73 protein-coding genes, 2 pseudogenes and 2 riboswitches (1 of these 77 cut by a window edge) are annotated in these 86,915 nt (G+C 73.6%); of the genes and pseudogenes, 40 read left to right on the plus strand and 35 right to left on the minus strand.

Annotated features, from left to right (window positions below; genetic code table 11):
* Both AB0P06_RS09960 and AB0P06_RS09965 read right to left on the minus strand, forming a co-directional pair.
* A protein-coding gene (locus AB0P06_RS09960; RefSeq protein WP_363606484.1) for a MaoC family dehydratase crosses the window boundary here: on the minus strand, window positions 1-16 show its 5' end (the start). It extends 437 nt beyond the left edge of the window; 16 of the gene's 453 nt are visible here — the first part of the coding sequence; the start codon lies at window positions 14-16; the stop codon falls past the left edge of the window.
* 180 nt (window positions 17-196) lie between these two features.
* Window positions 197-628, minus strand: coding sequence for a pyridoxamine 5'-phosphate oxidase family protein (locus AB0P06_RS09965; RefSeq protein WP_363606485.1), 432 nt, complete (start codon window positions 626-628; stop codon window positions 197-199).
* 195 nt (window positions 629-823) lie between these two features.
* Between AB0P06_RS09965 and AB0P06_RS09970 the strand changes: the two genes are divergently transcribed.
* The 15 genes from AB0P06_RS09970 to AB0P06_RS10040 all read left to right on the plus strand — a co-directional run bounded on the left by AB0P06_RS09970 (window position 824) and on the right by AB0P06_RS10040 (window position 17,968).
* Entirely contained in the window at window positions 824-1,678 is an 855-nt protein-coding gene (locus AB0P06_RS09970) for a hypothetical protein (RefSeq protein WP_363606487.1), read from the plus strand.
* 201 nt (window positions 1,679-1,879) lie between these two features.
* On the plus strand, window positions 1,880-2,440 hold the full coding sequence (locus AB0P06_RS09975) for a hypothetical protein (protein WP_363606488.1): 561 nt from the start codon (window positions 1,880-1,882) through the stop codon (window positions 2,438-2,440).
* A complete protein-coding gene (locus AB0P06_RS09980; protein ID WP_363606490.1) occupies window positions 2,434-3,375 on the plus strand; it encodes a hypothetical protein in 942 nt (313 codons plus the stop codon). The genes AB0P06_RS09975 and AB0P06_RS09980 overlap by 7 nt, the downstream gene beginning before the upstream one ends.
* A gap of 192 nt (window positions 3,376-3,567) precedes the next feature.
* Complete coding sequence (locus AB0P06_RS09985; RefSeq protein WP_363606491.1) at window positions 3,568-4,305, plus strand: SAF domain-containing protein; 738 nt, start codon at window positions 3,568-3,570, stop codon at window positions 4,303-4,305.
* 1 nt (window position 4,306) lies between these two features.
* The gene (locus tag AB0P06_RS09990; protein ID WP_363606493.1) at window positions 4,307-5,617 is read left to right on the plus strand and encodes a hypothetical protein; all 1,311 of its coding nucleotides are present in this window, start codon (window positions 4,307-4,309) and stop codon (window positions 5,615-5,617) included.
* On the plus strand, window positions 5,607-7,256 hold the full coding sequence (locus AB0P06_RS09995; protein WP_363606494.1) for an ATPase, T2SS/T4P/T4SS family: 1,650 nt from the start codon (window positions 5,607-5,609) through the stop codon (window positions 7,254-7,256). Before AB0P06_RS09990 ends, AB0P06_RS09995 begins: the two co-directional genes overlap by 11 nt.
* A complete protein-coding gene (locus AB0P06_RS10000) occupies window positions 7,253-8,236 on the plus strand; it encodes a type II secretion system F family protein (protein WP_363606495.1) in 984 nt (327 codons plus the stop codon). The genes AB0P06_RS09995 and AB0P06_RS10000 overlap by 4 nt, the downstream gene beginning before the upstream one ends.
* A complete protein-coding gene (locus AB0P06_RS10005) occupies window positions 8,233-9,111 on the plus strand; it encodes a hypothetical protein (protein ID WP_363606496.1) in 879 nt (292 codons plus the stop codon). The genes AB0P06_RS10000 and AB0P06_RS10005 overlap by 4 nt, the downstream gene beginning before the upstream one ends.
* Window positions 9,112-9,168: 57 nt before the next feature.
* Complete coding sequence (locus AB0P06_RS10010; RefSeq protein WP_363606498.1) at window positions 9,169-9,456, plus strand: hypothetical protein; 288 nt, start codon at window positions 9,169-9,171, stop codon at window positions 9,454-9,456.
* Window positions 9,457-9,491: 35 nt separating this feature from the next.
* Window positions 9,492-9,866 (plus strand): TadE/TadG family type IV pilus assembly protein, encoded by a 375-nt coding sequence (locus AB0P06_RS10015; protein WP_363606500.1) that lies wholly within the window; start codon window positions 9,492-9,494, stop codon window positions 9,864-9,866.
* Entirely contained in the window at window positions 9,863-10,333 is a 471-nt protein-coding gene (locus tag AB0P06_RS10020; protein ID WP_363606502.1) for a TadE family protein, read from the plus strand. The genes AB0P06_RS10015 and AB0P06_RS10020 overlap by 4 nt, the downstream gene beginning before the upstream one ends.
* A 181-nt stretch (window positions 10,334-10,514) precedes the next feature.
* Window positions 10,515-11,063, plus strand: coding sequence for a hypothetical protein (locus AB0P06_RS10025; RefSeq protein WP_363606503.1), 549 nt, complete (start codon window positions 10,515-10,517; stop codon window positions 11,061-11,063).
* Window positions 11,063-14,869 (plus strand): LysM peptidoglycan-binding domain-containing protein, encoded by a 3,807-nt coding sequence (locus AB0P06_RS10030; RefSeq protein WP_363606504.1) that lies wholly within the window; start codon window positions 11,063-11,065, stop codon window positions 14,867-14,869. Before AB0P06_RS10025 ends, AB0P06_RS10030 begins: the two co-directional genes overlap by 1 nt.
* A 257-nt stretch (window positions 14,870-15,126) precedes the next feature.
* Complete coding sequence (locus AB0P06_RS10035) at window positions 15,127-15,744, plus strand: helix-turn-helix domain-containing protein (protein WP_363606505.1); 618 nt, start codon at window positions 15,127-15,129, stop codon at window positions 15,742-15,744.
* A gap of 136 nt (window positions 15,745-15,880) precedes the next feature.
* Window positions 15,881-17,968, plus strand: a complete 2,088-nt coding sequence (locus AB0P06_RS10040) for a hypothetical protein (protein WP_363606506.1) — start codon at window positions 15,881-15,883, stop codon at window positions 17,966-17,968.
* A 101-nt stretch (window positions 17,969-18,069) separates the two neighbouring features.
* Here AB0P06_RS10040 and AB0P06_RS10045 read toward each other — a convergent pair whose 3' ends face one another.
* The 4 genes from AB0P06_RS10045 to AB0P06_RS10060 all read right to left on the minus strand — a co-directional run bounded on the left by AB0P06_RS10045 (window position 18,070) and on the right by AB0P06_RS10060 (window position 22,884).
* Window positions 18,070-19,449 (minus strand): S53 family peptidase, encoded by a 1,380-nt coding sequence (locus AB0P06_RS10045; protein WP_363606507.1) that lies wholly within the window; start codon window positions 19,447-19,449, stop codon window positions 18,070-18,072.
* 196 nt (window positions 19,450-19,645) lie between these two features.
* A complete protein-coding gene (fabG, locus tag AB0P06_RS10050) occupies window positions 19,646-20,404 on the minus strand; it encodes a 3-oxoacyl-ACP reductase FabG (RefSeq protein ID WP_363606508.1) in 759 nt (252 codons plus the stop codon).
* 10 nt (window positions 20,405-20,414) lie between these two features.
* Window positions 20,415-21,605, minus strand: coding sequence for a thiolase family protein (locus AB0P06_RS10055; protein ID WP_363606509.1), 1,191 nt, complete (start codon window positions 21,603-21,605; stop codon window positions 20,415-20,417).
* A gap of 130 nt (window positions 21,606-21,735) precedes the next feature.
* Window positions 21,736-22,884, minus strand: coding sequence for an acyl-CoA dehydrogenase family protein (locus tag AB0P06_RS10060; protein WP_363606511.1), 1,149 nt, complete (start codon window positions 22,882-22,884; stop codon window positions 21,736-21,738).
* Window positions 22,885-23,005: 121 nt separating this feature from the next.
* On the opposite strand from AB0P06_RS10060, the gene AB0P06_RS10065 reads away from it, so the two are divergent.
* On the plus strand, window positions 23,006-23,764 hold the full coding sequence (locus tag AB0P06_RS10065) for a TetR/AcrR family transcriptional regulator C-terminal domain-containing protein (RefSeq protein WP_363606512.1): 759 nt from the start codon (window positions 23,006-23,008) through the stop codon (window positions 23,762-23,764).
* On the opposite strand, the gene AB0P06_RS10070 is transcribed toward AB0P06_RS10065, so the two are convergent.
* The 7 genes from AB0P06_RS10070 to AB0P06_RS10100 form a co-directional block, all read right to left on the minus strand.
* A complete protein-coding gene (locus tag AB0P06_RS10070; protein ID WP_363606513.1) occupies window positions 23,707-24,921 on the minus strand; it encodes a nitric oxide synthase oxygenase in 1,215 nt (404 codons plus the stop codon). The genes AB0P06_RS10065 and AB0P06_RS10070 overlap by 58 nt on opposite strands.
* A 114-nt stretch (window positions 24,922-25,035) precedes the next feature.
* Complete coding sequence (locus tag AB0P06_RS10075) at window positions 25,036-26,499, minus strand: sugar porter family MFS transporter (RefSeq protein WP_363606514.1); 1,464 nt, start codon at window positions 26,497-26,499, stop codon at window positions 25,036-25,038.
* Window positions 26,500-26,672: 173 nt separating this feature from the next.
* Window positions 26,673-27,644, minus strand: a complete 972-nt coding sequence (gene egtD, locus AB0P06_RS10080; RefSeq protein WP_363606515.1) for an L-histidine N(alpha)-methyltransferase — start codon at window positions 27,642-27,644, stop codon at window positions 26,673-26,675.
* A 65-nt stretch (window positions 27,645-27,709) separates the two neighbouring features.
* On the minus strand, window positions 27,710-28,456 hold the full coding sequence (gene egtC / locus AB0P06_RS10085) for an ergothioneine biosynthesis protein EgtC (protein ID WP_363606517.1): 747 nt from the start codon (window positions 28,454-28,456) through the stop codon (window positions 27,710-27,712).
* Window positions 28,456-29,811 carry an ergothioneine biosynthesis protein EgtB gene (egtB, locus tag AB0P06_RS10090; protein ID WP_363606519.1) on the minus strand — a complete coding sequence of 452 codons (1,356 nt, stop codon included), beginning with the start codon at window positions 29,809-29,811 and terminating at the stop codon, window positions 28,456-28,458. Before egtB ends, egtC begins: the two co-directional genes overlap by 1 nt.
* On the minus strand, window positions 29,808-31,097 hold the full coding sequence (egtA, locus tag AB0P06_RS10095; protein WP_363606521.1) for an ergothioneine biosynthesis glutamate--cysteine ligase EgtA: 1,290 nt from the start codon (window positions 31,095-31,097) through the stop codon (window positions 29,808-29,810). Before egtA ends, egtB begins: the two co-directional genes overlap by 4 nt.
* A gap of 210 nt (window positions 31,098-31,307) precedes the next feature.
* Window positions 31,308-32,492: an aminotransferase class I/II-fold pyridoxal phosphate-dependent enzyme gene (locus AB0P06_RS10100; RefSeq protein WP_363606522.1), complete on the minus strand. Its 1,185-nt coding sequence runs from the start codon at window positions 32,490-32,492 to the stop codon at window positions 31,308-31,310.
* A 249-nt stretch (window positions 32,493-32,741) separates the two neighbouring features.
* On the opposite strand from AB0P06_RS10100, the gene AB0P06_RS10105 reads away from it, so the two are divergent.
* Both AB0P06_RS10105 and AB0P06_RS10110 read left to right on the plus strand, forming a co-directional pair.
* A complete protein-coding gene (locus tag AB0P06_RS10105; protein WP_363606523.1) occupies window positions 32,742-33,548 on the plus strand; it encodes an SAM-dependent methyltransferase in 807 nt (268 codons plus the stop codon).
* Window positions 33,545-35,659 carry an EAL domain-containing protein gene (locus AB0P06_RS10110; RefSeq protein WP_363606525.1) on the plus strand — a complete coding sequence of 705 codons (2,115 nt, stop codon included), beginning with the start codon at window positions 33,545-33,547 and terminating at the stop codon, window positions 35,657-35,659. Before AB0P06_RS10105 ends, AB0P06_RS10110 begins: the two co-directional genes overlap by 4 nt.
* A gap of 43 nt (window positions 35,660-35,702) precedes the next feature.
* Here the strand turns inward: AB0P06_RS10110 and ribA are convergent, their stop codons facing one another.
* Together ribA and AB0P06_RS10120 are read right to left on the minus strand one after the other, a co-directional pair.
* The gene (ribA, locus tag AB0P06_RS10115; protein WP_363606527.1) at window positions 35,703-36,347 is read right to left on the minus strand and encodes a GTP cyclohydrolase II; all 645 of its coding nucleotides are present in this window, start codon (window positions 36,345-36,347) and stop codon (window positions 35,703-35,705) included.
* 215 nt (window positions 36,348-36,562) lie between these two features.
* Window positions 36,563-37,306, minus strand: a complete 744-nt coding sequence (locus tag AB0P06_RS10120; protein ID WP_363606529.1) for a hypothetical protein — start codon at window positions 37,304-37,306, stop codon at window positions 36,563-36,565.
* A gap of 449 nt (window positions 37,307-37,755) precedes the next feature.
* Here AB0P06_RS10120 and gdhA point away from each other — a divergent pair, with 449 nt between their 5' ends.
* The 3 genes from gdhA to AB0P06_RS10135 all read left to right on the plus strand — a co-directional run bounded on the left by gdhA (window position 37,756) and on the right by AB0P06_RS10135 (window position 40,872).
* On the plus strand, window positions 37,756-39,135 hold the full coding sequence (gene gdhA, locus AB0P06_RS10125; RefSeq protein ID WP_363606530.1) for an NADP-specific glutamate dehydrogenase: 1,380 nt from the start codon (window positions 37,756-37,758) through the stop codon (window positions 39,133-39,135).
* 271 nt (window positions 39,136-39,406) lie between these two features.
* Window positions 39,407-40,279, plus strand: a complete 873-nt coding sequence (locus AB0P06_RS10130; protein ID WP_363606532.1) for an AraC family transcriptional regulator — start codon at window positions 39,407-39,409, stop codon at window positions 40,277-40,279.
* A gap of 89 nt (window positions 40,280-40,368) precedes the next feature.
* Window positions 40,369-40,872: a DinB family protein gene (locus AB0P06_RS10135; protein ID WP_363606534.1), complete on the plus strand. Its 504-nt coding sequence runs from the start codon at window positions 40,369-40,371 to the stop codon at window positions 40,870-40,872.
* Between the two features lie 105 nt (window positions 40,873-40,977).
* Here the strand turns inward: AB0P06_RS10135 and AB0P06_RS10140 are convergent, their stop codons facing one another.
* Window positions 40,978-41,634, minus strand: coding sequence for a GntR family transcriptional regulator (locus AB0P06_RS10140; protein ID WP_363606536.1), 657 nt, complete (start codon window positions 41,632-41,634; stop codon window positions 40,978-40,980).
* A 277-nt stretch (window positions 41,635-41,911) separates the two neighbouring features.
* On the opposite strand from AB0P06_RS10140, the gene AB0P06_RS10145 reads away from it, so the two are divergent.
* Both AB0P06_RS10145 and AB0P06_RS10150 read left to right on the plus strand, forming a co-directional pair.
* Window positions 41,912-43,126 carry an amidohydrolase family protein gene (locus AB0P06_RS10145; protein WP_363606538.1) on the plus strand — a complete coding sequence of 405 codons (1,215 nt, stop codon included), beginning with the start codon at window positions 41,912-41,914 and terminating at the stop codon, window positions 43,124-43,126.
* 122 nt (window positions 43,127-43,248) lie between these two features.
* Window positions 43,249-44,751, plus strand: coding sequence for an APC family permease (locus tag AB0P06_RS10150; RefSeq protein WP_363606540.1), 1,503 nt, complete (start codon window positions 43,249-43,251; stop codon window positions 44,749-44,751).
* A 45-nt stretch (window positions 44,752-44,796) separates the two neighbouring features.
* Here the strand turns inward: AB0P06_RS10150 and AB0P06_RS10155 are convergent, their stop codons facing one another.
* Window positions 44,797-46,005, minus strand: a complete 1,209-nt coding sequence (locus tag AB0P06_RS10155) for an amidohydrolase (RefSeq protein WP_363606542.1) — start codon at window positions 46,003-46,005, stop codon at window positions 44,797-44,799.
* Between the two features lie 340 nt (window positions 46,006-46,345).
* On the opposite strand from AB0P06_RS10155, the gene AB0P06_RS10160 reads away from it, so the two are divergent.
* Window positions 46,346-47,254 carry an NADP-dependent oxidoreductase gene (locus tag AB0P06_RS10160; RefSeq protein ID WP_363606544.1) on the plus strand — a complete coding sequence of 303 codons (909 nt, stop codon included), beginning with the start codon at window positions 46,346-46,348 and terminating at the stop codon, window positions 47,252-47,254.
* 34 nt (window positions 47,255-47,288) lie between these two features.
* Complete coding sequence (locus AB0P06_RS10165) at window positions 47,289-48,053, plus strand: VOC family protein (RefSeq protein WP_363606546.1); 765 nt, start codon at window positions 47,289-47,291, stop codon at window positions 48,051-48,053.
* Here AB0P06_RS10165 and lnt read toward each other — a convergent pair.
* Window positions 48,029-49,594, minus strand: a complete 1,566-nt coding sequence (lnt, locus tag AB0P06_RS10170) for an apolipoprotein N-acyltransferase (RefSeq protein WP_363606548.1) — start codon at window positions 49,592-49,594, stop codon at window positions 48,029-48,031. The genes AB0P06_RS10165 and lnt overlap by 25 nt on opposite strands.
* Window positions 49,595-50,059: 465 nt before the next feature.
* Here lnt and AB0P06_RS10175 point away from each other — a divergent pair, with 465 nt between their 5' ends.
* The 3 genes and pseudogenes from AB0P06_RS10175 to AB0P06_RS10185 form a co-directional block, all read left to right on the plus strand.
* Complete coding sequence (locus AB0P06_RS10175) at window positions 50,060-51,007, plus strand: phosphatidylserine decarboxylase (protein WP_363606549.1); 948 nt, start codon at window positions 50,060-50,062, stop codon at window positions 51,005-51,007.
* Between the two features lie 37 nt (window positions 51,008-51,044).
* A pseudogene (locus AB0P06_RS10180) lies at window positions 51,045-51,287 on the plus strand (hypothetical protein); the annotation flags it as partial.
* Window positions 51,288-51,318: 31 nt separating this feature from the next.
* A pseudogene (locus tag AB0P06_RS10185) lies at window positions 51,319-51,534 on the plus strand (hypothetical protein); the annotation flags it as partial.
* A gap of 243 nt (window positions 51,535-51,777) precedes the next feature.
* Here the strand turns inward: AB0P06_RS10185 and cobN are convergent.
* Window positions 51,778-55,437: a cobaltochelatase subunit CobN gene (gene cobN / locus AB0P06_RS10190; RefSeq protein WP_363606550.1), complete on the minus strand. Its 3,660-nt coding sequence runs from the start codon at window positions 55,435-55,437 to the stop codon at window positions 51,778-51,780.
* 119 nt (window positions 55,438-55,556) lie between these two features.
* Window positions 55,557-55,630, minus strand: a riboswitch (cobalamin riboswitch).
* 308 nt (window positions 55,631-55,938) lie between these two features.
* On the opposite strand from cobN, the gene cobG reads away from it, so the two are divergent.
* Genes cobG through AB0P06_RS10205 form a run of 3 tightly spaced genes read left to right on the plus strand, consistent with a single transcriptional unit; the run spans window position 55,939 to window position 59,497 of the window.
* Window positions 55,939-57,312, plus strand: a complete 1,374-nt coding sequence (cobG, locus tag AB0P06_RS10195) for a precorrin-3B synthase (protein ID WP_363606551.1) — start codon at window positions 55,939-55,941, stop codon at window positions 57,310-57,312.
* Window positions 57,309-57,935 carry a precorrin-8X methylmutase gene (locus AB0P06_RS10200; protein WP_363606552.1) on the plus strand — a complete coding sequence of 209 codons (627 nt, stop codon included), beginning with the start codon at window positions 57,309-57,311 and terminating at the stop codon, window positions 57,933-57,935. The genes cobG and AB0P06_RS10200 overlap by 4 nt, the downstream gene beginning before the upstream one ends.
* Window positions 57,932-59,497, plus strand: a complete 1,566-nt coding sequence (locus tag AB0P06_RS10205; protein WP_363606553.1) for a precorrin-2 C(20)-methyltransferase — start codon at window positions 57,932-57,934, stop codon at window positions 59,495-59,497. The genes AB0P06_RS10200 and AB0P06_RS10205 overlap by 4 nt, the downstream gene beginning before the upstream one ends.
* 108 nt (window positions 59,498-59,605) lie before the next feature.
* On the opposite strand, the gene AB0P06_RS10210 is transcribed toward AB0P06_RS10205, so the two are convergent.
* On the minus strand, window positions 59,606-61,345 hold the full coding sequence (locus AB0P06_RS10210) for a TIGR03767 family metallophosphoesterase (RefSeq protein WP_363606554.1): 1,740 nt from the start codon (window positions 61,343-61,345) through the stop codon (window positions 59,606-59,608).
* Between the two features lie 289 nt (window positions 61,346-61,634).
* Here AB0P06_RS10210 and AB0P06_RS10215 point away from each other — a divergent pair, with 289 nt between their 5' ends.
* Complete coding sequence (locus AB0P06_RS10215; RefSeq protein ID WP_363606555.1) at window positions 61,635-62,837, plus strand: cobalt-precorrin-5B (C(1))-methyltransferase; 1,203 nt, start codon at window positions 61,635-61,637, stop codon at window positions 62,835-62,837.
* A gap of 302 nt (window positions 62,838-63,139) precedes the next feature.
* A complete protein-coding gene (locus tag AB0P06_RS10220) occupies window positions 63,140-64,669 on the plus strand; it encodes a UDP-N-acetylglucosamine 1-carboxyvinyltransferase (RefSeq protein WP_363606556.1) in 1,530 nt (509 codons plus the stop codon).
* Window positions 64,670-64,766: 97 nt separating this feature from the next.
* Here the strand turns inward: AB0P06_RS10220 and AB0P06_RS10225 are convergent, their stop codons facing one another.
* The 4 genes from AB0P06_RS10225 to cbiE are packed head-to-tail and all read right to left on the minus strand — an operon-like array spanning window position 64,767 to window position 68,154.
* The gene (locus AB0P06_RS10225; protein WP_363606558.1) at window positions 64,767-65,270 is read right to left on the minus strand and encodes a DinB family protein; all 504 of its coding nucleotides are present in this window, start codon (window positions 65,268-65,270) and stop codon (window positions 64,767-64,769) included.
* A gap of 58 nt (window positions 65,271-65,328) precedes the next feature.
* The gene (locus tag AB0P06_RS10230) at window positions 65,329-66,096 is read right to left on the minus strand and encodes a cobalt-precorrin-6A reductase (RefSeq protein ID WP_363606560.1); all 768 of its coding nucleotides are present in this window, start codon (window positions 66,094-66,096) and stop codon (window positions 65,329-65,331) included.
* A complete protein-coding gene (cobM, locus tag AB0P06_RS10235; protein WP_363606561.1) occupies window positions 66,096-66,857 on the minus strand; it encodes a precorrin-4 C(11)-methyltransferase in 762 nt (253 codons plus the stop codon). Before cobM ends, AB0P06_RS10230 begins: the two co-directional genes overlap by 1 nt.
* A gap of 10 nt (window positions 66,858-66,867) precedes the next feature.
* Window positions 66,868-68,154 carry a precorrin-6y C5,15-methyltransferase (decarboxylating) subunit CbiE gene (cbiE, locus tag AB0P06_RS10240; RefSeq protein ID WP_363606563.1) on the minus strand — a complete coding sequence of 429 codons (1,287 nt, stop codon included), beginning with the start codon at window positions 68,152-68,154 and terminating at the stop codon, window positions 66,868-66,870.
* 210 nt (window positions 68,155-68,364) lie between these two features.
* Here cbiE and AB0P06_RS10245 point away from each other — a divergent pair, with 210 nt between their 5' ends.
* Window positions 68,365-69,825 carry a catalase gene (locus AB0P06_RS10245; RefSeq protein ID WP_363606564.1) on the plus strand — a complete coding sequence of 487 codons (1,461 nt, stop codon included), beginning with the start codon at window positions 68,365-68,367 and terminating at the stop codon, window positions 69,823-69,825.
* A 73-nt stretch (window positions 69,826-69,898) separates the two neighbouring features.
* Here AB0P06_RS10245 and AB0P06_RS10250 read toward each other — a convergent pair whose 3' ends face one another.
* Entirely contained in the window at window positions 69,899-70,351 is a 453-nt protein-coding gene (locus AB0P06_RS10250) for a gamma-glutamylcyclotransferase family protein (protein WP_363606566.1), read from the minus strand.
* 134 nt (window positions 70,352-70,485) lie between these two features.
* Between AB0P06_RS10250 and AB0P06_RS10255 the strand changes: the two genes are divergently transcribed.
* Window positions 70,486-71,508 carry an EamA family transporter gene (locus tag AB0P06_RS10255; protein WP_363606567.1) on the plus strand — a complete coding sequence of 341 codons (1,023 nt, stop codon included), beginning with the start codon at window positions 70,486-70,488 and terminating at the stop codon, window positions 71,506-71,508.
* Here AB0P06_RS10255 and AB0P06_RS10260 read toward each other — a convergent pair.
* Entirely contained in the window at window positions 71,477-71,626 is a 150-nt protein-coding gene (locus AB0P06_RS10260) for a hypothetical protein (protein WP_363606569.1), read from the minus strand. The genes AB0P06_RS10255 and AB0P06_RS10260 overlap by 32 nt on opposite strands.
* 42 nt (window positions 71,627-71,668) lie before the next feature.
* Entirely contained in the window at window positions 71,669-72,301 is a 633-nt protein-coding gene (locus tag AB0P06_RS10265) for an AAA family ATPase (protein WP_363606570.1), read from the minus strand.
* A 355-nt stretch (window positions 72,302-72,656) separates the two neighbouring features.
* On the opposite strand from AB0P06_RS10265, the gene AB0P06_RS10270 reads away from it, so the two are divergent.
* Together AB0P06_RS10270 and AB0P06_RS10275 are read left to right on the plus strand one after the other, a co-directional pair.
* Window positions 72,657-73,451: a phytanoyl-CoA dioxygenase family protein gene (locus AB0P06_RS10270; RefSeq protein WP_363606571.1), complete on the plus strand. Its 795-nt coding sequence runs from the start codon at window positions 72,657-72,659 to the stop codon at window positions 73,449-73,451.
* A gap of 93 nt (window positions 73,452-73,544) precedes the next feature.
* On the plus strand, window positions 73,545-74,147 hold the full coding sequence (locus AB0P06_RS10275) for a DUF6309 family protein (RefSeq protein WP_363606572.1): 603 nt from the start codon (window positions 73,545-73,547) through the stop codon (window positions 74,145-74,147).
* 8 nt (window positions 74,148-74,155) lie between these two features.
* Here the strand turns inward: AB0P06_RS10275 and AB0P06_RS10280 are convergent, their stop codons facing one another.
* Window positions 74,156-74,905, minus strand: a complete 750-nt coding sequence (locus AB0P06_RS10280) for an SDR family oxidoreductase (RefSeq protein WP_363606573.1) — start codon at window positions 74,903-74,905, stop codon at window positions 74,156-74,158.
* A 175-nt stretch (window positions 74,906-75,080) separates the two neighbouring features.
* Between AB0P06_RS10280 and AB0P06_RS10285 the strand changes: the two genes are divergently transcribed.
* Window positions 75,081-76,445: an aspartate aminotransferase family protein gene (locus AB0P06_RS10285; RefSeq protein WP_363606574.1), complete on the plus strand. Its 1,365-nt coding sequence runs from the start codon at window positions 75,081-75,083 to the stop codon at window positions 76,443-76,445.
* Window positions 76,446-76,497: 52 nt separating this feature from the next.
* Here AB0P06_RS10285 and AB0P06_RS10290 read toward each other — a convergent pair whose 3' ends face one another.
* The gene (locus tag AB0P06_RS10290; protein ID WP_363606576.1) at window positions 76,498-77,061 is read right to left on the minus strand and encodes an EF-hand domain-containing protein; all 564 of its coding nucleotides are present in this window, start codon (window positions 77,059-77,061) and stop codon (window positions 76,498-76,500) included.
* Between the two features lie 154 nt (window positions 77,062-77,215).
* Between AB0P06_RS10290 and AB0P06_RS10295 the strand changes: the two genes are divergently transcribed.
* Entirely contained in the window at window positions 77,216-77,878 is a 663-nt protein-coding gene (locus AB0P06_RS10295; RefSeq protein ID WP_363606577.1) for an NUDIX domain-containing protein, read from the plus strand.
* 100 nt (window positions 77,879-77,978) lie between these two features.
* On the opposite strand, the gene AB0P06_RS10300 is transcribed toward AB0P06_RS10295, so the two are convergent.
* The 6 genes from AB0P06_RS10300 to AB0P06_RS10325 form a co-directional block, all read right to left on the minus strand.
* Window positions 77,979-78,371, minus strand: a complete 393-nt coding sequence (locus AB0P06_RS10300) for a cytidine deaminase (RefSeq protein WP_363606579.1) — start codon at window positions 78,369-78,371, stop codon at window positions 77,979-77,981.
* 200 nt (window positions 78,372-78,571) lie between these two features.
* Complete coding sequence (locus tag AB0P06_RS10305) at window positions 78,572-79,090, minus strand: hypothetical protein (RefSeq protein WP_363606580.1); 519 nt, start codon at window positions 79,088-79,090, stop codon at window positions 78,572-78,574.
* Window positions 79,091-79,193: 103 nt separating this feature from the next.
* Window positions 79,194-80,891: an ABC transporter ATP-binding protein gene (locus AB0P06_RS10310; RefSeq protein ID WP_363606581.1), complete on the minus strand. Its 1,698-nt coding sequence runs from the start codon at window positions 80,889-80,891 to the stop codon at window positions 79,194-79,196.
* Window positions 80,892-80,920: 29 nt separating this feature from the next.
* On the minus strand, window positions 80,921-81,913 hold the full coding sequence (locus AB0P06_RS10315; RefSeq protein WP_363606582.1) for an ABC transporter permease: 993 nt from the start codon (window positions 81,911-81,913) through the stop codon (window positions 80,921-80,923).
* Between the two features lie 121 nt (window positions 81,914-82,034).
* Window positions 82,035-83,792 (minus strand): ABC transporter substrate-binding protein, encoded by a 1,758-nt coding sequence (locus AB0P06_RS10320; protein ID WP_363606583.1) that lies wholly within the window; start codon window positions 83,790-83,792, stop codon window positions 82,035-82,037.
* 92 nt (window positions 83,793-83,884) lie between these two features.
* Window positions 83,885-84,898, minus strand: coding sequence for an ABC transporter permease (locus AB0P06_RS10325; RefSeq protein WP_363606584.1), 1,014 nt, complete (start codon window positions 84,896-84,898; stop codon window positions 83,885-83,887).
* A 305-nt stretch (window positions 84,899-85,203) separates the two neighbouring features.
* Window positions 85,204-85,299: riboswitch (ZMP/ZTP riboswitch) on the plus strand.
* Between the two features lie 29 nt (window positions 85,300-85,328).
* Here AB0P06_RS10325 and AB0P06_RS10330 point away from each other — a divergent pair.
* Entirely contained in the window at window positions 85,329-86,801 is a 1,473-nt protein-coding gene (locus AB0P06_RS10330; protein WP_363606585.1) for a glycine hydroxymethyltransferase, read from the plus strand.
* The last annotated feature ends 114 nt before the right edge of the window (window positions 86,802-86,915 follow it).

The following is an 86,915-nucleotide window of genomic DNA, read 5'->3' on the forward strand; positions in this document are numbered from 1 at the left end:
AGGCGAAGGACGTCACGGGTGCTCCTGGGTGAGGGTGAGGACTCCGGCAGAGTATGCCCAGTCGCCGGTCACCTGTCAGGAGCCGGTCCCGATCGGGGTCGCACCGCCGGACGGCCGCCGAACGCCTGTCGGAGGGCGGGGGGTTCGGGAAGGCGCGGGCCCGGGAGCGCGGCGCCGGGAGCAGGAGCGCGGGAGTTCAGGACCGCTGGACGCTGCGGCCGACCGGCAGCAGCCGCCGGCCGCTGACCAGCTCCGGTACCAGCGAGACGAACATCGGGTCCGGGTCGCCGACCCAGGGCCGCAGACCGGAGCGCAGCGCACGCCGGTACTGCTCCGGATCGCGCACCACGTCCGCCCGGCCGTGCACCAGCACGCTCCAGCCGGTCCGGGTGACCGGGTCCAGCTGGTCCGCCTGGAAGGCCACGACCGTGCCGTCCAGCCCCCGCGCGGTCGTACTGCCCCGGCGCACCGCCAGCAGCAGCCGTCCGTCCGGCGCGACCTCGAAGGAGACCGGCAGGACCGCCGGCAGCGCGTGCTCGGTGTACACCACGCGCCCGACGGGCACGGTGCTGAGCAGCCGCAGGCACTCGGCCTCGCTCAGGGACTCCACACGGTCGTCACGGTCCATGTGTCCGATCGTCCTCCTGTCGGTGCGGTGGCCGATAGGGCCCATGGTCCCTGAGCGGGCAGGACGGGAGCCCCGTTCGCGGGCGCCCGGGCGGTAGCTTGTCCGGCGGCGGTACGGGAGAGCGCGGTCGTACGGGAGTGCGGGCGCGACAGGCGGTTCCGGGTGTCCCGGGGCCGGCGAGGAGGGGGCGTGCGGATGGTCGGCGGAGTCGATCTGGTGGTGATCGGGGCGGACGGCGGGCCCGACCGCGGCTTCGGGGGCTCGGCGCGCGCGGCGGACGGCGCCCGGCTGCTCGCCGAGGTCCTGCCCGGGATGTGCTTCGACGCCGGCTCGGCCGGCTGCCGGGTCGCCGTGGTGGACCCGGGCGCGGACGCCAACACCATGCTCACCGCCGTCCGGGAGGCGGCCCAGCGCCCCGGCCGGTGGCTGGTGGTCTGTCTGGTCGGCCAGTTGGCCGCCGATCCGCGCGGGCGGCGGCTCGCCCTGGTCACCGGTGGCAGCACCGCCGACAACGCCTACCGGCGCGGGCTGGCCTGGGACTGGGTGGTGAGCGCGATGGTCCACGGCGACCAGGAGGAGGCGCTGCTGCTGGTGGACGCCGTCGCGGACCGGGACACCTGGGCGGCACTCGAACGCGGGGGCGGCGAGGACGGGGCCGGTGAACTGCTCAGCTATCCGCGCGTCCCGCTCTGGGGCCGGGTCGGCCGCTTCACCCCCGGCCGGCGTGGCCGGGACGCGGTCCTGCCCGGCGGTGAAGGATCGTTCAGCCAGGTGCTCACCGACGTCCTCCGGCAAGGGGTCCCGGGCGCGCCGGCCGCCGTCGCCCCGCTGGACCTCCAGCCGGCCGTCGCCGCGCTGCTCGACGGGGGCGGGCCCGCCGCCGGAAGCGGCGCGCCGGGCGCACGCCTGCTCGTACCGCCGCAGGGCGGGCGCCTGTTGATGCGCAATCGGGCCGCGGTTCGGGGCGCATTGGCCGGATTGTCGCTTTCCGAGGAACTGTTGGCCGTTCTGTGGCGAGAAAGTGCTCCGACGGATCCGCCTTCCGCGTAAGGTCAGGGGGCCCGAGGTGTTGCCGTGAAGGGCCGGGTTGGCGAAGAATCGACGCACTCGCAGCAACACCGGCGGGACGGCGGAATTCTTCTGGCGGCCACGGAGCACGAACGGGGTCGGTCGCGATGAGGTGGGGCGATGCGGCAGCGCGGAATTGTGGTGCGCCCTGGGGTTGTTGGGGCCAGTGGGGTGGTTTTGGCGATGCTGCTGAGCGCGTGTGCGGCCAGTGGTGACGCCGGTTCCGTCGACCGCCTGGGGACGACTGCGCCCAGTGTCGCGGCGGTGACCCCGGTAGCTCCTTCGGGTGGTCCCGCAAACGACCGGATCGCGCCGACCGAAGGCCCCGAAGGGGCGGCGGGCCGTGCGGTGCTGAGGACCTATCAGGACTGGTGGACGGCGCAGACGGAGGCTTTCGGCCGTTCCGATTCGGACGGTTCCACGCTGGAGGCCTACTCCTCGGGGAGCGCGCTGGGCGGAACCCTCGTCAATCTCCGTCAGCTCCACGACGCCAAAATGGTGATGATCGGCAGCCCGCGGAATTCCCCCGTGGTGAAGACCCTTGATCTGACGGCCGCTCCACAGACCGCCGTGATCGAGGACTGCCTCGATGTGACGGGCTGGCATCAGGCCGATGCCACCACCCGTGCGACAAAGGATCCGCGGGAACGGCTGACGCGGTACATCGCGACGGTTTCCCTACGGAAGTTCGATGCCCGGTGGCTGATCTACGAGTTCAAGCGGGAGGTGGACCGAACATGCTGAAACCCGTACGGCGATTCGCGATCCGCGCGATGGTGTTCGCCGCTTTGCTGTTATCCCCCGTGGTCCCCGCGGCAGCGGACCCGACGCCCGGTGGGGAGGTCAACCACTGCACGGTGAACGTGATCTGTGCGGGCACCAACGAACCGGGCACCAAGCCCACCCCCGGTACCGGCGGCGGGGGCGGCGGGGGCGGCGGCGGTCCCGAGCTCTGCAGCTACCACGGCGTGGAGTGGCCCTGCCACGACCCGGAGCTGGGCTGGTTCAGCAACTCGACCGGCTGCTACTACCAGCTCACCAACCCGCAGCCCCCGGCGGACTCGCCCGACTGGGAGGGCCACAAGCCCTCGGACGGGGCGGTCTACGACAAGACCTGCCGCTCGTCCGACGGCGGGCAGAGCGCGCCCGAACCCACGTTCTTCGCCCAGGCGCCGGCCGGCCCACCGCCGGACAACCCGGTCGCGCTCGCCAGGCAGGCGGCCGACCGCATCACCTTCCCCGCCCCGGTGCCGGGCATCGCGCCCCAGGGCACGGCGGTCGTGGGCGTGCCGGTCTGGCTCTGGCTGGACCAGTCGAAGGGTTCCGCGGTGCCGGCCCCGGTGACGGTGCACGGCAACACCCTCTCGGTGACGGTCACCCCCAAGCTGGACCGGGTGGTCTGGGACCTCGGTGACGGCAGGGTCGAGACGTGCGAGGGGCAGACCGCCCCCGGGACGCCGTACGACCCCGCGTACGGTGCCGCCGCGTCGCCCACCTGCGGGCACGTGTTCGCCAAGGGCTCGGCCACCTTGCCGACCGGCACGTTCTTCGGGAGCGTCACGGCGCACTGGACGGCCTATGTCACCGTCACCGGCAGCAACCAGAAGATCGACCCGCTCCAGATGACCCGGATGACCGACCTCGAACTGCGGGTGGCCGAGGTGCAGGTCCTCAACTGACCGCCGGGCGAAGGGAGTAGCCGTCCGGTGCGGGGCGGGCGCGGCACTGTCCGAACACAGCACTGTCCTCAACGCTGCACAGTCCTCAACACTGCACAGTCCTCAACAACGTGGGAAGGCCGGAACCCGGTGGAGAACCGTACATTTGCGACGCCGGGATCCGGCGCGTCCGGGGCGGCGGGGGTGTCCGTGGTGGAGCCGGAGCAGGGGCGCGCCACACCGCACTCACCGGGGCGGACGCTGCGGGCGAGGCGGCGGCGGCCGGCCGTGCTGGCGATGGCGGTGGCGCTGATAGCCGCCGGTGGGCTGGGCGGCGCGGTGCTCTACAACAGCACCGGGCAGCGGGTCGCCGTGCTGGCGCTCGCCCGGGACGTGCCGTACGGGCAGGTGGTGACCGACGCCGACCTGGTGGTGGCGCGGATCGCGAGCGATCCGGCGCTCAAGCCGCTGGGGGCCGTCGACCGGAAGGACGCGGTCGGGATGCGGGCCGCCACGGACCTGAGGCGCGGCGCGCTGCTGCTGAAGGCGGACCTCGCACAGGCGCTGACGGTGCAGCCGGGGCAGCTGGTGGTCGGGGTCTCGGCCAAGCGCACCCAGCTGCCGGCCACCAGGCTCCAGCCGGGCGCGCAGATCGTCGTGGTCTTCACCCCGGACACCGGCCGTCCGGACTCGCTGGCCGCGGTGGTCACCACGATCGGGCGGGTGGACACCGACGGCAGCCAGGTGGTGGACGTGGCGGTGCCGGCGGCCGACGCCGCCCGGCTGGCCGCCTGGGTGGCGAGCGGGCGGATCCAGGTGGTGCTGGCGCCGCGCGGCGCGCCGTCGGGCGGCGCTCCCGGCACCCCCACGCCGTCGGGCACGGCCCCGTCGGGCACCGCCCCGGGGACGGCCGCCCCGTCCGCGTCGCAGTCCGGGGCGGGTGGGGCCTGAGATGGCCGTGATCGCGGTGGTCGGCGGCCCGGGGGCCCCGGGCGCGACCACGACGGCACTGGCGCTGCTGCTGGCCTGGCCGCTTCAGCCGGGGCGCCGGGTCCTGCTGGTGGAGTGCGACCCGGACGGCGGCGCGGTGCTCGCCGGCGCGCTGGAGGGCCGGGTCGAGGCCGTGTACGGGCTGCGCAACCTCGCCGTCGCGGACCGGCGCGGGCTGCTCGCCCAGGCGCTCTGGGAACAGCTGATCGACCTCTCGCCCGAGGGCGGCGCCGACCGGCTGCTGCTGCCCGGGCTGACCGACCCCACCCAGGCGCCCGGGCTCGCCTACACCTGGGAGCCGCTGACGGAGGTGCTGCACGGCCTCGAACAGCAGGGCTACGACGTGATCCTGGACCTCGGGCGCTCCGGTGCCACCGGGACCAGCGCCGTGCTGGCCCGGCGGGCCGACGTGGTGGTGGCCACCGTACGGACCACGCTGCGCGGGCTGAGCGCGGTCCGGCCCCGGCTGGCCGCGCTGGCCGAGGACCTGGCGACGGCCGGCACCGGGGCGGACGCCCTGGGGCTGCTGCTGGTCACCGAGGGGCCGTACTCGGGGGCGGAGGTGGCGCGCGAGTTCGGGCTGCCGGTGCTCGGGCAGCTGCCGCACGCGGTGCGCACCGCGCGGGTGCTGTCGGACGGCGGGGACATCACCGACCGGCGGTTCATCCGCTCGGAGCTGATGCGCACCGCCCGGTCGGCGGCCGACGAGGTGCAGCTGCTGGTGCGCCGCCGCCGGCAGCGGCTGGCGCCCTCGGCCGCGCCCGCGCAGGTCGCGGCGGCGCCGACGGCCGAGGGGGAGCCGTCCGGGTACCCGCCGCAGGCGGCCCAGCCACCGCAGCAGCCGTCCCCGTCGTCCCCGTCGTTCGGCCAGCCGCCGCAGCACGGCGCGCCGCCGGTGATCACCACCGGGCCGGTGGCGCCGCTCGCGGGGCTGGCGCCCCAGCCGGCCGCGCCGGCGCCGTTCCCGGCACACGTCCAGCCGCAACATGTCCAGCCACCGCAGCAGGCCCGGCCGCCGAAGCATGCCGCGCCCTCGCCGCACGTCCGACCGGAGCAGCACGTCCAGCCACAGCAGTACGTCCAGCCGCAGCAGTCGCCGGGCCCACCGCAGCAGTACGGGCAGCCGCAGTCCGTCCAGCCGCAGCCGTACGCGCAGCCCGCCCACCCCCAGCCCGCCCACCCGCAGCCGTACGCGCAGCCGCCCCAGCCCCACGGCCAGGCGCCGCAGCAGCAGCCGCACGTCACCTACGGGGAGGTGCTCCGTGCGCGGTAGCCCCCTGCATCAGCACCCGGCGGCCGACCCGGCCGCGCTGCCCTGGGCGGCGCCCCAGCCGGTGCCCCAGGCCGGTCCGGTCGCCCCCGGCCCGGTCGCACCCGGTCCGGTCCGGCCCGGGCCGATCGCGCCCGGAGCGCCCCAGCCGCCGCACGGGGGCGGGTACCCGGGCGCCCACCAGGGCGGCGCCGCGACGCCCACCGCCGTCCCCTCCCAGCTGCCCGCGCTCGACCGGCGCGGCGCCGGCACCCGGCCGGCCGTCGACCCGCAGGTGGCGCGCGAGCTCAAGCGCCAGGTGGCGGCCGAACTGCACCAGCAGATCACCCGGCTGACCACCACCTCCGGTGCCGAGCCGGACCGCGCCACCCGCCGCCAGCGCGGCCGGGCGCTGATCGAGGAGGCCGTCGCCCGCTGGTCCGACGCCTACGCGCAGACCCACGGCATCCCGCCGACCCGGGAGCAGGACCGCGCCCTCGCCGAGGCCGTCTTCGACCTGCTCTTCCGGGCCGGCCGGCTCCAGCCCTACCTGGACGACCCGGACATCGAGAACATCCTGATCAACGGCTGCGACGACGTCTGGGTCTCCCGGGTGCACCAACCCCTGCGCCAGGTACCGCCGGTGGCCGACAGCGACGCCGAACTCGTCGAACTGCTCCAGGACCTCGCCCGGCAGCACGGCGGCGGCGAGCGCAGCCTCTCGACCGCCAGCCCGACGCTCGCGCTGCGGCTGGAGGGCGGCATGCGCCTCCAGGCGCTCACCGAGGTGACGCCGCGCCCGTACGTGGCGATCCGCCGTCACCGGGTGGCCTCGGCGACGCTCACCGAGATGGTCCAGCTCGGCACCCTGGACTCCACCCTGGCCGCCTTCCTGGGCTCGGCGATCCGGGCCAGGAAGAACGTGATGATCACCGGCACCCAGGGCGTCGGCAAGACCAGCCTGCTGCGTGCGATGGCCGCCGAGATCCCGCCGGACGAACGGATCGGCACCCTGGAGTCGGAGTTCGAGCTCTGGCTGCACACCCTCGGCCATCTGCGCCAGGTCGTCCCGATGGAGGCCCGCGAGGGCAACGGCGAGCGCGTCGAGGGCCGGATGGCGGGCGAGCTGACGATCGGCGACCTCATCCCGGCCGCGCTGCGGATGACCCTCTCCCGGATCATCGTCGGCGAGGTCCGCTCCGGCGAGGTCGTCCCGATGCTGCGCGTGATGACCAACGGCGAGGGCGGCTCGATGTGCACCCTGCACGCGCGCGGCCCGCACATGGTGGTCGACCGGATCGCCGAACTCTGCCTGGAGTACGGCTCGCACATGACCGACATGCTCGCCTACCGCCTCACCGCCAACGCCGTGGACCTCATCGTGCACGTCGCGATGGTCGACGAGACGGCCGTCGGCGGCCGCCGCCACCGCTTCGTCTCGCACGTCATGGAGGTCACCGGCCTCGGCGAGAGCGGCCGGCCCGCGCTGAACACGGTGTTCGGCCCGCGCCCCGACCTGGGCGAGCCGCGCGCCGTCCCGCACACCCCGCCGAACTGCCTGGACGACCTGCGCCGGGCCGGCTTCGACGCCTCGCTGCTCGGCTCCCGGTACGGGAGCTGGACCGCGCCGCTCCAGCTGCGGATCGGCGGTGGCGCGCGATGATGCTGCTCTTCGCCCTGTGCGGACTGCTGGTCGCCACCGGCCTGGTCGCCCTGGTGGCCTGGGCCCGCGGCAGCGCGGGGACCGGCGAGGAGGGGGACGGCGACCGCACGCCGGCCAACCCGCTGGCCGGCCGCGCCCACGTCTTCTGGTACGGCGCCCCCGGCACCGCCCCCGCCCGGGTGGCGCGGCTGCGCCGGGTCCAGCTGCCGCTGGCACTGATCGGCGCGGCCCTGGCCTGGCTGTTCACCGGCATCCCGCTGACCGCGCTGCTGGTGCCGCTGGCCGTCTTCGGGCTGCCCTGGCTGTTCGACACCACCCGACCCGACACCCACCGGATCGAACGGCTGGAGGCGCTCTCCGAGTGGACCCAGCGCATCGCGGACGTGCTGCTGCTCGGCGTCGGCCTCAACCAGGCCATCGTCACCAGCCGCCGGACCGCCCCGGCCGCGCTGGAGGAGGAGGTGGGTGAGCTGGCCGCCCGGTTGCAGGCCCGCTGGCGGCCCGAGGAGGCGCTGCGCGCCTTCGCCGACAGCATCGCCGACGCCACCGCGGACAAGGTGCTCGCCGCCCTGCTGCTGCGGGCCGGGGACAGCGGTCCCGGCCTCGCCCGGGCCCTCTCCGACATGGCCGACTCGGTCCGCGAGGAGGTCCGCCAGCGCCGCGTCATCGAGGCCGACCGGGCCAAGCACCGCACCACCATCCGCTGGCTGGTCGGCATCATCGTGCTGGTCGTCACCCTCGGCTCGTTCAACACCGACTACACCAGGCCGTACAGCTCCCTGCTGGGGCAGGTGGTGCTCGGCGTGGTGGCCGCGCTGTTCGTGGCGGTGATCGCCTGGATGCGCGCGCTCGCCTCGCACCCGCCGGTGCCCCGGCTGCTGGAGGCCGACCGGCGCAGCCGGGCCGGCCGGCGGTCCGGACCGGGCGCGGAACAGACCGACGCCACCGACGGCGAACGACACCTCGGGGAGGTGCGGTGATCTCCCCCTGGTCCGTGCTGGCCGGCGCGATCGCGGCCGGCGGCGTCGCCCTGCTGGTGTCCGAACTCCGCCCCGCCCCGCCCGACCTGGGCCAGGCGCTGGACCGGCTGCACCGCACCCCCGCCGACCGGGTGCCCGACCCGGACGAGCGGCCGCGCTGGTTCGACCGGATCGGCGAGCGCTCGATCGGCCTGCGCGGCGTGCGGATCCCGCAGCGCGAGCTGTCGCTGATCGGCCGCGCCCCCGCCCGGTTCATGGCGCACAAGCTGCTCTTCGCCCTGATCGGCCTGGTCCTCCCGGCCTATCTGGCGGCGATGGCGGTGCTGCTGGACATGGGCCTGCCGTTCGCCCTGCCGCTGCTGCTCGGGCCGCTGCTGGCCGGGCTGCTCTGGTTCGTCCCGGACGCCATCGTGCGCGGCGAGGCCAAGGAGGCGCGGACCGAGTACCTGCACGGCATCGCCGCCTACCTGGAGCTCGTCGCGCTCGAACGGGCCGCCGACTGCGGGCCCGCCGAGGCGCTGCGCCGGGCCGCCTCGGTCGGGCGCGGCCCGGTCTTCCGCCGGATCCGGGAGGCCCTGGACCGGGCCGCCACCGACCGGCTGCCGCCCTGGGCCGGCCTGGACGCGCTCGCCGTCGAGCTCGGGCTGACCCCGCTGCAGGACGTCGCGGACATCATGCGGATCTCCGGCACCGACGGCGCCGCCGTCTACGACACGCTGCGGGCCCGGGCCAAGGGCCTGCGCGGCGAACTGCTCGCCGAGGACCTGGCCCGCGCCAACGCCGACAGTGAGCGGATGGTCGCTCCCGGGGCCGCGCTGACCCTGCTGATGACCGTCCTGATCGTCTTCCCCGCGCTGCACCAGATGCTCAACTGAGATCAGTACACAGGCAGTTGTGATCAGCAGTCACCACACCACACCCCGGGAGTCCCGATGAACGTCCAACTGAAGAACCTGGCAGGCCGGTTGATCCGGCCGGCCCTGCTACCCGTCCAGTTCGCCCTGCTGCTCTTCCACTTCCGGGTGGGCCGGCTGCGCGCCGCCCGGGCCCGTGGCGACCGCGGTGCCATCAGCATCGAACTCGCCCTGGCGATCATCGCGTTGGTCTTCGTCGCCGGGGCCGTCGCGGTGGCCCTGTACGCGCTGAAGGACAAGGTCGTGAACAAGGTCAAGGAGGACCCGAACCTGCCGGGCGCGGGCGCGGGAGGTGCGACCGGGTGATTCGCCGACCCCGTCGCCGCACCGACCGCGGGGCGATGAGCCTGAGCCTGGCCATCGTCTTCCCCGTGGTGCTCCTGCTCGTCCTGATCGTCGTCCAGGGCTCGATGTGGTGGTACAACCGCCAACTCGCGCTCACCGCCGCCCGCGAGGGTGTGGACGCCGGCCGGGTGCAGGGGAACGCGAGCGACGCGGTGAAGGACGCCGCGGCGAGGCGGCAGGCCGAGGACTTCCTCGGCCGGCAGGGCGAGCGCGACTACCGCGTGAGCACGGACGGGAGTACGCCGGTGCTGATCAGGGTCACCGTCGAAGTGACGCCGCCGATCCTGATACCCGGCGTCACTCCGCCGACCATCACCCAGCACGCCGAGGCGCCACGCGAGCGGTTCGTCCCCCCGAAGGCGGCGCCGTGAGGCGATCGGCCCGGTGGTGGCGGACCACCCGCGCGCGGCGGTCGGCCCGCGGGCGGGACGGCGGCGGGGTGGCGATCGAGGCGGCGATCGTCGCCCCGGGCGTCGTCGGCCTGATCCTGGTGGCCATCGCCGCCGGCCGGGTGCAGACCACGGCCGGCACGGTGGAGGCGGCGGCCCGCTCGGCGGCCCGGACGGTCTCGATGGCGCGCGGCGTGGAGAGCACGAGGGACCTGGCCCGGACGACGGCCGTGGACACCCTGCGCCAGCAGGGCGTCGACTGCCGCGGCCTGGACGTCCAGGCCACGGACGGCCAGATCGAGGTCCGGGGCAGGGCGATCAGGACCGTCAAGGTGACGGTGCGCTGCGACGTCGGCCTGGACGACCTGCTGTTCGGGCCGAGGATGCCGCTGACGAAGCACCTCGTCGGGGAGTTCACCTCCGTCCTCGACCGGTACCGCGGCGAGTGACCGGGAGTGGGCCCGGGCGGGGCCCGACGGGATACCCCCGCCGGGGATTGGTGACAGCCCGGGGATTGGGAACGGCCCGCGCGGGGGAGACGCAAGCGGAGAGCGCCCGGGGGATGACGGTACGAAGCGGAACGGTTCCCGAGGGAGCCGGTGGGGAGACGAACGTGCGGGAGGGGGCGTGATGGTGCGCACACCCGTGGGAGACGGCCCGGCTGGCCGGGGTGCCCCGGGCGGGCGGGACGGCCTGCGTGGCCCGGGTGACTCGGGTGTCCCGCGTGGCCGGGGCTTCCTGCGTGCCCTGGGTGCCCGGCGCGGCCGGTCGGACCAGGGTGCGATCGCGATCTTCGTGGCGATCTGCGCCGCGTTCCTGGTCCTGGTGATCGCCCTGGTCATCGACGCAGGTGGCCGGCTGCGGGTCGCCGAACGGACCGACGGCTACGCCCAGGAGGCCGCCCGGGTGGGCGGCCAGCAGCTCGACGAGGCCGCCGTGCTCCAGGGCGAGGGGTACCGGGTCAAGCAGGAGTACGTCAAAGAGGCCGCCAACAGCTACCTCGGCCTGTACGGCCTCGCCGTCCACAACGTCGAGTTCTCCGGCGACGGTTCGGTCGTCACCATCACGGTGCAGGCGGACTACCGGCCGGCCCTGCTGGGCGAACTCGGCAAACAGAAGGTGACGGGCAAGGGCAGTGCGACCCTCGTCCACGGAGTCGAGAAAGCGGAGACCGACTGATGGCCGCGCCACGTGCCAAGGACCAAGCCCGAGCCGGACGTTCGGCCCGTGGCGGGCCAGCCTCCCCGGCGCCCGGCCGCCGGCCGGCGCCGCTGCCGCCCCGCCGCGGCCGCGGTGGATCCGTACTCACCGCGCTCGCCGCGCTGGTCGCCCTGCTCGGCCTGCTGGTCGGCGTCCCCGCCTTGCTGCTCTACGGCACCCAGGCGGTGGCCGCGATGGGCGAGGTCGCGCCGGACGGCCTCGGCCAGGCGCTGACCAGCCCGGACGACGGGCGGCTCTTCCTCTGGCTGCTGGTCGCGATCGGCTGGCTGGGGTGGCTCTGCTTCGCGCTCTCCGTCCTGCTGGAGATCCCGGCCCAGCTGCGCGGCCGGATCGCCCGGCGGATCCCGGCGTTCGGCTGGAGCCAGCGGGTCGCGGCCGGGCTGGTCGGTTCGGTGATCGCCCTGCTGCCGGTCGCCGGTTCGGCCTTCGCCGCCGCCCCCGACCGGGCCCCGGCCGCCTCGGCCCCGGCCCAGTTGACCGCCGGCGTGCAGCGGGCCGCGCTGACCGCCGCGCAGGCGGCGCCCGCGCTGACGCCCGCCGCCGAGCAGAACCCCACCTACACCGTGCGCGACAGCCGCCCGGCCGACAGCCTCTGGTCCATCGCCGAGCGTCAACTCGGCTCGGGGGAGCGCTGGGTGGAGATCGCCAAGCTCAACGACGGCCGGGTGATGGACGGTTCGGGAATCCGCTTCGACGCGGACCGGCCGATCCAGCCCGGCTGGGAGCTGCTGATGCCGGGCGACGCCAAGGCCCCGGCACCGGCGCCCGCCCCGGCCCCCGCGCCGCCGGCTCCGACCGCACCGCAGTCCGGGACCACCGGCGCCGGGCACGCCACGGTGACGGTCGCCGCCGGGGACAGTCTGTCGGGCATCGCGCAGCGGGAGCTGGGCGACGCCGAGGCCTGGCCGCAGCTGTTCGAGGCGAACAAGGGCGCCCAGGCGCCGGACGGCGAGCGGCTGACGGACCCGGACGTGGTGGTGCCGGGGATGGTGCTGACCGTCCCGGGGGCGGCCACGCCTGCTCCCGCGCCCGCACCCGCTCCGGCCCCGGCTCCCGCCGACCAGGCTCCGGCCCCCGCGCCGTCCGCCCCCGCCACCCAGGCGCCCGCCCCGGCCCCCGCGCCCGCGACGCAGGCCCCCGGCCAGGCACCGGGCCAGGCCCCCGCCGCCCACGCCGAGGACGCCACGAGCGACGACTACACCGTCGCCCTCGCCGCCTCCACCGTCGGCGTCCTGCTCGCCGCCGTCATGGTCGGTGCCGTCGCCCGCAAGCGCGGCGCCCAGCTGCGCGCCCGCCGTCCCCGGCACCGCATCGCCATGCCCGCCGCCCCGGCCGCCGCCTTCGAGGCCGAGCTCAAGGCCCGCCAGGACGACAGCGGCCTCGACCTGCTCGACCGCGCCCTGCGCACCATGGCCCGCAACACCGTGCGCGGCGGCAAGCGGCTGCCCGCCATCGTCGCCGCCCGGATCACCGCGGGCCGCACGGTCGAGCTGCACCTCGCCGGCCCGGCCGCCCCGATCGCCCCGTTCCGCGCCGCCCACACGCCCAACATCTGGTGGTGCGCCGCCGACTCCGGCGAACTGCTCTCGCCCGCCCAGGCCCGCAAGACCGCCGCGCCCTACCCGGCCCTGGTCACCCTCGGCTCCTCGCCGGACGGTTCGGTGGTCCTCGCCGACCTGGAGACCGTCCGGCTGCTCCACCTGTCCGGCCACCCGGACGACGCCCGGGACGTGCTGCGCACCCTCGCCATCGAGCTGGCCCACAGCCCGCTCGCCGACCGCCTCCACCTGCACCTGGTGGACCTCGTCGAGGAACTGCCGATCAGCGGCCCGGCCGCCGAGCGCGTCCACCGCCACCCCACCCTGGAGGCCGCCCTCACCGCGCTCGGCCCGCGCACCGCCAAGGCCCGCGCCACGCTGGTCGCCGCCGAGGCCGCCAGCCCCCGGGACGCGCGCAGCCGCGGCCAGGCCGACGAGTCCTGGGTCCCGGAGATCGTGCTCTGCGCCCAGCAGCCCGGTGGCGAGATCCCGGCCGAACTCGGCCGCCTGCTCGACGCCCGCCCCCGGACGTGCGTCGCCGTGGTCACCCGCGCGCCCGAGCGCGGCACCGGCCCGGTCGCCCGCTGGACCCTGCCCTCCACCGGCCAGGCCACCATCCCCGGGCTGCACCTCACCCTGGAGCTCCAGCGCCTGACCACCCGGCAGTACGAGCAGGTCTCCGAACTGCTCAGGGCCGCCGACGACACCACCCAGCACCCCGCCCCCGCCTGGACCCTGGACGGCCCCGGCACCGACCTCGAACCGGCCGAACTCCCCTCCGGGGTACCGGTGCTGGCCGCCGTCGGCGCGCGCACGGAGACCTCCGGCGAGGTGGACGGCGGCACCGAGGCGGCCGGTCCGCGGCTGATCGCCCGGGTCATCGGCACCGGCGCCAGCCCCTTCGCGGGCACCGACCCGGCCGCGCCCGCCGCGCCGGGGGCCCGCTACATCGTCAACGGCCTCGGCCGGCGGGCCGGCACCCCCGCCGTGCCGCCCGCCCGGACGGGCGACGCCGGGCCGGACGCGGGACCGGCCGCCGGGTTCGACGTCGGGCCGGATGCCGAGCCGGACATCGACGAGACCACGCAGAACCTCCGACTGCCCGCCGCCGTCGAGGCGGTCGTCCCGGTGGCCTCGGTGCCGTCGGTGGCCCCGGTGTCGCCGGTCGAGCCCGTGGACCCCGCCCGGCCGGTGCCGCCGCAGCCGCCCGCCGAACCCCTGCCGACCCACGATCCCGCGCCCGCGCCCACCGGCACCGACCCGCGCGTCCCGGCCCGCCCGGAACCGTCCCCCGAACCGTCCCCCGCAGCCGCAGCCGAGCCCGAGCCTGCCACCGAGTCGGCTGCCGGTCCGGCCGCCGAGCCCGGTCCGGCCGCCGTCGCCCCGGTGGCCCGCACCTCCTCCGGCCGCTCCGACAGCGACGACCTGCTCGCCATCCTCCGCTCCCCGGAGGCGCACGCCGTCCGCACCGCCCCCCGGATCCGCCTCCTCGGCCCCGTCGACGTGGCGTGCACGAGCGGCACGGCCGACCCGACCGCCCTGCTGCGGCTCACCGAGCTCGCCGCCTACCTGGCGCTGCGCCCCGGCGCCGACCACGCCGCGCTCGACCACGACCTGCACCCCGGCGCGGCCCACCTCGACCCGCACCCCACCGTCGCCGACGCCAAGAGCCCGCTGCCCGGCAAACTCGCCGACCTGGCCGCCTGGTTCGGCAACTCGACCGAGGGGCGCGCCTTCCTGCCCATCGACACCACCGAGGGCTACGCCTTCGCCCCGACCGTCACCTGCGACTGGGACGAGTTCCGCAGCCTCTACCGCCGGGGTATGCGCAGCACCAGCGCCACGGCGGACGCGGCCCTCGCCCACGCCCTCGCCCTGGTCCGGGGAGCCCCGTTCGCCGAGGCCCCGCCCGCCGCGTACGGCTGGGCCGAGGCCGAGCGGCAGGACATGATCGCCGCGATCGTCGACACCGCCCACGAACTCGCCGCCCGCCGCCTCCAGTACGGCGACCACCGCAGCGCCGAGGCCGCCGTCTTCCGCGGCCTCGCCGTCGCCCCGGACGTCGAACTCCTGCACCGCGACCTGTTCTACGCCTACGCCTCCGCCGGCGCCCGCGACCAGCTCGTCCGCGCGGTCAACCGGCTCGACGCCCTCAGCCGCCGCACCGGCCGCGACCTCGACGCCGACACCGTCGCCCTCCTGCGCGACCTCCTCTCGGGCTCGTGACCACCGCCGTGCTCACGGAAACCCACGATTCCGTGAGCACGACGGGCGGGCCGAGCCGGGCGCCCGGTGCGCACGGCCCCGGATCTCCCGGGCCGATGGACAAGGCCCGGGTGCTCGGTCGGTTCAGGGGCCGACGTACTCGTCCACACCGCCGCCGGGGTGGCGCAGGACCGCGCGGTGGCCGTTGGGCGTGGGCTGGGCGGGCATCACCACGACGGCACCGGCCGCCACCCCCCCGCTCGACCGCGGCCGCCAGGGTGGCCGCCACGGCGGCGACCCGCTGGACCGCCTCCTCCGGTCCGCTGAACAGCAGGCTGATGTTCGCCGACGAGGGGGTGCTGGTCTCCCTGGAGCGGATCGCCCGGCACGCCGGGGTCGGCTCGGCGACGCTGCACCGCCACTTCCGGGGGCGCCGGGCACTGGCCGCGGCCGTCCTGGACGAGCAGGTCCGCGGCCTGTGTGCCCGGGCGGACCGGCTGTCGGCCGAACTCCCGCCGGGCCCGGCCCTGGAAGCCTGGCTGCTGGCCGTCGTCCGGCACAGCGGCACCTTCCGCGGGCTGGCCGTGCTCCTGTCGGAGGAGCTCGCCGAGCCCGGCGACCGGATCGAAGCACGACACGACCGGGTGCGCGCGACCGGTGCCGAACTCCTGCGCCGGGCCCAGCGGGCGGGTGCGGCAAGGGCGGACGTCACGGTCTCCGAACTGCTCGGCCTGGCCAACGCGATCGCGATCGCCACCGCCCACGGTCAGGACCGGGAGCGACAGGCCCGGCACCTGCTCGACCTCGTGGTCACCGGAGTGCGCCCCCGCGCGGCGACGCCTCCGCGCGCCTCCGACGGACGGACAGTCGGACCGGGTGTACCCGAAGGACCCTGACGGTCCGCCGACCGCCCACCCGGCCTGGCTCGGGTGAGCCGGGATCTCGTAGGGTGGCGGAAAACGGCGTGGTGGCAGGCACCACGGGGCAAGGGCATCAGACGCCGCTGAGCGGCGGGGTGGGCGGTGACCAGAGATGGCGGAAACGACAGCTGTCCCGGGAGGTCCCGATCCGCTGGCGGACGCGGGGCCCTGGGACGCCGTACCGCCCGGTGCGCCGCGCAACCCGTACGAGGAGCATCCACCCGGCCCCGCCGCCCTCTACGAACCCCCGGCGCCGGTCCCCGCCCCGCCGCCCGCGCCGCCCACCGGATGGACCGTCACCGGGATGCCCGCCGTGGTCCCACCGCCCTCGGCGACGCCGCCGCCGGTCGGCCTGCCCGGCGCCACCCCCGCCCACGGCGTGGTCGGCCTGGCCGGCGCCAACGGCTTCGGCACCGCGCCGCGCGGGCGGATCCTGGTGGTCGAAGGCGGCTACGGCACCTCCGGCCGCCGCACCTGGGGCCGCGGCGGGCCCGCGCAGGCGCCCGTGCTGTCCGCGATGCTCGCCGCCGTGCAACCGCAGGTGCTGCTCGCGGCGGACGCCGTGGACGCCGTCCACCTCCCCGGCGCCAGCGACCCGCACACCGTGCTGGCCCACCTGCGCGCCGCCGCCCGCCACCCCGGACCGCTGCTCGTCCATCTCGGCGGCCACCTGCTCGCCGACAAGCGCGGCGGTCAGCTCCACCTCACCCTGCGCGACTCCAAGCCCGGCAGCGTCCGGCAGGACGGCCTCGCCTGGCAGTCCATCGCCGCCGAGCTGCGCCACCGCCCGGCGGAGTGGCAGACCCTCGTCATCGCCGACCTGAGCGCGGACCAGCAGGCCTGGCCGTTCCTCCAGGGCACCGTCTCGCCGCTCGCCGACGGCCTCCCGCTCTGGGCGGTGGTCAGCCCGGACCCGGAGCAGATCGGTACCTTCACCCGCGCCCTGATCGAGGCGCTGCACGGCGGCCGCCCCGGCGCCGATGCCGTCCTGGCGCCCGAACAGCTGCGCCAGCAGGTGTACTCGGTGCTCCGCCCGGACGTCGTCATCCTGGCCACCCACGCGCCCGACCGCCCGATCTTCCGCAACACCGCCCGCCGCGCCGACGGCCCCCTGCCGGACGCCGTCCCGTACGACGGCCCGGGCCCGGCCGCCGTCCTGCCCCGCCCGGCCGCCCCGCACGACACCCCCGAGCCGCGGCCGCCCGTCACCCTGGACAAGCCCGCCGCGGCCGCGTTCGCGCCGGGCGCCGCCGCGGGTACGCCGGTGGCCGTGTCCGTGGTGGCCCCGATGGCCCCGGTGGCTGTCGTGCCGGCCGCAGCCGGGGCCGGGACGCCGCCCGAGGGGCCGGTGAACCTGCTGAAGGCCCACATCGCCCCCACCCCTCCGCGGCCGGCCCGGCCCGTCAGCCTGCTGAAGCCGTACGCCTGGCAGCCGTCGGCCCCGGTCGGGGTGACGCTGGACAAGGCGCTCCCGGCGGATGCGGTGCCTTCGGACGACGTGCCTTCGGACCCGCTGCCGTCGGCGGCCGAACCGTCGGACGCCGTGCCCGCCGACGCCGTGCCCGCCGAGGCCGCGCCGCCGACCGCCCCGGAACCGGCCGGCGCCGTGCCGGCCGTCGAGCCCGCTGCCGAGGTGCCGGCCGACGGCCGGCCCGGTGACGCCGGACCGGCCGGGGTCACGCCGGTGGACGCCGAGCCCGAGGACACCGTGCCCGCGCCCGATCACGAGCCTCAGCCCGAGCCCCGGCTCGCCCCCGCACCCCGCGCCGACTACCGCGAGGTGATCGGCCGGATCGTCCGCAGCGCCGACGCGGGGGAGCACGCCGCCGCCACCGATCTCGCCCTCGCCCTCGAACTGGAGGCGACCGCCGAGCACGGCGCCGTCTCCGCGCCCGTGCTCCAGGTGCGGCAGGTCCGGGCGCATGTGTGCCGGCTCGCCGGGAAGACGGCCGAGGCGGCGGACATCTACCGCGAGGTGGCCCTGACGCTGCTCCGCTCCCAGGGCCCGGACCACCCGGAGACCCAGCAGGCGGCCACCAACGCCGAGGCCTGCTGGCGGGCGATCCAGGACCGGGCGGAGGCCATCCGGATCGCCCCCGGGATCATCGAGCTCCGCGCCTGCCTGCCGGGCCCGGACGGCCGCAAGCTCCGCGCGGCCGAACGCCACCTGGCCCAGCTCGCCGCGGCCGACCGCGTCTGAGGGGCCGGCGCCCCCGAACCGGCCCGCCCCGGACATGACGACGGAGTGGGAAGTCGGCCGGCCGACTTCCCACTCCGTCCTGTCAAGAGCCGGTCGAGCGGTTACCGCCCGGCGATCGCGTGGACGAACTTCGCCCCGTCGATGGTGCCGAGGCCGCTGGCGAGGTCGTAGCCCTTCGCGGCCTGGTAGCCCGTCACGGTGTCCCAGGAGTTGTCGCCCGTGGTCACGTCGACCAGGCCGCTCCACTGCTGCGGGAGCAGGTCGAGGCCGTAGAGGCGCCAGTTGAGCTGGCCGAGGCGGTGCCCGGCGAGCTGGTCGGCGAGGGCGACGACGCCGGAGAAGATCGGGGTCGCCTCGCTGGTGCCGCCGGTGAGGTGCCAGCCGACCGAGGTCGGGTCGTACGACTCGTACGTCCAGGCGCCGCCGTCCACGGCCGCGCTCATGCTGATGTCGGGGGTGCCGCGGTGGTTGCCGGTGACGTTGGCGACGCCGGCCTGGTACAAGGGGCGCTCGAAGATGCCGGAGACCCCGCCACCGCCCGCGCCGTACTTGTCGTGCCAGACCTTGTCGGGCGCGGTCCGCTTGCCGGCGTCGTCCAGGCTGAGCTGGGTGCCGCCGATCGAGGTGACCAGCGGGTCGGAGGACGGCCAGGAGTTGACCCGGTACGGGTAGAGGTCGGTGCCGTTCTCCTGGGCGTCGGTCGCGCCGTTGTCGCCGGAGGCGGCGAGCACGGTGACGTCGCGGGCGGCGGCCTCCTTGAAGGCGTAGCGCAGGTCGGTCAGGGGCTTGAAGTCGCCCTTGTCGTAGCCGGGGAAGGTGTTCTCGGTGGCGCCGAAGCTCTGCGAGATCACGTCGGCCCGGCCGGACTTGATGAGGGCCCGCTCGGCGTCCATCATCTCGGGCAGACCGGTCGTTCCCTCGGTCTCGGCGACGCCGGTCTCCACCAGGACGATGTGCGCGTCGGGGGCGATGGCGTGGGCGTACTCGACGTCCAGGGTGGTCTCGCCGGCCCAGCCGGTGTGGTCGGGGTTGGTGGGGTCGAAGACCGGGACGTTGCCCCACTTGACCACCTCGACCTGGGTGTCCGGGATGCCCCACTGCTTGTCGAAGACCTCCAGGTCGTGCTGGATGGTCGGCGAGCCGAAGGAGTCGACGATGACGATGGTGCGGCCCTTGCCGGTGACACCCTCCTGGTACAGCGGGTCCAGGTTGTAGGCGGTCCGGTACTGGAGCGGGGAGTAGCAGTGGATGCCGATCTGGCTGACGCACTGCGAGGTGGACAGCGGGGCCGGCCGCCCGACGGCGCTGGTGTGGCCGCTGGAGGCGGGGCGGACGTGGACGCCGGACGCCGGGTGCGCGGAGGCGGGGGACGCGGCGGAGGCGGCGCCGAGCGCCGGCACGGAGACACTGGCGGCCGTGAGGGCGGTGGCCCCGGCGGCGAACAGGGCCAGGGCGCGGCGGAGGGTGGCGGGGCTGCCCATGGGACTCCTTGGGACGCAGGGCCCGACCTGGTCCGGTCGGGTCGGTCCGGCCATCCCATCGAGAGCCGCATGATCATGCCATAGTCATTTGGAACCGTCGGCATGGTCATGCCTGACCACGGGAAAAGGTAAAGGCCGTCCCAGGTGAAGGTAACCCGGCACCGGGGACGGCATGCTGATGAAACGTCAGATCATCTCACCGGGCTCCACCATTGACGTACAGAGTCTGCCCGCTGACGTACGAGGCGTCCTCGCTCGCCAGGAAGGCCACCACCGAGGCGACCTCCTCGGGGCGCCCGACCCGCCGCAGCGGCGTCCGGGCGGAGGCGTCCGCCTGGTGCTCCTCCGCGGTGGCGCCGACCCGTTCGGCCGTGGCGGCCGTCATGGGGGTGGCGATGTAGCCGGGGGCGACGGCGTTGACGTTGATGTTGAACGGGCCCAGCTCGATCGCCAGGGTGGCGGTCAGCCCCTGGATCCCGGCCTTGGCGGCGGCGTAGTTGGCCTGGCCCCGGTTGCCGAGGGCCGAGCGCGAGCTGAGCGAGACGATCTTGCCGTACTTCTGCGCCACCATGTAGGTCTGGGCGACGTGGCAGCAGTTGTAGGCGCTGGTCAGGTTGACCGTCAGCACCGCGTCCCAGTCGGCCTTGGGCATCCTGAAGAACAGGTTGTCCCGGGTGATCCCGGCGTTGTTCACCAGGATGTGCACCCCGCCGAGGTCCCGGGCGATCTCGGCGAAGACGGCCTCCACCGCCTCGTAGTCGGCTACGTCGCAGCCGTACGCCCGCGCGGTGCCGCCCTTGGCGGTGATCTCCCCGGCCGTCCCGGCGGCCCGCTCGGCGCTCAGGTCGACCACGGCCACGGCCGCGCCCTCCTCCGCCAGCAGCCGCGCGGTGGCCGCGCCGATGCCCTGCGCCGCACCGGTGACGACGGCGACCCTGCCTGCGAAACGAGTCACAGCAACTCCCTCAAGAGACGTTCTCGACGAGGACGGCGGTGCCCTGACCGACGCCCACACACATGGTGGCCAACCCGCGCCCGGCGCCGGTGCGGCGCATCCGGTGCAGCAGGGTGGTGAGGATGCGGGCGCCGGAGCCGCCCAGCGGGTGGCCGAGCGCGATCGCCCCGCCGGTCGGGTTGACCAGTTCCGGGTCGAGGCCCAGCTGGTCGGTGCCGGCCAGCACCTGGGCGGCGAACGCCTCGTTGAGCTCGGCCTCCTCCAGCGAGTCGATCGACCAGCCGGCCCGCCCGAGCGCCTTCCGGGTGGCCGGCACCGGGCCGATGCCCATCACGTCCGGGTGCACCCCGGCCGAGGCGCCCGCGACGTACCGGCCGAGCGGCCGGAGGCCCAGCCCGGCCAGGGCCTCCTCGCTGACCAGCACCAGCCCGGCCGCGCCGTCGTTCATCGGCGAGGCGTTGCCCGCCGTCACCGTGCCGCCCGGGCGGAAGGCCGGCTTCAGCCGGGCCAGCTTCTCCAGACTGGTGTCCTCGCGGATGCCCTCGTCCTGGTGGACCGTCACCCCGTCCGGGCGTTCGACCGGGATCAGCTCGGCGTCGAAGTGTCCGTCCTTGCGGGCGGCGGCGGCCCGCTGGTGGCTGCGCAGCGCGAAGGCGTCCTGGCGCTCCCGGCCGATGCCGTGGCGGACGGCGACCTCCTCGGCCGTCTCGCCCATGCTGAGCACGCCGTGCAGGTCGGCCATCCGGGGGTTGGTGAGCCGCCAGCCGAGCCGGGTGTCGTAGGTCTCGATCCGGTGCGGCAGCGCCTCGTCGGGGCGGGGGAGGACGAAGGGCGCTCGGGTCATCGACTCGCAGCCGCCGGCCAGCACCACGTCGGCCTCGCCGGAGCCGATCGCCCGGGCGGCCATGGTGACGGCCTCCAGGCCGGAGGCGCAGAGCCGGTTGACGGTGGCGCCGGGCACGGTGTCGGGGAGGCCGGCCAGCAGGACGGCCATCCGCGCGGCGTTGCGGTTGTCCTCGCCGGCCTGGTTGGCGGCGCCCCAGTAGACGTCGTCGATCCGGGCCGGGTCGAGGGTGGGTACGTCGGCGAGCAGGGCGCGCAGCACGGTGGCCGAGAGGTCGTCGGGGCGGACCGTGGCGAGCGCTCCGCGCAGCCGGCCGATGGGTGTGCGGCGGGCTGCGGCGAAGTAGACAGGACGCACGTCGTCGGGCTCCTTATCGTTTTGTCGATATCGCTTTGTCGATCATGGTGTCGATCTCGATCTCGATCGCGGTGTCGGTCGCGGTGTCGGTGCGGCGGGGGTTCTCCCCGGGCGGGGGGTTCTCCCCGGCTCAGAAGGCGTTGACGCCGGTGAGCGCCCGCCCGATGAGCAGCTTGTGGATCTGGCTGGTGCCCTCGTAGAGGGTCATCACCCGCGCGTCGCGCAGGTACCGGCCGACGGGGTACTCGTCGGTGAAGCCGTAGCCGCCGAACACCTGGAGCGCGTTGTTGGCGGCCCGGACGGCGGCCTCGCTCGCGTAGAGCTTGGCGACGGAGGACTCGGTGGCGAACGGCAGGCCGCGGTCGATGTGGTCGGCGGCCTTCCAGGTGAGCAGCCGGGCGGCCTCGACGTCCACCGCGATGTCGGAGAGCAGCTCCTGCACCAGCTGGTGCGCGGCGATCGGCCGGCCGAACTGCTCGCGCTCGCCCGCGTACCGGACGGCGGCCTCCAGGCAGGCCCGGGCGATGCCGACGCAGCCGGCCGCGACGGACATCCGGCCCTTGGCGAGGGCGGCCATCGCCACGGTGAAGCCCTTGCCCTCGGGGCCGAGCCGGGCGCTGTCGGGCACGCGGACGGCATCGAGGGCGAGTTCCGCGGTGGCCTGGCCGCGCAGGCCGAGCTTGCCGTGGATCTCGGTGCGGGCGAAGCCGGGCAGGCCGGTCGGGACGAGGAAGGCGGTGATGCCGCGGTGGCCGGCCTCCCCGGTGCGGGCGAAGAGCAGGGCGACGTCCGCCCACGTCCCGTTGGTGATGAACGTCTTGGCGCCGGTGATCAGCCAGTCCCCGCCGTCCCGGACGGCCCGGGTGGTGAGGGCGGCGGCGTCGGAGCCGGTGCCGGGCTCGGTGAGCGCGAAGCAGCCGAGCGCCTCGCCGGAGGTGAGCCGGGGCAGCCAGTGCCGTTTCTGCTCCGTGCTGCCGTAGGCCTCGACCGACTTGGCGACCAGGCCGAGCGAGACCGAGACGATCCCGCGCACGGCGGAGTCGCCCCGGCCCAGCTCCTCCAGGACCAGGCAGTAGGCGAGGTGGTCGCCGCCGCTGCCGCCGTGCTCCTCGGGGAGGGTGAGGCCGAGGAAGCCGAGCCTCCCCAGCTTGCCGACGATCGCGCGGTCCACGGACTCGGCGCGGTCCCACGCGGCGGCGTACGGCGCGATCTCGCGGTCGGTGAAGGCCGCCGCCAGGTCGCGGACGGCGGCCTGCTCCTCGGACAGCTCCAGATTCATCGCGGCCTCGTTAAACTAGCGCTGCAAGTTTTACCGGGACTGTAACGCCGACCGGGCCGCGCTGGGAAGAGGCGCCTGCCAGAATCGGTCCCCACCCCACTCGACCGGAGGAACCGCGACGATGGCCCGCCCGCGCACCCCCCTGCTCAGCCGCGAGCGCATCGTCACCGCCGCTCTGCTGCTCATCGACACCGAGGGCCTGGACGCGCTCTCCACCCGCCGCCTCGCCACCGAGCTGTCGGTCAGCGGGCCGTCCCTCTACAACCACGTCGCCACCAAGGACGACCTGCTGGACGCGGTGGTGGACAGCGTGATGGGCGAGGTCGACCTGTCGATGTTCACCGCCGGGGTGCCCTGGCCCGCCGCCCTGCGCGACTGGGCCCGCTCCTACCGGGCCGCCCTCGCCGCGCACCCCAACATCGTCCCGGTGCTCGCCCAGGGCCCCGGGCGCCGGCCGAACGCGCTGCGGCTGGCCGACGCCGTCTTCGGCTGCCTGGTCGAGGCGGGCTGGCCGCGTGGGCAGGCCACCCGGATCGGCGCGCTGATGCGGTACTTCGTCACCGGCTCGGCGCTGGCCTCCTTCGCGGCCGGTTTTCCCGAGGACGCCGGGCTGTACGACGCGGCCGACTACCCGCACCTGGGCGAGGCCCACCGGCTCGCGGAGCACCGGGGGGCGGTCGACGAGGGCGCCTTCGAGACCGGGCTGGAGGCGCTCCTCGACGGCCTCGCCCTACGCTACGAACGGACCGTCCGGCAGGGGCGCCCGGACCACCCGGACCACCCGGGCCACCCGGACCAGCCGGACCAGCCGGAGCACCCGGATCACCAGGGCTCGCGGGCCACGAAGGCCGGCCGCAGCGAGGGGTCCACCGGGTCGTAGTACCGGTGGTAGACGGGGGTGAGCCCACCGGAGACCGGGGGCACGATCCAGCTCCAGTCGGCGGGGGTGGGCCGCCCCAGCCGCTGCTCCTGGGCGATGTGCCGCAGGAACCGCTCCGACTCGGTGTGGTGGTCGGCGATGGTCACCCCGGCCTCCTGGAACGAGTGCAGCACCGCGATGTTGAGCTCCACCAGCGCCCGGTCGCGCCAGAGGGTGCGCGCGCTGGAGGTGTCCAGGCCGAGCCGGCCGGCGACCGTCGCCAGCATGTCGTACCGGTCGGCGTCGGCCAGGTCGCGGGCGCCGATCTCGGTGCCCATGTACCAGCCGTTGAACGGCGCGGTGGGGTAGCGGACGCCCCCGATCTCCAGCGTCATGTCGCTGATCGCGGGCACCGCGTACCAGCGCAGGCCGAGCTCCGCGAACCAGGCGTGGTCGGGGTGGGTGAGCCGGACCTCCAGCGTGGTGTCGTCCGGCAGTCCGTACCAGCGGGGCCGGGCGCCGGGCCGCTCCTGGACCAGCAGCGGCAGCACCTCGAACCGCTCCCCGCCGCACTTCCAGCCGAGGTCCCGGGCGCGGGCGGTCAGCTGGGCGCCGGCCGGGTCCCCGATCCAGCCGCCGTCCCCGGCCGGGTGGCCGGCGTAGCGGACCAGCTGCTGGTTGAGGACGCGGGCGGCCGGCCGGCCGGGCCGGTCGGGGGCGAACACCGAGATCACCGGGCGGATCCGGCCGCCGTTGCCGGCCAGCCGCAGGTGCTCGAAGCACTCGGTGGCGATGTCGTCGGCGGAGGACAGCTGCCGCAGGTCGCGCACCACCAGGCTGCGCCAGTACAGCCGGCCGATGCAGCGGGCCGCGTTGCGCCAGGCGAGCCGGGCGCCGTAGGTGAGTTCGGCGGACGTCTGCCGGTAGGTCCCGGTGCGGTCGATCTCGTCGAGGACGGCCCGGACCCGCGCGGCCGGGTCACCGGTGCCGGGCTGCTCGCGGTGGAACTGCCGGACGAAGGCGGCGGCCTGGCCGGGGTCGGTGAAGTGCCCCGCCCGGGGCGGGGGTTCGGGAACGAGCGGCGGCCCGGGCACGGGGTGCGCATGGGCGAACGGGCAGCCGTCGGCCGGGGCCGTCACGGGTCTGCGGGTACGGAGCCGGTTGAAGATCAAGGACACATCCCTCCTGCCGGACAGGAGTACCGGAGGTGTGCGGCCCACCGCAGGGAGTGAACGATTCGGCCCCGCACCCGGGCGATTGGCGATAGGGTTTGGGCCGGTCCGACTGTCGGATCAGCCCATGTCCTCCAGTCGGATGCCCTTGGTCTCCTTCACGAACCGCGCCACGAAGAGGACGGACAACGCGGCGAAGGCCGCGTACACCAGGTAGGTCGCCGAGAGGTTCCAGCGCGAGAGCGACGGGAACGACACGGTGATCGCCCAGTTGGCGATCCACTGCGCGGAGGCGGCGACGGAGAGCGCGGCGGCCCGGATCCGGTTCGGGAACATCTCGCCGAGCATCACCCAGACGACCACACCCCAGGACATCGCGAAGAACAGCACGAAGGCGTTGGCGGCGATCAGCGCGACGGTGCCCTGGAGGTCGGGGAGGGTGACGTTGTCGCCGCTGCCGGTGGCGGCGGAGAACGCCCAGCCGCAGGCGCCGAGCGCGAGGGCCATCCCGGCGGAGCCGATCAGGGCGAGCGGCTTGCGGCCGATCCGGTCCACCAGCAGGATCGCGACCACGGTGCCCAGGATGTTGATGACCGAGCCGATGAAGCTGATCAGCAGCGAGTTGCTCTGGTCGATGCCGACCGACTGCCAGAGGATCGACGAGTAGTAGAAGATCACGTTGATGCCGACCAGCTGCTGGAAGACCGAGAGGCCGATGCCGACCCAGACGATCGGCAGCAGGCCGAACCGGCCGCCCAGCAGGTCGCGGAAGCGCGGCCGGTGGTCGGAGTCGATCAGTGCCCTGATCTCGGCGATCCGGGCCCCGGTGTCGGAGCCCTCGCCCTCGACCTCGGCGAGTACGGCGCGGGCCTCGTCCAGCCGGCCGGCCGAGATCAGATAGCGGGGGGACTCGGGGATGGTCGAGGCGAGCACGAAGTAGACGGCGGCCGGCACGACGCAGATGCCGAGCATCCACTGCCAGGCCTCCAGGCCGAGCAGGTGGCCGCGGGTCTCACCGCCGGCGGCGTTCGCCAGCATCCAGTTGACCAGCTGGGATATCGCGATGCCGAGCACGATCGCGGCCTGCTGGAAGGAGGCCAGCCGGCCCCGGTACCTGGTCGGCGCGACCTCGGCGATGTAGGTCGGGGCGATCACCGAGGCGATGCCGATGGCCGCCCCGCCGAGGACCCGCCAGCAGGCGAGGTCCCAGGCCGAGAACGGCAGCATCGAGCCGACGGCGCTCACCGCGAAGAGCAGCGCGCCCGCCTTCATCACCGTGATCCGGCCGTACCGGTCGGCGAACCGCCCGGCCAGCGCGGCGCCCACGGCGGAGCCGAGCAGTGCCGAGGAGACGATCAGACCGGTCACGCCGTCGCCGACGCCGAACTTCTCCTGGATGCCGGAGACGGCGCCGTTGATCACGGAGCTGTCGTAGCCGAACAGGAACCCGCCGAGGGCCGCGACGGCGGTGATGAAGACGACGAAGCCGAGGCGGCCGGAGGACGCGGTCTCCGTCCCCGAGGGCCCGGCGGGCCTCGGAGACGGAGACCCGGCGGACTCCAAGGGCTGCTTGGTGACGCTCACGATCTTGACTCCTGGTACTCAACGCTGAGTTCGGTAGCCGAGATCGTAACCCCTCAATGTTCAAGTGTTGTACATCGGGAAGCTCAGATTTTGCTCTGAGTATTAGTAAAGTGAACGATCAAACTCGGCCGGGTAAGGGCAGGCGGGGTGCGGGCGGCCGGGGTGCGGGCAGATCAGGCCGGGGTGGCCAGCGACAGCCCGAACCGGCCCTCGTCGTCCGTCCACCAGTGGTCCAGCCGCAGCCCGGCCGCGGCCAGTTCCTCGGTGACCCGCTCCCGGCGGAACTTGGCCGAGACCTCGGTCCGCAGCTCCTCGCCCCGGTCGAAGTGGACCGGCAGGTTCAGGGCCGGGATCTTCACGGTCTGCGCGCGCAGTGAGCGCAGCCGCATCTCGATCCACTCCTGCCCGGCGTCCCAGACCGCCACGTGCTCGAAGGCGTCCGGGTCGAAGTCCGCCTCCAGCTCCCGGTTCAGCACGTTGAGCACATTGCGGTTGAACTCGGCGGTCACCCCGGCCGCGTCGTCGTAGGCGGCGACCAGCACCCGCGGGTCCTTGACCAGGTCGGTGCCGAGCAGCAGGAAGTCGCCGGGGTCGAGCGCGGCGCGCAGCCCGCGCAGGAAGGTCGCCCGTTCGGCGGGCAGCAGGTTGCCCAGGGTGCCGCCGAGGAAGGCGACCAGGCGGGGTCCGCCGTCCGGGGGCAGCCCGAGCCGGGCGGTGAAGTCGGCCAGTACGCCGTGCACGGCCAGCCCCGGGTACTCGGCCGCGAGCGCTTCGCCGGCCGAGGCCAGCGCGCTCTCGCTGACGTCCACCGGCACGTAGGTGTGCAGGGTGCCGAGGTCGCGCAGCGCGCTCAGCAGCAGCCTGGTCTTCTCGGAGGAGCCCGAGCCCAGTTCCACCAGGGTGCGGGCCCGGGTGGCCGCGGCGATCTCGCCGGCCCGGGCGGTCAGGATGGCCCGCTCGGCCCGGGTGGGGTAGTACTCCGGCAGCCGGGTGATCTCCTCGAACAGTTCGCTGCCCCGGGCGTCGTAGAACCACTTCGGCGGCAGCCATTTGGGCTCGGCGGTCAGGCCCCGCCGCACGTCGTGCCGCAGGGCGGTGCTGAAGTGGTCGGCGGGCAGCAGGCGGGTGAGATCAAATGTGCTCATGACAGGTCGATCCTCTATTCAAAAGGTGAAGGAGAGGGGGAGTGTGACGTTCGCGCGGCCGGGCCTCAGCCGGCCGGGAGCGGGCGTATGGTGACGCCCTCGGGGCCGGCCAGCAGCAGCGAGCGGTCCGGGACGGCGGTCCAGGCCGGGTCGTCGTCGTACGGCTCGGAGGCGACCAGCACGCCGCGCCCCGGCAGGGTCCGGTGGTGCAGGGTGTCGCCCCAGGCGGTCGCGGCGAGCGTCCGGCCGTCGGTGAGCAGCAGGTTGAGCCGGCCGGTGGTGTGCGCGGCCACGTCCGCGACGGTGCCGGCCAGCGCCGCGCCGAGCTCGGCGCCCGCCCGTAGCCGGTGCAGCGCCAGGCCCCAGAGCAGCGCCGAGTCCGTCCGGGCCTCCAGGTCCAGCAGTTCGGCGGGCGGCAGCAGTCCGGCCAGCGCGTCCAGCTTCTCCGGCCAGCCCGTCACCGCGCCGTTGTGGCTGAACAGCCAGCGCCCGGCGGCGAACGGCGCGGCCGCCGCCTCGCCCGGCGCGCAGCCCTCGGTGGCCGAGCGGACGGCCGCCAGCAGCGCCCGGGTGCGGATCACCCGGGCGAGGTCCGCGAACGAGGCGTCCGCCCAGATCGGCCCGGCCCGCCGGTAGCGGGCGGGCACCTCGTCGCCGTCCGCGTACCAGCCGAGCCCGAAGCCGTCCGCGTTGACCGTGCCGTACTGCTGCACCCGGGGCGCCCAGGACTGCCGGTAGAGCCCGAACGGCGGCTCCACCAGCAGCTCCCGGGGCGCCACCGGCTCGCCCAGATAGGCGAGATGGCGGCACATCAGCCGGCCGCCGGGTCGGCGGCGGTGCGGAAGCCGGCGAAGATCTGCCGCCGGACCGGATAGTCCCAGTTGCGGAAGGTGCCCCGGCAGGCGACCGGCGCGACGCCGAAGCAGCCGCCGCGCAGCACCTTGTACTCGGGCCCGAAGAAGACCTCCGAGTACTCCCGGTACGGCCAGGCCCGGAAGCCCGGGTACGGCCGGAAGTCGCTGGCCGTCCACTCCCAGACGTCGCCCATCAACTGACGTACCCCGTAAGGGGATTCACCGCCCGGGTAGCTGCCGGCCGGGGCCGGGCGCAAATGCCGCTGGCCGAGGTTGGCGCGCCCGGGGGAGGGTGCGCCGTCGCCCCACGGGTAGCGGCGGGAGCGGCCCGTGGCCGGGTCGTGCCGGGCGGCCTTCTCCCACTCCGCCTCGGTCGGCAGCCGCCGGCCGGCCCACCGCGCGTACGCGTCCGCCTCGTACCAGCTGACGTGCAGCACCGGCTCGTCCCCGGGTACCGGCTCCAGCAGGCCGAACCGCCTGCGCAGCCACTGGCCGTCCTCGCGGTGCCAGAACAGCGGGGCGGTCAGCCCTGCCCGCTGCCGGTGCTCCCAGCCCTCGGCGGTCCACCAGCGCGGCTCGTCGTAGCCGCCGTCGGCGATGAACCGCTGATAGGCGCCGTTGGTGACGGGCGTGGTGTCCAGCAGGAAGGCGGGCAGTTCGACCCGGTGCGCCGGGCGCTCGTTGTCCAGCGCCCACGGCTCGGTGTCGGTGCCCATGGTGAACGGCCCGGCGGGGACGAGGACTTCGGCCGGCAGTGTGGCCGCGTCGGCGGGTGCGGGCGGCGGCGGGGGAGCGGCCAGGACGGGCTCGCCCGACCGCAGCTGATGGGTGATCAGCATGGTCTCGTCGTGCTGCTGTTCGTGCTGGGCGATCATGCCGAAGGCGAATCCGGCGTCCAGCAGCGGTGCGCCCTCCAGCGGGCTGGCGGCCAGCAGGTCGAGCACCCGGCCGCGGACCTCGTGGGCGTACGCGCGGGCCTCGCCGGGCGGCAGCAGCGGCAGGCTGGGGCGCTCGGCGCGCGGGTGCTCGAAGGCGTCGTAGAGCGGGTCGATCTCGGGGTGCATCGGGTCGCGGCCGCCGACGTTGCGCAGCAGCCAGAGCTCCTCCTGGTTGCCGATGTGGGCGAGGTCCCAGACCAGCGGGGACATCAGCGGGGAGTGCTGGGCGGTGAGGTCGCGCTCCCCGACGCAGTCGGTCAGCGCGGCGGTCCGGGCCCTGGCGGCCAGCAGCTCGTTCGCGATCGTCTCGCGCAGCGCCTCCGGGGTGGCGGGGGCGTCGGCGGGGGCGTCGGTCGGGCGGGCGTCGTCGATCATGGTGCGGCCTCCTCCGGGGGAGTGGGGCGGGTGCCGGCGCGCAGGGCGTCCAACTGGTCGTCGGCGGGGCAGCGGCCGCGCGCGGGGTAGCGCTCGGCGTACTCGGCGACGACGGCGCGCAGCCGCTCGGCGCCGGGCAGACGGCCCAGCGCGGCGTCGGCGGCGGCGAAGCAGGCGAGGGCGGCGCGGCGCAGCCCCGGGTCGGCGACGGCCAGGGTGGCGGCCCGGCGCCAGACGTCGCTGCGCGGTGGCAGCGGGCCGTCGGCGCACCCCAGCGGCTCCAGCGCGGCCAGCGCGGCGTCGGCGGCCGGCGGGTCCTCCAGCAGCGCGGTGACCAGGGCGGTCGGGACGATCCAGCCGTCACCGGGCTGGGCGTCGATCATCCGCAGCTCCAGGTGGCCCTGCGGCCGTACCGGAGGGAAGAGCGTGGTGCGGTGGTAGTCCAGGTCGGCCAGGGTGGGCGGGCGTTCGCCGGCGCCGGCCAGCCAGTCGCGGAAGGTCAGTCCGGCCGGGGCGGTCCAGGGCAGCCCGCCCGGTCGGCGGATGCAGAGCACCTCGGCGTCCAGCACGTAGCGGGACCAGGCCTCGCGCGGGTCGCCGTGGTCCGGGCCGGGGGCGAGGGTGCGGGAGGGGTCCATCCTGGACCAGACGGTCTGCCGGGTGGACCGGTGGCCGGTGGGCTTCCCGTCGAGTAAAGGGGAGTTGGCGAAGGCCGCGACCAGGACGGGGCCCAGCCGGTGGGCCAGCCGCCAGCGCCGGTCCAGCGCCTGCGGGCCCTCCTCGGCCCCGGCGTCCAGGCAGACCTGGACGGAGGCGGTGCCGGTCATCATGATCCGGCCCCAGGGCCCGGCCGAGTCGAAGAATCGTTCCATCGCCAGATAGCGAGGGTGGTCCAGGACCATCAGACGGGGGCGGGCCAGCGGATCGGTACCGGTACCCGTGAGACGCAGGCCCTGCGCCGCGAAGGCGGCCCGCAGGGCGGCGAGATCGTGCCGGGTTTCGTCGACGCAGGCCGTGAGGCCGGGGGCGGGCGGGGAGCTGAGCTCGACCTGACCGCCGGGTTCGAGGGTGAGACGGGCGCCGGAGGGAAGTGAGGTCCCGTCCGGGCCGCCGAGTGGCAGTGAGTCCAACGCGGCGTGCAGCCGCTCCGGTAGGACGGGGCCGGTCGGACATCGGTTGTCGTGGACGAACCACTCGACTTCGATGCCGACCAGCCGGGGAGGTCCGATCTTGAAGCAGACACCTGACATGTGGCTGCGCGCCGCCGACTCGGTCAGTGGCGTCACCCCGCCCGGGGGCGGTTCCGCGCTCTGCCGGTCGGGTGGGCTGGCGGGTGGGCTGGTCGGGCGAACGGGTATCACCGGACTCACCATCCTCGGGATCACGATTGCGGCCCGGTCTACTCTGCCCAGTCTGCTACGGACCATGCGGGCCTGCTCCGCAAACATCTCGTGAAGAGATGTATCCGCAGGTCAGAGGTGGTGCAATCGGGTGAATCAGGGCTTTCGCAGCCGGGCCAGCCGGGCCAGTGCCCGCGCCAGCTCCGGGCCGGGCAGGGCGTAGTTGAGCCGGAGTCCGCCGCGCCCGCCGGGCCCGAAGTCGGCGCCGTCCGAGACCTCCAGGGCGCAGCGCTCCAGCAGCGCCGCCCGGGCGTCCGCGGCCGGCAGGCCGAGCGCGGCGGTGTCCAGCCAGAGCAGGTACGAGGCCTGTGGCGCGGAGCGGACGGCGTCACCGAGCACAGCGGTCAACTCGTCCCGGGCGGTGGCGAGATGACGCAGCAGGGCGTCCAGCCACGGCCCGCCGTGCCGCAGCGCCGCCCGCTGCACCACCTGCTCCAGCAGCCCGCCCTCCCAGAGGCCGTACCCGGCCATCACCTCGCCGAGCCGCCCGCGCAGCGCAGGGTCCGGGACGAGTGCGAAGCAGCTGGGGATGCCGGAGGTGTTGAAGGTCTTGCCGACCGAGTTGAGGGTGACCGTCCGGTCGCGCAGCGGGCCCGCCACGGCCACCGCGACGGGGTGGCGGTGGCCGGGGTGGGTGAGGTCGCCGTGCACCTCGTCGGAGAGCAGCACCCCGCCCGCCCGCGCCGCGGCCTCGGCGAGCCCGTGGATCTCCGCCGCCGTCCAGACCCGGCCGGACGGGTTGTGCGGGCTGCTCAACAGCACCGCCCCGGGCCGGTGCCGGGCGAAGGCGTCCAGCGGCAGCCGGTAGCCGGTGCCGGTGCGGTCGCCGGTGCCGTCGTTACCGTCGTGGACCAGCGGGATCTCCCGGTACGGCAGCCGGGCGGCCCGGCAGAGCTGGGCGAAGCCGCCCCACTCGGGCGTCGGGAACAGCACCGGCCCGGCCGGGCGGACCGCCTCCAGCAGCAGCCGGACGGCGGTCCGGGGCCCGAACGGCAGCAGCAGCACCCATGCCGGGTCCACCGCGACGCCGTGCCGCGCCCGGTACCAGTCGGCCACCAGGGCCCGCCCGGCCGGATCGCAGGCCGTGTACCCGTACGCCCGGTGCCGCGCCCGTCGCGCCAGCGCCTCGGCGACGGCCGGCGGACCGGGCAGGTCCATGTCGGCCAGACCCAGTGCGATCACCCCGTCCGGCCCGCCGGCCGTCCGCGCCCACTTGCTGCTGCCCGTCCCGGCCCGGTCGAAGGGCAGTCCGAAGCCGAAGTCGTCCGGCGCGGTCGTCATGGGAGCCTCCGTAGGGTGTGAGACGGCCCGGTCCGCCGTCAGGCTAGGGCGTCCGCTCTCGTTCCGTCCTCGTTCCGTCCGGCGGTCAGGTCCGTTTCCGGCCCCCGCTGCCACCCGGGCAGGACGGCAGAACTCCGCTTGCACGCGTTCAGCGTGCAGAGGAGGATCTTTTGTGCTTGTAGTCTCATCTGTCGCAGCCATCTCTTCAGATCGCTGCGTCCTCAGAACCGGAGTGAAGGAGTCCCGAAGATGCGGCGACCGAACTGGGTACCGGAGGGCACGGACCTGGACAAACCGAACGCCGCACGGGTCTACGACTACTACCTCGGGGGATCGCACAACTTCGAGGTGGACCGGGAGATGGCCCGCAAGGCGATCGCCCTCTGGCCGGAGCTGCCCCAGATCATGCGTTCCAACCGGGCCTTCCTCCGCCGGGCCGTGCAGTTCCTCGCCGAGCGGGGCATCACCCGCTTCCTGGACATCGGCTCCGGCATCCCGACCTTCGGCGCCGTGCACGAGCACGCCCGCGCGATCCGCCCCGAGACCGAGGTCGTCTACATCGACCGCGACCCGGTCGCCGTCGCGCACAGCCGGCTGCTGCTGGAGAACGACCCGCAGAGCGCCGTCGTCCAGGCCGACCTCCGGGACATCGACGACCTGCTGAGCCGCCCCGAGGTGAAGGCCCTGCTGGCGGCCGGCGAACCGGTGGGCGTCCTGCTGGTCGCCGTCATGCACTTCGTCAGCGACGCCGAGGAGCCGCGGAAGCTGCTCTCGGTGCTGCATGACGCCCTCCCGCCGGGCAGCGCGCTGGTCCTCTCGCACGCCTCCCTGGAGGGCCGCCCCGACCAGGCGGAGGACCACCAGAAGCTCTACCAGCGGACCCCCACCCCGCTGACCATGCGCACCCACGAGCAGATCACCGCCATGTTCACCGGCTTCGAGCTGGTCGAGCCGGGCGTGGTCTACCTGCCGCAGTGGCGGCCCGACCAGCCGGAGGCGGTCGGGCAGCACCCCGAGCGGATGACCGGGGTGGCGGGCGTGGGGTTCCGTCCGTGAGCGGAGCGCCGGTGCCGAGCAGCCCCGAACGGTTCCACGAGGACTGGGCGCGGCTGCTCTCCGGCGACCACGGCACGGCGGTCCACCCCGGCCTGCTCGGCCGGCTGATCTCCCGGACCGCCGCGCTGCTCCACCGGGCCCAGCTGGACGAGCCGTTCGAACCGCACCTGGCCGCCCGGGCCGGCGCCGAGCTCGTCGACGCGCACTTCACCGACCCGGTGGTGCTGGCCCGGGCGGTCGAACTGCTGCAGGAACAGCCGGTCGCCGACGGCCGCGGGCCCGCCCTCTGCGGTGCGTTCGCGGCCGGCTGGGCCGACGCCCTGCGCGAGCGCACCCTGCGCGAGCAGGAGGCGATCATGACCGCCGCCGACGTGGCCCGCAAGGAGGCCGAACGGGCCCTGCGCGCCTCCGAGGCCCGCTTTCGCGCGCTCTTCGAGAGCGCGGCCATCGGCATCGGCATCGGCGACACCGACGGCAACATCCTGGCCGTCAACCGCGCCCTCCAGGAGCTGTTCGGCGCCGGCCCGGAGGACATGCAGGGCCGTCGGGTCGGCGACCTCGTCCACCCCGAGGACACCCCCGGCGTCTGGGAGGCGTACGAGGAACTGATCAGCGGCAAACGGGACTACTTCCAGTTCGACAAGCCGTACTACCGGCAGGACGGCGAGGTGGTCTGGACCCACCTCACGGTCTCGCTGATCCGCGACGACGACGGCCGCCCGGTGTACCAGGTCGCCATGCTGGAGGACGTCACCGACCGCTACCGGCTCCAGGAGCGACTGCGCCACCAGGCCACCCACGACCCGCTGACCGGCCTGCCCAACCGGGCGGCCTTCTTCGAACGGCTGGAGAAGCTCTTCGAGGAGCCGGACCCGGGCGCCCGGTTCGGCCTCTGCTACGTGGACCTCGACGGGTTCAAGGTGGTCAACGACAGCCTCGGCCACGACACCGGCGACCAACTGCTCTCCGCCGTCGCCGACCGGCTCAAGGCCGCCCTCACCCCGCTCGGCCATCTGGTCGCCCGGCTCGGCGGCGACGAGTTCGTGGTGCTGCTGGAGAACTGCCGGGGCGAACAGGAGGCGGTCGCCGCCGCCAAGACCGTCCTCAAGGCGCTGGCCGGGCCAGTGCTGATCGGGGACCACAAGCTCGCCGTCGGCGCCAGCGTGGGCGTGCTGGAGCGCCGGGTCTCCACCACCACCCCCGGCGCCGCCGTCCGCGCCGCCGACCTGACGCTGTACCGGGCCAAGGAGGCCGGCCGCGGCCGCTGGACGCTGTTCGACCCCAAGGAGAACGCCCGCGCCGTCAGCCGCTACGCCGTCTCGGTGCGGATGCCGGCCGCCCTCGACCGGGGCGAGTTCTTCATCGACTACCAGCCGCTCTACGCGCTGGCCGACGGCCGGCTCGCCGCCGTGGAGGCGCTGGTGCGCTGGCGTCACCCGCAGCTCGGCGTGCTCGGACCGGACGAGTTCGTGACCACCGCCGAGGAGACCGGCCTGATCATGCCGCTCGGCCGGTGGGTGCTGGAGCAGGCCTGCGGCCAGGCCGCCGACTGGATCAAGCGGTTCGGCGACGACGCGCCCCAGCTCAACGTCAACCTGGCGGTCCGCCAGGCCCGCAGCGCCGCTCTGGTCACCGACCTCGGCCGGATCCTCGACTCCACCGGCCTGGACCCGGCCCGGCTCCAGCTGGAGATCACCGAGTCCACCGTGGTCGGCCCCGAGGACGAGGCGCTGCGCACCCTGCACGGGCTGGTCGACCTCGGCGTCTCGCTCGCCGTGGACGACTTCGGCACCGGCTGGTCCAACCTCGCCTACCTGCGCGACCTGCCGGTCTCCGGCCTGAAGATCGCCGGCTCCTTCGTCGGCGACCTGCACGACCCGGGCAAGGACGAGTCCACCGGCTGGCGGATCGTCAGCGGCCTGGTGTCGATGGCGCACGCGCTGGGCCTGACCGTCACGGCCGAGGGCGTGGAGACCCGGCGGGACGCCGAGCGGCTGCGCACCATCGGCTGCGACTGGGCCCAGGGCTGGCACTTCGGCCGCCCGGTGCGGCCGGGCGAGATCGCCCGCCGGATCACCGAGGAGCCGAAGGGACGACCGGTCGAGGGCTGAGCCGGCCGGCCCTCCCGCGCCGGACCGTCCGCGCGTCCGCCGCTCAGCCGACCAGGCGGGACAGCTCGATCGAGTGGCCGGTGCGCTCCACCTTCGCCCGCAGGTAGCGGACGTTGCTCGCCGACAGGTGCACGCCCGTCGGCACCCGGCGCTCGACGGCGATGCCGAGGCCGGCCAGCTGCGCCGCCTTGTCCGGGTTGTTGCTCAGCAGGTCGATGCCGGTGGCGCCGAGCGCGGCGAGCATCTGGGCGGCGGCGGTGTAGTCGCGCCCGTCCTCGGGCAGGCCGAGCGCGGTGTTGGCGTCGTAGGTGTCCAGGCCGGAGTCCTGCAGGGCGTAGGCGTCCAGCTTGTTGTAGAGGCCGATGCCCCGGCCCTCCTGCCGCAGGTAGAGCAGGTAGCCGCCCGCCTCGCTGATCCGCTCCACCGACTCGCGCAGCTGCGGTCCGCAGTCGCACCGGTCCGAGCCGAACACGTCGCCGGTCAGGCACTCCGAGTGCAGCCGGACCAGCGGCGTCCCGCCCTGCGACACCTCGCCGAAGGCCAGCGCCAGGTGCTCGGCGCCGTCGGCCAGGCCGTGGAAGGTGAAGACCTCGGCCTCGGCGCGATAGCCGTCCGGGAAGGTCAGCGGGATGCGCACACGCGAACGCACGGTGGCGGGGCCGGGCTGCGGCGTGGCGGGCTGCGGCATGGGTGGGGCCTCCGTTACTGGGGTGGTGTTCCGGTAGTCGACCGTACTAGGTAGTTCCAATTTGAACAACAAGCTTCCGCGAGTCCTTCCCCCGCCGTGGCAATGGCAGCGGCAGCGGCGGGGAGCGGGAAGCGGGACGGGGCGGGAAGGAAACGGCGCCGGCGCCGACCGCTGGGGCCGGCGCCGGTGCCGGCGCCAGGGCGCGGCGGTGGACGCTACTTCACCCGGCTGGTCATCGCGGCGCGGATGGTGCGGGTGCGCTCGGCGAGGCCGGGGAGGTCGAGGTCGGCGGCGTTCTGGGTGAGGTCGGTGACGCTGCCGACGGTGGTGAAGTCGGCCCAGGCGCAGACGGCGAGGACGTCACCGTGCCCGTTCGGGGTGGCGGAGCACTTGAGGGCGCCGCCGAGCGGGCCGGCCGGGAAGGCGGTGTACGGGGCGGTGGGGGCCTGCGGGGCGTGGCCGCCGACGGTGACCGGGGCGAGCGACGGGTCCGGCCCGCCGAGCAGGTCGTCCAGTTCGCGGACCGGGCTGGAGAAGTTGCCGGTGGCGCCGATCACGATGAAATCGGTCCCGGTGGAACCGGGTCGGCGGTAGCCGGTGACGAAGTGCTCGCGGAAGCGGAGGTAGGCGAGGGTGTCGGGGAAGATCTCCGCGTTCCGGGCGGCGTACGAGCCCGAGGTGTCCGGCTCCCTGGTCAGGTCGCCGATGCTCTGCACCGGGTCCAGCCGGTTCCGCATCGGGTCGTCCGGACCGAGCACGGTGGCCAGCAGTCCGGCCGCCACCAGTGCCGCCAGTACGCCGCCCGACACCTTCCAGGTCCGCCGTGACACCCGCCGGTACCACGGCGGCACCGGCCCCTCCGGCTCCGCCCAGCGGGACTTCAACCGGTCGGCGGAGGTCTCGGGTGCGGGCGCGGGTTCGGCTGTGCTGTCGGTGGCGTCGGCGTCGTTGTTCGGCATGGCGCGGTGGCGATTCCTCCCGGACGGCCGCCCGGATGCCCGGACGGATGTTCGGGTCGGAACAATGCGGCCCCGGACGCCGCTCCGTCAAACGCACCGGGGGCGCTCCCCCGGGAACCGGCACCCGGGGCGCCCGCCGGCTGTGAGCTTGCTCACGGTCGGGCGGGGTGTGGCGGGGCGAGCGGTCGGTCGAGGGGGCGTGGCGCCGGGGAATGTCCGCTATTCGGAGAGTTGGGCGCGGGCCGCATCGTGGCAGAGCGGTTCCACCATGTGGATGGGGTCGTACATGGGGTGTTAACACTGGGACACTACCCGGATAACAGCGGTCCTGTATGCCGCTTCGGCGCGCAAGGACAGCGCGATGCCCTCAATGGCGAGGGGGACCGCCGGCGTTCCCCGATACGGGACGTCTCGCGCGCGACTGACGACCACGGAAGGTCCTGAATCTGATGCCGGTCACCTCTCGTTCCTCCGCGTCCCACGACGCCGAGAACCGTGTCATCGAGTCCCTCTACGCCGAGGTTCTGCGCCGCAACCAGGGCGAGCTGGAGTTCCACCAGGCTGTCCGGGAGGTCCTGGAGACCCTAGGCCCGGTGCTGGCCAGGCGGCCCGAGTTCGTCGACGCCCGGATCATCGAGCGGATCTGCGAGCCCGAGCGCCAGCTGATCTTCCGGGTGCCGTGGTCGGACGACAAGGGTGGCATCCACGTCAACCGCGGCTTCCGGGTCGAGTTCAGCAGCGTGCTCGGCCCCTACAAGGGCGGCCTGCGCTTCCACCCGTCCGTCAACCTGGGCATCGTCAAGTTCCTCGGCTTCGAGCAGATCTTCAAGAACGCGCTCACCGGGATGCCGATCGGCGGCGGCAAGGGCGGTGCCGACTTCGACCCGAAGGGCCGCTCGGACGCCGAGATCATGCGGTTCTGCCAGTCCTTCATGACCGAGCTCCACCGCCACCTGGGCGAGTACACCGACGTCCCGGCCGGTGACATCGGCGTCGGCGGCCGCGAGATCGGCTACCTCTTCGGCCAGTACAAGCGGATCACCAACCGCTACGAGTCCGGCGTCCTCACCGGCAAGGGCCTCGGCTGGGGCGGCGCGCAGGCCCGCACCGAGGCCACCGGCTACGGCTGCGTGCTCTTCACCGCCGAGATGCTGCGCAGCCGGGGCGAGAGCCTGGAGGGCCAGCGGGTGGTCGTCTCCGGCTCGGGCAACGTCGCCATCTACGCGATCGAGAAGGCGCAGCAGCTCGGCGCGACCGTGGTCACCTGCTCCGACTCCTCCGGCTACGTCGTGGACGAGAAGGGCATCGACCTCGCCCTGCTCAAGGAGGTCAAGGAGGTCCGCCGCGGCCGGATCTCCGAGTACGCCGAACTGCGCGGCGGCCACGTCAAGTTCGTCGCCGGTCCGGGCGTCTGGAGTGTGCCGTGCGACGTCGCGCTGCCCTGTGCCACCCAGAACGAGCTGGACGAGACGGACGCGCTCGCGCTCGTCCGGGGCGGCGTCAAGGCGGTCGCCGAGGGCGCCAACATGCCCACCACCCCGGAGGCCGTCCGGGTCCTCCAGGAGGCGGGCGTGGCCTTCGCGCCGGGCAAGGCGGCCAACGCGGGTGGCGTCGCCACCAGCGCGCTGGAGATGCAGCAGAACGCCTCGCGCGACTCCTGGACCTTCGCCCACACCGAGGAGCGGCTCGCCGAGATCATGCGGCACATCCACGACTCCTGCTTCACCACGGCCGAGCGCTACGGCAGCCCGGGCAACTACGTGGTGGGCGCGAACATCGCGGGCTTCGAGCTGGTCGCGGACGCGATGCTGGCGCAGGGCCTGATCTGATCCTGCGCACCCTTCCGCGGGTCCTCCCGCGGCTCTGCTGACCCGGGCCCCCGGTCGGTCCTTCGTGACCGGCCGGGGGCCCGGGCCGTTCGCCGTTGGCCGCTCGATGCTTGCCGTTCGTCGTTCGTCGTTCGTCGTTCGTCGGGGGCTGGGCCGGAACGGTGGTGCCGTGCCGTCTGCCGGACCCGACCGGAGCGGGCACAGGATGTCGGGTGCGGCAGGGTGGGTCCTTTCTACGGTGGTGAGCAGTAAGGGAAGGACGGGGGCTGGCATGCTGGAGCAGCTGAACCGGGCCATGGAGCACATCGAGGACCGGCTCGACCAGCCGGTCGAGGTGGCCGAACTGGCGCGGATCGCGATGACGTCGGAGTACCACTTCCGGCGGTTGTTCTCCGCGCTGGCCGGGATGCCGCTGTCGGAGTACGTCCGGCGTCGGCGGCTGACCGTTGCCGGGGCCGAAGTGCTGTCCGGCGAACGGACGTTGCTGGAGGTGGCGGTCCGCTGCGGCTACACCTCGGGGGAGGCGTTCGCCCGGGCGTTCCGGGCGATGCACGGCGTCGGGCCCGGGGAGGCCCGGCGCGGTGGTGCGGCGCTGCGGTCCCAGCCCCGGATGTCCTTCCGACTCGTCGTGGAAGGGAGTAGCAGTATGGAGTACCGCATCGTGGAGAAGCCCGAGTTCCGGGTGGTGGGCAGGCGGACCCGGGTGCCGCTGGTCTGCGAGGGGGTGAACCCGGCCATCGCCGCGTTCATCCAGGGTCTCGACCAGGAGACCGTCGCCCGGATCTCGGCGCTCTCCGGCCCGGAGCCGGAGGGCATCGTCTCGGTCACCGAGCACCTCTCGGAGAGCCGCGAGGAAGGGTCCGAACTCGACTACTACCACGCGGTGGTGGCGTCCTCGGAGGCCGTCGTCCCGGACGACCTGGACGTCCGGGTGGTGCCGGCCGGCAGCTGGGCCGTGTTCACCAGCACCGGCCCGTTCCCGCAGGCCCTGCAGGAGATGTGGCGGGACGTCTACACCCAGTGGTTCCCGTCCAACCCGTACGAGTCCTGCTCGGGACCGGAGATCCTGCGCACCCGCTTCCTGCCGGACGGCGGCGGGGCGCAGGCCCAGCTCTGGGTCCCGGTCGAGCGGGCGGCTCGCTGAACAGCCCTGGGCCGGTGGGAGGTTGGATCTCCCACCGGCCCAGGGTCGGTGGGGGTCCGCCCGGCCCGGGGGCCTGTTAGGGTCCGCGCATGACGAAGCGTGTGCCCTTCCGGGGCGGGGAGAAGGAGAGCCTGTTCACGGCTCTCGACCGGCATCGCGACGCGGTGCTGTGGAAGCTGGAGGGGCTGGACGACGAGCAGCTGCGGCGGCCGGTGACGGCGTCGGGGACGAATCTGCTGGGCCTGGTGAAGCACCTGGGTGGGGTCGAACTCGGCTGGTTCTGCGAGACGTTCGGCCGTGCGACCGGGCCGCTGCCGTTCGACCTGACCGAGGACGAGGAGTCCGATCTCCGGGTGCGGCCGGACGAGTCCACCGCGGACGTGCTGACCTTCTACGCCCGTGCCCGGGCGGCGGCCGATCTCGTCATCGGGGAGCTGGAGTTGGACGACGTCGGCCGGGCCTGGTTCGGGGACGAGGTGTCGCTGCGCTGGGTGCTGATCCACATGACGACGGAGACCGCCCGGCACACGGGCCACATGGACATCCTGCGGGAGCTGATCGACGGGCGGACCGGAGACCACAGCCGGGGGTGACCGGGCCGGGGGTGGCCGCCTTCCCCGCCGGGCTGTCCGCCCCCTCGGCCACGTGTCTGTTCCGGCCGCGCGCCTGTTTCGGCCACGGCCGGCTTCCGAGCGCGGTCAGCTTCCGAGCGCGCTGAGCGCGAAGGCCCGGGTGCCCGCGACGTGGCGGCGGGCGAGGTCGGCGGCGGCCTGCGGGTCGCGGGAGCGGATGGCGGCGAGCAACTGCTCGTGCTCGGTGCACATCGGGGAGGTGCTCTCGGGGCCGGAGGTGAGCCGGAAGAGGCGGCGCAGCCGGCCGTCGAGCGGGGCCATCATGTCCTGGAGCAGCGGGTTGCCGGAGAGCTCGACGATCGCCCGGTGGAAGTCGGCGTTGAGGCTCACGGTCTCGCGCAGCCGCCCCGCCTCGGCGGCCTTCCTGGTCCGGGTCAGGATGCGTTCGAGGGACTTGAGGCCCGCCGGGGTGGCGTGCTGGGCGGCCAGTTGGGCGGCGAGGGCCTCCAGGGACTCCCGTACGGCGAAGAAGTGCTCGGCCTCGGCGGGGCCGAACTCGGCGACCACCGCGCCCCGGCGGGCCTGGACGGTGAGGAAGCCCTCCTGCTCCAGCCGCTGCATGGCCTCGCGGACGGGGACACGGGAGACGTTCATCGTCTCCGCCAGCTCGCGCTCCACGAGCCGTCGGCCGGCCGGGTACTCGCCCTCGATGATCCGTTCGCGGAGCTGGACGTAGACGAGGTCCCGGAGCGACTGGTGGGCGTCGCCGGGGGTGTCGGGCATCGGGGCTCCAGTCGGGTGGGGGACCGCGCGGGCGGTGGGGGCAGTGCAGATCATTTCAGATCCGTTCGCCGGGCCCGGTGCCGGATCTGGTCCGCGGTGTCGGTGCGGTACCGGTGCGGATCCCGTGCCGGGGCCTGCTCGGGATCCGACCCGGGATGTCGGTCGGCAGCCGGCTCCGGCTGGCTCCATCTCGCTTCGGTCTCGCTTCCGGTCTCGTTTCGGATCCGTTGTCGGACACCTCTTGTTTGGTATTCGGTATACCAGCTAGCGTGCCCGTGTGACCCCCACCTCGCCCCTTCGCCCCGCCCTCCTCCTGGACGCCACCCTGCCCGACGGCACCGCGGCCGACGTCCACCTCGCCGACGGCCGGATCGCCGCCCTGACCGCGCCCGCCCGGCGTGCGCCCGAGGCCGCCGGCCGGGGCCTGCGGCTGGACGGCGCGCTGCTGCTGCCCGCCCTGGTGGACGGGCACGCGCACCTGGACAAGACCTTCCTCGGTGCGCCCTGGCAGCCCCATCGTGCCACCGCCGGTCTCCGGACCCAGATCGCCTCCGAGCGGGAGCTGCGCCGCGAGGTCGCGGCGGCCGTGCCCGTCGCCGACCGGGCCGAGGCGCTGGCCCGGCGGATGGCGGCGCTCGGCACCGGGTACGTCCGCTCGCACGTCGACGTGGATCCGGACACCGGGCTCGACCACCTGCACGCCCTGCTGGAGGTGCGCGAGCGCGTCCGGGACGTGATCGGTATCCAGCTCGTCGCCTTCCCGCAGAGCGGGGTGGTGACCGCCCCCGGCGTCGCCGACCTGCTGGACGCGGCACTGCGCGAGGGCGCCGAGCTGATCGGCGGCCTCGACCCGGCCGGTTTCGACGGCGACGTGGACGGCCAGCTCGACATCGTCTTCGGCCTCGCCGAGCGGCACGGCGCCGGCGTGGACATCCATCTGCACGACGGTGGCCCGGTCGGTGCCTCCCAGCTGCGTGACATCGCCGACCGGACGGCCGCCCTCGGGCTCGGCGGACGGGTCGCGGTCAGCCACGCGTACGCGCTCGGGAGCGGTCTCGACTCCTCTGAACTCATGCTCACCGTACAGAAGCTGGCGGACGCCGGGGTGGCCGTGATGACCAACGGCCCGAGCCGCTCGATGCCGCCCGTGAAGCTGCTGCACGAGGCCGGCGTCCGGGTCTTCGCCGGCTCCGACAACATCCGTGACGCGTGGTGGCCGTACGGCACCGGGGACATGCTCGAACGCGCCACCGTCATCGGCCTCCAGGGTGAACTGATGACCGATCAGGAGCTTTTCCTCGCAGCGGACTTGGTGACGGAGAACGCCGCGGTGGCGCTCGGGCTGGCCGACTACGGGCTCGCCGTCGGCGCCCGTGCCGACCTGGTGGCGATCGCGGCCGGATCCGTCCCCGAGGCCGTCGCGGCGCACCCCGAGCGGCTGCTCGTCCTGCACGGCGGCCGGGTCGTCCTCGACCGCACGCCGCGGACCTGACCTTTCCTTTCTCGCCTTCCCCTCTTCCCCTCTTCCCCCTTCCCCCTTCCATCCGTTGGCCGGGCCCCACCCCGGTCGGCGGACCCCGCACCCCCCGCCCCTGCCGGAAGGACGCCCCCACCGTGAATGTCTCCGCAGAAAGATCCCAGGCCATCGCCCCGCCGGCCGGCCCGCAGTCGGCCCGGCAGTCGGCCCCGCAGTCGCCGCAACGGCTCGCGGGCGGCCTGATCGGCACCACCGACCTGGTCTTCTTCGTGGTCGCCGCCGCCGCGCCGCTCACCGTCCTCGCGGGCATCGCGCCCTTCGCGATCGGCGTCGGCGGTGCCTCTGCCCCCGCCGCCTACCTGATCTCGGGCGTGCTGCTGGTCCTGTTCGCGGCGGGCTTCACCGCGATGAGCCGCTACGTGCGCAACGCGGGCGCCTTCTACGCGTACGTCGCGCGCGGCCTGGGCCGGACGTTCGGCGTCGTCACCGCCTATGTGGCGGTGGTCTGTTACAACCTGATCACCCCGGGCGTGGCCGCCGCCTTCGGCTACTTCGCCGCCGGGCACATCGAACAGCGCACCGGCACGCACGTGCCGTGGTGGCTGTTCTCGGGCGGCTGCGTCGTGGTGGTCGGCGTGCTGGGCTGGCTGAAGGTGACGCTCAGCGCCAAGGTGCTCGGCGTCGCGCTGGTCCTGGAGGTGCTGGCGCTGCTGGTGATGGAGGGCGGGGTGCTCGCCGACCGGGGCACGGCCGCGCTCGACCCGGTCTCCTTCGACCCCTCGCTGCTCACCCAGGGCGGGGTCGCCGGGATGTTCGTGCTGGTCATCGGCGCCTTCACCGGTTTCGAGGCGACGGCGATCTACGCCGAGGAGGTGCGTGACCCGCGCCGGACGGTGCCCCGGGCGACGTTCATCGCGATCGGCTTCCTCGCCGTCTTCTACGCCCTCGGCACCTGGATCGTGATGGGCGCCTACGGGACGGACCAGGCCGTGGCGGCGGCCCGCGCCGCCGAGGGGCCGGACCTCACCTTCACCGCGGCCGAGCGCTTCGTCGGTGTCTGGCTCTCGGACTCGATGCACGTCCTGATCGTGGTCTCCGCCTTCGCCTCCGCGCTCGCCTTCCACAACGCGGCCGCCCGCTACCTGTACGCGCTCGGACGGGAGGGGCTGCTGCCGCGCCGGCTCGGGCGGGTGTCGGGCAGGTTCGGCTCGCCCGGTGCGGCGGTCGTGGTGCAGAGCTCGTTCAACGCGCTGGTGGTGCTGCTGGGCGCGGTGCTGGCGGCGGATCCGTATCTGGTGGTGCTGATGTGGTCCAACAGCATCGGTGTGCTCGGCATCATGGCGATGCAGGCACTGGCGGCGGTCGCCGTGTGGGCGTTCTTCCGGCGCGACCGGCGCGGGATGTCGGCGCTGCGGGTGGTCTGGGCGCCGCTGCTGGCGGCGGCCGGGCTGGCCGTGCTCACCGTCCTCGCCGTCTTCAACTTCGGTCTGCTGACCGGGGCTTCGGACTTGGTGAACGCGCTGCTGCTGGTGCCGCTGCCGTTGGTCGCGCTGGCCGGGTTCGCGGTGGCGCGGCACATCCGGCGGACCGATCCGGAGCGGTTCGCGCGGTTGACCGAGGTCGATGTCGAGCGTGGCTGACCCGGTGCGGTCCCCCTCCGCGCGGAGGGGGACCGCCGTCCGGTCTCAGCCCTCGAAGCGGCCGTCCCGGGCGACCACCCGTCCGGCGCGGACGACGAGTTCGCGCCTCGGCAGGTCCACCACCACCTGTGGCAGGCACCCGCCGTCGACCAGCATGAAGTCGGCCGGGGAGCCCGGCGTCAGGTCGGCGGCCGGCAGTCCGAGCAACTCGGCGCCCCCGGCGGCGGCGAGGGCGAAGCAGTCGGCCAGCTCCGCGTCCGTGCGGGCGTCGGTGGTCCAGCCGAGCAGATGCGCGCGGTGCAGCATGTCGGCGTTGCCGAACGGGCTCCAGGAGTCCCGCACGCCGTCCGAGCCTAGGCCCACCTTGACCCCGTGGGACGCCAACTCCCGGAACGGCAGCACCTGGTGGGCGGAGGGCGCGACGGTGGTCAGGCCGATGCCGGCATCGGCCAGCAGCTCGGCCAGCTCACTGAGCGCGCCGCCGGACAACTCCGGCACGCAGAACGCGTGGCTCACCACGACCCGGCCGCCCAGCCCGGTCGCCTTCGTCCGGGCGGCGATGTCACGCAGCGGGGCGAGGCCCCGGTCGCCGGTGTCGTGCAGGTGGACGTCCAGCTGGAGTCCGTGCTTCTCGGCGAGGCCGAAGACCTGGTCGAGCTGGGCCGGGCCTTCGCCGTCCTCGCCGACCCCGTCGAACCCGGCCGGGTCGATCCCGCCCACCGCGTCGATCAGCCCGCTCGCCGCCGCCTCGGCGAGCAGCGCCCCCGCCCCCGGCGTCCGCCGCACCCCGTGCTGCGGGAACGCCACCACCTGCACGTCCAGCGCCGGGCCCAGCCGCTCCCGTGCGGCGGCCAGCCCCGTCACGCCCGCCAGTCCGTACGCGGGCGCCACATCCACGTGCGCCCGCACCGCGCGCGTCCCCTGGGCCACCGCGTGCGCGAGCAGCCGGCCCGCGCGCTCGGTGAGCGGCGTCCGCTGGTGCTCGTACAGCTCCACATCGCCCCGTACGTACTCCGGCAGCCCGCCGGCCGGGCGCCGGCTGTACCAGGGCTCGCCCCACGCGGTCTTGTCCGGGTGGATGTGGGCGTCCACCAGCGTCGGCAGCGCGATCCGTCCGCGCCCCTCCACCACCTCCACCCGGGAGCCCTCCGGCACCGCGGCGACCAGCAGGCCGTCGACGGCGACCAGGTCGGCGACGGCGGCCGCGCCGAAGGGGCGGACGTCGCGGAAGACGGTAACGGTGGGTGGGGTCATGATTTCTCCTGGTTTGGGGTGTTTTGCGGTCGGCACCAATCAACCCGACGGCGAGGTGGTTCGTCAACTCCCTTTTGCAATAGGGGAGATGGTGGTCGGCCCGGTCGCGCCCGGCCGGTGGGTGGCCGGGGGAGCCGGTCGGCGGTCGGGCGACAAGTGACAACTAACAGATGACAGATGACAGATAACGGATAACAGAATCTGAAATCTGTCATCCGTTATCTGTTCCCCGTTCCCTGCAGGCGCCCCCGTTCGGCGCAGCAGCGGCGGGCCGAGAGCTGCGGGCGGCCGCATGCTGGGGCGGGGAAGGGGGCCGGCAAGCTGAGGAACGGGATCAACGATGGTCAAGGCGTTGGGGTTCGTCGACTACGGCGGGCCGGAGAATCAGGAGTTCCTGGACCGACCGGTGCTGGAGCCCGGACCGGGCCAGTTGGGAATCACCGTGCGGGCGGCCGGGGTGAACCCGGTGGACTGGAAGATCCGCACCGGACGGCTGGGGAAGAACCGTACGCTCCCGGCCGTGCTGGGGCAGGAGGCGGCGGGGGTGGTGGAGCGGGTCGGTCCAGGGGTGGAGGGCTTCACCCCGGGAGACGAGGTGTTCGGTCTCGCGGCCGCCGGCGGCTACGCGGAGCAGACCCTGCTGCTCGCCGCGATGAGCGCGCTGCGGCCGCTCGGGGCCGGGTTCGATCAGGTGGCGGCACTGCCGGTGGCGGCCGCGACCGGGGACGACGGAGTGCGGGACGTCGGGCTCGGTTCCGGCCGGACGCTGCTGATCCTCGGCATCGCGGGCGGCGTCGGCAGCGCCGCCGCGCAGATCGCCCGCAGCCGGGGCCTGCGGGTGATCGGCACGGCGAGCGACACCAACCGGGAGTACGTGGAGTCACTGGGCGCGGTGCAGGTGCGGTACGGCGACGGGGTGGCCGAGCGGATCAGGGCCGCGGCGCCGGACGGCGTGGACGGCATCCTCGACCTGGTCGGCGGAGACGATCTGCGGGCCGCCGCCGAGACGCTGGCCGACCGCGCCAAGCTGGTCAGCACCGTGGACCCGGACACCGTCGCCGAGCTGGGCGGGCGGTACATCACCCGCTCCACCACCTCGGAGACTCTCGCCGCGCTGGCCGCCCTGGTGGCCGCCGGAGAACTGGACCCGCACATCACCGGTCGGTACCCGCTGAACCGCGCCGCCGAGGCACTGGCGCTGGTGGAGTCCGGGCACGCGCGCGGCAAGCTCGTCCTGGACATCGGATGAGGCCCCGGACCCCGGCCGAGGAGGAGAGCGGACGATGAAGATCAACGAGGTGACCGTCGGCGGTCCCTGCTGGGTGGAGCACGCCAGCGCCGACCCGGGCGCCGCCAAGCGGTTCTACGGCGAGCTGTTCGCCTGGCGGGCCGAGGCCGGGGAAAGCCCCGGGACGGACGGCTACACCTTTATGACGCTGGACGGCGCGACCGTCGCCGCCGTGACCCCGCTGGAGGGGGAGGGGCAGCCGACGGCCTGGACGGTCTCCTTCGCCGTCACCGACGCGGACGCCTCCGCCGCCAAGGTGGCCGCGGCCGGCGGGAGCGTCCTCGCCGGACCGGCGGACGTGTCGGACCTCGGGCGGTTCGTCCTGGCCGCCGATCCCTCCGGCGCGGTCTTCGCGCTCTGGCAGGCGCGCGGCCTGCCGGGCGTCGGCCTGCTCAACGCCCCCGGCGCGCTGGGCTGGGTCGAACTGCTCACCAGGGACACCGCGGGCGCGACCGCTTTCTACCCGGCCGTGTTCGGCTGGACGGTCAACCCGTCCGACACCTACACCCAGTGGGGCCTGGCCGGCCTGGACTTCGGCGGGATGATGGCGATGGACGAGAACTTCCCGCCGCAACTGCCGCCGTACTGGCTGCCCTACTTCGCGGTCGCGGACGTCGACGGGACGGCCTTCCGGGCCGGCAGCCTCGGCGCCGATGTGCTGATGCCGCCGACCTCGGTGCCGGACGGCCCGCGGATCGCGGTCCTGCGGGACCCGGTGGGTGCGGTGTTCGGCGTCTACCCGGCAGGCACCGAGGGCTGACCACCCGCGCCGCCCGTACCGTCCGTATCACCCACGCCGCCCGCACGGCCTGCCCGGTCTGCTCGGTCCGGGCGGTTCGCCCGGCGCGCCCGGTCGCGCCAGAGGGCGACCACCGAACCCGCCGTCACCAGCAGCGCCGCGGCCGGCACCACGTCGCCGACCCGGTCGTACCAGGTCAGCGTGGTGGGCGCGGTCAGCGGCAGCCGCACCGTCAGCGCGCCGGTGCGGTCGGTGCCGAGCCGGGCCAGCTCGCGCCCCTGGGCGTCGAAGGCCGCCGAGACACCGGTGAGCGCGGCCTGGACGGCCGGGCGCCCGGTCTCGGCGGCCCGGATCGCGGCCAGCGAGACATGCTGTTCGGGCGCCCAGGTGTGCTGGAAGGTCGAGGTCGACGACTGGTAGACCAGCACCCGTGCGCCGTCCCGGGCGGCCGTCCGGGACATGTCGGGGAAGGCCGACTCGAAACAGATCAGCGCGCCGACCGGCAGTGGGCCGCCGCCTCGGTCGGTGGCCGGCAGCAGACGGAAGGCGGTGCCGGGCGCCCGGTTCTCCCCCGCCGCCCGGCTGACACCGGCGATCCAGCCGAGCACCGGCCGCAGCGGGATGTACTCGCCGAACGGGACCAGCCGGATCTTGCGGTAGCGGTCCACGATGCCGGTCGGCGAGACCAGGACGGCGTCCTTGGAGATCCGTCCGTCGGCCTTGCGGGCGTCCTCGCCGGCCAGGATCCCGGCGCCGGTGTCGGCGGCGAGTCGGCGGAGCCGGGCCAGTGCGGCGGGGTCCCGGTCCAGGTCGGCGGTGGTGCTGCTCTCGCCCCAGACGATCAGGTCGACGGGTCGCCCGCCCAGGGCGGCGGTGGCCTCGGCACTGGCCTCGAACCGGGCCTGCGGATCGTCGACGATGCCGGGCTGGACGAGTGCGACCGTCACCGCCCCGGTACGGGCGGGCGCCGTGCGCAGCGCGAACAGCAGCGGCCCGGCCGCCAGTACCACGACGGTGGCCAGGGCGGCGAGGGCGCGCGGTCGCCACCCGGTGGCCGTCAGGACGATCAGCACCCCGGTGTTGACGGCCACGACGGCGGCGCTGACCAGCCAGATCCCGCCGGCCGAGGCCAGCGCGAGGACGGTCGGGTGCTGCCACTGGGTGGCACCGAGCAGTGCCCACGGGCCGCCGAGCGCGTGCCAGGACCGCGCGTACTCGGTGGTCAGCCAGACCGCCGGGACGACCACCAGTGCGAGCATCGCCCGACGGGCGGTCAGCGGCGGGTGCAGCAGCCGGTGGACGGCCAGGCCCACCCCGGCCTGCAGGGTGCCGAACAGCACCGCGAGCACCGGCAGCGCCGGTCCGACGGACGGGATCAGCCAGTACATCGTGGTGAGGATGAACCCGGCCCCGAACCACCACCCGCGCACCGCCGCCTCCCGCGCCCCGGGCGCCCGCTGCATCAGCAGCAGCCCGGGCACCAGCGCGACCCAGGCCAGCGAGGCCAGTCCGGGGGCCGGAAACGCCAGCACCGGCACCGCCCCGGCCGCGAGCGCCGCCACCCGGGCCCGGTACCGCCGCCCCCGGCCCGAACGGTCCGAACGGCCCGCCGTGTCAGGCCTGCTGGGGACGGGCCTGCTGGGGACGGGCCCGGCAAGGGCGGGACGACTGGCGGCGGGGCGGCGCGACATGTCCCGCATTGTCCACTTCGGAGCCGATCGCTGCCAGATGTCGGTCCACGGCGACACGCGTAGGCCCAGCCCGCTACCACGAGGAATGAAAGGGCGAAAGGGGCGAATCGGCAAGATCGTCAGCTGCTCAGGAAGGCAGATGAATTGAGGTCAGTCGAGGTGTCCCGCCATGCGGGTGATTGGTCCGGGCGAACGGGGTGACCGCAGTCAAATTCGTGTACGAATTGGGAAGTGGAAGCACGAGGTGCAGCCGCACGGGGGCTGAAGCAGTATTTCCAGGACGGGCTGAACTAGATCGAGAAGTTCAGCTGGATCAATTACAATAATTGCGCCGGAATGTATTTCGTGACCGAAGGGTCGGGGCGCGAGATGCTGGCCGACTTTACGCATCTGCAAGGCATGCAGATGGATGACCCGTCATCGAAGAGCCTCGTTGGCAAGTGGAAGGAAGACCTCGGTCCGAAGGTCATGGCCAACTACAAGGAAGGAGACTGGTCGACCTTCAATAAGTTCTTCATCAGGGAACTGCCTGGTGTGCGGCCGATCGACGGCGAGGACGACCCCAGTGTGGTGGTTGCCCCGACCGACTGTGTCATCAACATGATTGTTGATGAGCTGACGGAGTCGACGCGGATCCCGTGCAAGGGGGTGACCATGAACGTCCGGCAGCTGCTCGACGGCTCCGAGTGCGCGACATACTTCACCCGCGGCAGGCCGGCGAACCCGGGCGGCGGCACGGCCGTGTCGTGCATCCTGATGCCCGACACCTACCACTGGTATCACGCCCCGGTGAGCGGCCAGGTGGTGGAGGCCCGCGATGACATCGGCGGCGACTACTACGGGATGCGGGACTTCCCGGAACTGCTCAACAAGGGAAACGTCGGATATGGGTACGACTACAGCATGTTCGATTACTTCCGCCGTGGGTACGTCATCATCAAAACGCCGCATTTTGATCACAAGGGGAATCCGGACGGTGATGGCCATGTCGCCCTGGTGCCCGTAGGCCTCAACTCGGTCGGCTCCGTGAAGTTCCTCGACAAGTTCAGGGACATCACAAAGGACTCGACTCCGGTCGAGGTGCAAAAGGGCAATCAGATCGGCTACTTCCAGTACGGCGGGTCGTTGAACATCCTGCTGTTCGAGAAGGGGCGGTTCCCCGCACTGCAACTGCTCATGGGGCAGCGCATCGGGGTCCTGGAGGAATCGAGGCGGACCGAGCGTCTCTTCGAAAACTTCCGCCGTACTCGGCCACGGCGTGTTCCGCCGACTTCCTGGCCCTGATTCCGAACGGAAGGTGAACCATGTCTCGCAGCCCCGTGTGCAAGATCCCCGCCAACGTCTCCAGCGCGCAGGCGATCCACTTCTACCCGACCCCGAAAATCCCGATGATGCCGACGTCCAGAAGAAGGTCCGCTCCTACGCCGGATATACGGACGTCGACGGCCCGGGCGCAGCGAAGAGTCATTTTTTCTACTGGTTCTTCGAAAGCCAGACCTGCGACCCCAACCTCGACCCCAAGGACCAGCAGGACCTGATCGAAAAAACGCCGCTGCTGATCTGGCTCAACGGCGGGCGTCTGGAAGCAGGCACAGGGGAACCCGAAGGGGTTCGTCCGCACCCTCAAAAACGTGACGCAGGTCTCTCTGCCCGACTCCGGACACGAAGTGCCAGCCTACCAGCCGCAGATCTGCCGGGAAATGCTCTACACCTGGCTCTCCGACCTTCCCTTCCACGGCCAGAACCCCGAGAGCGTGGCCCAGGACATCCTTGACCGGGCCCAGAAGGACGCCGACAACGAAACGGGATGAGCAACACCTGGGCGCAGCCGGGGGCCACGAGAACCGGCGCCGGTCCACCAGGGAATGAAGGCGTGCGGTCCGTGTTCGTGAGCTGGATCACCGGCGGATCCTGACTCGATATCAGCACCGTCCGCGGAGATGGCCGGCCCCTCGCAGTCGAATCACGAGGGGCCGGCCATCAACGTACGGGCCGGGCCCAGAGCCCGGGAGCCACGCGGTCAGGCTTCACCGAGGCGGGTCACCGGACGCCCGTCAGCCCTCGTCGCCGCCCTCCAGGTCACCCTCGGTCTCCAGGAACGCGGCCTGGAGCTGTTCGATCAGCGCCGGGTCGGGCTGCTCCCAGAGGCCGCGGCTGGCCGCCTCCAGCAGACGCTCGCTGATGCCGTGCAGGGCCCAGGGGTTGGCGCCGGCCAGGAACTCGCGGTTGACCGGGTCCAGGACGTACTCCTGGGTCAGCTTCTCGTACATCCAGTCGGCTACCACGCCGGTGGTGGCGTCGTAGCCGAACAGGTAGTCCACCGTCGCGGCCATCTCGAAGGCGCCCTTGTAGCCGTGGCGGCGCATCGCCTCCATCCAGCGCGGGTTGACCACCCGGGCGCGGAAGACCCGGGCGGCCTCCTCGGTCAGGGTGCGGGTGCGGACCGTCTCCGGGCGGGTCGAGTCGCCGATGTAGGCGGTCGGGGCCTTGCCGGTGAGCGCGCGGACGGTGGCGACCATGCCGCCGTGGTACTGGAAGTAGTCGTCCGAGTCGGCGATGTCGTGCTCGCGGGTGTCGGTGTTCTTCGCGGCGACGGTGATCCGCTTGTACGCGGTCTCCATCTCCTCGCGCGCCGGGCGCCCGTCCAGCCCGCGCCCGTACGCGTAGCCGCCCCAGACCGTGTACACCTCGGCGAGGTCGGCGTCGGTGCGCCAGTCGCGGCTGTCGATCAGCTGGAGCAGGCCCGCGCCGTACGTGCCCGGGCGGGAGCCGAAGACGCGGACGGTGGCCTTGCGCTCGTCTCCGTGCACGGCGAGGTCGGCCTGGACGTGGGCACGGACGTAGTTGTCCACGTCCGGCTCCTCCTGGGCGGCGGCGAGACGCACCGCGTCGTCCAGCAGGGCGACCACGTGCGGGAAGGCGTCCCGGAAGAAGCCGGAGATGCGCAGGGTGACGTCGATGCGCGGGCGGCCCAGCTCCTCCAGGGAGATCGCCTCCAGGCCGGTGACCCGGCGCGAGGCGTCGTCCCAGACCGGGCGGACGCCGAGCAGCGCGAAGGCCTCGGCGATGTCGTCGCCGGCGGTGCGCATCGCGCTGGTGCCCCAGAGCGAGAGCCCGACCGAGGGCGGGCAGGCGCCGTCGTTGTCGGCCCGGTACCGCTCGACCAGCGAGGCGGCGAGCGCCTGCCCGGTCTCCCAGGCGAGCTTGCTCGGCACGGCCTTGGGGTCGACGGAGTAGAAGTTGCGGCCGGTCGGCAGCACGTTGACCAGACCGCGCAGCGGCGAGCCGGACGGTCCGGCCGGGACGAAACCGCCGCCGAGCGCGTGCAGGACGGCGTCCAGCTCGTCGGTGGTGGCGGCCAGGCGCGGCACGACCTGGGTGGCGGCGAAGGCGAGCACCTCGTGCACGGCCTCCGGCAGCCCGGCGGCGACCTTCTCGACCGCCTCGGGCGACCAGTCCTCGGCCTCCATCGCCTCGACCAGGGCGCGGGCCTGCGCCTCGGCCGCGTCGGTGGCGCCGAGGGTGAGCGCGGCCTCGTCCAGGCCGAGCGCCTCACGCAGGCCGGGCAGCGCGCTGACCCCGCCCCAGATCTGCCGGGCACGCAGGATGGCGAGCACGATGTTGACCCGGTCGGTGCCGGCCGGGGCCTGGCCGAGGACGTGCAGGCCGTCGCGGATCTGGGCGTCCTTGATCTCGCAGAGCCAGCCGTCGACGTGCAGCAGGAAGTCGTCGAAGCCGTCGTCCTCGGGGCGCTCGTCCAGCCCGAGGTCGTGGTCGAGCTTGGCGGCCTGGATCAGGGTCCAGATCTGCGCGCGGATGGCGGGCAGCTTGGCCGGGTCCATCGCGGCGATGCTGGAGTGCTCGTCCAGCAACTGCTCCAGCCGCGCGATGTCGCCGTAGGAGTCGGCGCGGGCCATCGGCGGGACGAGGTGGTCGACCAGGGTGGCGTGGGCGCGGCGCTTGGCCTGGGTGCCCTCGCCCGGGTCGTTGACCAGGAACGGGTAGACGAGGGGCAGGTCGCCGAGGACGGCGTCCGGGCCGCACTCGGCCGACAGCGCGGCGGTCTTGCCGGGCAGCCACTCCAGGTTGCCGTGCTTGCCGAGGTGGATCACCGCGTCGGCGCCGAAGCCGCCGTCCGCCTGGGCGGCCGCGATCCAGCGGTAGGCGGCCAGGTAGTGGTGCGACGGCGGGAGGTCCGGGTCGTGGTAGATCGCGACCGGGTTCTCGCCGAAACCGCGCGGCGGCTGGATCAGGACCAGCAGGTTGCCGGAGCGGATGGCGGCGAGCACGATGTCGCCGTCCGGGTTCTGCGAGCGGTCGACGTACAGCTCGCCGGGGGCCGGGCCCCAGTGCTCCTCGACGGTGTCGCGCAGGCCCTGGGGGAGCGTGGCGTACCAGCGGCGGTAGTCGGCGGCGGGGATCCGGACCGGGTTGCGGGCCAGCTGCTCCTCGGTGAGCCAGTCCTGGTCGTAGCCGCCGGCCGCGATCAGGGCGTGGATCAGGGCGTCACCCTCGTGGAGCGCTGCCTGTCCGGTCGTCTCCGAGCCGGCTCGGGCCGGGACGTCATCGGCGTCGGTGTCCAGGCCCGGCAGGTCGTGGCCGAGGTCCATGCCCTCCGCGCGGAGCCGGTGCAGCAGCCGGATCGCACTGGCCGGGGTGTCCAGGCCGACCGCGTTGCCGACCCGGGCGTGCTTGGTCGGGTAGGCGGAGAGGACCAGCGCGAGCCGGCGCTCGGCGGCCGGGATGTGCCGCAGCCGGGCGTGCTTGACCGCCGTCCCGGCGACCCTGGCGGCGCGCTCGGGGTCGGCGGCATAGACGGTGAGGCCGTCCTCGTCCAGCTCCTTGAAGGAGAACGGGACGGTGATCAGCCGGCCGTCGAACTCGGGCACGGCGATCTGGGTGGCGGTGTCCAGCGGGGAGAGGCCGTCGTCGCTGGCCTCCCACTGTGCCCGCGACCAGGTCAGGCAGAGCGCCTGCAGGATCGGCCGGTCCAGCGCCGCCAGCGCGCCCGCGTCCCAGGCCTCCTCGTCGCCGCCGGCCTGCGCGTCGGCCGGGCGGGTGCCGCCGGCGGCCAGCACGGTGGTGACGAGGACGTCGGCCGTGCCGAGCGCGGCCAGCAGCTCGGGCTCGGCGCCGCGCAGCGAGGCGCAGTAGTAGGCCTTCGCCTGCGCACCCTGGTCCTCGATGGCCCGGCAGAGGGTCTCGACGAACGCGGTGTTGCCGCTCATGTGGTGGGCGCGGTAGTAGAGCACGGCGACGGTCGGGCCCTCGCTCGTCCGGGCCTCGCGCTCCAGCGGGCCCCAGGCCGGGGCGGAGGCGGGCGGCGCGAAGCCGTGGCCGGTGAGCAGCACGGTGTCGGAGAGGAACGCGCCCAGCTCGGCCAGGTTGGCCGCGCCACCGTGGGCGAGGTAGGCGTGCGCCTCGGCGGCGATGCCGGCCGGGACGGTGGACAGCTCCATCAGCTGGGCGTCGGGCGCCTGCTCGCCGGTCAGCACGACGACCGGGCGGGGGCCGGCGAGCAGTGCGTCCAGGCCCTCCTGCCAGGCGCGCCGGCCGCCGAGCAGGCGGACCACGACCAGGTCGGCTCCCTCCAGCAGGGCGGGCAGCTCCTCGGCGGAGAGCCGGGCCGGGTTGCCGAGGCGGTAGCGGACCGGGCCCTCGGAGGCGCGGGCACTGAGCAGGTCGGTGTCGGACGTCGACAGCAGCAGGATCATGCGAAGGCCCTCCCGGCCTCGATGGCGGGCACGGGGACGCGCAGGGGCGCGGGCATGCGGCAGCGCAAAGCTTCAAGCCTTCCTCGGGGTCCGCGCCCCGGGCCGGTGGAGGACGGCAGGAGTTCCTGGCTTCCACGGCGGTTGAACCGTGGTCACAGTGGCGGGACCGCACCGGGCTTGCACCGGTTTCCTCCCCTGCGCCGTCGCTGGCGTGCGGGCGGTCCGCGGGGACCGCCCGCCAGCATCGTACGGGGTGCGGCCGACCCGGGGGAGAGTGATCCGGACCGCAGCCGGGGTCACGGCCGGGCGGGAGGCGTGGATCCGGCCTGTGGGGGAGCGGCGGGTGCGGTCGGGCGGCAGCCCGTGGACGCGGCCGGGGGAAACCGGCGGAGTGACCGGACGGAGGCCGTGGGTGTGACCCGGCGATGTGACCCGGCGGAGGCCGTGGGCGTGACCCGACGGACGGAGGCAACCGATCGGATCATCTGTATGCTCGCGGCCATGCCACCGACACCCGACGCCACCGTGCCGGGCGCCGCGGTGCCCGACCGGGGGCGCGCGGACGCCTGTCCAGGAGCCCTTCGTCTGCACACCGCCGATGACGGAGCCCTGGCCCGGGTGCGCATACCCGGCGGTCTGCTGACGGTGCGTCAGGCGCTCGCGCTGGCCGACGCCGCCGACGCGCTCGGCGACGGCGACCTGGAGACCACCTCGCGCGGCAACGTCCAGTTGCGCGGCCTCGCTTCGGACTGCGGACGCGAGCTCGCCGACCGGCTGCGCGCCGTCGGCCTGCTGCCCTCCGAGACCCATGAACGGGTCCGGAACATCGTCGCCTCCCCGCTCGCCGGGCTGGACCGGGCGGGCTTCGCCGATATGCGGGCCTGGGTACGGGAACTGGACGGCCGGCTCTGCGCGAGCGCCTGGGCGGCCGGTCTCTCCGGCAAGTTCCTCTTCGCGCTGGACGACGGGCGGGGCGATGTCGCCGCGCTCGACGCCGATGTGACATTGATCGCAGGCCCGGGCGGTACGGCGCTGCTGCGCCTCGGCCGGGCCCCCGTCGCGCGGCCCGTGCCGGCCGGGCGGGCGGTGGACGCGGTGCTGGCCGCGGCCCGCGGCTTCCTGGACGCGCTGCGGGCGCACGGCCGCAAGGCCTGGCACCTGCGCGAGGTGCCCGATCTCCTGCCGGACCTGCTGGCCGGGCTGCCCGGCCTGCCCGGCCTGCCCGGCCTGCCCGATGCGCCGGACCTGCCGGACGCCCCCGCGGGTGTCGTGCCGCTCCCCCCGGTGGGCGGGGCACATCCCGAGGTGGGCGTGGTGCCCGGCGGCCTGTCGGTCGGGATGCGCTTCGGCCGGGTCGGCTCCGACCAGTGGCGGACCCTGGCCGACGCCGCCGAGGGCGAGCTCAGACTGACTCCCTGGCGCGGCGCCGTCCTGCCGGGCGCCCCGCCCGGGCGACTGCCCGCGCTGGCCGCGGCCGGCTTCCGTACCGAGCCGGGATCGCCGTGGGCGCGGGCCACCGCCTGCACCGGACTGCCGGGCTGCGCCCGGTCGGTGGCCGATGTCCGGGCTGACGCGGCGCGGGCGCTGGACGTGATGAGCGGCGCCGGCCTGCCCGTGCACTGGTCCGGCTGCGAACGGCGCTGCGGGCACCCCGCCGGCCGATGGGTGGACGTGCTGGCGACCGGGCAGGGCTACCGGGTGACGGTGACCGACGGAACGTCGGGCGTGAAGAGCGGCGAAACGAGTGACGTGACGAGCCATCTGACGACACACCCGACGAGTCACCTGACGAGCGGCGTGACGAACGTGACGAACGACGTGACGAACGAGGAGATGGCCGAGGCGGTCGCCGAGGCCAGGAGGACCACGAAGTGATCGAGTACGAGAAGGACGGCGCGTCCATCTACCGCCAGTCCTTTGCCACCATCCGCGCCGAGGCCGACCTGGCCGCCCTGCCCGCGGACGTCTCCCAGGTCGCGGTGCGGATGATCCACGCCTGCGGCATGGTCGACCTGGTCGAGGACCTGGTGTACTCGCCGGGCGTGGTCGCCTCCGCCCGCCGGGCACTGCGCGCCGGGGCGCCCATTCTCTGCGACGTGAACATGGTGGCCAGCGGTGTCACCCGCAAGCGGCTGCCCGCCGACAACGAGGTGATCTGCACCCTGACCGACCCGTCGGTGCCCGAGCTGGCCCGGAAGGCGGGCAACACCCGCAGCGCCGCCGCGATGGAACTGTGGCTGCCCCGGCTTGAGGGCGCGGTGGTGGCCGTCGGCAACGCGCCCACCTCGCTGTTCCGGCTGCTGGAGCTGATCGAGGCGGGTGCCCCGCGCCCGGCCGCGGTGATCGGCGTCCCGGTCGGCTTCATCGGTGCCGCCGAATCGAAGGACGCACTGGCCGGGCATCCGTCCGGGCTGGAGCACCTGGTGGTGCGCGGCCGTCGCGGCGGCAGCGCGATCGCCGCCGCCGCCATCAACGCGATTGCGAGCGAAGAAGAGTGACGGAGCAGCAGAACGCCACCGGCCGGCTCTACGGGGTGGGTCTCGGCCCCGGCGACCCGTCCCTGGTGACGGTTCGCGCCGCCGAACTCATCGGCAAGGCCGACGTGGTGGCGTACCACAGTGCCCGGCACGGCCGCTCGATCGCCCGCTCCATCGCCGAGCGATACCTGACGGGTGGTCAGATCGAGGAGAAGCTGGTCTACCCGATCACGGTCGAGACCACCGACCACCCCGGCGGCTACCGGGGGGCGTTGGACGACTTCTACGAGGAGGCGGCCGTCCGCCTCGCCGCCCACCTGGACGCCGGGCGCGACGTCGTCGTGCTCGCGGAGGGCGACCCGCTGTTCTACGGCTCGTACCAGCACATGCACAAGCGCCTCGCGCACCGCTACCCGACCGAGGTGGTCCCCGGCGTGACGTCGGTCAGCGCGGCCGCCGCCCGGCTCGGGCAGGCGCTCACCGAGGCCGAGGAGACGCTCACCATCATCCCGGGCACCCTGCCCGAGGAGGAGCTGACCGCGCGGATCGCCTCCGCCGACTCCGCCGTGATCATGAAGCTGGGTCGCACCTTCCCGGCCGTCCGTCGCGCCCTGGAGCGGGCCGGGCGGCTCGACGACGCGCAGTACGTGGAGCGCGCCTTCATGGACGGCGAGCGCACCGCGCCGCTGGCGGACGTCGACGCCGAGACCGTGCCGTACTTCTCGGTGGCCGTGCTGCCGAGCAAGGTCGCGCCGTTGGAGGCCGTGGTCTCCGTTCCCGCGGCCTCCGTGCCCGAGGCTTCGGAGTCCGAGGCTTCGGAGCCCGAGGGTGTGGGTGCCGGCAGTGTCACCGTCATCGGTACCGGCCCGGCCGGCCCGCTCTGGCTCACCCCCGAGGCACGCGGTGCGCTCGCGGCCGCCACCGACCTGGTCGGCTACACCACCTACCTGGACCGGGTGCCCGTCCGGCCCGGTCAGCAGCGGCACGGCTCGGACAACAAGGTCGAGTCCGAGCGCGCCGAGTTCGCGCTCGACCTGGCCCGGCGAGGACACCGCGTCGCCGTGGTGTCCTCCGGTGACCCGGGTGTCTTCGCGATGGCCACCGCCGTGCTGGAGGTCGCCTGCGAGGAGACGTACCGGGACGTCCCGGTACGGATCGTCCCCGGCATGACCGCCGCGCACGCGGCCGCCTCCCGGGCCGGCGCCCCGCTCGGCCACGACTACGCCGTGGTCTCGCTGTCCGACCGGCTCAAGCCCTGGGACGTCGTGGCCAAGCGCCTGCGTGCCGCGGCCGAGGCCGACCTGGTGCTCGCCCTCTACAACCCCGGTTCGCAGTCCCGCACCACTCAGGTCGGCCGCGCGCGCGACCTGCTGCTGGAGTACCGGGCGCCCGGGACGCCGGTGGTGATGGCCCGCGATGTCGGCGGTCCGACCGAGCGCGTCCGGACGGTGCGGCTGGGGGAGCTGGACCCCACGCAGGTCGACATGCGGACCATCCTGCTCATCGGCTCCTCGCAGACCCAGGCCGTCGAGCGTGGCAACGGCGCCGAGGTCGTCTGGACCCCGCGCCGGTACCCGGAGTAGCGGGCGGACAGCGAACGGCAAACGACAAACGGCGAACAACTAACAGATAACAGATTTCGAAATCTGTTATCTGTTAGTTGTCGGCTGTTACCCGCACTCCGTCAGCCGTCAGCCCGCCGGCTTGGCCAGCACCAGCTCGGTGTTGTGGTCCCCGGCGGAGCCGAGCAGCTTCGCCGGGTTGGCGTACGGGTCGTTGTACGACAACTCCCGGTACAGGGCGGCCAGTCCGGCGTCCGAGGTGTTGCCGAAGTCGGTCGCGTACGGTGCGGCGGACTCGATCAGCGTGGTGAACAGGGAGAGCGTGCCGTCCCCGTTGTCGGCGATCTCGATGATCCGGGCGTGTTGCGGGTAGTCGATGTGGGAGGCGGTGTTGATCTCCCAGAAGGCGCGCTCCGGCACCCCGTGGCCGTGCGCGGTGATCTTGTTCATGTGGGTGTGGCCGTTCACCCAGGCGACCACGTTCGGGTAGCGCTGCAGCAGGGCCACCAACTCGTTGCCGTCGTGCCGCTTCTCGAAGATGTTGCGCGGGTCCGGCAGCAGGTTGCCCATGGTGTCGCTGGTGTGGTGGCTGAAGACCACGATCAGCTGGTCGCTGCCGCCGCCGCGCACCCTGCGGCCGTCCGCGTCGTACCAGTGGCCGCTGTTCGCCTTGAGCCGGCTCTCCAGCCAGCGCAGTTGGGCGGTGCCGAGCGAACCGTCCGCGAAACCGGCCTGGTTGGTGGTGTCCAGGCTGATGCCCAGCACCTTCTCCGAGATCCGGAAGGTGTAGTACAGCTTGCCGCTGCCCACCGCGTCCGAGGTGAAGCCGTGGCCGTGCGGGCCCGCGCCGGTGTAGGCGGGGTCGAGGTGCGCCTTGGCGAACTCCTTGAGCGTGAACGGCCGGCGGCGCTCGTCCGGGGTGATCCGGCGCACCGCGTCGCCGTCCGACAGCAGCCGGCCCAGCAGCAGCGCGGCACCGGCCGGATCGCGTCGCAGCGCCTCCATCAGCTTGGCCGCGTCCGCGTCGTTGCAGCCCTCCAGCTTGTACTCGCCGGTGTAGAGCGATTCCAGCAGCCCGAAGTCGGGCAGCGAGCCCTCAAGGCTGTCGTCGTGGTTGCCGACCGTGGTGTACCAGGGCGTCCGCAGGCCGGGCGCGTCGAACGGGCGGCCGGCGGCGGCGAGCAGCCCGGGCACCTGCGGGAACCCCTTGGCCTTGTAGCCGTCCTGGAACGTCGACTCGGGGTTCCAGTAGGCGGCGCTGCCGGAGTTCTGCACGCCCTCGTAGCGGGAGGTGTCACCGGTGTTCTGGGCCAGCCGGCCGCCGGCCATCACGGTCAGGTACCAGTCGAGCTCGATGTGCTCGTGGTTGTCGGTGTTGTCGCCGGTGGCCATCACCAGGCTGAACGGCATCCCCGTGTAGGGGCCGCCGGCCAGCGAGTTGACCCGCTCGACGAGCGCGGAGACGCCGCGCGCGTTCAGGGTCTCCTGCGGACGGTGCGCACTGTCGTTGAACCGGGCCAGGTACTCGAACCGTACCGGGGACTCGGTGTCCACCAGGTGCAGGTCGGTGAACTGGACGAAGCTGGCCAGGCCGGTGCGGCGGTCGTCCCGTCCGGCGCCCGGGGCGGCCACGTCGCCGCGGACCACCAGCGGCCGGCCCGGCCCCGCCGTGAGCCGCTTGTACGCGGCGCTGCCGACCGGAGTGGCGACCTGGTCGAGCGTCGTCCCCTTCACCTGGACGGCGCGCGCCGCGGTGGCCGCCAGCGCGCGGTCCCGCTCCGCCGCCGACGCGAACCGCGCGCCGCCCGCCGACAGCGCCGTCCACGCCGCGGCCACCGACGTGCCCGTGACGAACGTGCGCCGACTCATCCCAGCCACAACAACCCCCACGCTTCTGACGGTCCGGTTGGGCGGATCGTCATGTCATGAACCCGACTTCTGGCGGAGCGACAGATTACTCACTGGTAGGGGTGCGGTGCGAGGCCCGGGCGGAGAACTCTTCGGGAACGCGCGGGGACAGGGCGGGAGCGAGCGACCCCGCCGGGGCCCCGCCAGGCGAATGGGGGAAAATCGACCCCGGCGGCCGACCCGGCCGTGCAGTGGCGGACGGCCCGGTTCCGGTGGCACCGGCGGGCGGTCCCGAGACAAAGGGGCGCACGTGGCCGAATCGGGAGGCCGGGCCGGGCAGCTGAAGAGCAGCGGCCTGCGGCACGGCTGGACGACGGGCGCCTGTGCCACGGCGGCCACCAAGGCCGCCTACACCGCCCTGCTCGACGGCGGCTTCCCCGACCCCGTGACGATCACGCTCCCCAAGGGCCAGCGGCCCGCGTTCGCCCTGGCCGTCGAGGAACTGGCCGTCGAGGAACTGACCGCCGAGGAGCCGGCAGCCGAGGACCTGGCGGCCGGGGGCCCGGCGGCCGGAGAGCCGCTGGGCCCCCGGGCGATGGCCGGGGTGGTCAAGGACGCCGGCGACGACCCCGACGTCACGCACGGCGCGCTGATCCGTTCGACCGTGTGGGCGGGGGAGCCCGGCAGCGGGGTGGTGTTCCGGGCCGGACCGGGGGTGGGGACGGTCACCAAGGCGGGGCTGCCGCTGGCGGTGGGGGAGCCGGCCGTCAATCCGGTGCCCCGACAGATGATCCGGGACGCCGTCGCCGAGGTGGCGGCCGAGTTCGGCGGCACCGGGGACGTGGTGGTGGAGATCTCCGTCGACCACGGCGAGGAGATCGCCCGCTCCACCTGGAACCCCCGGCTGGGAATCCTCGGTGGGCTGTCCATCCTCGGCACGACCGGGATCGTCGTCCCCTACTCCTGCTCCGCCTGGATCGACTCCATCCGGCGCGGGGTGGACGTGGCCCGGGCCGCCGGGCGGATCCATGTCGCGGGCTGCACCGGTTCGACGTCCGAGAAGGTGGCCGTCGCGGTGCACGGGCTGCCCGAGGACGCGCTGCTCGACATGGGCGACTTCGCCGGCGCCGTCCTCAAGTACCTCAAGCGCCACCCGGTGCCCCGGCTGACCATCGCGGGGGGCTTCGCCAAGCTCTCCAAGCTGGCCGCGGGCCACCTCGACCTGCACTCGGCGCGTTCCCAGGTCGACAAGGGGTACCTGGCCGGGCTGGCCCGCAAGGGCGGTGCGGACGCGGCGCTCGCCGAGGCGGTGGCCGCGGCCAACACGGGCCTGGAGGCGGTCCAGCTCTGCCGGGCGGCCGGCGTCCCGCTCGGCGACCTGGTGGCCGAGGCCGCCCGCGCCACCGCGCTCGGCGTGCTGGTCGGTTCGCCGGTCGCGGTGGACGTCATCTGCATCGACCGCGCGGGCACCCTCGTCGGCCGGGCGGAGCCGCTCGGGCCGGCCGCCGGCTGAGCGAACGGGCACCCGGTTCTCCGGGGCGGGGTCCGAGGGCGCCTGCCCTTCCATATCGTGGATGAGATTGCCACCGTCCTGCCCGAGGCGTCCGCCACCTGGCAGTGCGTCACCCTCGACGGGCCGGAGGACGACTGGGCGGAGGCGTGCTGCCGTGCTGCCGGACGGGTCTGCGCCCGAAGGCGGCGACGCCCTTACTGGCGTCATGTACTGACGCAGATAAGCCCTGTAAAAGGACAAATAGTTCGCCACGCCCACCCCGGATTCTGGTGATATCTCAAGCATGAGATATGGTCTGGCGGGTGACAGGCGACTACCTCACCCGTATCGGCACCCTCATCCGTACCGCGCGTCAGCACCGTGGTTGGTCCCAGGCCCAGCTCGGCGAAGCCCTCGGCACCAGCCAGAGCGCGGTCAACCGCATCGAGCAGGGCAAGCAGAACGTCAGCCTTGAGATGATCGCCCGCATCGGCGAAGCCCTCGACAGCGAGATCGTCTCCCTCGGCTACGCCGGCCCGATGCACCTGCGCGTCGCCGGCGGCACCCGGCTCTCCGGCGCCATCGACGTGCGCAGCAGCAAGAACGCCTGCGTGGCGATCCTCTGCGCCTCGCTGCTGACCACCGGCCGCACCACGCTGCGCCAGGTGGCCCGGATCGAGGAGGTCTACCGGATCCTCGAGGTGCTCACCAGCATCGGTGTCAAGAGCCGCTGGATCAACGACGGCCGCGACCTCGAACTCACCCCGCCCGCCGAGCTCGACCTCGCCGCCATGGACGTCGCGGCCGCCCGCCGCACCCGCAGCGTGCTGATGTTCCTCGGGCCGCTGATGCACCGCGCCGACCGCTTCGCCATCCCGTACGCGGGCGGCTGCGACCTCGGCACCCGGACCGTCCAGCCGCACCTGGCCGCGTTGCGCCGCTTCGGTCTGGAGGTCGCCACCACCTCCGGCGCGTATCACGCCTCGGTCGAGCCGGGCGTCTCGCTGGACCGCCCGATCGTGCTGACCGAGCGCGGCGACACCGTCACCGAGAACGCCCTGCTCGCCGCCGCCCGGCACAACGGCGTCAGCGTCATCCGCAACGCCTCCTCCAACTACATGGTCCAGGACCTCTGCTTCTTCCTGGAACTGCTGGGCGTGAAGATCGAGGGCATCGGCACCACCACCCTCACCGTGCACGGTCTGCCCGAGATCGGTTGCGACGTCGACTACACCCCCGCCGAGGACCCGGTGGAGGCGATGAGCCTGCTGGCGGCCGCGGTGGTGACCGGCTCCGAGCTGACGATCCGCCGGGTGCCGATCGAGTTCCTGGAGATCGAGCTCGCGGTGCTGGAGGAGATGGGCCTCGACTACGACCGGACCCCCGAGTACCCGGCCCACAACGGCCGTACCCGGCTCATCGACCTCACCGTGCGGCCGTCCAAGCTGACCGCGCCGATCGACAAGATCCACCCGATGCCGTTCCCCGGCATCAACATCGACAACGTGCCGTTCTTCGCCGCGATCGCCGCGGCCGCCCACGGCACCACGATGATCCACGACTGGGTCTACGACAACCGCGCCATCTACCTCACCGAACTCACCCGCCTCGGTGCGGACATCAAGCTGCTCGACCCGCACCGCGTCCTGGTCCAGGGCCCGACCCGCTGGCGCGCCGCCGAGATGGTCTGCCCGCCCGCGCTGCGTCCCGCCGTGGTCATCCTGCTCGCCATGCTCGCCGCCCAGGGCACCTCGGTGCTGCGCAACGTCTATGTCATCAACCGCGGTTACGAGGACCTGGCCGAGCGCCTCAACTCGGTCGGCGCCCAGATCGAGACCTTCCGCGACATCTGACGCCCGCCCGGGAACCGCCTGTCGACCGGCCTCAGCCACCGAGGCCGGTCAACAGCCAGGCGACATCCAGCCGACAGCCGGACGACATCCGGTCCGGCTACTCCCCGGTTTCGCCGTCGAGGTGCTCGCGCAGGAGGTCGGCGTGGCCGTTGTGGCGGGCGTACTCCTCGATCATGTGGGTGAGGATCCAGCGCAGCGAGAAGACCTCCTCGCCGTAGTGCCCGAGTACGTCCAACGACTCGGCGGCGGCGACGAGTTCCCGGGCGTGGTCGCACTCGCGGCGCCAGACGGTGAAGGCCTCGTCGGGGTCGGCGGTGTCGGTGTCGAACTCGGCGAAGGTGCCGTCGGGGTGCTTCCAGAAGCCGTTCCGGGCCTCGTTGTTGAGGACGTTGCGGAACCAGCTCCGCTCGACCTCGGCGAGGTGCCGGACCAGGCCGAGCAGCGAGAGCCCCGACGGCGCGAGTGCCCGGGTCCGGAGCTGCTCGGCGGTCAGCCCGGCGCACTTCATGGCGAGGGTGTCCCGCTGATAGTCCAGAAAACCGGTCAGGGTGGACCGTTCGTCGCCCGTCCGCGGGGTCTCGGTGCGCTGATCGCTCTTCATGCGCCCATTCTGCCGAAGGGGCCGGACGCCCGCCCGGTGATTTCCGAGGGCGGTGGCGTCAGCCGCCAACCGTCGTGATCCCCAGGCCGAGCAGCCGCTCCAGCCGGCCGACGGCCGCCGGGACGTCCGGTGCGACCGGTACGCCGGCCGGTACCGCCGGGCGCTCCACGATCACCACGGGCAGGCCGAGTTCGCGGGCGGCGGTCAGTTTGGGGGCGGTGGCGGCGCCACCGCTGTCCTTGGTGACCAGCACGTCGATGCGGTGCGCGCGCAGCAGCTCCCGCTCACCGTCGAGGGTGAACGGGCCCCGGTCGAGCAGGACTTCGGTGGCGGCCGGCATCGGCGGCTCCGGCGGTTCGACCGAGCGGGCCAGGAAGTGCAGGCCGTCGAGGCGGGCGAAGGCGCCGATGCCCTGGCGGCCGGTGGTCAGGAAGACGCGCCGGCCGAGGGAGGGCAGCAGCGCGGCGGCGGAGGCGAGCGAGGCCACCGGGTGCCAGCGGTCCCCGGCCACCGGTGTCCAGCCCGGGCGGCGCAGGGCCAGCAGCGGTACGCCGGTGGCGGCGGCCGCGAGGGCCGCGTTGTGCGACATGGCGGCGGCGAACGGATGGGTGGCGTCCACGAGCGCGTCCACCCGCTCGGCCCGGAGCCAGTCGGCGAGTCCGTCCGGCCCGCCGAAGCCGCCGATCCGGACCTCCCCGGCGGGCAGCCGGGGTTCGGCGACCCGGCCGGCCAGCGAGCTGGTGACCCGCAGCGCGGGGGCACCGGTCAGTGCGGAGGCCAGCGCGCGGGCCTCCGTGGTGCCGCCGAGGATCAGGACGTGTGCCATCAGGCCCCGCAGGGCTCGTGCGGGCGCTCACGGTCCGCCGAGTAGAGGTGGCTGTCGCGGAACTGCTCGGCGGCCAGCGTCCGTCCGACGATGATCACCGCCGTCCGGACCACGCCCGCCGCCTTCAGCTGCCCGGCGATGTCGGCCAGGGTGCCGCGCAGCACCAGCTCGTCGGGGCGGCTGGCCATCGCGACCACGGCGGCCGGGCAGTCGGCGCCGTAGTGCGGCAGCAGCTGCTCGACCACGTCGTCCACGTACCCGGCGGCCAGGTGCAGCACCAGCAGGGCGCCGCTGCGGCCGAGGGTGGCCAGGTCCTCGCCCTCGGGCATCGGGGTGGCGCGCTTGGCGATCCGGGTGAGGATGACGGTCTGGCCGACGGTCGGCACCGTCAGTTCCCGCTTCAGCGCGGCCGCCGCGGCGGCGAAGGCGGGCACGCCGGGCACGACCTCGTACGGGACGCCGGCCGCGTCCAGCCGGCGCATCTGCTCGGCGACGGCGCTGAAGACGGACGGGTCGCCGGAGTGCAGCCGGGCCACGTCCTGCCCGGCCTCGTGCGCGCGGACCAGCTCGGCGATGATCTGGTCCAGGTTGAGCTGCGCGGTGTCGACCAGCCGGGCGCCGGGCGGGCACTCGTCCAGCAGCTCGCGCGGCACCAGGCTGCCGGCGTAGAGGCAGACCTCGGCGCGGGCCAGGATCCGCTGGCCGCGCAGGGTGATCAGGTCGGCGGCGCCCGGGCCGGCTCCGATGAAGTGGACGGTCACGAGGAGTCTCCTAAACGGCAGAGGGCTTGGCGGCGGGCTGCGCGGGCTCACCGGCGGGCGGTACGTGCTCGACGGCCGGCCGTGCGGGCTTGACGGCGGACCACTGGGTGACGGGCATCGCCTGCCGCCAGCCGGTGAAGCCGCCCACCGGGACGGCGTGCGCGACGGAGAGCCGCAGCAACTCGCCGCCGTGGCGCCGGTACCACTCGGTGAGCAGGGCCTCGGACTCCAGCGTCACGGTGTTGGCGACCAGTCGCCCGCCCGGTGGCAGCGCCGCCCAGCAGGCGTCCAGCAGGCCGGGCGCGGTGAGCCCGCCGCCGATGAACACGGCGTCGGGGGTGGGCAGTCCGGCGAGCGCGGCGGGTGCGGGCCCGGTGACCACGCGTAGCCGGGGCACGCCGAGCGCGGCGGCGTTGCGGGCGATGCGCCCGGCCCGGACGGCGTCCCGCTCGATGCTGACGGCCTGGCAGTCACGGTGCGCGCGCAGCCACTCGACGGCGATCGAGCCGGAGCCGCCGCCGACGTCCCAGAGCAGTTCGCCGGGGGCGGGGGCCAGCGTGGCGAGGGTGGCGGCGCGGACGTGCCGCTTGGTGAGCTGGCCGTCGCTCTCGTAGGAGTCGTCGGGCAGACCGGGGACGAGGGACGTCCGGGGGCCGTCGGCCAGTTCGACGGCGATGACGTTCAGCGGGTCGCCGGCCGGGTGGGGCCAGCCGTCCGCCGGACCGTCCAGCCGCCGTTCGCCCGGTCCGCCGAGCTGCTCCAGCACGCTCAGCCGGGCGGCGCCGTGGCCGCGCGCGGTGAGCAGCCCGGCGACGGCGGCCGGGGTGGCGGCGTCGGAGCTGAGCACCAGCAGGCGGCGGCCGGGGTGGAGGGCGAGGGTGAGGGTGTCCAGGGGGCGGCCGACCAGGCTCACCACCTCGGTGGCTTCGAGCGGCCAGCCGAGCCGGGCGCAGGCGTAGGAGACGGAGGAGGGGTGCGGCAGTACACGCAGCCGTTCGGCTCCGACGGTCTCGGCGAGGGTGCGGCCGATGCCGTAGAACATCGGGTCCCCGCTGGCGAGGACGGCCACCGCGCGCGAGGCGTGCTCGGCCAGCAGCCCGGGGACGGCCGGGCGCAGCGGTGAGGGCCACGGCACCCGTTCGGCGGCCACCTCGTCGGCGGGCAGCAGGGCGAGCTGCCGGGGCCCGCCGATCACCACCTCGGCGGTCCGCAGCGCCGCCCGGGAGGTGCCGGCGAGGCCGGGCCAGCCGTCGGCCCCGATCCCGACGACGGTGATCGGGGGTGGCAGCTCGGGCACCGGGTGGCTCCTCGTCGATCCGTTTGGCGTGGTCGGGGCAGCCTACCTGGCGGTTCGCCCGCCTCTCCCGGCCAGGGTGCGGGGCTTCCCGGCCGTCGGGATACGGGCCTTTCCCGCTGGGGTGCGGGCCTTCCCGGCCGTCGGGGTGCAGGTCTTCCGGGACCGGGCTAGCGTCGTCAGGGGGGACCTCAGCACGCAACGGAGGACACCATGTCCGAGTCAGCGGTCCCGTACTCCACCAACAACGTGGGCATCCCGGTGCCGAGTGACGAGAACTCACTCACGGTGGGCCGGGACGGCCCGATTCTGCTGCACGACCACTATCTGATCGAGAAGATGGCCCAGTTCAACCGGGAGCGGGTGCCCGAGCGGGTGGTGCACGCCAAGGGAGCCGGGGCGTACGGCGTCTTCGAGACGACGGAGGACGTCAGCCGGTACACGAAGGCGACCCTGTTCCAGCCGGGCAAGCGGACCGAGATGCTGGCCCGCTTCTCGACCGTGGCCGGGGAGCAGGGCAGCCCGGACACCTGGCGCGACCCCCGCGGGTTCGCGTTGAAGTTCTACACCGAGGACGGCAACTACGACCTGGTCGGCAACAACACGCCGGTCTTCTTCGTCCGCGACACGATCAAGTTCCAGGACTTCATCCGCTCGCAGAAGCGCCGCCCCGACAACGGGCTGCGCGACCACGACATGCAGTGGGACTTCTGGACGCTGTCGCCGGAGTCCGCGCACATGGTCACCTGGCTGATGGGCGACCGCGGCATCCCGAAGTCGTACCGGCATATGAACGGCTATGGCTCGCACACCTATCTGTGGATCAACGCGAGCGGCGAGCGGCACTGGGTCAAGTACCACTTCAAGACCGACCAGGGCATCGACTTCCTCACCGCGGAGGAGGCCGACCGGCTGGCCGGCACCGACCCGGACCTGCACCGCCAGGACCTCTGGCACGCCATCGAGCACGGCAACCACCCGTCCTGGACGCTGTACGTCCAGGTCATGCCGTTCGACCAGGCGCCCGGCTACCGGTTCAACCCCTTCGACCTGACCAAGGTGTGGCCGCACGGCGACTACCCGCTGATCAAGGTCGGGACGATGACCCTGAACCGCAACCCCGAGGACTACTTCATCCACATCGAGCAGGCCGCCTTCGAGCCCTCCAACCTGGTCCCCGGCGTCAGCGTCTCGCCGGACAAGATGCTGCTCGGCCGGATCTTCTCCTACCCCGACACCCACCGCTACCGGATCGGCCCCAACTACGCCCAGCTGCCGCCGAACCGGCCGCACGTCCCGGTGCACTCGTACGCCAAGGACGGTCCGATGCGCTTCGACCCGGCGCGCACGGCCGCACCGTACGCGCCCAACTCCAAGGGCGGCCCGGCGGCGGACCCGCAGCGGTACGACGACCCGGCCGCCGGGTGGCAGAGCTCCGGCGAGATGGTGCGTGAGGCGTACTCGCTGCACGCCGAGGACGACGACTGGGGGCAGGCCGGCACGATGGTGCGCAAGGTGCTGAACGACGCGCAGCGCGACCGGCTGGTCTCGAACATCGTCGGCCACCTCAAGGACGGGGTCACCGACCCGGTGCTGGAGCGGGCGGTGCAGTACTGGCGCAATGTCGACAAGAACCTCGGCGACCGCGTCGCCGCGGGTGTCGGCAAGTCCTGACCGGCTGTTGTCGCAGTCGCAGTCGCAGTGGCTGGTGGTGGTGAGGGCGCGGGCCGCGGGCGGGCCCGCGCCCTCACCGCTGCGTCCAGTCCCCGGACGGGATGAGCGCGGGGTGGGCGCGCAGCCGGGCGGCGACGGCCGGGCCGGCCAGGTAGACCCAGGCGTCCAGGGTCTCGCCGGTCTCGGTGCGCACGGCCAGCCGGCGCCGGACGTAGTGGCCGGTGCCGTCCGCCCGGCAGCCCTCCAGAGCGTCGAGCCCGGCGAGCGCGGGGGCGTACGCGTCGGCGTGCACGGTGATCAGCTCGCCCACGATCCGCCGGCCCGGTGCCTGGTCCGGCAGGGCGTACGGGAAGCCGGGGCCGTCGTGCAGCGCGGCGCCGTCCAGGACGGCCGGCCGGATGTCCGCGCAGTGGCCGGCCAGGTGGGCGGCGTGGTTGCCACCGTCGCTGCGGAGCGTGCCGTAGACGAAGAACGGCAGGCCGGCCGACGAATCGGCGGACGAACCAGCGGGCGAACCGGTGGGCACGGGGTCGCCACCTCCTGGCTGGGGAGCGCCCACGGTACGTCGCGGTGGCCGCCTGGCGATACCCACTGGCGCGACGGGCCGCCGATGCGCTCTCATAGCGGGTGTTTCGTCAGCACCGTCAAAGGGGGACACCCATGACAGCACCCGTCTCACCCAAGTCCGCGGCGGACTCAGCCGCCCCCGGGGCCGCCCGGCTGGGCGGGGCGGTCTGGGGAGCGCTCGCCCTGGTGTACGTGGTGTGGGGGTCGACCTATCTGGCGATCCGGATCGCGCTGGAGACGATGCCCTCCTTTCTCTCCGCCTCGGCGCGCTTCCTCTGTGCCGGACTGCTGCTGGCCGTCTTCGTCCTGGTCCGCCACGGGCGGGCCGGCCTGCGGGTGAACCTGCGGCAGCTGGGCTCGTCCGCGCTGGTCGGCGGCCTGCTGCTGACCGGGGGCAACGGGCTGGTGGTGCTCGGCGAGAACTCCGTCCCGTCCGGACTGGCCGCCCTGCTGGTCGCCGCCGTCCCGCTCTGGATGGTGCTGCTGACGGCGGCGAGCGGCGACCGTCCGAAGCCCGCCGAACTGGCCGGTGTGCTGGTCGGCCTGGCCGGGCTGGCGGTGCTCTCCGCGCCCGCGATCGGCGGGGACATCGCGCCCGCCGGGGTGATCGTGGTCATCTGCGCCACGCTGGCCTGGGCGGCCGGCTCGTTCGCCGCCAAACGGATCCCGATGCCGGGCAACGTCCTCGCCGCGAGCGCGTACCAGATGCTCGCGGGCGGCCTGGGCAACCTGCTGATCGCCCTGGTCCGCGGCGAGCAGCGCGGCTTCGGCCCGGGCGCCGTCTCCGGCCGCTCCTGGCTGGCGCTCGGCTACCTGGTGGTGGCCGGTTCGCTGGTCGCCTTCACCGCGTACGCCTGGCTGCTGCGGTCCGCGCCACTGACGCTGGTCGCCACCTACGCGTACGTGAACCCGGTGGTGGCGGTGCTGCTCGGCTGGCTGATCCTGGCCGAGCCGCTGACCGGCCCCACCCTGCTGGGCGGGGCGATCGTGGTCGCGGGCGTCTGCCTGGTGGTGAGCGTCAGCCGGGCGCCGTCTCCCCGCAGGCCGTCCCGCCGGACGCCCGCCGATCCCGCCGACCGGACGCCTACCGGTCGGACGCCTGGCCGCCGGCGGTGAGCTCCACCGCCGGGTCCGGGCCGGTGGTGAGGGAGCGGGAGGAGACGATCTGCCGCAGGTGGGCGTAGGGGCTGGTCAGGTCGACCACCGGCCCCGGGTCGTAGGTGTCGCGGCCCATCGCGACGGTGCCGAAGCAGTCGTTCGCGGCCTCTCAGTCGAGTCAGTCGAACCGGATCTGCCGGACCCCCGTCCACGCCCGGCGCAGCCGGCTGCGGAGCTCGCCGTCCGTGTTGGGCGCGAGCGTCAGCCCGGCCGAGGCGGCGATGCGGTCGGCGACCCGCGCGACGGGGAGGTGGTCGGTGTGGAGGTGCTCGCCGAACGCGTCGCCGCTCAGCCGCTCCAGGCAGTGGTCCAGCTTGGCGACGGCGAAACTCTCCCGGCGCAGCGGCGCGTCCTTGCCTCCGACCAGCCGGACGGCATGCCCGAAGTTGCGCTCGCGCAGCCGCCGCAGCACCGTCTCCCGATCGGCCAGCAGGGCGAAGTGTCGTACGTCATGGCCGCGTTCGCGCAGCCGTCCGACGGTGTCGGCGAAGTACGCAGGCTCGACGACGGTCATCGGCACGATCACCGCCCCTCGGTACTCGGTCAGCGTGCGGTCCAGCACCTCGTACACGCCCTGCCGCCAGGCCGGCAGGTCCTGGAAGTCGCCCCGCAGCGGCTTCGGCAGCATCCGGTGCAGCCCGAACCCGACCTCCTCCGGGTCGCAGATCACGCTGCCGGGGAGCCGGCGCCGGAGCTCGTGCGCCGTCTGTGTCTTGCCGCCGCCGAAGGGTCCGTTGATCCACAGGAGCATGCCCGGCACCCTACGGGAGCCCGCCGGGTGGCGTCGGGGGATTCCCGGCTGTCGTCTGCGCGGGCCAATTCCTTTGATTCGGCCGGGTTCGGCGTATCCGCGCAGACGGGATAGCGTCCGCATTCCGGAACATTCGGTCCGGTCCCGGCCAGAACGAAGCTATTCGGTCATTGTCCCTATTCATGGCATGAGCATGCAGGGTGTGGGATATTCCTAGTAGCTGTTCGGTTGACTCCAAGTAACGCCATGATGCACGCGTCATGGCAAGACGTTCCCAGGGCCTCTCCGGGCAGCGGTCGCGGTCGCGGCCGACGGGGAGGTCGAACGGCACCGACAACCCTCTGGAGCCTGGAGAATGGACAACCACGGCACCACCATCGTGCTCGACACCGCACAGGTCACGCGGTTCTTCGAGCTCGGCTATCTCGTGCTCCCCGCCTTCCTGCCGTCGGATCTCGTCGCCCGACTGGAAACCGAGGTCGACCGCTGGGTCGACACCGGCCTCCGGGACCGCTCGATCGCGGCCTGCCTCGACCCGGAATCGGCCGGAGCCCCCGCCGTCCTGGAGATCGAGCTGGCCGCCCACGGCGAACTGGTCGGCCACCCGCCGCTGCTCTCGACAATCTCCCGGCTGATCGGCCCGGATTTCGTCTTCCACCACATGCACAGCAATCGCCAGGCCCCGGGATCGGCCGGCAAGGAATGGCATCACGACTACGAGCAGGGCCCGCACGCCGACCGTTCGAAAGTCATGGTCCACGCGCTGCACTATCTCGGTGGACTCGACCCGACGGTGGGCGCGCTCGCGGTACTTCCCGGCTCGCACCGGGAACTGGCGGGAAAACGCGCCAGAGCCCATCTCGGCACCGCGGAACTCCCCGGCGAGGCGGTGATCGACGACCTGCCGCCGGGCTCCACCGTGCTCCTCCACTCGGCGCTCTTCCACGCCCGCCGTCCCTCACCCGCAGGTCAGCGCCGCGAGCGGTACATGGTGGACAGCTCGTACTGTCAGTGTGGTGTCAGCTGGCCGCCGGTCAAGCCCTACTGGCGCCACCTGCTCGCCCGGGGCAGGGCACTCGGGCTGGACGGCGGCCGGTGGCCCGAGCTGTTCGCCGAGCGGCACTTCACCGAGTACGTCAGGCCGAACTGAACCGGGCCGCCCCCGAAGCGGGCCACCCCCGCATCCGAAGGGAGCCACCACGAAACCGAACCGCTGCGCCCCGACCCCGAAGGGACCCGCCCGATGAGAATCGTCTCCAGGCTCGACTTCGAGACCGTGCTGCGCCTCTACCGGCAGGAGCACCCGGCGGACCGGGTACACGAGGAGAACTCCAACAGCGACGGCGACGCCCATCTGCTCAGCGCCGAGAAGCTGTTCGGCAGCTGGGGGAAGGTCCGGCTCGACCGGGCGGAGGTGCTGGACACCGTGCTGCCGTGGCACCTCGGCGAAGGCGGCGAGCTGGAGCTGGTCTCCCCGGCCGGGCTGACCGTCGCCGAGACCGTGGCCCGACTGCGCGAGCTGGGCGACGGCTACGCCCGGTCGAACCCGTGCTGCTGGCGCAAGCTGCTCCGCCAGGCCGAGCAGCCCTTCACCCCGGTCTTCCTGAGCACCTCGGCCATCGGCAGCACCGACTACCAGGGACTGCTGCGACCGGACGGGCTCACTCATCTGGACGGACTGCACCGCATGATCGCCTGGGAGCTGTCCGGCCGGCTCGGCCCGGGCGTCGAGATCGAGGCGTACGTCGCGGGCCTGCCGGCCCCGGCCCCGGACCGGACCTCGACCCTGGCCCCGGCCCGACCGGAGTCGGCCGAGGCCGGGTACGGCGCCCGACAGGGTCCGTAGGAGACGCCCTACCCCCGGCCGACGTACGGCATGGCGCTCGGCATCACGGTGACCGAGGGGATGTTCACCCCCAGGGGCAGGGCCGCCATCGCCACCACCGTCTCCGCGACGTGCCGCACGTCCATCGTCGGCTCGACCCGGAGGCTGCCGTCGGGCTGGCGGGCGGCGGGCTGCTCCCGGCCGACGGGCGTCACATTGCCGATGTCGATCTGGCCGCAGGCGATGTCGTGGCGGCGCCCGTCCAGGGAGAGCGACTTCGTCAGCCCGGCCACCGCGTGCTTGGCGGCGGTGAAGGCGATCGAGTCGGGGCGGGGGACATGGGCCGAGGGCGCGCCGTTGTTGATGATCCGGCCGCCGCGCGGCGACTGCTCCTTCATCATCCGGTACGCGGCCTGGGCGCAGAGGAAGCTGCCGGTGGCGATGGAGCCGAGGACGCGGTTCCAGTCCTCGACGGCGACGTCCTCGGTGGGGATGTACGCCATGGTGTCGGCCGCGTTGTTGAACAGCAGGTCGATCCGGCCGAAGCGGAGCGCGACCTCGCCGAACAGCTCACGCACGGCCGCCGGGTCGGTGATGTCCGTGGGCACCGGCACCAGCCGGTCCGCGAGGGAGGGGCCGGCGAGCCGGGCGGTCTCCTCCAGCGCGTCCTTGCGGCGGCCGGCCAGGACGACCGACCAGCCGTCCGCCGCCAGTGCCAGTGCGCAGGCCCGGCCCACACCACTGCCGGCTCCGGTCACCACGGAGATCTTCGCGACCACGGAATCAACCCCTTGTACATTCCAGGTGCATGACGAGAGATCAGTTTTTGGACGGCGGCCTTCGCCGTCAAGAGCGCCCATCAGGTCAACGAAACGCCGCACCGCCGAGTGGTCCGGACCCTCCGGGCCACGGGATCCGGGCCACCGGACCGAACCACATGGACAGGAACAGCGGATGACCACTCAGCACACCTTCGACGCCACCGACCCCGGCATGCCGGCGGGTCCGCGGACCGGCACCAGCCGCGCCCTGTTCGAGCGGGCGAACAAGTCCCTGGCAGGCGGGGTGAGTTCCTCCTCGCGGATCACCTCCACCGGCCCGCATCCGTATCCCCTGTACATCGAGCGCGGCGCCGGGGCGCACATCTGGGACGCCGACGGCAACGAGTACGTGGACTTCCTGATCTCCTACGGCAGTGCCGTCCTCGGTCACGCCGACCCGGCTCTGGCCCGGGTGCTCGGCGGGGTTCTGGCCACCGGCACGATGTTCGGCACCTGCAATCTGCCGGAGATCGAACTGGCCGAGCAGATCCAGAAGATGGTCCCCTGTGCGGACCTGGTGCGCTACGCCAACTCGGGCTCGGAGGCGATCCAGGGAGCGGTCCGGGCGGCCCGCGGTTTCACCGGGCGGTCCAGGATCCTGAAGTTCGAGGGGCACTACCACGGGTGGACGGACGTGCTCGCGATCTCCAACCGGCCCACCGCCGCCGAGGTGGGCCCCTACGACGCGCCGTCGGCCCTCCCGCACTCTCCCGGCATCCCGGCGGGCGTCGTGGACGACGTGGTGGTCTGCCCGTGGAACGACCCGGCGGCGCTCCGTGCGGTACTGGACGCGCACCGGGACGAGATCGCGGCGGTGATCTGCGAGCCGATCGTCGCCAACAACGCCTGTACCATGCCGGATCCGGGCTTCCTGGAGACCCTGCGGGAGGAGTGCACCCGGCGCGGGCTCGTCCTGGTCTTCGACGAGGTCTGCACGGGCTTTCGCACCGGTCCCGGCGGCGCGCAGTCCCTGTTCGGTGTCGTCCCCGACCTGGCCGTCTACTCCAAGGCGCTGGGCGGCGGACTGCCCATCGCCGCCTTCGCCGGGCGCGCGGACATCATGGGCGAGGTCGCCGCCAACCGGGTCAAGCACGGGGGCACCTACAACGGTTCACCGCTCTGCGCCACCGCCGCCCTGGCCGCGCTCACCCGGCTCGCCGACCCGGCGGTCACCGAGCGGATCGACTCGGCCGGCCGGCGCATCATGGAGGCGGTCCGCCGGGCCGCGCACGACCACCGCGTCCCGTGCGCGGTGCAGGGCGTCGGCGCGATGTTCCAGGTGGTGTTCACCGCCGACGGCTCGCCGACCCGGCAGTACCGCGACACCCTCGCGCTGGACCAGCGGCGCTACGACGCCTTCCGGCACGCCCTGTTGGTGCGCGGTATCCACGTCAACGCGTACGGGCTGGCCTGCTGGTTCGTCTCGGCCGCGGTGACCGACGAGGACGTCGAGGCCACCTGCGCGGCGATCGACGAGGCGTTCGCGACGATCCGCTGAGACCTGGCCGGCCCCCGCTCGTCCGCCCGGCACGGCCCGCGGACGCCCGGGACTACCCGGGGAACGGGGGCCGGCCCGCCCACCAGTTGCCGGGGGCCTGCGGGTCGCGGCCGGACCAGTACTCGATGATGCCGTCGGTGAACTCCGCCGCCGACAGGCTCCCGTCGCCGTCCCGGTCGAGCCGGCGGAACGCCTCGTCCGCGTCCTGGCGGTCGAGGCCGGGGAAGTGGCCGCGCTGGAAGAGGAAGAACTCGTCCGCGTCGACCGTGCCGCTGCCGTCGGTGTCGGCGATCGCGAGGAAGGCCTCGGCCAGCGCTCCGAGGCTCGCCCGCGCGGCGGCGGGGTCGTCGGCGAGCGTCCGGGTCGACTCGATGAACTGCGTCCGGGTGATGGCGGTCGTCCCCGCCGGCAGCTGCGCGAGGTGCAGGTCGTGCCAGATCGAGAGGTACGCGGCGACGATTCGCTGTTCGGCCTCCGACCTCTCCGGATACCCGAGCGACAGTGCCACGGACCGGCCCATCAGGATGTGGTCGTGCGCCGTCAACTGTCCGTCGCCGTCCGCGTCGAGATGGTCGAACCCGTGGCCGATCTTCGCGATGAGCAGTTCCTCGGACAACGTTCCCCCTTGCCTGCGGTAACACGACGCCTGCACGCTAACCCCTCCGGCGGGACGGGCGCAGCCGAACATCCGGCCCCGGGGCGCCGGGGAACCGCCGCTGACCGGCGCGGAGGCAGGCCCGGTTCCCCGCCGAATACCCCTGAAAGGATGAATGTCGAACACCTCCACCGCCGGTGGGGCGTTCACCCTTCAACGCATCCGGGAGCGGCCGCTCGGCACGGCGAGCGGCTGGCTCGACATCGCGTTCGAGCGGCGGGCGCCTTTCCGGACGGGAGGCCTCTTTCGTGTTCAAGTAGGAGTCGTGTCAAGCGCGCTGATGGTCAATCAACAGTTGGCGCCCTGGTACGTTCAGGAAACCTGTGCCAGATGTCCCATTACGGAAGAGGCCATGACCAGCGAGCCATATGTCCCGCCCAGGTTCCCGATCTCGATCAAGGGTGTTGTGCTCGACGACGAGGGGCGCGTCCTCCTGCTGAAGAACGAGCGGGCCGAGTGGGAACTGCCCGGCGGAAAAATGGAGTCCGGCGAGGCGGCACCGGACCGCGTCGCCCAGGAGATCCTCGAAGGGAGCGGGTGGCGGGCCGAGGCCGGCCCGGTCCTCGACGTGTGCACCTACCAACCCCTGCCCGGGCGCTACGTTTTCATCGTGACGTACGGATGCCATCGGCTCGACGGCGCCAGTGCCCCGCCGGTCGTCAGCGGCGAGCGCAGGGAGGCCAGGCTCTTCCGGCGGGACGAAGTGCCGAGCCTGGTCATGTCGGACGGCTACAAGGCGAGCATCGAGCGGTGGTACGAGCACTCCGACCGAAGGTGACGCGGGGATCCCGGTACCGTCCGCGCCCTGGTGTGGCCCCGCCCCGGGTCGGGGCCACGGAGGAGTCGGCGGCCGCCCCGGAGCGGGAGCGCGCTACGCGCTAGGCCTGGTGGTCCGCCCAGATGTACGCCTCGGGGAGCAGGTCGAGGACGGGGACGGTGCGCAGCGCGTCGTTCGGGCCGACGATGACGTTGATGGTGGGGAAGTAGTCGAGCAGCACCTGGCGGCAGCGCCCGCACGGGGAGATGACGCCCCGCTCCCCGTCGGCGACGGCGACGATCTCCGTCAGGTCGTACGCGCCCTGGGCCGCCGCCGCTCCGATGAGGACGAGTTCGGCGCAGGGGCCGCCGGTGAAGTGGTAGGCGTTCAGGGCGGTGACGATCCGGCCGTCGGCGTTGCGGGCGGCAGCCGCGACGGTGTGGTTGTCGGCCCGGGCGTAGGACCGGACCACCTGGGTGGCGGCGTCGACGAGTTCGTGGTCGGGGGCGGTCATGGCGGTCGGCTCTCCTCGGCGGTCGGGGGTGCGGCGGGATACGAGCATGACCCTTCAGCCCTTTGACGTGCCAACGATTAACGCCGGTGCCACCTTCGTTCTGCGTCCGTGACGGTTCGCCGGCCTCGGTCTGGTGGAGGAGGTGTCCGCGGACGCCTGCATTCCGCTGCCGGCCACCGACCCGCTGCCGTAGGCGTGGCTCAGCCCGCGTTCCGCAGTGCCGCCTGGGCGAGCCGTTCCGCCAGTTCGCCGAAGGCGGCGCCCAGTTCCTCGTCGGCGACGCCGGTCGCGTAGCCCTGGAAGGCCAGCGCCGCCTGGGCCTGGACGGCGGGGGTGGCGTAACCGGGGTCGATCGGGTAAGGCGCGTCGGGCTGCCAGGGGAGCGGCCAGTACTTGGGCCAGGGGATCGCCCGCTCGGGCGGGGTGGGGCACCAGTCGTCCCCGGCCTCGGTGAGGATGGCACGGGCGTTGCCGCCCGAAAGCCGGGCGGTGATGGCGGCGTTGGCCACCGCGCCGACGGTGGCGGCGACGGCGAACCGCAGCTCGGTCGCGCCGGGCGGGATCGGTTGCGGGTTGAGCGCCGGCTGGTGGTGTCCGGCCGGGTGGACGTGCCAGGTGGGGCCGAGGACGGGCAGGTGCGGGCGGATGCCGTCCAGGGCCTCCGGGTGGAGGCGGCCCAACAGCTGGATCAGGGTGGCGGATTGGCTGACGAGGGTCATCGGGAACCCCTTCCTTCCGGACGGACGACCACCCCGGAGGAGTGATCACTGCCGGTAGCCGATCGTAGGCGCAGCGGATCGGGGAAGGGGTGGCGACACACCCTCAGTGCGCGGCGGCCAGCAGCTCCCTGGTGTAGTCGGTGTGCGGGGCGGTGAACAGCTGGTCGCGGTCGGTGCTCTCGACCAGGCGGCCGCCGTGCATCACGGCCACCCGGTCGCAGAAGTGCCGGACCACGGCGAGGTCGTGGGAGACGAACAGGAAGGCGACGTCGAGGCGTTCGCGCAGCTCCATCAGTAGGTTGAGCACCTGGGCCTGCACCGAGACGTCCAGTGCGGAGACCGGCTCGTCGGCGATGATCAGGCGCGGCTCGGGGGCGAGCGCGCGGGCGATGCCGATCCGCTGGCGCTGGCCGCCGGAGAACTCGTGCGGGTAGCGGTCCAGATGGGCGGCCGGCAGGCCGACCTGCTCCAGCAGTTCGGCGGACCGCTCGCGGCGCTCGGGCGCGGACAGGGCGGTGTGCAGACGCAGTGGGGTGTCGAGGGTCTGGGCGACGGTGCGGCGCGGGTTGAGCGAGGCGTACGGGTCCTGGAAGACCAGCTGGATCTCCCGGCTGAGGCGCCGGCGCAGCGCCCGTTCGGGGGTGGTGGCGTCCACGCCGTCGTACCGCACCCGCCCGCCGGTGGGGTGCTGCAGTCCGGCCAGGACGCGGGAGGTGGTGGACTTGCCGGAGCCGGACTCGCCGACCAGGCCGACCGTCTCGCCGGGGGCGATCCGCAGGCTGACGCCCTCCACGGCCCGGACGGGCTCACCCGGGCGGATGCCGGGGAAGCGGCGGCGGCCGGGGAAGTGGACGCTGAGGTCCTCCACCTCGACCAGCCAGCGACCCGTTCCCGTCGGCCCTGCCGGCCCCACCGCCCCGGCAGGCCGCCGACCGGCGAACGAGAACGACGGTGACGGACCGTCAACCGTCGGCAGCGGCGTGCCCGGTACCGTCTCCAGCGTGAGCGCCGCGCCGACCAGGGCGCGGGTGTACGGCTGCCGCGGGGCGGCCAGCAGTTCGGCGGTCGGCGCGGACTCCACCTGCTCGCCGCCGCGCAGCACCAGCGTGCGGTCGGTGGTGCCCGCCACCACGCCCAGGTCGTGGCTGACCAGCAGCACGGCCGTGCCGTGCTCGCGCTGCAACTCGCCCAGCAGGTCGAGGACCTGCCGTTGGACCCGGGCGTCCAGCGCGGTGGTCGGCTCGTCGGCGATCAGCACGTCCGGGTCGTTCATCAGGGCCATCGCGATCATCACGCGCTGGCGCATGCCGCCGGAGAACTGGTGCGGGTAGTCGCGGGCCCGGCCGGCCGGGATGCCGACTCGGTCGAGCATCGCGGCCGCCCGCCGCCGGGCCTCGGCGCGGTCGGCGCCGGGGTGGTGCAGCCGGTACATCTCGGCGAGTTGGGCGCCGACGCCGTGGAACGGGCTGAGCGAGGTGAGCGCGTCCTGGAAGACCAGTGCCGCCCGGCCGCCCCGTACGCCGCGCAGGACGGACTCGTCGGCGTCCACCAACTCGGTGCCGCCCAGCCGGACGGAGCCGGTGACGGTGGTGGTGCGCGGGTCGTGCAGGCCGAGCACGGCGAGCCCGGTCGCGGACTTGCCGGAGCCGGACTCGCCCACCAGGCCCAGGACTTCACCCCGGGCGAGGTCGAAGGAGAGCCCGCGGACGGCATGCACGGGGGCGCCGCCGCGCGGATCGGCGAAGGTGACGGACAGGTCGCGGACGCTGAGCACCGGGTCGGGGGAGGAAGGGGCGTTCACGGTCGGGGACTCCACAACGTATGGGCGGGTCAGCTGAGGCGGATGCGGGGGTCGAGCCAGGCCACCACCAGGTCGGCCAGCGCGACGAACAGCACCACGAAGCAGGCGGCCAGCAGGACGGCGCCGACCACGGCGGGCAGGTCCTGCCCGGAGACGGCCTCCGCCGCGAAGGTGCCGACGCCGTTCAGGCCGAACACCGTCTCGGTGATCACCGCACCGCCCAGCAGCGCGCCGGCCTCCAGACCGAGCAACTGCACCAGCGGTCCGGCGGCGCCGCGCGAGGTGTACTTGAGGTGGGCGCGCAGCCGGCCGAGGCCCTTGCCGCGCGCGGTGCGGACGTACTCCTCGTTCATCGTCTCCAGCAGCTGGGAGCGGGAGAGCCGGGCGAACACGGCGGAGTTGACGAAGCCGAGGACCAGCCAGGGCAGCAGCATCCCGCCCGCCCAGGCGGCCAGGTCCTTCGCCGGCGGGGTGTAGGAGGGCAGTGGCAGCAGGCCGGTCGAGTAGACCAGCGCCCACTGGGCGACGTACCCGAGGAAGTAGATCTGCACGCTCGCGCCGACCAGGGTGAAGCCGGAGAGCAGCCGGTCGGTGCGGGTGCCGTGGCGCAGCGCGGAGACGAAGCCGGTGCCGAGACCGAGCACCATCAGGACGACGAGTGCGCCGGCGGTGAGCGAGAAGGTGACCGGCAGGTGGTCGGCCAGCGCCTCGGTGACGGGCTGGTGGAGCCGGTAGGAGTAGCCGAGGCACGGCGCGTCGCAGTGGATGACGGAGCCGTCGACGTCGCTGATGTCCCGTCCGGCGACCACCCCGGCCAGGTAGTCGGTGTACTGGGTCAGCAGCGGCTGGTCCAGTCCCATGCTCTGGCGGACCGCCGCGACCTGGCCGGTGTCGCAGCGCGGGCCGCAGGCGGCGCGGGCCGGGTCGGCGGGGGCGGCGTAGAAGAGGGCGAAGGCGGCGGCGGAGACCGCGACCAGCACGGCGAGGGCCTGGAGGGTCCGCCGCAGGGCGAAGGAGAGCATGGCCGGTCCGGGGTCGAGGAGGAGGGAAACAGAGGGGGCAGGGGAGACGACGGAGACAGGGAGCGGGGAGGGGCCCCGCCCCGGCCCCCGCGCGGACGGCGGGGGCCGGGGCGGGCGAGGCTCAGGACTTCAGGTAGAGCCAGGCCAGGCTGACCGACCCGTAGATCGGGTGGATGAACGCCCCGCCGATGTTGCTGCCGCGCAGCTGGTTCATGTTGGGGTAGGCGAAGGGCAGCACCGGCAGGTCCTTCATCACGGTCTGCTCCAGCGCGTACAGCTCCTTGGCCTTCTGCCGGGGCTCGCCGATCTGGTTGATCCGGTCGATCTCCTTGTCCACCTCGGCGTTGTGGTACCGGGCGGCGTTGAGGTCGCTGTTGGCGCGGCCGTCGAAGGAGAACGGGATCAGCGTGGACGGGGTCGGCCAGTCCACCGAACTGGTCTCCTCGAACAGGTCGTACGGGGAGTCGGCGCGGTGTGCCTCGTCCAGCAGGGCCTTCGGGTCGACCGGCTTGGGCACGATGGTGATGCCGGCCTTGCCGAAGCCCTCGACCAGCACCTGGGCGACCCGCTGCCCGGTGGGCGTGTTGGCGTACGCGTAGGTCAGGCCGGCCGGCGGCTGCTTGGCCTCGGAGAGGGCCTGCTTGGCGGCCTCCGGGTCGCCCTCCGGCTTGGCCGGGTACAGGTCGTAGGTCTGCCAGTCGACCAGCGCGGGCGAGCTGAGCGTGCTGGCCAGCTCGCCGATCCGGGTGCCGCCCTGGACCTGGCGGGCCTGCTGGCGAGGGTAGGCGAGGTGGAGGGCCTTGCGGACCGCGACGTCCGGCACCCGCTCGTTGTTGATCATCAGCTGGGTGACGAAGGCGCCCTGGCGGCCGGAGACGACCAGTTCCTTCGCCTTCGGGTCGGTGTCGACGGTCTGGTACAGCTCGGGGGAGAGCTGGGTGGCGACCGTGGTGGCGTCGGCGCCGCCGTCGCGGCCGGAGAGGATCTCCTGGTTGAGGTTGAGCGCCTCCTTGCCGAAGGTGAAGACGAACTTCTCCGGGTACTGGTTGCGGATCGGGTCGGTCTCCGCCTTCCAGTGCGGGTTGCGCTCCAGCACCAGCCGGGTGTTCTGGACGTGCTCGGCGATCCGGTACGGGCCGCTGGCGAACGGCAGCCGGTCGTAGTCCGTACCGGTGTCCTTGTCCTTGCGCACCGGCGAGGAGGAGGACTGCGCGGCCATGTACGGGACGTCGGCCTGCGGCTGCGGGAAGTGGAAGACGACGGTGCGCTCGTCCGGGGTCTCGATCGCGGCGAGGTCGCCGTCCTGCGGGCCGGAGTACTTCTTGCGGGCGTCCTCGTAGCTGGCCTCGCCGGTCAGCCACTGCGGCCAGTACGGCGGGCCGACCTCGTAGCCCTTGCCGAAGCTGCGCTCGATGCCGTACCTGACCTGCTGGGAGGTGATCGGCTGGCCGTCCTCCCAGGCCAGGCCCTCCTTGAGCTTGTACGTCCAGGTGCGGCCGCCGTCGGCGGAGGTGCCGGTGTCGGTGGCGAGGTCGCCGACCAGCCTGGCCTTGCCGTCCACCACCTGGTACTGGGTCAGCTGGCGGCCCCAGAGCAGCGAGGTGTTGTAGGTGGCGCCCGCGTACACCTTCTGCGGGTCGAGGTGGCGGAAGTCGGTGGTGTTGTAGACGTTCACCGTGCCGCCCTGGCGGGCACCGAGGACGGCGGGGGCCGGGCCGGCGCTCTCCTTCTCGGTGCCGAGCGCGGCGGTCAGCGGGGAGGTGTCCTTGGCGGCCGGACCGCCGGCGGCGGCACCGGAGCCCGCGCCCGCCCCGGCCGAGCAGGAGGTCGCCAGCAGCGCGGTGGCGACGACGGCGAGGGACGGTTTGATCCAGCGCATGGCGAATCTCTCCTTGCCCCGGTGGCCGGGGCTGGTAGGTGACATGAGGAGCGGCGGGAAGAAGAAGACGGAGAAGGCCGGCGGGCCGGGTCTCAGCGGGCGGCGCGCGGATCCAGGGTGTCCCGGACGGCGTCCCCGAGCAGGTTGAAGGCCAGCACGAAGAGCAGCAGCGCCATGCCCGGGAAGAACATGTAGGTCGGGTCGGCCTGGAAGACCTCGGAGCCGCGGGCGATCATCCGGCCCCAGTCCGGGATCGGCTCGGTGATGCCGACACCGAGGAACGAGAGCACCGCCTCGGAGGCGACGAAGGTCGGCACCGCCATCGTGGCGTGCACCAGAAGCTGCGCCCGGACATTCGGCAGGAGTTCGCGGACGACGATATGGAATCCGCCGGCGCCGAGCGCCCGGGCGGACTGCACGAAATCCCTTTCCCGAAGCGACCGGACGGAGGCGCGCAGGGAAAGCGCGAGCGGAATCCAGCCGAACGCGGAGAAGACCAGGATCAGCACCAGGAACTGCATCCACTCCGGTTCCGCGGTGCCGGGATCGACCAGCCGGGACTGGATGATCGGGCTGAGCGCGAGCAGCAGGAGCAGGGTGGGGAAGGCCAGCAGCACATGGGAGAGGAAGCCGAAGAGCCGGTCGGTGACCCCGCCCAGGTAGCCCACGGCGACGCCGACCAGCACCCCGAGGGTGGTGGTGATGACCGCCGAGGCGAAGGCGATCAGCAGCGAGGTGCGGATGCCGTACAGCAGCTGGGTGAACACGTCCCGGCCGAGGCCCGGCTCCAGGCCGAACCAGAAGTCGCCGGAGATACCGCCGTTGGGCAGCATCGGCAGCCCGCCGTCGCTGAGCAGGCCGGGCGTGTTCTGGCCGTAGTGCTCGACCGGGTTCTTGCCGTACAGGGCGGCGATCAGCGGCGCGGCGAGCGCGAGCAGCAGGAAGAGCAGGACGACGGCGAGGGCGGCGGCGCCGACCCGGTCGCGGCGGATCCGGCGCAGCGCGGCGCGCAGCGGGCGGTCCTGCGGAGCGGGGGGCCGGGCCCGCGGCGCGTCCGGGGCGCCCGGAGCGTCGGGCGTGCCTGCGACTGTCTCGACCACTGCCATGAGAGGCGTACTCCCCGAATTCTCCGCCGCCCCGTGGGTGAGGGTGCGCTGGTGTGCATTTCCGGACCGGCCTGCGGGGGTTTCCCGGCGGCCTGCCGAACGCCATCAGATCGGACACCACCGGACTTCCGCAAATCATTCCCGGCGGAACTCCGGGGCAATGTTTCGGGAATTGTGACGGCTTCATTCCGCTGCAATACTGCCGTTGCACTAGAACGCCCGTAAGGGGGCAAACCGGGCGATGCGCAGGGTGTCGTCCCGCATTCTGAGATCTCCGCCACACCCGCTGGGGCGTTGATACGATCCCAGGGAGCCGCGACTGGCGCGCACGGATGGAATCGACCATCGGGAAGCGGCTCCGTGCCGACGCACGTCAGTTGCCGAGCGCCTGGGCCGTCCGTACTCGTCCGCCTGCCACGAGGAGACCGCCTTGGCCACCCCTGCCACCCCCGCGACGCCGCACACCACCGCGAGCGCCGCCGCCAACACCGCGTTCCGCGGCGCCCTCGACGTCGTCCGCGACGTGGAGCCGCGGATCGCCGCCGCGATCGGCCAGGAGATCGAGGACCAGCGCGCCTCGCTCAAGCTGATCGCCAGCGAGAACTACGCCTCCCCGGCCGTCCTGCTCGCCATGGGCAACTGGCTCAGCGACAAGTACGCCGAGGGCACCGCCGGCCGCCGCTTCTACGCCGGCTGCCGCAACGTCGACACCGTCGAGACGATCGCCGCCGAGCACGCCCGCGCGCTCTTCGGCGCCGACCACGCCTACGTCCAGCCGCACTCCGGCATCGACGCCAACCTGACCGCCTTCTGGGCGGTGCTCTCCCAGCGGGTCGAGAGCCCGGCCCTCCGGCGGGCCGACGTCCGCAACGTCAACGACCTCACCGAGCAGGACTGGGCCGAACTCCGCCACGAGCTCGGCAACCAGCGGATGCTCGGCATGTCCCTGGACACCGGCGGCCACCTCACCCACGGCTTCCGCCCCAACATCTCGGGCAAGATGTTCGAGCAGCGCAGCTACGGCACCGACCCGGCCACCGGCCTGATCGACTACGACGCGCTGCGCGCCACCGCCCGGGAGTTCCGCCCGCTGATCCTGGTGGCCGGCTACTCGGCGTACCCGCGGCTGGTGAACTTCCGGACGATGCGCGAGATCGCGGACGAGGTCGGCGCGACCCTGATGGTCGACATGGCGCACTTCGCCGGGCTGGTCGCCGGCAAGGTGCTCACCGGTGACTTCGACCCCGTCCCGCACGCCCACATCGTCACCACCACCACCCACAAGTCGCTGCGCGGCCCGCGCGGCGGCATGGTGCTCTGCACCTCCGAGCTGGCCGAGCACGTCGACCGCGGCTGCCCGCTGGTGCTCGGCGGCCCGCTGTCGCACGTGATGGCCGCCAAGGCGGTCGCCTTCGCCGAGGCCCGCCGCCCGGAGTTCCAGCTGTACGCCCGCCGGGTGGTGGACAACGCCCACGCCCTCGCCGAGGGCCTGCTGCGCCGTGGCGGCAAGCTGGTCACCGGCGGCACCGACAACCACCTCGTCCTCGCGGACGTCTCCGGCTACGGCCTGACGGGCCGTCAGGCCGAGGCGGCGCTGCTGGACTCGGGCATCGTCACCAACCGCAACTCCGTCCCGCAGGACCCGAACGGCGCCTGGTACACCTCGGGCGTCCGGCTCGGCACACCCGCGCTCACCACCCGGGGTCTGGGCGTCGCCGAGATGGACGAGATCGCCGGCCTGATCGACACCGTGCTGCGCGGCACCACCCCGGCCGTCGGCCGCACCGGCGCCTCCTCCAAGGCCCAGTACACCCTGGACGAGTCGCTGCGCGACGGCGTCGCCAAGCGCGCCGCCGATCTGCTCGCCGGCTTCCCGCTCTATCCGGGCGTCGACCTGTCCTGATGGGCGCGCGGGGGTGCGGGGCCGGGCCGGGCCCCCCCCCACAAACAGCGCCCCAAAAAAAAAGAAAAAATAAAAAGGATAAACACACCACCCCAAACCCCCCACACCACACCA

Source organism: Kitasatospora sp. NPDC088351 (assembly GCF_040685575.1).
GTDB lineage: Bacteria > Actinomycetota > Actinomycetes > Streptomycetales > Streptomycetaceae > Kitasatospora.

Bases quoted from the DNA above. Each gene is read 5' to 3' on its own strand.
- AB0P06_RS09965 (WP_363606485.1), bottom strand. From the start codon at position 628: ATGGACCGTGACGACCGTGTGGAGTCCCTGAGCGAGGCCGAGTGCCTG.
- AB0P06_RS09970 (WP_363606487.1), top strand. From the start codon at position 824: ATGGTCGGCGGAGTCGATCTGGTGGTGATCGGGGCGGACGGCGGGCCC.
- AB0P06_RS09975 (WP_363606488.1), top strand. From the start codon at position 1,880: ATGCTGCTGAGCGCGTGTGCGGCCAGTGGTGACGCCGGTTCCGTCGAC.
- AB0P06_RS09980 (WP_363606490.1), top strand. From the start codon at position 2,434: ATGCTGAAACCCGTACGGCGATTCGCGATCCGCGCGATGGTGTTCGCC.
- AB0P06_RS09990 (WP_363606493.1), top strand. From the start codon at position 4,307: ATGGCCGTGATCGCGGTGGTCGGCGGCCCGGGGGCCCCGGGCGCGACC.
- AB0P06_RS10000 (WP_363606495.1), top strand. From the start codon at position 7,253: ATGATGCTGCTCTTCGCCCTGTGCGGACTGCTGGTCGCCACCGGCCTG.
- AB0P06_RS10010 (WP_363606498.1), top strand. From the start codon at position 9,169: ATGAACGTCCAACTGAAGAACCTGGCAGGCCGGTTGATCCGGCCGGCC.
- AB0P06_RS10015 (WP_363606500.1), top strand. From the start codon at position 9,492: ATGAGCCTGAGCCTGGCCATCGTCTTCCCCGTGGTGCTCCTGCTCGTC.
- AB0P06_RS10025 (WP_363606503.1), top strand. From the start codon at position 10,515: ATGGTGCGCACACCCGTGGGAGACGGCCCGGCTGGCCGGGGTGCCCCG.
- AB0P06_RS10030 (WP_363606504.1), top strand. From the start codon at position 11,063: ATGGCCGCGCCACGTGCCAAGGACCAAGCCCGAGCCGGACGTTCGGCC.
- AB0P06_RS10040 (WP_363606506.1), top strand. From the start codon at position 15,881: ATGGCGGAAACGACAGCTGTCCCGGGAGGTCCCGATCCGCTGGCGGAC.
- AB0P06_RS10045 (WP_363606507.1), bottom strand. From the start codon at position 19,449: ATGGGCAGCCCCGCCACCCTCCGCCGCGCCCTGGCCCTGTTCGCCGCC.
- AB0P06_RS10060 (WP_363606511.1), bottom strand. From the start codon at position 22,884: ATGAATCTGGAGCTGTCCGAGGAGCAGGCCGCCGTCCGCGACCTGGCG.
- AB0P06_RS10065 (WP_363606512.1), top strand. From the start codon at position 23,006: ATGGCCCGCCCGCGCACCCCCCTGCTCAGCCGCGAGCGCATCGTCACC.
- egtD (WP_363606515.1), bottom strand. From the start codon at position 27,644: ATGAGCACATTTGATCTCACCCGCCTGCTGCCCGCCGACCACTTCAGC.
- egtC (WP_363606517.1), bottom strand. From the start codon at position 28,456: ATGTGCCGCCATCTCGCCTATCTGGGCGAGCCGGTGGCGCCCCGGGAG.
- egtB (WP_363606519.1), bottom strand. From the start codon at position 29,811: ATGATCGACGACGCCCGCCCGACCGACGCCCCCGCCGACGCCCCCGCC.
- AB0P06_RS10100 (WP_363606522.1), bottom strand. From the start codon at position 32,492: ATGACGACCGCGCCGGACGACTTCGGCTTCGGACTGCCCTTCGACCGG.
- AB0P06_RS10105 (WP_363606523.1), top strand. From the start codon at position 32,742: ATGCGGCGACCGAACTGGGTACCGGAGGGCACGGACCTGGACAAACCG.
- ribA (WP_363606527.1), bottom strand. From the start codon at position 36,347: ATGCCGCAGCCCGCCACGCCGCAGCCCGGCCCCGCCACCGTGCGTTCG.
- AB0P06_RS10120 (WP_363606529.1), bottom strand. From the start codon at position 37,306: ATGCCGAACAACGACGCCGACGCCACCGACAGCACAGCCGAACCCGCG.
- gdhA (WP_363606530.1), top strand. From the start codon at position 37,756: ATGCCGGTCACCTCTCGTTCCTCCGCGTCCCACGACGCCGAGAACCGT.
- AB0P06_RS10130 (WP_363606532.1), top strand. From the start codon at position 39,407: ATGCTGGAGCAGCTGAACCGGGCCATGGAGCACATCGAGGACCGGCTC.
- AB0P06_RS10135 (WP_363606534.1), top strand. From the start codon at position 40,369: ATGACGAAGCGTGTGCCCTTCCGGGGCGGGGAGAAGGAGAGCCTGTTC.
- AB0P06_RS10140 (WP_363606536.1), bottom strand. From the start codon at position 41,634: ATGCCCGACACCCCCGGCGACGCCCACCAGTCGCTCCGGGACCTCGTC.
- AB0P06_RS10155 (WP_363606542.1), bottom strand. From the start codon at position 46,005: ATGACCCCACCCACCGTTACCGTCTTCCGCGACGTCCGCCCCTTCGGC.
- AB0P06_RS10160 (WP_363606544.1), top strand. From the start codon at position 46,346: ATGGTCAAGGCGTTGGGGTTCGTCGACTACGGCGGGCCGGAGAATCAG.
- AB0P06_RS10165 (WP_363606546.1), top strand. From the start codon at position 47,289: ATGAAGATCAACGAGGTGACCGTCGGCGGTCCCTGCTGGGTGGAGCAC.
- AB0P06_RS10175 (WP_363606549.1), top strand. From the start codon at position 50,060: ATGTATTTCGTGACCGAAGGGTCGGGGCGCGAGATGCTGGCCGACTTT.
- cobN (WP_363606550.1), bottom strand. From the start codon at position 55,437: ATGATCCTGCTGCTGTCGACGTCCGACACCGACCTGCTCAGTGCCCGC.
- cobG (WP_363606551.1), top strand. From the start codon at position 55,939: ATGCCACCGACACCCGACGCCACCGTGCCGGGCGCCGCGGTGCCCGAC.
- AB0P06_RS10210 (WP_363606554.1), bottom strand. From the start codon at position 61,345: ATGAGTCGGCGCACGTTCGTCACGGGCACGTCGGTGGCCGCGGCGTGG.
- AB0P06_RS10225 (WP_363606558.1), bottom strand. From the start codon at position 65,270: ATGAAGAGCGATCAGCGCACCGAGACCCCGCGGACGGGCGACGAACGG.
- AB0P06_RS10230 (WP_363606560.1), bottom strand. From the start codon at position 66,096: ATGGCACACGTCCTGATCCTCGGCGGCACCACGGAGGCCCGCGCGCTG.
- AB0P06_RS10245 (WP_363606564.1), top strand. From the start codon at position 68,365: ATGTCCGAGTCAGCGGTCCCGTACTCCACCAACAACGTGGGCATCCCG.
- AB0P06_RS10255 (WP_363606567.1), top strand. From the start codon at position 70,486: ATGACAGCACCCGTCTCACCCAAGTCCGCGGCGGACTCAGCCGCCCCC.
- AB0P06_RS10260 (WP_363606569.1), bottom strand. From the start codon at position 71,626: ATGGGCCGCGACACCTACGACCCGGGGCCGGTGGTCGACCTGACCAGC.
- AB0P06_RS10265 (WP_363606570.1), bottom strand. From the start codon at position 72,301: ATGCTCCTGTGGATCAACGGACCCTTCGGCGGCGGCAAGACACAGACG.
- AB0P06_RS10270 (WP_363606571.1), top strand. From the start codon at position 72,657: ATGGACAACCACGGCACCACCATCGTGCTCGACACCGCACAGGTCACG.
- AB0P06_RS10275 (WP_363606572.1), top strand. From the start codon at position 73,545: ATGAGAATCGTCTCCAGGCTCGACTTCGAGACCGTGCTGCGCCTCTAC.
- AB0P06_RS10285 (WP_363606574.1), top strand. From the start codon at position 75,081: ATGACCACTCAGCACACCTTCGACGCCACCGACCCCGGCATGCCGGCG.
- AB0P06_RS10295 (WP_363606577.1), top strand. From the start codon at position 77,216: ATGTCGAACACCTCCACCGCCGGTGGGGCGTTCACCCTTCAACGCATC.
- AB0P06_RS10300 (WP_363606579.1), bottom strand. From the start codon at position 78,371: ATGACCGCCCCCGACCACGAACTCGTCGACGCCGCCACCCAGGTGGTC.
- AB0P06_RS10305 (WP_363606580.1), bottom strand. From the start codon at position 79,090: ATGACCCTCGTCAGCCAATCCGCCACCCTGATCCAGCTGTTGGGCCGC.
- AB0P06_RS10315 (WP_363606582.1), bottom strand. From the start codon at position 81,913: ATGCTCTCCTTCGCCCTGCGGCGGACCCTCCAGGCCCTCGCCGTGCTG.
- AB0P06_RS10320 (WP_363606583.1), bottom strand. From the start codon at position 83,792: ATGCGCTGGATCAAACCGTCCCTCGCCGTCGTCGCCACCGCGCTGCTG.
- AB0P06_RS10325 (WP_363606584.1), bottom strand. From the start codon at position 84,898: ATGGCAGTGGTCGAGACAGTCGCAGGCACGCCCGACGCTCCGGGCGCC.